The 115343-nt window shown below is 59.1% G+C and carries 105 protein-coding genes, 1 other RNA gene, 1 pseudogene and 1 riboswitch (1 of these 108 cut by a window edge); of the genes and pseudogenes, 59 read left to right on the forward strand and 48 right to left on the reverse strand.

Translation table 11 applies throughout. The features are described from left to right. Nucleotides 1-989: the 5' portion of a C4-dicarboxylic acid transporter DauA gene (dauA, locus tag IB252_RS00290; RefSeq protein ID WP_192406201.1), read on the reverse strand. Its footprint begins 733 nt before the window's first position; only the first 989 of its 1722 coding nucleotides appear in the window; the start codon lies at nt 987-989; the stop codon falls past the left edge of the window. A 151-nt stretch (nt 990-1140) separates the two neighbouring features. Here dauA and IB252_RS00295 point away from each other — a divergent pair, with 151 nt between their 5' ends. Together IB252_RS00295 and IB252_RS00300 are read left to right on the forward strand one after the other, a co-directional pair. Beyond that, nucleotides 1141-1626 carry a hypothetical protein gene (locus tag IB252_RS00295; protein WP_192406202.1) on the forward strand — a complete coding sequence of 162 codons (486 nt, stop codon included), beginning with the start codon at nt 1141-1143 and terminating at the stop codon, nt 1624-1626. A gap of 63 nt (nt 1627-1689) precedes the next feature. Further along, on the forward strand, nt 1690-1977 hold the full coding sequence (locus IB252_RS00300) for a PA4642 family protein (RefSeq protein WP_111451285.1): 288 nt from the start codon (nt 1690-1692) through the stop codon (nt 1975-1977). Nucleotides 1978-2124: 147 nt separating this feature from the next. On the opposite strand, the gene mqo is transcribed toward IB252_RS00300, so the two are convergent. Together mqo and IB252_RS00310 are read right to left on the reverse strand one after the other, a co-directional pair. Next, on the reverse strand, nt 2125-3633 hold the full coding sequence (gene mqo, locus IB252_RS00305) for a malate dehydrogenase (quinone) (RefSeq protein ID WP_192406204.1): 1509 nt from the start codon (nt 3631-3633) through the stop codon (nt 2125-2127). A 740-nt stretch (nt 3634-4373) separates the two neighbouring features. Next, entirely contained in the window at nt 4374-4607 is a 234-nt protein-coding gene (locus IB252_RS00310) for a hypothetical protein (protein WP_111451287.1), read from the reverse strand. A 202-nt stretch (nt 4608-4809) separates the two neighbouring features. Between IB252_RS00310 and IB252_RS00315 the strand changes: the two genes are divergently transcribed. Together IB252_RS00315 and IB252_RS00320 are read left to right on the forward strand one after the other, a co-directional pair. Beyond that, nucleotides 4810-5394 (forward strand): YajG family lipoprotein, encoded by a 585-nt coding sequence (locus IB252_RS00315; protein WP_033061281.1) that lies wholly within the window; start codon nt 4810-4812, stop codon nt 5392-5394. A gap of 335 nt (nt 5395-5729) precedes the next feature. Further along, nucleotides 5730-6014: a hypothetical protein gene (locus tag IB252_RS00320; protein ID WP_111451288.1), complete on the forward strand. Its 285-nt coding sequence runs from the start codon at nt 5730-5732 to the stop codon at nt 6012-6014. Nucleotides 6015-6228: 214 nt separating this feature from the next. On the opposite strand, the gene IB252_RS00325 is transcribed toward IB252_RS00320, so the two are convergent. After that, nucleotides 6229-7392, reverse strand: a complete 1164-nt coding sequence (locus IB252_RS00325) for a 1-acyl-sn-glycerol-3-phosphate acyltransferase (protein WP_192406205.1) — start codon at nt 7390-7392, stop codon at nt 6229-6231. A gap of 142 nt (nt 7393-7534) precedes the next feature. Between IB252_RS00325 and IB252_RS00330 the strand changes: the two genes are divergently transcribed. From IB252_RS00330 to IB252_RS00340, 3 genes are read left to right on the forward strand one after another with little or no spacing between them, the layout of a single operon-like run. Beyond that, nucleotides 7535-7717, forward strand: a complete 183-nt coding sequence (locus tag IB252_RS00330) for a CPXCG motif-containing cysteine-rich protein (RefSeq protein WP_008153387.1) — start codon at nt 7535-7537, stop codon at nt 7715-7717. Between the two features lie 12 nt (nt 7718-7729). Continuing rightward, nucleotides 7730-7990 (forward strand): putative signal transducing protein, encoded by a 261-nt coding sequence (locus tag IB252_RS00335; RefSeq protein ID WP_111451290.1) that lies wholly within the window; start codon nt 7730-7732, stop codon nt 7988-7990. Nucleotides 7991-8025: 35 nt separating this feature from the next. Then, complete coding sequence (locus tag IB252_RS00340) at nt 8026-8649, forward strand: SOS response-associated peptidase (RefSeq protein WP_192406206.1); 624 nt, start codon at nt 8026-8028, stop codon at nt 8647-8649. 200 nt (nt 8650-8849) lie between these two features. Here IB252_RS00340 and IB252_RS30515 read toward each other — a convergent pair whose 3' ends face one another. Both IB252_RS30515 and IB252_RS30520 read right to left on the reverse strand, forming a co-directional pair. Continuing rightward, nucleotides 8850-9692, reverse strand: coding sequence for a methyl-accepting chemotaxis protein (locus IB252_RS30515; RefSeq protein WP_370695251.1), 843 nt, complete (start codon nt 9690-9692; stop codon nt 8850-8852). Between the two features lie 15 nt (nt 9693-9707). Next, nucleotides 9708-11165, reverse strand: a pseudogene (locus IB252_RS30520) (HAMP domain-containing protein); the annotation flags it as partial. Nucleotides 11166-11264: 99 nt separating this feature from the next. Between IB252_RS30520 and IB252_RS00350 the strand changes: the two are divergent. Then, nucleotides 11265-12083 (forward strand): M48 family metallopeptidase, encoded by an 819-nt coding sequence (locus tag IB252_RS00350; RefSeq protein ID WP_111451412.1) that lies wholly within the window; start codon nt 11265-11267, stop codon nt 12081-12083. A gap of 129 nt (nt 12084-12212) precedes the next feature. Here the strand turns inward: IB252_RS00350 and IB252_RS00355 are convergent, their stop codons facing one another. The 3 genes from IB252_RS00355 to IB252_RS00365 all read right to left on the reverse strand — a co-directional run bounded on the left by IB252_RS00355 (nt 12213) and on the right by IB252_RS00365 (nt 15048). After that, nucleotides 12213-12797 carry a TMEM165/GDT1 family protein gene (locus IB252_RS00355; RefSeq protein ID WP_008155932.1) on the reverse strand — a complete coding sequence of 195 codons (585 nt, stop codon included), beginning with the start codon at nt 12795-12797 and terminating at the stop codon, nt 12213-12215. A gap of 89 nt (nt 12798-12886) precedes the next feature. Then, nucleotides 12887-13009, reverse strand: a riboswitch (yybP-ykoY riboswitch). Between the two features lie 41 nt (nt 13010-13050). Further along, nucleotides 13051-14049, reverse strand: coding sequence for a class I SAM-dependent methyltransferase (locus IB252_RS00360; RefSeq protein ID WP_008155935.1), 999 nt, complete (start codon nt 14047-14049; stop codon nt 13051-13053). Nucleotides 14050-14082: 33 nt separating this feature from the next. Further along, nucleotides 14083-15048 carry a 2-hydroxyacid dehydrogenase gene (locus IB252_RS00365; protein WP_008155937.1) on the reverse strand — a complete coding sequence of 322 codons (966 nt, stop codon included), beginning with the start codon at nt 15046-15048 and terminating at the stop codon, nt 14083-14085. Nucleotides 15049-15139: 91 nt separating this feature from the next. Between IB252_RS00365 and IB252_RS00370 the strand changes: the two genes are divergently transcribed. Continuing rightward, the gene (locus IB252_RS00370; protein ID WP_192406209.1) at nt 15140-15769 is read left to right on the forward strand and encodes a LysE family translocator; all 630 of its coding nucleotides are present in this window, start codon (nt 15140-15142) and stop codon (nt 15767-15769) included. Between the two features lie 15 nt (nt 15770-15784). On the opposite strand, the gene IB252_RS00375 is transcribed toward IB252_RS00370, so the two are convergent. After that, nucleotides 15785-16678, reverse strand: coding sequence for a glycosyltransferase family 2 protein (locus IB252_RS00375; protein ID WP_111451295.1), 894 nt, complete (start codon nt 16676-16678; stop codon nt 15785-15787). A gap of 332 nt (nt 16679-17010) precedes the next feature. On the opposite strand from IB252_RS00375, the gene IB252_RS00380 reads away from it, so the two are divergent. The 4 genes from IB252_RS00380 (at nt 17011) to IB252_RS00395 (ending at nt 25463) form a co-directional block, all read left to right on the forward strand. After that, a complete protein-coding gene (locus IB252_RS00380; protein WP_192406211.1) occupies nt 17011-18693 on the forward strand; it encodes a fatty acid--CoA ligase in 1683 nt (560 codons plus the stop codon). A gap of 336 nt (nt 18694-19029) precedes the next feature. After that, nucleotides 19030-20967, forward strand: coding sequence for a DUF1302 domain-containing protein (locus IB252_RS00385; protein WP_192406212.1), 1938 nt, complete (start codon nt 19030-19032; stop codon nt 20965-20967). Between the two features lie 28 nt (nt 20968-20995). Further along, complete coding sequence (locus IB252_RS00390; protein WP_192406213.1) at nt 20996-22360, forward strand: DUF1329 domain-containing protein; 1365 nt, start codon at nt 20996-20998, stop codon at nt 22358-22360. A gap of 367 nt (nt 22361-22727) precedes the next feature. Further along, on the forward strand, nt 22728-25463 hold the full coding sequence (locus tag IB252_RS00395; RefSeq protein WP_192406215.1) for a LuxR C-terminal-related transcriptional regulator: 2736 nt from the start codon (nt 22728-22730) through the stop codon (nt 25461-25463). 101 nt (nt 25464-25564) lie between these two features. Here IB252_RS00395 and IB252_RS00400 read toward each other — a convergent pair whose 3' ends face one another. Next, nucleotides 25565-26335: a PP2C family serine/threonine-protein phosphatase gene (locus tag IB252_RS00400; protein ID WP_192406217.1), complete on the reverse strand. Its 771-nt coding sequence runs from the start codon at nt 26333-26335 to the stop codon at nt 25565-25567. Between the two features lie 233 nt (nt 26336-26568). On the opposite strand from IB252_RS00400, the gene IB252_RS00405 reads away from it, so the two are divergent. Together IB252_RS00405 and IB252_RS00410 are read left to right on the forward strand one after the other, a co-directional pair. Next, entirely contained in the window at nt 26569-27213 is a 645-nt protein-coding gene (locus tag IB252_RS00405) for an MBL fold metallo-hydrolase (RefSeq protein ID WP_046048274.1), read from the forward strand. A gap of 100 nt (nt 27214-27313) precedes the next feature. Further along, nucleotides 27314-28033 (forward strand): OmpA family protein, encoded by a 720-nt coding sequence (locus tag IB252_RS00410; RefSeq protein ID WP_192406218.1) that lies wholly within the window; start codon nt 27314-27316, stop codon nt 28031-28033. A 252-nt stretch (nt 28034-28285) separates the two neighbouring features. Here the strand turns inward: IB252_RS00410 and IB252_RS00415 are convergent, their stop codons facing one another. Continuing rightward, nucleotides 28286-28720, reverse strand: coding sequence for a YhcB family protein (locus tag IB252_RS00415; RefSeq protein WP_008155956.1), 435 nt, complete (start codon nt 28718-28720; stop codon nt 28286-28288). 144 nt (nt 28721-28864) lie between these two features. Between IB252_RS00415 and IB252_RS00420 the strand changes: the two genes are divergently transcribed. From IB252_RS00420 to zapE, 3 genes are all read left to right on the forward strand, one after another. Next, on the forward strand, nt 28865-29494 hold the full coding sequence (locus tag IB252_RS00420; protein ID WP_111451302.1) for an alpha/beta hydrolase: 630 nt from the start codon (nt 28865-28867) through the stop codon (nt 29492-29494). Nucleotides 29495-29518: 24 nt separating this feature from the next. Continuing rightward, complete coding sequence (locus IB252_RS00425; RefSeq protein ID WP_192406220.1) at nt 29519-30874, forward strand: tryptophan--tRNA ligase; 1356 nt, start codon at nt 29519-29521, stop codon at nt 30872-30874. A gap of 91 nt (nt 30875-30965) precedes the next feature. Next, a complete protein-coding gene (gene zapE, locus IB252_RS00430; protein WP_123365674.1) occupies nt 30966-32060 on the forward strand; it encodes a cell division protein ZapE in 1095 nt (364 codons plus the stop codon). A 308-nt stretch (nt 32061-32368) separates the two neighbouring features. On the opposite strand, the gene IB252_RS00435 is transcribed toward zapE, so the two are convergent. The 5 genes from IB252_RS00435 to IB252_RS00455 form a co-directional block, all read right to left on the reverse strand. Then, nucleotides 32369-33349 carry an asparaginase gene (locus IB252_RS00435; protein ID WP_192406221.1) on the reverse strand — a complete coding sequence of 327 codons (981 nt, stop codon included), beginning with the start codon at nt 33347-33349 and terminating at the stop codon, nt 32369-32371. 77 nt (nt 33350-33426) lie between these two features. After that, on the reverse strand, nt 33427-34629 hold the full coding sequence (locus IB252_RS00440) for a hypothetical protein (protein WP_192406223.1): 1203 nt from the start codon (nt 34627-34629) through the stop codon (nt 33427-33429). A gap of 14 nt (nt 34630-34643) precedes the next feature. Continuing rightward, on the reverse strand, nt 34644-35531 hold the full coding sequence (locus IB252_RS00445) for a nitrilase family protein (RefSeq protein ID WP_111451306.1): 888 nt from the start codon (nt 35529-35531) through the stop codon (nt 34644-34646). 237 nt (nt 35532-35768) lie between these two features. Further along, entirely contained in the window at nt 35769-37706 is a 1938-nt protein-coding gene (locus IB252_RS00450; protein ID WP_192406224.1) for a flavin monoamine oxidase family protein, read from the reverse strand. Between the two features lie 224 nt (nt 37707-37930). Then, the gene (locus tag IB252_RS00455; RefSeq protein WP_192407545.1) at nt 37931-38827 is read right to left on the reverse strand and encodes a GlxA family transcriptional regulator; all 897 of its coding nucleotides are present in this window, start codon (nt 38825-38827) and stop codon (nt 37931-37933) included. A 244-nt stretch (nt 38828-39071) separates the two neighbouring features. On the opposite strand from IB252_RS00455, the gene IB252_RS00460 reads away from it, so the two are divergent. Then, a complete protein-coding gene (locus IB252_RS00460) occupies nt 39072-40208 on the forward strand; it encodes an acyl-CoA dehydrogenase family protein (protein WP_192406226.1) in 1137 nt (378 codons plus the stop codon). A gap of 104 nt (nt 40209-40312) precedes the next feature. Here the strand turns inward: IB252_RS00460 and IB252_RS00465 are convergent, their stop codons facing one another. Then, a complete protein-coding gene (locus IB252_RS00465; RefSeq protein WP_192406227.1) occupies nt 40313-41353 on the reverse strand; it encodes an NADP(H)-dependent aldo-keto reductase in 1041 nt (346 codons plus the stop codon). A gap of 245 nt (nt 41354-41598) precedes the next feature. Here IB252_RS00465 and rplM point away from each other — a divergent pair, with 245 nt between their 5' ends. The 7 genes from rplM (at nt 41599) to IB252_RS00500 (ending at nt 46481) form a co-directional block, all read left to right on the forward strand. Beyond that, nucleotides 41599-42027 (forward strand): 50S ribosomal protein L13, encoded by a 429-nt coding sequence (gene rplM / locus IB252_RS00470; protein WP_007905295.1) that lies wholly within the window; start codon nt 41599-41601, stop codon nt 42025-42027. Between the two features lie 14 nt (nt 42028-42041). Next, complete coding sequence (gene rpsI / locus IB252_RS00475; RefSeq protein ID WP_003216038.1) at nt 42042-42434, forward strand: 30S ribosomal protein S9; 393 nt, start codon at nt 42042-42044, stop codon at nt 42432-42434. 267 nt (nt 42435-42701) lie between these two features. Continuing rightward, on the forward strand, nt 42702-43295 hold the full coding sequence (gene petA / locus IB252_RS00480) for a ubiquinol-cytochrome c reductase iron-sulfur subunit (protein ID WP_192406229.1): 594 nt from the start codon (nt 42702-42704) through the stop codon (nt 43293-43295). Beyond that, nucleotides 43295-44506 (forward strand): cytochrome b, encoded by a 1212-nt coding sequence (locus IB252_RS00485; RefSeq protein WP_192406231.1) that lies wholly within the window; start codon nt 43295-43297, stop codon nt 44504-44506. The genes petA and IB252_RS00485 overlap by 1 nt, the downstream gene beginning before the upstream one ends. Further along, the gene (locus IB252_RS00490; protein ID WP_192406232.1) at nt 44506-45285 is read left to right on the forward strand and encodes a cytochrome c1; all 780 of its coding nucleotides are present in this window, start codon (nt 44506-44508) and stop codon (nt 45283-45285) included. The genes IB252_RS00485 and IB252_RS00490 overlap by 1 nt, the downstream gene beginning before the upstream one ends. Before the next feature lie 148 nt (nt 45286-45433). Then, complete coding sequence (locus IB252_RS00495) at nt 45434-46051, forward strand: glutathione S-transferase N-terminal domain-containing protein (RefSeq protein ID WP_008155978.1); 618 nt, start codon at nt 45434-45436, stop codon at nt 46049-46051. Between the two features lie 16 nt (nt 46052-46067). Next, nucleotides 46068-46481, forward strand: a complete 414-nt coding sequence (locus IB252_RS00500) for a ClpXP protease specificity-enhancing factor (protein WP_008155980.1) — start codon at nt 46068-46070, stop codon at nt 46479-46481. A gap of 150 nt (nt 46482-46631) precedes the next feature. Here the strand turns inward: IB252_RS00500 and IB252_RS00505 are convergent, their stop codons facing one another. The 4 genes from IB252_RS00505 to IB252_RS00520 form a co-directional block, all read right to left on the reverse strand. Continuing rightward, the gene (locus IB252_RS00505; protein ID WP_008147477.1) at nt 46632-47210 is read right to left on the reverse strand and encodes a BON domain-containing protein; all 579 of its coding nucleotides are present in this window, start codon (nt 47208-47210) and stop codon (nt 46632-46634) included. Beyond that, entirely contained in the window at nt 47207-47800 is a 594-nt protein-coding gene (locus IB252_RS00510; protein WP_192406234.1) for a phosphoheptose isomerase, read from the reverse strand. Before IB252_RS00510 ends, IB252_RS00505 begins: the two co-directional genes overlap by 4 nt. 104 nt (nt 47801-47904) lie before the next feature. Continuing rightward, the gene (locus IB252_RS00515) at nt 47905-48267 is read right to left on the reverse strand and encodes a YraN family protein (RefSeq protein ID WP_008147480.1); all 363 of its coding nucleotides are present in this window, start codon (nt 48265-48267) and stop codon (nt 47905-47907) included. After that, complete coding sequence (locus IB252_RS00520) at nt 48267-50078, reverse strand: penicillin-binding protein activator (protein WP_192406235.1); 1812 nt, start codon at nt 50076-50078, stop codon at nt 48267-48269. The genes IB252_RS00515 and IB252_RS00520 overlap by 1 nt, the downstream gene beginning before the upstream one ends. Nucleotides 50079-50254: 176 nt before the next feature. Here IB252_RS00520 and rsmI point away from each other — a divergent pair, with 176 nt between their 5' ends. From rsmI to lpxC, 18 genes are all read left to right on the forward strand, one after another. Then, entirely contained in the window at nt 50255-51160 is a 906-nt protein-coding gene (rsmI, locus tag IB252_RS00525) for a 16S rRNA (cytidine(1402)-2'-O)-methyltransferase (protein WP_161990822.1), read from the forward strand. A 75-nt stretch (nt 51161-51235) separates the two neighbouring features. After that, an RNA gene (gene rnpB, locus IB252_RS00530) (RNase P RNA component class A) lies at nt 51236-51590 on the forward strand. Nucleotides 51591-51946: 356 nt separating this feature from the next. Then, the gene (gene mraZ, locus IB252_RS00535) at nt 51947-52402 is read left to right on the forward strand and encodes a division/cell wall cluster transcriptional repressor MraZ (RefSeq protein ID WP_008147486.1); all 456 of its coding nucleotides are present in this window, start codon (nt 51947-51949) and stop codon (nt 52400-52402) included. Next, nucleotides 52399-53346 (forward strand): 16S rRNA (cytosine(1402)-N(4))-methyltransferase RsmH, encoded by a 948-nt coding sequence (rsmH, locus tag IB252_RS00540; protein WP_074880092.1) that lies wholly within the window; start codon nt 52399-52401, stop codon nt 53344-53346. The genes mraZ and rsmH overlap by 4 nt, the downstream gene beginning before the upstream one ends. Next, complete coding sequence (gene ftsL, locus IB252_RS00545) at nt 53343-53636, forward strand: cell division protein FtsL (protein WP_033053422.1); 294 nt, start codon at nt 53343-53345, stop codon at nt 53634-53636. The genes rsmH and ftsL overlap by 4 nt, the downstream gene beginning before the upstream one ends. Continuing rightward, on the forward strand, nt 53636-55375 hold the full coding sequence (locus IB252_RS00550; protein ID WP_192407547.1) for a peptidoglycan D,D-transpeptidase FtsI family protein: 1740 nt from the start codon (nt 53636-53638) through the stop codon (nt 55373-55375). The genes ftsL and IB252_RS00550 overlap by 1 nt, the downstream gene beginning before the upstream one ends. Beyond that, nucleotides 55375-56838 (forward strand): UDP-N-acetylmuramoyl-L-alanyl-D-glutamate--2,6-diaminopimelate ligase, encoded by a 1464-nt coding sequence (locus tag IB252_RS00555; RefSeq protein WP_192406237.1) that lies wholly within the window; start codon nt 55375-55377, stop codon nt 56836-56838. Before IB252_RS00550 ends, IB252_RS00555 begins: the two co-directional genes overlap by 1 nt. After that, complete coding sequence (locus IB252_RS00560; RefSeq protein WP_192406238.1) at nt 56831-58198, forward strand: UDP-N-acetylmuramoyl-tripeptide--D-alanyl-D-alanine ligase; 1368 nt, start codon at nt 56831-56833, stop codon at nt 58196-58198. Before IB252_RS00555 ends, IB252_RS00560 begins: the two co-directional genes overlap by 8 nt. Continuing rightward, the gene (gene mraY, locus IB252_RS00565) at nt 58198-59280 is read left to right on the forward strand and encodes a phospho-N-acetylmuramoyl-pentapeptide-transferase (protein WP_046026697.1); all 1083 of its coding nucleotides are present in this window, start codon (nt 58198-58200) and stop codon (nt 59278-59280) included. The genes IB252_RS00560 and mraY overlap by 1 nt, the downstream gene beginning before the upstream one ends. A gap of 5 nt (nt 59281-59285) precedes the next feature. Then, nucleotides 59286-60632 carry a UDP-N-acetylmuramoyl-L-alanine--D-glutamate ligase gene (gene murD / locus IB252_RS00570; protein WP_111451316.1) on the forward strand — a complete coding sequence of 449 codons (1347 nt, stop codon included), beginning with the start codon at nt 59286-59288 and terminating at the stop codon, nt 60630-60632. Continuing rightward, complete coding sequence (ftsW, locus tag IB252_RS00575; RefSeq protein ID WP_111451317.1) at nt 60629-61846, forward strand: putative lipid II flippase FtsW; 1218 nt, start codon at nt 60629-60631, stop codon at nt 61844-61846. Before murD ends, ftsW begins: the two co-directional genes overlap by 4 nt. Next, nucleotides 61836-62906 carry an undecaprenyldiphospho-muramoylpentapeptide beta-N-acetylglucosaminyltransferase gene (murG, locus tag IB252_RS00580; protein ID WP_111451318.1) on the forward strand — a complete coding sequence of 357 codons (1071 nt, stop codon included), beginning with the start codon at nt 61836-61838 and terminating at the stop codon, nt 62904-62906. The genes ftsW and murG overlap by 11 nt, the downstream gene beginning before the upstream one ends. Next, the gene (murC, locus tag IB252_RS00585) at nt 62899-64359 is read left to right on the forward strand and encodes a UDP-N-acetylmuramate--L-alanine ligase (protein ID WP_192406240.1); all 1461 of its coding nucleotides are present in this window, start codon (nt 62899-62901) and stop codon (nt 64357-64359) included. The genes murG and murC overlap by 8 nt, the downstream gene beginning before the upstream one ends. Continuing rightward, complete coding sequence (locus IB252_RS00590; protein ID WP_111451320.1) at nt 64356-65324, forward strand: D-alanine--D-alanine ligase; 969 nt, start codon at nt 64356-64358, stop codon at nt 65322-65324. Before murC ends, IB252_RS00590 begins: the two co-directional genes overlap by 4 nt. A gap of 4 nt (nt 65325-65328) precedes the next feature. Beyond that, a complete protein-coding gene (locus IB252_RS00595; RefSeq protein WP_056740930.1) occupies nt 65329-66198 on the forward strand; it encodes a cell division protein FtsQ/DivIB in 870 nt (289 codons plus the stop codon). 14 nt (nt 66199-66212) lie between these two features. Continuing rightward, nucleotides 66213-67472: a cell division protein FtsA gene (gene ftsA, locus IB252_RS00600; protein ID WP_046048247.1), complete on the forward strand. Its 1260-nt coding sequence runs from the start codon at nt 66213-66215 to the stop codon at nt 67470-67472. Between the two features lie 95 nt (nt 67473-67567). Next, on the forward strand, nt 67568-68761 hold the full coding sequence (gene ftsZ / locus IB252_RS00605) for a cell division protein FtsZ (RefSeq protein ID WP_192406241.1): 1194 nt from the start codon (nt 67568-67570) through the stop codon (nt 68759-68761). A gap of 112 nt (nt 68762-68873) precedes the next feature. After that, complete coding sequence (gene lpxC, locus IB252_RS00610) at nt 68874-69785, forward strand: UDP-3-O-acyl-N-acetylglucosamine deacetylase (RefSeq protein ID WP_111451323.1); 912 nt, start codon at nt 68874-68876, stop codon at nt 69783-69785. Between the two features lie 182 nt (nt 69786-69967). On the opposite strand, the gene IB252_RS00615 is transcribed toward lpxC, so the two are convergent. From IB252_RS00615 to IB252_RS00645, 7 genes are all read right to left on the reverse strand, one after another. Next, a complete protein-coding gene (locus IB252_RS00615) occupies nt 69968-71461 on the reverse strand; it encodes a sensor domain-containing diguanylate cyclase (RefSeq protein WP_111451324.1) in 1494 nt (497 codons plus the stop codon). 147 nt (nt 71462-71608) lie between these two features. After that, the gene (locus tag IB252_RS00620) at nt 71609-72928 is read right to left on the reverse strand and encodes an OprD family porin (protein WP_192406243.1); all 1320 of its coding nucleotides are present in this window, start codon (nt 72926-72928) and stop codon (nt 71609-71611) included. Nucleotides 72929-73123: 195 nt separating this feature from the next. Continuing rightward, nucleotides 73124-73348, reverse strand: coding sequence for a hypothetical protein (locus IB252_RS00625; protein ID WP_056743541.1), 225 nt, complete (start codon nt 73346-73348; stop codon nt 73124-73126). Between the two features lie 465 nt (nt 73349-73813). Beyond that, nucleotides 73814-75178: a heavy metal sensor histidine kinase gene (locus IB252_RS00630; RefSeq protein ID WP_111451326.1), complete on the reverse strand. Its 1365-nt coding sequence runs from the start codon at nt 75176-75178 to the stop codon at nt 73814-73816. Next, nucleotides 75168-75845 carry a heavy metal response regulator transcription factor gene (locus IB252_RS00635; protein WP_111451327.1) on the reverse strand — a complete coding sequence of 226 codons (678 nt, stop codon included), beginning with the start codon at nt 75843-75845 and terminating at the stop codon, nt 75168-75170. Before IB252_RS00635 ends, IB252_RS00630 begins: the two co-directional genes overlap by 11 nt. 9 nt (nt 75846-75854) lie before the next feature. Further along, nucleotides 75855-78956, reverse strand: a complete 3102-nt coding sequence (locus tag IB252_RS00640; RefSeq protein WP_192406244.1) for a multidrug efflux RND transporter permease subunit — start codon at nt 78954-78956, stop codon at nt 75855-75857. Beyond that, entirely contained in the window at nt 78953-80113 is a 1161-nt protein-coding gene (locus tag IB252_RS00645) for an efflux RND transporter periplasmic adaptor subunit (RefSeq protein WP_192406246.1), read from the reverse strand. Before IB252_RS00645 ends, IB252_RS00640 begins: the two co-directional genes overlap by 4 nt. A gap of 285 nt (nt 80114-80398) precedes the next feature. Here IB252_RS00645 and IB252_RS00650 point away from each other — a divergent pair, with 285 nt between their 5' ends. Then, nucleotides 80399-80656, forward strand: a complete 258-nt coding sequence (locus tag IB252_RS00650) for a hypothetical protein (protein ID WP_008147542.1) — start codon at nt 80399-80401, stop codon at nt 80654-80656. A 157-nt stretch (nt 80657-80813) separates the two neighbouring features. Here IB252_RS00650 and IB252_RS00655 read toward each other — a convergent pair whose 3' ends face one another. From IB252_RS00655 to norR, 5 genes are all read right to left on the reverse strand, one after another. Further along, nucleotides 80814-81563 carry a YkgJ family cysteine cluster protein gene (locus IB252_RS00655; protein ID WP_192406247.1) on the reverse strand — a complete coding sequence of 250 codons (750 nt, stop codon included), beginning with the start codon at nt 81561-81563 and terminating at the stop codon, nt 80814-80816. Nucleotides 81564-81646: 83 nt separating this feature from the next. After that, nucleotides 81647-81973 (reverse strand): hypothetical protein, encoded by a 327-nt coding sequence (locus IB252_RS00660; protein ID WP_192406248.1) that lies wholly within the window; start codon nt 81971-81973, stop codon nt 81647-81649. Nucleotides 81974-82152: 179 nt separating this feature from the next. Next, nucleotides 82153-82611, reverse strand: a complete 459-nt coding sequence (locus IB252_RS00665; RefSeq protein WP_192406249.1) for a GNAT family N-acetyltransferase — start codon at nt 82609-82611, stop codon at nt 82153-82155. Between the two features lie 27 nt (nt 82612-82638). Beyond that, entirely contained in the window at nt 82639-83541 is a 903-nt protein-coding gene (locus tag IB252_RS00670) for a chemotaxis protein CheV (protein WP_008147551.1), read from the reverse strand. A gap of 317 nt (nt 83542-83858) precedes the next feature. Beyond that, nucleotides 83859-85412: a nitric oxide reductase transcriptional regulator NorR gene (gene norR / locus IB252_RS00675; RefSeq protein ID WP_192406250.1), complete on the reverse strand. Its 1554-nt coding sequence runs from the start codon at nt 85410-85412 to the stop codon at nt 83859-83861. Nucleotides 85413-85568: 156 nt separating this feature from the next. Between norR and hmpA the strand changes: the two genes are divergently transcribed. Beyond that, the gene (hmpA, locus tag IB252_RS00680; protein WP_111451334.1) at nt 85569-86750 is read left to right on the forward strand and encodes an NO-inducible flavohemoprotein; all 1182 of its coding nucleotides are present in this window, start codon (nt 85569-85571) and stop codon (nt 86748-86750) included. Nucleotides 86751-86888: 138 nt separating this feature from the next. Here the strand turns inward: hmpA and IB252_RS00685 are convergent, their stop codons facing one another. The 5 genes from IB252_RS00685 to IB252_RS00705 form a co-directional block, all read right to left on the reverse strand. After that, nucleotides 86889-87545, reverse strand: a complete 657-nt coding sequence (locus IB252_RS00685) for a transcriptional regulator (RefSeq protein ID WP_192406251.1) — start codon at nt 87543-87545, stop codon at nt 86889-86891. A gap of 92 nt (nt 87546-87637) precedes the next feature. Then, nucleotides 87638-88765 (reverse strand): NAD(P)/FAD-dependent oxidoreductase, encoded by a 1128-nt coding sequence (locus IB252_RS00690; RefSeq protein ID WP_192406252.1) that lies wholly within the window; start codon nt 88763-88765, stop codon nt 87638-87640. Nucleotides 88766-88929: 164 nt separating this feature from the next. Next, nucleotides 88930-89877 (reverse strand): ornithine cyclodeaminase family protein, encoded by a 948-nt coding sequence (locus IB252_RS00695; RefSeq protein ID WP_192406254.1) that lies wholly within the window; start codon nt 89875-89877, stop codon nt 88930-88932. A gap of 139 nt (nt 89878-90016) precedes the next feature. Beyond that, complete coding sequence (rhlB, locus tag IB252_RS00700; RefSeq protein ID WP_192406256.1) at nt 90017-91504, reverse strand: ATP-dependent RNA helicase RhlB; 1488 nt, start codon at nt 91502-91504, stop codon at nt 90017-90019. 98 nt (nt 91505-91602) lie between these two features. Next, nucleotides 91603-92259 (reverse strand): alpha/beta hydrolase, encoded by a 657-nt coding sequence (locus IB252_RS00705; protein ID WP_192406257.1) that lies wholly within the window; start codon nt 92257-92259, stop codon nt 91603-91605. A gap of 466 nt (nt 92260-92725) precedes the next feature. On the opposite strand from IB252_RS00705, the gene IB252_RS00710 reads away from it, so the two are divergent. The 4 genes from IB252_RS00710 to IB252_RS00725 all read left to right on the forward strand — a co-directional run bounded on the left by IB252_RS00710 (nt 92726) and on the right by IB252_RS00725 (nt 96887). Then, the gene (locus IB252_RS00710; RefSeq protein ID WP_111451341.1) at nt 92726-93757 is read left to right on the forward strand and encodes an amino acid ABC transporter substrate-binding protein; all 1032 of its coding nucleotides are present in this window, start codon (nt 92726-92728) and stop codon (nt 93755-93757) included. 65 nt (nt 93758-93822) lie between these two features. Continuing rightward, complete coding sequence (locus IB252_RS00715) at nt 93823-95004, forward strand: amino acid ABC transporter permease (protein WP_008147571.1); 1182 nt, start codon at nt 93823-93825, stop codon at nt 95002-95004. Between the two features lie 10 nt (nt 95005-95014). Beyond that, entirely contained in the window at nt 95015-96112 is a 1098-nt protein-coding gene (locus tag IB252_RS00720) for an amino acid ABC transporter permease (RefSeq protein ID WP_192406259.1), read from the forward strand. A 10-nt stretch (nt 96113-96122) separates the two neighbouring features. Then, on the forward strand, nt 96123-96887 hold the full coding sequence (locus IB252_RS00725) for an amino acid ABC transporter ATP-binding protein (RefSeq protein WP_008147575.1): 765 nt from the start codon (nt 96123-96125) through the stop codon (nt 96885-96887). Between the two features lie 63 nt (nt 96888-96950). Here the strand turns inward: IB252_RS00725 and IB252_RS00730 are convergent, their stop codons facing one another. Both IB252_RS00730 and IB252_RS00735 read right to left on the reverse strand, forming a co-directional pair. After that, complete coding sequence (locus IB252_RS00730; RefSeq protein ID WP_111451343.1) at nt 96951-97439, reverse strand: type II toxin-antitoxin system MqsA family antitoxin; 489 nt, start codon at nt 97437-97439, stop codon at nt 96951-96953. Then, a complete protein-coding gene (locus tag IB252_RS00735; protein ID WP_111451344.1) occupies nt 97436-97747 on the reverse strand; it encodes a type II toxin-antitoxin system MqsR family toxin in 312 nt (103 codons plus the stop codon). Before IB252_RS00735 ends, IB252_RS00730 begins: the two co-directional genes overlap by 4 nt. A gap of 166 nt (nt 97748-97913) precedes the next feature. Between IB252_RS00735 and IB252_RS00740 the strand changes: the two genes are divergently transcribed. The 5 genes from IB252_RS00740 to IB252_RS00760 all read left to right on the forward strand — a co-directional run bounded on the left by IB252_RS00740 (nt 97914) and on the right by IB252_RS00760 (nt 101847). Further along, a complete protein-coding gene (locus tag IB252_RS00740) occupies nt 97914-98573 on the forward strand; it encodes a FadR/GntR family transcriptional regulator (protein WP_008147581.1) in 660 nt (219 codons plus the stop codon). Further along, complete coding sequence (locus tag IB252_RS00745) at nt 98563-99879, forward strand: CynX/NimT family MFS transporter (RefSeq protein ID WP_192406261.1); 1317 nt, start codon at nt 98563-98565, stop codon at nt 99877-99879. Before IB252_RS00740 ends, IB252_RS00745 begins: the two co-directional genes overlap by 11 nt. A 112-nt stretch (nt 99880-99991) precedes the next feature. Then, nucleotides 99992-100462 (forward strand): nuclear transport factor 2 family protein, encoded by a 471-nt coding sequence (locus tag IB252_RS00750; protein ID WP_192406262.1) that lies wholly within the window; start codon nt 99992-99994, stop codon nt 100460-100462. Nucleotides 100463-100502: 40 nt separating this feature from the next. Further along, on the forward strand, nt 100503-100823 hold the full coding sequence (locus tag IB252_RS00755; RefSeq protein ID WP_008147586.1) for a GIY-YIG nuclease family protein: 321 nt from the start codon (nt 100503-100505) through the stop codon (nt 100821-100823). A gap of 88 nt (nt 100824-100911) precedes the next feature. Next, complete coding sequence (locus IB252_RS00760; RefSeq protein ID WP_192406264.1) at nt 100912-101847, forward strand: glutathione S-transferase family protein; 936 nt, start codon at nt 100912-100914, stop codon at nt 101845-101847. 66 nt (nt 101848-101913) lie between these two features. Here the strand turns inward: IB252_RS00760 and IB252_RS00765 are convergent, their stop codons facing one another. Continuing rightward, the gene (locus IB252_RS00765; RefSeq protein WP_111451349.1) at nt 101914-102264 is read right to left on the reverse strand and encodes a glutaredoxin family protein; all 351 of its coding nucleotides are present in this window, start codon (nt 102262-102264) and stop codon (nt 101914-101916) included. Next, nucleotides 102264-103268, reverse strand: coding sequence for a nucleoid-associated protein YejK (gene yejK, locus IB252_RS00770; protein WP_008147593.1), 1005 nt, complete (start codon nt 103266-103268; stop codon nt 102264-102266). The genes IB252_RS00765 and yejK overlap by 1 nt, the downstream gene beginning before the upstream one ends. Before the next feature lie 395 nt (nt 103269-103663). Here yejK and IB252_RS00775 point away from each other — a divergent pair, with 395 nt between their 5' ends. Continuing rightward, the gene (locus IB252_RS00775) at nt 103664-103945 is read left to right on the forward strand and encodes an HU family DNA-binding protein (RefSeq protein WP_007905514.1); all 282 of its coding nucleotides are present in this window, start codon (nt 103664-103666) and stop codon (nt 103943-103945) included. Nucleotides 103946-104152: 207 nt separating this feature from the next. Here the strand turns inward: IB252_RS00775 and rlmF are convergent, their stop codons facing one another. The 5 genes from rlmF to IB252_RS00800 all read right to left on the reverse strand — a co-directional run bounded on the left by rlmF (nt 104153) and on the right by IB252_RS00800 (nt 110890). After that, complete coding sequence (rlmF, locus tag IB252_RS00780; RefSeq protein WP_192406265.1) at nt 104153-105175, reverse strand: 23S rRNA (adenine(1618)-N(6))-methyltransferase RlmF; 1023 nt, start codon at nt 105173-105175, stop codon at nt 104153-104155. A 266-nt stretch (nt 105176-105441) separates the two neighbouring features. Further along, nucleotides 105442-108288 carry a valine--tRNA ligase gene (locus IB252_RS00785; RefSeq protein WP_192406270.1) on the reverse strand — a complete coding sequence of 949 codons (2847 nt, stop codon included), beginning with the start codon at nt 108286-108288 and terminating at the stop codon, nt 105442-105444. 218 nt (nt 108289-108506) lie between these two features. Then, complete coding sequence (locus tag IB252_RS00790) at nt 108507-108902, reverse strand: DNA polymerase III subunit chi (protein ID WP_192406271.1); 396 nt, start codon at nt 108900-108902, stop codon at nt 108507-108509. Nucleotides 108903-108910: 8 nt separating this feature from the next. Continuing rightward, nucleotides 108911-109339, reverse strand: a complete 429-nt coding sequence (locus tag IB252_RS00795; protein ID WP_192406273.1) for a DNA polymerase III subunit chi — start codon at nt 109337-109339, stop codon at nt 108911-108913. Nucleotides 109340-109399: 60 nt separating this feature from the next. Next, the gene (locus IB252_RS00800; RefSeq protein WP_111451355.1) at nt 109400-110890 is read right to left on the reverse strand and encodes a leucyl aminopeptidase; all 1491 of its coding nucleotides are present in this window, start codon (nt 110888-110890) and stop codon (nt 109400-109402) included. A gap of 306 nt (nt 110891-111196) precedes the next feature. Here IB252_RS00800 and lptF point away from each other — a divergent pair, with 306 nt between their 5' ends. The 3 genes from lptF to lepA all read left to right on the forward strand — a co-directional run bounded on the left by lptF (nt 111197) and on the right by lepA (nt 115340). Continuing rightward, nucleotides 111197-112315 (forward strand): LPS export ABC transporter permease LptF, encoded by a 1119-nt coding sequence (gene lptF, locus IB252_RS00805; protein WP_192406274.1) that lies wholly within the window; start codon nt 111197-111199, stop codon nt 112313-112315. Then, the gene (gene lptG / locus IB252_RS00810; protein WP_111451357.1) at nt 112308-113369 is read left to right on the forward strand and encodes an LPS export ABC transporter permease LptG; all 1062 of its coding nucleotides are present in this window, start codon (nt 112308-112310) and stop codon (nt 113367-113369) included. Before lptF ends, lptG begins: the two co-directional genes overlap by 8 nt. 171 nt (nt 113370-113540) lie before the next feature. Next, entirely contained in the window at nt 113541-115340 is a 1800-nt protein-coding gene (lepA, locus tag IB252_RS00815) for a translation elongation factor 4 (RefSeq protein ID WP_008151572.1), read from the forward strand. Nucleotides 115341-115343: the final 3 nt, after the last annotated feature.

A 115343-nucleotide genomic window follows, 5' to 3' on the forward strand; every position in this document is an offset into this window, starting at 1 on the left:
GCGGTAATGCCGCCGAACAGCGGTGCGATCAGGTTGCCCAGGCCCTGGCCCAGCAGTTCTGCATTCGAGTCGTGTTTGCTGCCGGTCATGCCATCCGCCACCACCGCACACAACAAGGATTCGATGGCCCCGAGCATGGCAATGGCGAACGCCGGCGCCAGTAGCTGACGGATCAAGTCGTAAGACAGGTGCAGAGGCTGGCCGTCGGGGCCGGAAAGGTTCCACGGCCAATCGAAGCTCGGCAGAAATGGCGGAATCCCGGGATGGCTGACGCCTTCGACCATATAGCTGAAACGCTCGCCCAATGTCGCCACCGACAGCCCGCCATGCTCCAGCGCCAACCCCAGCAGCGCGCCGATGGTCAGCGCCACCAGATGCCCCGGAATCCTCGGTACCCACCGTGGCCAGACAATCAGAACGGCCAGGCAGGTGATGCCGATGATCCCGTCCCCCAACCGGGCGCTGGGCAACGCCAGAATCAGTACACCCAGCTGTTCGATGTAGTGTTCTGCCTGGCCGGCGGTGTTCAGGCCCAGCAAGTCCTTCAATTGCAGGGTTGCGATGACAATGCCGATCCCGGCGGTAAAGCCCAGAGTGACCGGATACGGAATGTACTGGATCAACCGCCCGGCTCTGATCAGCCCCAAGGCAATGAGGATGACGCCGGCCAGCATGGTGCACAACAGCAGGCCGCCCAGGCCATATTGTTGGGTGATGGGCAACAGAATGACCACGAACGCAGCGGTCGGCCCACTGACATTGAAACGCGAACCTCCTGTCAGGGCGATCAGGGGCGCGGCGATCAGCACCGTATACAACCCATGCTGAGGCGGCACCCCCACGGCAATCGCCAGGGCCATGGCCAGCGGGATGGCGATAATCCCTACCGTTACGCCGGCACTGATGTCGCCGCGTAAGCGTCTGAGGGTGTAGCCGGCGCGCCAAGTCTGACGCCAGGCGGCAAACAACGGGGGAACGGAGAACGACATGAGCACTCCACGGTAGACGGCGCACTGTTGAACGAAGGCTGAAAGCTCTTCCAGTTTGGTCAGCTTCGTACTGCGAAGTATTGACCCATATCGCTAATTCGCGCGGTTGATCCTCATGCTAGAGTGCTCGGCTTCGCCTTGGGAGCCCGTCATGAGCCTTTTGATCCGTAGCTGCGCCGCCCTGTTGCTGACCGTCAGCTTGCCTCTGGCGGCCGCCCCGGCGCCGATGCACGCGGAGTTCCTGCCCCCCGATGACCTGACCCTGCGTGACGCCGAACCCGAGCAGCAACAGCTGTTGCAGGTCACCGATTACTCGGTGGTGATCGGCAGCCAGCGCCAGTCCAACCAGCAGCCGATTCCGGTGACCTCACCGTTGCTGATCCGCCTCAAGGGCAAATCCTTGAACAAGGGCGCGACCATCAATCAGGTGCTGGTCAATTTCGATGGCGAAAGCAAAAGCCTGAAAAAGCCGATCTACGACGACAAAAGCAAAACCCTGACGCTGTTTTACCCGATGGCTCAGTACCGGGTGGTGATCGACTTGTTGCGCAATGAAACGGTGTATTGCCAGTTCCTCAGCTACGCCAACGGTCATGTCTGGGCCGATCTGCACACGGGTGCTGTTCGTCCGCGTTGAGCCCGGTGGCAAGGGAGGGGTAAACTGCCCGCCCCGTGAAATGTCTGCGAGCTGGAGTCGGCAATGCGTAAAGATAAGAAGCAAGTGATTGGTGACGAGATCGGCGATGAGCAGATCAAGCTGTTCCTCGATTTCGAACCGGTCGACGCCACGTCGCCGTCGCTGCACAAACTGATCAAGGCCTACCGCGGCCTGCGCATCGATGACTTCGGGCGTTTTCTGACGTTCTTCGTCGAAGCCGGCCTGGATCTGGACGGCAAGGATGAGCACGGCAATGACTTCGTCACCCTGATCAAGGATCAGCGTAATGCGGCCGAGTACATCGAACTGATCGCCAAGGCTCGCGGCTGAATCGCGGACATCCTGTATCTGTAGGAGCAAAGCTTGCTCGCGATAGCGATCTCAAGGACGCCATCGCCGGCAAGCCGTACTCCTACAGAAAGGCATAAAAAAACGCCCCGCTCTCAATGAGAACGGGGCGTTTTTTATGCGGCCGAATCAAGCGTAGCTTTCGGTCTCATTGCTGGCTTCAACCAGTTCCAGCGCGACGTTGTTCTGCACATTGATCTTGCGATACAGCGCAGCGTCGTTTTCCAGGACTTTTTCCCGAGCCGGGAAGATTTCCGCCAGTTTGGCAGCCCACTCACCGGAAGCCTTGTTCGGGAAGCATTTCTCGATCAGTTCCAGCATGATCGAAACGGTCACCGACGCACCTGGCGAAGCGCCGAGCAGGGCAGCAAGGCTACCGTCCTTGGCCGCGACCAGTTCGGTACCGAACTGCAGAACGCCGCCCTTTTTCGGGTCTTTCTTGATGATCTGCACCCGTTGGCCGGCCACTTCCAGGCGCCAGTCTTCGGCTTTCGCCAGTGGATAGAAGCGACGCAAGGATTCCAGGCGCTGTTCCATCGACTGCATCACTTCGCTGACCAGGTACTTGGTCAGGTCCATGTTGTTTTTCGCCACGGCCAGCATCGGGCCGATGTTGCCGGCGCGAACCGACATCGGCAGGTCCATGAAGGAACCGTGCTTGAGGAACTTGGTGGTGAAACCGGCGTAAGGTCCGAACAGCAGGGACTTCTTGCCATCGACTACGCGGGTGTCCAGGTGCGGCACCGACATCGGAGGCGAACCCACCGCCGCCTGGCTGTAAACCTTGGCCTGGTGGTGTTTGACCACTTCCGGGTTGTCGCAACGCAGCCACTGGCCGCTGATCGGGAAGCCGCCGAAGCCTTTGCTTTCTTCGATGCCCGAAGCTTGCAGCAGCGGCAGTGCCGCGCCGCCAGCGCCGAGGAACACGAATTTCGCGTCGACGTCACGGGAGTTACCGCTGTTGACGTCCTTGATGCTGACAGTCCAGCCGCCGTTGTTGCGCTTCAGGCCGGTCACGCGCTTGCAGTACTTGACCTGGGCATCGGGTGCGCTGGTCAGGTGCTTGAGCAGTTGATTGGTCAGGGCGCCGAAGTTGACGTCGGTGCCGTTCATGACACGGGTGGCGGCGACGACTTCGTCGGCCGGCCGGCCAGGCATCATCAGCGGCATCCACTCGGCCATGGTGGCCTTGTCTTCGGTGTATTCCATGTCCGAGAAGGCGTGGTGCTTGCTCAGCGTCTTGAAGCGTTCCTTGAGGAAGGAAACGCCATCTTCGTTCTGGACAAAGCTCAGGTGCGGCACCGGGCTGATGAACGTCTTGCACGAGCCGAAGGTGCTTTTCCTGGTCAGGTAGGACCAGAACTGCTTCGACACCTCGAACTGGGTGTTGATGTGCACGGCTTTCTTGATGTCGACGGTGCCGTCGGCGGCCTGCGGCGTGTAGTTGAGCTCACACAGCCCGGCGTGACCGGTACCGGCGTTGTTCCACGGGTTCGAACTCTCCGCGGCACCGGAATCCATCAGCTCGACGACTTCCAGCTTGATCGCGGGGTCGAGCTCTTTGAGCAGTACAGCGAGGGTGGCACTCATGATGCCGGCCCCAACCAGTACTACGTCGACTGCTTCGTTATGCGCCATTTAACGCGTCTCCAAAATCTGCAGCACCAAATTGTCGGCATGGCTGCCAGGTGTTCAGGGGCGTGTCAGTGATGCCCCAAGTACTCATGGCAGTATCGCCATGTCCGAATCTTCGCAATTTTTTGCAACTTCGACGGACGCTACCGGCCGGGTCTAAAAGAGTTACATGAACTCACTTCAACGCGCGGCTGGCAATTCGACTTATGGTCGATACATCCGTTTGTGCAACCAAATCCGTAGAGGACAGGCTTCAGGATCCGGTGTTCGAGGCGTACTCGGTCCTGTGTCGTTGGGCTGTTTCAGACGCTAATGGTGCATGTTCAGACGCAAAACTATTCATTTGCTCGCCACACTCTTGTGAAGTTGTGAAAACCCGTTTTTTTCACGCTCTTTTGAAGACGTGAACCTCAAAAAATGGCTGCCCCAGCCTGGCACCGTGCCCGGATGGATTGCCGCCATGGGATACATGACAGGCAAAACGGGCAAACAGCTCAGTGTCCGAGCGTAATGACAGCTCTGCAGATTCGCGAAAAGTGGGGTTTTTGCTCAAGGAACAGCAAGCGCGCCAGCTTCACTCGATCTGTGTGGGCGGCTCTCTGTAGGGCGGTGCGGGGTGTCAATACAAGCGCATTGACGATGCTGCGAGGCCCGATCAGGAGACGTCCTTATAATCGGGGGGAGATTGTAGCGAAGAAACGCAGGGAAATGGTCGTGTTTAATGACTTTTATTAGGTGTTCGGTCAGGTGGTCAACCCTTGCTGAGCCCGCGCACGCGGCTGGCGCTGGCTTACACAGGCGCTAGGGGGCAGGGGGTGGTGTAACCAATTGAGACGGATTTCTTCGATTTCGACCCAGTCATCGCCCATTGGCTGAAGGCTGCACTGTTTGAACGCCTGACAGTGGCCGTTGTGGTCGAGCAGGGCGAAGCAGCGATGCAGAGGACGTGGATTGAACAGCGAGATGAGATAGCGCATGGCGAAGTACCCTGTAGGTGGCTCCTATGAAGATAGCCAGCAAACCGTGACGTGCAAGTGTATGGGCGGTGACATATCTGTGACAGGAACCCGCTTCCCAAGGGTTTGTCAGACATTTCAGTAATCACTGAAGGGCTCTAGTTAGCCGCAGTGGCGCACCGCTATACTGCGGGCCTTAGTGCCTGATTCTGGAGAGAAGCGCATGTTGCAACGCCTGTTGTTCGGTTTGATCACTGTGACCAGTTTGACCCTGGTCGGCTGCGCCCACAGCCCGCAACAACTGAATCCGGAGCCCAAGCTGACGACTCAGCTGGCACCGGTCGGCCATGGTCAGCCGGTGGTGGTGCGTGTGGTGGATGGTCGTCCGTCGCCGACTCTGGGCACCCGTGGTGGCCTGTACCCTGAGACCAGCGCGATCACCGTGCAGGGCGCGCAAATTCTGCCGAAGTTGCAGGCTCAGGCCGAAGCGGCCGTGCGGTTGTTGGGCTTCACCCCAACCTCCAATGCGCTGAATGCTCCGCAGTTGACCGTGACCTTGGCCGAGCTGAAGTATCAGTCGCCTAAAGAAGGCATGTATGTGACTGAAGCCACCATTGGCGCGACGTTCCGCTCCGATGTGCAGAATGCCAACCGTCGCTACAGTGGTCGTTATGGTGCGTCCCTGGATCAGCGTTTTGGTATGGCGCCAAATCAGGAAACCAACACCAAGCTGGTCAGCGATGTGTTGAGCGATGCATTGACGCGTCTGTTCAAGGATCCGACGATTGGTCAGATTCTCGGCGAATAAACGTTCGCCGGACTCAAAAAAGCCCGGAGCCAGCAATGGCCCCGGGCTTTTTCATGCGAGCTGATTTTTGGCGGGACTGCACCCATCCCCTGTGGGAGCGGGCTCGCTCGCGAAGGCGGTGTGTCAGTCAACATCAATGCAGTTGATACACCGCCATCGCGAGCAAGGGATTGCTTGCGAACAAAAAACCAGAGGGCGGCACCGTCAAATAGGACAGGAGTCGGTCAATTCGTTCGTTATTTGTCGGAAAGCAAGGGCACAAGGTGAGGCTTTCGGTAGAATTCGCGCCGCGGTCGTCGGTTCGACGTCTGCCACCTGTTTTGCTGAGGTCCGTGATGTCGTTGCATTTGATTTCGCTGTTTACCAACCATCCCGCCAAGTTGATCAACCTGTTGGCCTTGTTGTTGGCCTTTCCGGGCGGCTGGTTGCTGCATGCCACTCGTCGCCGCGAACAGCGCGCGCTGGCCATTCTCGAAACGCAAAGCCAGAACCGTCGTATCGATGAACCGACGTTGATGCTGGATGGGGCGACCTTGCGCATGAACCGGTTTTTCTATCGATTCGGTTTTGCCTGCCTGGGGTTGGCGCTGCTGGTGTCGTGGATCAGTACGCGCTTCTGAAGCGCTGACACCAAGTGGCGAGGGCGCTTCTGTGGTGAGGGGATTTATCCCCGTTCGGCTGCGCAGCAGTCGTAAATCGGTACCCCTGGCCTGTCTGAAAAATATGATCGCAGGTTTTGGGGCCGCTTCGCAGCCCAACGGGGACAAGTCCCCTCGCCACAGGTGATGTGGTGACAGTCAAATAGAGCGCCGTTGTCGTATCCAGCCAAAACCCTTACAGCGGAAAACCTGCTTTGACACGGTACTGATTGCGCACCGGCGTCGCGTATTGCAGGACCATGAACGGACGATGCTCCTCAGGGCACGCGTCCAGACGCTGTTGCCATTGCTCCTGAGCCTTGGCCAGTTCGTCGGCCGCAAACACTTCAGAGGCTTTCGGCACCTGCAATTGCGGGTCGGCGTCTTTCCACTGGGCGTAGGCCAGGTAATGCACCGGGAACAGGCGGTAGCCGCCGAGGATCTGCCGGTCTATCTCGATCGCCAATTGCTTGGTGTCGTCGAACAGCTCGGTGATCGGCGAGGCGAAGTTCACATGCACCCGGCCCTTGTAGCCGGTGATGCCCTTGGCGATGCTCACATCGTCCTCGCCCGGTACTTTGGTGTAGCTGCCGGTGGTGGCGCGGATGAACAGCTCGCGAGCCTTGGCTTGATCGCACGGGTCATATTCATAGCTGATCGACACCGGGGTGAGGTTCAACGACTGAATGACTTCGCCGAACGGCTCGTCCTTGCGGCTCATGTGGAACATCTTGAGGATGGCCGACTCGGTGCGGTCGTCGCCGTCCTTGGCCCGGCCTTCGGCCTGGGCGATCCAGATCGAAGCGCAATCGTTGCGGATCGAGTGGTTGATGTAGGCCGACAGCAGCTGATACGCCGCCATCTTCTCGCGTCGACCGGTGATCGAACGGTGCACGATAAAGCTCTTGTTCAGGCGCATCAGATCGCTGACGAAGGGCTTTTGCAGCAGGTTGTCGCCGATCGCGATGCGCGGTGTCGGCAGGCCGGCGTGGTACACGGCGTAGTTGACGAAGGCCGGGTCCATCACGATGTCGCGGTGGTTGGCGATGAACAGGTAGGCGCAGCCTGACTTGAACTGCTCGACGCCGGTGTACGTCACACCGTCCGTGGCTCGCTCGATGGTGTGGTCGACGTACATCTCGACTTTATCCTGCAACGTGGCCACCGACGTAACGTCGGCGAACTCACGGCGCAGCCGATGAGCTATAAGAGGTTTGAGCATCCAGCCGAAAGCACCGGCAAAACGCGGGAAGCGGAAGTGGATGAGGATATCTAGAAACGCCTTGTCGCCGAGCAGCCGGTCCAGCACCGCAGGGACTTCGCTGTCATTGTAAGGTCGGATGGCATCGAATTCGCCCATCATGCTCTCTTGTTAGAAACGGCTAGGGTAAGTAAAGGTTTTGATCGAAAACCAACGGGGCACGGTCTGAAAAGTTAGCCAGATAAAAATAGCCCTGCAAATAGACCGGCGATTATACGCACAAGTCACCTGGGAGACCGCGATGCTGGAAACCGAGCGCTACGAATGTCCGTATTGTGGTGAAGAGGCTGAGGCCGTTCTGGACTTGTCCGGTGGCGATCAGACCTATATCGAGGACTGTCCGGTGTGTTGTCGCCCCATCACGTTTGTCTTGCAGACTGACGGTCAGGAATGGTTGCTCGAAGTTCACAGCGAAAACGAATGAAAGGGGCACCCCATGCAGCGAATCTACGAGCCGGAAAACCTCATGGAAGGTGAGTTGCTGCAAAGCATGTTGGCCAGCGAGGGCATTGAAGCGCATCTGGTGGGGCGCGATTTGCTCGGTGGCAGCGGCGAATTGCCGATCTTCGGCCTGCTGGGCCTGTCGGTCGATAACGACGAGGCTGAATACGCCCGGGAGCTGATCACCGCGTACAATGCCGCGCTGCCACTGCCCGACGATGAACCGGAAAGTTTTCCCGGCACGCTGGTCTGTTAGGCTGACGTTCGTTTTATCAAGAGTCGTGTTGCCCCATGTGTGGACGTTATGCCCTGTTTCGCTGGAACCCCGCCTTCGCGGCCCTGCCTGGCTTCCCCGCCGATCAGCAGGCCCAGTGGAATATTTCTCCCAACGATTCGGTGTTGATGCTGCGCGCCGGCGTTGAGGGTCGGCGAGAGTTGGCCCGCGCGCGCTGGGGGTTGACGCCGTCGTGGCTGACCGATTTGTCCCGTACGCCAGCCCATGCCCGGGCTGAAACCGTCGCTGAACAACCGATGTTTCGCCAGGCCCTGCGCGAACGCCGTTGCCTGTTGCCGGCCAATGGTTTTTACGAATGGCGCGGCACCACACGCAAGCGTCCGTATTGGCTGACACCGGGGGAGGGCTCGGCGCTGTTCTTTGCGGCGATTTGGGAAGCGTATCCGGTGCAGGAGCAGGTGTGGCTGAGTACAGCGGTGATCACTCAGCCGGCGGCGAGTCAGCGCCGGCCGTTGATTCTCGATGCGGCGGGGCAGGAGGCGTGGCTCAATCCAGAGACTCCATTGCATGCCTTGCAAGCGTTACTCGCCAGTGAACCCGCGGCGTTGCGCGAGCGGGTGTTGGCGAATCTGGTGAATGATCCGAAGCTCAATGGGCCGGAGTGTCTGACGCCGGGTTGATGAACCGTGAGTGTCTTCAAATATTTGTCAGGTTCAAAATCGACCCCTCACCCCAGCCCTCTCCCCATGGGGGAAAGGGAGACGATCTCGGTTGCTTTCAGGACCTGAGATCGGCTCGGTAATTCAGGTCGATGTAGCTCTAAGAACACCTCGATCAGTTCCCTCGCCTCTTGGGGAGAGGGTTAGGGTGAGGGGGCTCTTCAGACCTTGAACTGATTGATCAACCGCCGCTGTTGCTCAGCCAGCTTGGTCAGGTCCGCACTCGCCGCACTCGACTCATCCGCTCCGCCTGCCACTTCATTGGCCACTTGCCCGATGTTGATCACGTTACGGTTGATGTCGTCAGCCACCGCACTCTGTTCCTCGGCCGCACTGGCAATCTGGGTGTTCATGTCGTTGATCACCGACACCGCCTGAGTAATCGTCTCCAGCGCCTCAGCCGCTTTCGCCGCGTGCTGCACGCTTTCGTCGGTACGGTTCTGACTGTCCTCCATCACCCGCACCACATCGCGCGTGCCTTGTTGCAGCTGCTGAATCATGGTCTGAATTTCTTCAGTGGCTTTCTGGGTCTTCTGCGCCAGGTTGCGCACTTCATCGGCCACCACCGCAAAACCGCGTCCCTGTTCGCCAGCTCGTGCCGCTTCGATGGCCGCGTTCAAGGCCAGCAGGTTGGTCTGTTCGGCGATCCCGCGAATCGCCGTCAAGATCGCATTGATGTTCTCGCTGTCCTTGGCCAAGGTTTGCACCACGCCGACGGCCTTGCCGATTTCTATCGCCAGTACGCCAATCGAGTTCGACGTATCGCGCACGATTTGCATGCCCTGCGCCGCGGCCTGATCGGCATGGCTGGCGGCTTGCGCAGCCTGGGTCGCGTTGCGCGCCACGTCCTGAGCGGTCGCTGTCATTTCATGCACCGCCGTGGCGACTTGATCAATCTCGGCCATTTGCTTGTGCACGCCGATATTGGTGCGAATGGCGATGTCGGCGGTGTGTTCCGACGAATCACTGACGCTCTGCACCGAAGTCACCACCTGGGTGATCATCACCTGCAACTTGGCCAGGAAGGTGTTGAAGCCTTTGGCGATCGAGCCCAGTTCGTCGGCACGGTCGCTGGTCAGGCGTCGAGTCAGGTCACCTTCGCCCTGAGCGATGTCGTCGAGCATGGCAACCATCTGTTTCAGCGGTCGGGCAATGCCGTGGCCCACCAGCCAGATCACCAGCAAGCCGATACCGGCAATCAACAAGCCGACCATGGCCATGCCGAAGGTGTCGGACTTGCGCTGGGCGTCCAGATCGCCCTGAAGTTTTTGCAGGTCGGCCATCACCGCGTTCAGCGGCAGTTGCAGCATGAGGGTCCAGCGAGCGTCGGTCTGGCCGATGCCGAACGGCAGGTACAACTCGATCCGGCCCTGGGCCTTGTCGACGCTGTAGGTGACTTCGCCGCGCTTGAGATTGGCCATGTTGGCGATCTGCTGGCTGTCGAGGATGTCGCTGACCTTCTCGCCGAATTTGCTTGGGTCCTTGGTGTAGGCAACGATCCGGCTGTTGCCGCCAATCAGGGCCATTTCACCCGCGCCGCTGTACAACTTCTGATTCGCGCCGAGGAGCATTTCCTGGATGAAGTTCACCGACAGGTCGGCGCCGACGATCCCCTGGAAGGCTCCGTTGAGCATGATCGGTTCTATAAAGGAGGCGAGCATGACGATCTTGTCGCCGACCTTGTAGGGCGCCGGATCGATCACGCAGGACTTTTTGGTTTCTTTGGAACACAGGTAGTACTCGCTGGCACGCACGCCGGTGGACAGGGTTTTCTGGTCGTCGACGTCCACCAGTTTGTCCAGGCCCAGGCTGCCGTCTTCGTTGCGGAACCACCACGGCAGGAAGCGGCCGTTGCTGGCGTCGATGCCGACCACCTGGGTGCCGACGTAGGCTGCATCGTTGTGATCGAGGGCGTTTTTTTCCCAGCCGATGTAGGTGCCGAGAATTTTCGGGTTCTTGGCGACGTTTTCCTTGATCAGGCTGATCAATTGCTCACGGCTCAGGTTCAACTGTGGCTGGCCATCGGCGCCCGGGGTGCCGATCAATGCGTTGACTCGCACCAGTCCGCCGGCAATCAGCAGTGGCGCTTCGAGCTCGCGCTGGATCTGGCTGACCTGGGTTTGCGCCAGGGATGTCAGGCGTTGTTCGATGACTTGCTCGAATTGTGCCTGGGTCCGCTGCTGGACCATGTCTTGTGTCCGTGCGCCGGAAAACAGCGCGTACAGCACCAGGGCTGCCACGACACTAAGAACGATGGCGCCGGCGAGGGCCGCCACGGAAAACTGGATCGACTTGAATTTCATGGGGGCTCCGCACGCAAGAGGACGTCTGCGGTGGTGTATCGGCAGGGGGGATGATGGCCATGAGCGGAGGTTGGCGAATTGGCTGTTTTTGAGGGTTTGATGTCGCAAACGAATCATTGCGGGCCGTAATCGATCGCGGTGGACACCGTTATGTGAATTTTTTCCTGCGGCCATGAGAGCTTTGTCTTAAATGTGCGTCTACACCTCTGTGGTATCTGGCGTCGATACAATTCCACGCCTAGGATACGCGGCATGTTTTCAGGGGTTTTTTTGATGAACAAGACATTGGTTGTGTGTGCACTGAGCGCAGGTCTGCTGCTCGCCGGTTGTCAGTCGGTCAATACCACCAGCGGTGGCGCGGTGGGCGTTGAGCGCAAGCAGTACATGTTCAGTATGTTGTCGACCGACGAGGTCAACCAGATGTACGCCCAGTCTTATCAAAAGACTGTCGGAGAGGCGAACACCAAAGGCGTGCTGGACAAGACCAGTAACGAGGCCAAGCGTGTCCAGGCGATTGCCGACCGGCTGATTGCCCAGGCGCCGGTTTTCCGTCCGGATTCGGCCCAATGGAAATGGGAAGTCAACCTGATCAAGAGCGACGAACTCAACGCCAATTGCGGGCCTGGCGGCAAGATCATTTTCTACACAGGGCTGATCGACAGCCTGCAACTGACCGACGATGAGATCGCCGCGATCATGGGCCACGAAATCGCCCACGCCCTGCGCGAGCATGGTCGTGAAGCGATGTCCAAGGCTTACGGCATCGAAATGGCCAAGCAGGGCGCCGGTGCCTTGTTCGGTCTGGGTCAGGACAGCCTGGCGCTGGCGGATACCGTGGCCAACTACGGCATGACCTTGCCCAACAGTCGCGCCAATGAAAACGAGGCGGACCTGATCGGCCTGGAACTGGCCGCTCGCGCCGGTTATAACCCGAACGCCGCGATCACCCTGTGGAACAAGATGACCAAGGCCTCGGAAGGTTCGCCGCCGGAGTTCATGAGTACTCACCCGGCGTCGTCGAGTCGTATTGCTTCCTTGCAGGCGGCGATTCCGAAAGTCATGCCGCTGTACGAGAAAGCCAGGAAATCCTGAGCCGATGATCGTTCCCACGCTCTGCGTGGGAATGCATCCTGTGACGCTCTGCGTCACGACGTTAAAGCGGACGCGGAGCGTCCAAGGCGGCATTCCCACGCGGAGCGTGGGAACGATCAGTGTCCCGAGTTACACCCAACCGCTGCTCTGCATCGCCTTGTACACCGCGACAATGGCGAGGATGAAGAATGCCGACGCCGCCAGGCGACGAATTAACGTCAACGGCAATTTATCCGCGGCAAAGTTACCCGCCAAAACCACTGGCACGTTGGCAATCAACATGCCGGCGGTAGTGCCGATGATCACCAGCCACAGTTCCGGGTATTGCGCCGCGAGCATCACCGTGGCGACTTGCGTCTTGTCGCCCATCTCCGCAAGGAAAAACGCGATCAGCGTGGTCAGGAACGGTCCGAACTTGCGGGCGGTGCTGGCTTCGTCGTCATCCATCTTGTCCGGCACCAGGGTCCACAATGCGGTCGCGGTGAAGCTCGCGGCGAGGATCCAGTGCAGCGTCGCATTCGAGAAGAAACTACCGACCCAGGCGCCTACCGCGCCGGCTGCTGCGTGGTTGGCCAGGGTTGCCGCGACGATACCGGCGATGATCGGCCAGGGTTTGCGAAAGCGAGCGGCGAGAATGAGCGCGAGCAGTTGCGTCTTGTCGCCGATTTCGGCCAAGGCAACGATTGCGGTGGGAACGAGAAGTGAATCCAGCATCAGGGTTTTCCTAAGGGGCGGGTCGACACGGCTATGACACGTACAGCCTTCCCGCCCCGGGTAAGGTGTTCGTGTCATAGGTCTTGTCAAACCCTGCGATCCGTCTGATGCGGACGCTTGGGTCGCATACGCCATGGTCTGTTGACCAAGTATGTTGACGTATGCCGGACGAGCATGGCGCTCGTGGGAGACTACTCCCCTAGGACGGAGCGGATTCTGCCTAGGCAAAATCCGTTAGGCAAGCACTTATTTATCAGCCGCGTTTGGCCCGATAGATTCTGAAACCCTGTCCCTCGGCCTTGATTGCGCACACCCCGAGATGCTCTTCGATCAGCGGCTGGTACTTCAGGAAGCTGTTGGCTACCAGGCGCAGTTCGCCGCCGTTTTTCAGATGTTTGGCCGCTTTTCGCAGCAAGTTCTCGGTGGCGAAGTAATCGGTGTGGACGCCGACATGGAACGGCGGGTTGCTCAAAATCGCACTCAAGCCCATCGGTGCTGCGTCGATCCCGTCACCGGTAATCACGTCAGCTTCCAGACCGTTGGCAGCCAATGTCAGGCGACTGCTGGCAGCCGCAAACGCATCCACATCAAGCAAGGTGACCTGGTTGTGTGGATAGCGACGTTTCACGGCCGCTCCCAACACACCGGCACCGCAACCGAAGTCCAGCAAATGGCCGCTCGGCAATTTGTCCAGATGTTCCAGCAACAGTGCACTGCCGCGATCCAGTCGACCATGGCTGAACACGCCCGGCAGGCTGATGACTTTCAATGGGCCTTCAGCCAGCGGCAATTCGTAGGTCTGCGCCAGGCTTTCCAGCGACTTGGCTTGCGGCGCCGTGGCCACGGTAACCAGCCACAGCTGGCAATGCCGCGCGCTGTCGAGCTTGCGCGGTTTGCCGAAGGGGTTCAGTTGTTTGGCGGCGCCTTCGATCCCGCTGCGTTTTTCCCCCACAAGGTACAACTCGCGACCGGCCAGGCGCGAGGCGAGGGCGTTGAGGATGTAATCGGTCAGGTCCTTGGACTTGGGCAAAAAAACCACGGCGGTTTCAAACTCACGCTCGGGGGCGTTCACACCAAAATGGCTGCGCTCGGCGAAACGGGCGTCCAGTGCGGCCTGGTCGCCGGCATGCCAGCACCAACCGTGGGCATCGGGCAGTCGGCCCAGCAGATCGTCGGCGGGCAAACCGGCCAACAACACCGAACCCTGGAATAACTCGGCCTGACGAAGCAGTACTTCACTGCGCGGATCCATACTCTGCTCCTGTGAAAAAAGTGCCGCAGTCTATCAACTGACGACCCGCAGTGCTTTACCGCTGAAGTATCCCTGCGCGTTTTCGGTCAACTGACCCACGATCCGCTGGCGTGCCTCGCGGCTGCCCCAGGCGTTGTGCGGGGTGACAATCAGCCGTGGAATGTCGTGGGCCAGCAGCGGATTGCCGGCGGTCGGTGGCTCGACGCTCAACACGTCGGTCGCCGCGCCACCCAGGTGACCGTTGCGCAAGGCATCGGCCAGGGCCTGTTCGTCGATCAGGCCGCCGCGTGCGGTGTTGACCACGAACGCACCGGGTTTCATCGAGGCCAGCTCACGGGCTCCGATGAAGTGGCGAGTGTGTTCGTTGAGCGGGCAGTGCAGGGTCAGCGCGTCGATCTGCGGCAGCAGCTCTTCCAGTGGCAAACGATCCGGCCGGGCAGGGCGCCCGGGAATCTGGCCGAGCAGTACACGCATGCCAAAGGCTTCGGCCAGTCGTGCGACCGCGCCGCCCAGTTCGCCGTGACCGAGCAGGCCGAGGGTTTTGCCTTCCAGTTCGACAATCGGGTAATCCAGCAGGCAGAACTGTTTCGCCTGCTGCCAGCGACCTTCGCCGACAGCCTTTTGATAATCAGCCAGGCGCGTGGCCAGATTGAGCAGCAACATGATCGTGTGCTGCGCCACCGACGGCGTGCCGTAACCCTGGCAGTTGCAGACAGTAATGCCATGGGCGCGGGCGGCGGCGAGGTCAACGTTGTTGGTGCCGGTGGCGGTGATCAGGATCAGTTTCAGCTCGGGGCTGGCAGCGATGGCGGCGGCGTCGATCAGGATTTTGTTGCTGATGGCAACGGTGGCGCCCTTGAGGCGTTCGATCACCTGGTCCGGCGTGGTCTGGGCGAAAAGCTGTAAGTCGCTGAAACACTCTTGCAGCGGGCTGAGGTCGAGGTCGCCCAAGTCCAGGGACGGGTGGTCGAGGAAAACGGCGCGGTGAGTGTTCGTCATCAACTGTACCTTTTGTGCAATGAACTGAAGGCGTAATCTGCCGAGCCTACCAGATGAAACAAATCGTTACGCTTGGCCAAAAGGAACCCCCATGTATTGGACAGAGTTTTTGACCGTTGCCTTGATTCACTTGCTGGCCGTGGCCAGCCCCGGCCCGGACTTTGCTGTGGTGGTGCGTGAGAGCGTGACCCATGGTCGTCGTGCTGGCACCTGGACGGCGCTGGGTGTCGGCACGGCCATTTTTCTGCACGTCGGCTATTCGTTGCTCGGCATTGGCCTGATCGTGTCCCAGTCGATCGTATTGTTTAATGCCCTGAAATGGGCGGCCGCCGCGTACCTGCTGTACATCGGCTTCAAGGCCCTGCGAGCTCGGCCGGCCCAACCTGCGGCTGACGATCTGCACAAGGAAGCGGGCGAGCGCACGGCTCGCGGCGCTTTCACTTCGGGTTTCGTGACCAACGGTCTGAACCCGAAAGCGACGCTGTTCTTCCTCTCGCTGTTCACCGTGGTGATCAATCCGCACACGCCGCTGACGGTACAGGCGGGCTACGGCCTCTACCTCGCGGTGGCCACCGCGGTGTGGTTCTGCCTGGTGGCGATGCTGTTCAGCCAGCAGCGCGTGCGCGCAGGTTTTGCCCGGATGGGCCACTGGTTCGATCGGACCATGGGCGCGGTACTGATCGCCATCGGTGTGAAGCTCGCGTTTACCGAGATGCACTGAGGCCCGGTGAGACGGCTAGCGATGTAATACCAGCCGCGTGAAGCGTTTGAAGCTGGTTCTATTGAGGTGCCGCCAGGGAATCGAGCGTAACAGCTGCCAGGCTTCTGTCTTGTCTTCGACCACGGCATATTTGAGGGCCTTGTTCACCAGTCTGGTGCGGGCGCTCTGATAGCCGGGATGGTTCACATACGGCGCGATTGCCTCAAGGTCTGCCTGGAGCAGCATCCGGTATTTTCTCGACAGGTTGTTGGTATGGCGGCGATACCGGGTCATGCAGATTGGCAATTCATGGATCTCATATCCCAGCCGGGCAATCCGCAACGTCATCTGAAAGTCCTGAACCCGCAGCTTTGGCGCGTAGAAGTCGGCACTTCGCATCGCTTTCATGCGATAGAGCGCAACAGGCGCGCCGACCACGACAGCACCTCTGAGGACCTGATCGAAGTTGTAGGTGTGTATCCGGTCGCGTTGTTGCTGCTTGAGGGTGTTGCCGTCGCTGTCCATGTAGCTGATCAGCGCACCGACGCAGCCGACATTCGGGTGCTTGCAAAGGTATTCGGCGCGAATGCGCACGGACTCCGGCAGCATGATGTCGTCCAGGTCCGGCGTCGACACATAGACGCCTTTGGCGTATCGCAAGCCGTGGTTGAGCGCCGCGCTCACGCCCTGATTCGGTTGCGAATACAGTTGGAAGTCATAGGTTTGTTGTAATCGCTTGAGCATGGCGAGGCTGTCGTCGCTGGACCCGTCATCCACGATGATGACTTCGAAGTTCGGGTAGTCCTGGGCGAAGATGCTCTTGATGGCGTCTTCCAGAAATCTTTGCATGTTGAAGCAGGGTGCCACGATGGAAACCAGGGGCGCTTGTGTCGATCGGGAGTTCTCGGGGGCGGTCAGTTCAATACTCATTGTTGTATGCGATACCGATGGCGTGTGACCAGACAGGTCTAGTGACAAGATCCTTCTCTTGAAGATGAGGTGGAGGGTTGGGCGGTTTGGCTGCCAACCGATCGGCTCATCGTGTCCGTATCGTACGTAGGGTCACAGACAAGTGTTGCGCGCATGCGTTTCAACGTTTTACAGCGCAGATCCCGAATTCCCCACGAAACACGTCAGATAGTGGCGCAAAGCTAGCATTTATCCGGCTCTACAAATCATTCCTTTGGCTGATTTGGCTGGCGTCCAAGGGCACTAAAGTGCTTACTTTCAGCCACGACCGTGCAGTCAGAAAAGGGACTCTTATGTTGCAGACTCGCGTTATCCCCCCAGCCGAAGGCGCTTACCAGTATCCGCTGCTGATCAAACGGCTGCTGATGTCCGGCGCTCGTTATGAGAAAACCCGCGAGATCATTTACCGCGACCAGCTGCGCTACAGCTATCCGACCCTGATCGAACGGGTCGCCAGGCTGGCCAACGTGCTGACGGCGGCCGGCGTCAAGGCCGGGGATACCGTGGCGGTGATGGACTGGGACAGCCATCGTTATCTGGAATGCATGTTCGCCATCCCGATGATTGGCGCGGTGATCCACACCATTAACGTGCGCCTGTCACCGGAACAGATCCTCTACACCATGAACCACGCCGAGGACCGCTTTGTGCTGGTCAACAGCGAGTTCGTCGGGTTGTACCAGGCCATTGCCGGGCACCTGACCACGGTGGAGAAAACCCTGTTGCTGACTGACCTGCCGGAGAAAACCGCCGACCTGCCGAACCTCATCGGCGAGTATGAGCAGTTGCTGGCGGCGGCGAGCACGCAGTGCGACTTTCAGGACTTCGACGAAAACTCGGTCGCGACCACGTTCTACACCACCGGCACCACCGGTAATCCCAAAGGTGTGTACTTCACCCATCGGCAACTGGTGCTGCACACCATGGGTGTGTCGACCATCATGGGCGCCATCGATAGCGTGCGGTTGCTGGGCACCAACGACGTGTACATGCCGATTACCCCGATGTTCCATGTACACGCCTGGGGGCTGCCGTATGTGGCGACCATGCTCGGGCTCAAGCAGGTCTATCCCGGTCGCTATGACCCTGAGTACCTGGTGGAGCTGTGGCGCAAGGAGAAGGTCACCTTTTCCCATTGCGTGCCGACCATCCTGCAAATGGTCCTCAATTCCAAAGCGGCGCAAGGCACGGATTTCGGTGGCTGGAAAATCGTCATCGGTGGCAGTGCGCTGAACCGTGCGCTGTACGACGCGGCCAAGGCCAAGGGCATTCAACTGACCGCCGCTTACGGCATGTCGGAAACCGGGCCGTTGGTGTCGTGTGCCCACCTCAACGATGAGCTGATGGCCGGCACCGAAGACGAACGCACCACGTACCGGATCAAGGCCGGTGTACCGGGGCCATTGGTGGAGGCGGCGATCGTCGACACCGACGGCAACTTCCTGCCCGCCGATGGCGAGACCCAGGGCGAACTGGTGCTGCGTGCGCCATGGCTTACCGAAGGCTATTTCAACGAACCGCAAAAGGGCGCCGAGCTCTGGGCCGGGGGCTGGCTGCACACCGGTGACGTCGCGACCCTGGACAGCATGGGTGTGATCGACATTCGCGACCGGATCAAAGACGTGATCAAGACCGGCGGCGAGTGGATCTCCTCCCTGGACCTTGAAGACTTGATCAGCCGCCACCCTGCGGTACGCGAAGTAGCAGTGGTGGGCATCGCCGATCCGCAGTGGGGCGAACGTCCGTTCGCACTGCTGGTGGTCCGCGAAGGCCATGAGATCGGGGCCAAAGAACTGAAGGAACACCTCAAGCCGTTCGTGGAACTGGGGCACCTGAGCAAGTGGGCCATCCCGAGTCAGATCGCCCTTGTTACTGAAATTCCCAAGACCAGCGTCGGTAAACTCGACAAGAAGCGTATTCGCGTCGACATCACCGAATGGCAAGCCAACAACAGCACCTTCCTCTCGACGCTTTAAGCGTCACTTGGCGCGCCCAAAAGGGCACGCCAGCCCCACCAAGCAAGCGCTTGGCTTGTCAAATCTGAAATTTCAGCCATTCTTGCCGTGCCGACAGGTGTCGGCTTGGCAAAGGACTGTTCCAGAGTGGCTGGCAGCTGCAAATCACACTTTAGAGGGATCAAGCAGTACTACCTGCTGGCTATAGTCCGCTCAAGGATTTTTAAGAACGGAGCAAACGCACAAACCGGGGCGATGCAACTTTGGAATGACTTAGGGACACCTTGGCTCCCAGTCATCCACAGCGTTTTTAGAAGTGCTCACTGCCATAACAATAATGCACATGGAGTAGCGTCGATGACATCAGTAAACCAGTTCTGGCGCAGGGCAAAACTGCCCCTGGCGGTCAGTCTTGCCTCTACGCTCGCCGGGCCAGCATTCGGCGTCAGTTTCAACGTTGGGGAAATCGAAGGTCAGTTCGACTCGTCCCTGTCGATCGGTGCCAGTTGGTCTACTGAAAATGCCAACAAGAACCTCATCGGCGTCAACAACGGCGGCCGCGGCCTGTCCCAGACTTCCGACGACGGTCACCTGAACTTCAAGAGCGGCGAAACGTTCTCCAAGATCTTCAAGGGCATCCATGACCTTGAATTGAAATATGGCGATACCGGCGTTTTCGTCCGTGGCAAATACTGGTACGACTTTGAACTCAAGGACGAAAGCCGTCCGTTCAAGGACATCAGCGACAGCAACCGCAAGGAAGGCGCCAAGTCCTCCGGCGGCCAGATCCTCGACGCCTTCGTCTACCACAACTACTCCGTTGCCGATCAGCCGGGCTCCGTGCGTCTGGGCAAGCAAGTAGTGAGTTGGGGTGAAAGTACCTTCATCGGCGGCGGCATCAACTCGATCAACCCGATCGACGTGTCCGCGTTCCGTCGTCCTGGTGCCGAGATCAAGGAAGGCCTGATCCCGGTCAACATGTTCTACGTGTCCCAGAGCCTCACCGAGAACCTCTCGACCGAAGCCTTCTACCAGCTCGAATGGGACCAGACCGTTGTCGACAACTGCGGCACCTTCTTCTCGCAACCGGATGTGATTGCGGATGGCTGCGATAACAACCTGGCCGTACTGCGCACCCGTAACGGGCTCAACAGCGCACTGACGTCTGCAGGGCTGCCGGCTTCGCTGCGTAATGCCACCATCAACACCCTGGCTGCCAGGGGCGTGACCTGGGGTGATCCGGATGAAGGCGTCATCGTTCGTCGCGGTCCGGATCGCGATGCCCGTGACAGCGGTCAATTTGGCGTGTCCTTCAAATACATGTTCGATCCGCTGGACACCGAGTTCGGCGCCTACTTCATGAACTACCACAGCCGTGCGCCGATTTTCAGCGGCAAAGGTGCTCCGGCGAGCGCATACAGCGCGACGGGCCTGGTGGGTTCGCTGGTGGCCAGGGGTGTTCCTCTCGCTGTCGCGCGTAACCTGGCACCGACCTTGTTGCCATTGAATGTGGCCGGTAACTCCAGCTACTACGTCGAGTACCCTGAAGATATTCGCCTGTATGGCTTGAGCTTCTCCACCACGTTACCGACAGGTACGGCGTGGAGTGGTGAAGTCAGCTACCGGCCGAATGCTCCGGTTCAGCTCAACACCACCGACATTCTCTTTTCCGGTCTGACACCTCTGAACCCTAACGTTTCCGTACTCCAGGGGACGCCAGGGCAGGATCAAAAAGGCTATCGCCGCAAGGAAGTGACCCAGCTCCAGACGACCCTGACTCACTTCTTCGACCAGGTGATGGGCGCTGAGCGACTGACCCTGGTGGGCGAGGTCGGCTTTACTCACGTTGGTGGTCTGGAAAGCACTAACAAAGCGCGTTACGGCCGTGACCCGAGCTACGGCCCTGGTCCATTGCCAAGTGGTCAGTGCGTGGCATTGAACACTTCTACCCTGGCAGGCGGACCGCAAAACAACGTCAGTCGCTATTGCGAAAACGACGGGTTCACCACCGCAAACTCCTGGGGCTACCGTGGTCGTGCCATCTGGGAATACAACGACGTATTCGCCGGTGTGAACCTCAAGCCGAACGTGGCCTGGTCCCATGACGTGGAAGGCTACTCGCCTGGCCCTGGCGGCAACTTCGAGGAAGGTCGCAAAGCGGTGAGCCTGGGCGTCGATGCCGAGTACCAGAACACCTACACCGCGAGCCTGGCTTACACCAACTTCTTTGATGGCAAGTACACCACCGTCGATGACCGCGATTTCGTTGCGCTCAGCTTCGGCGTGAACTTCTAAGCACTGCATTATCAGGACGAACACACCTATGAAAATAACAAAGAGTCTGTTCCACGTCGGTGTTCTGGGGCTTTCGCTGCTGGCGACCGGCGTCATGGCGGCGGTCCCCGCGGCCGAAGCGGACAAACTGGGCAAGAGCCTGACCCCGATGGGCGCCGAGATGGCGGGTAACGCCGACGGATCGATCCCGGCCTGGAAGCCGATGGCGAAAAACGCCGGCACCGCCGACAGCAAAGGTTTCCTGTCCGACCCGTTCGCCAGTGAAAAACCACTGTTCACCATCACCGAGCAGAACGTCGACCAGTACAAGGACAAACTCGCACCGGGCCAATACGCGATGTTCAAGCGCTACCCGGAAACCTTCAAGATGCCGGTCTACCCGTCCCATCGCGGCGCGACCGTGCCGGATGCCGTGTTTGCCTCCATCAAGAAAAACGCCACCGCCACTAACCTGGTGTCCGGCGGCAACGGTCTGGAGAATTTCGAAACTGCCGTTCCATTCCCGATTCCGAAGACCGGCGTCGAAGTCATCTGGAACCACATCACCCGCTATCGCGGTGGCAGCGTGACCCGTCTGGTGACCCAGGCCACGCCGCAGCCTAACGGCTCGTACAGCCTGGTGTACTTCCAGGACCAGTTCGTGTTCCGCGACAAGATGAAGGATTACGATCCGGCGAATCCGGGCAACATCCTGTTCTACTTCAAACAGAAAGTGACCGCGCCGGCACGTCTGGCCGGTGGTGTGCTGCTGGTGCACGAAACCCTCGACCAAGTGAAGGAACCGCGTTCGGCGTGGGTCTACAACGCCGGTCAGCGTCGTGTGCGTCGCGCACCACAAGTGTCCTATGACGGACCGGGTACCGCAGCCGACGGCCTGCGTACCTCCGACAACCTGGACATGTACAACGGTGCGCCGGATCGTTACGACTGGAAGCTCGAAGGCAAGAAAGAGATGTACATCGCCTCCGACAGCTACAAGCTCGACTCGCCGCAACTCAAGTACGACGACATCATCAAGGCCGGTCACATCAACCAGGACCTGGCGCGTTACGAGCTGCGCCGTGTCTGGCATGTGGTGGCTACCTTGAAGGAAGGTCAGCGTCACATCTATGCCAAGCGTGACTTCTACATCGATGAAGACACCTGGCAAGCGGCCGTGATCGATCACTACGACGGTCGTAATCAACTGTGGCGTGTGGCGGAAGCTCATTCCCAGAACTACTACAACGTTCAAGTGCCGTGGTACACCCTGGAAACCTTGTACGACCTGCAATCGGGCCGCTACCTGGCGCTGGGCATGAAGAACGAAGAGAAATCGGCTTATGACTTCGGCTTTACCGCCACCACCAGCGACTTCACTCCGGCCGCTCTGCGCCAGGATGGTGTTCGCTAAGTTGTCCTGAACAGAGGCCGCATCCTCGAGAAACGCCCCGACTGGTTCGGGGCGTTTTTTTTTGCCTGAAAATCTTCGGCGCCTGCGATGGCCTTTTCGCGAGCAAGTCGAATCGTCGCACCGCCGCTCCCACATTTGATCTTCGGTGGACATAAAATTTGTAAACAATGTAGATCCAGTGTGGGAGCGGGCTTGCTCGCGAAGGGTGCGACACGGTCTGTCAGGAAAACTTCATCTGTGGCTCGGTAACTTTGGGTTGTATTCTTTTTGTAGCCATTTGTAGCAACAACCTTCAATCCCTCTTCGTTTACCGCTAGGCTGCGGACATCTGCAACGCCGCCAACCGCCATTCAAACAAGAGCCGGCCATGACTGATTTGTCCCCACACCTGGGCCCTGCAAGCGTTGCCGTCGTCACACTGGACGGGCGTTTTTTTCGGCCTCCGTTGCCTGACGGCCATGTGCTGCGGCCTCGTCTGTGCGAGCGCCTGAGTGCGGGCCTCGGTGGCAGGTTGTTGCTGGTCAGCGCACCGGCGGGGTTTGGCAAGAGTTCGTTGGCCGTGGAATTCTGTCAGGGCTTGCCGGCTCACTGGCAAAGTCTGTGGCTGGGGTTGAGCCCGCGAGACAGCGATCCCGGACGTTTTCTTGAGCGGTTGCTCGAAGGCCTCCAGGACTTTTTTCCGCAACTGGGCAGCCGGTCCCTGGGTCTGTTGAAAATGCGCCAGCGGCACCAGCCGTTTGCCTTTGAAGAATGGCTGGACGGTTTGCTCGATGAGTTGGCCGTGCACCTGTCTGCGAGTACGCCCCTGCTGTTGGTGCTGGATGACTACCATCTGGCGCAGGGCCCGGTTCTCGATCGCTGCCTGCAATTTTTCCTCAATCACCTGCCTGACGGGTTGCTGGTCATGGTCACCAGCCGGCAGCGGCCGGACTGGCATCTGGCGCGCCTGCGGCTGTCGCGGCAACTGCTCGAGTTGAATGAACAGGACTTGCGCCTGACTCACGGAGAAGCCCTGACCCTGCTTGATCGGCACAGCAGCTCTTTGCGCGGCGAAGCACTGGAGAGCCTCATCCAGCGCAGCGAAGGTTGGGTCGCCGGGCTGCGTTTCTGGCTGCTGGCGGCGTCTGAAGCGGGCTCCCAGGGTGCTTTTCCGCAGGCCTTGCATGGCGGGGAAGGGCTGATCCGCGATTACCTGCTGGAAGAAGTCATCGATTGTCTGCCCGCCGAGGTGCAGTCATTCCTTTACGACACGGCACCTCAGGAGCGCTTTTGCAGCGAACTGTGCGATGCCGTTCGCGAAGCCCATGACAGCGCCGAGATCCTGCGTTTTCTGCTGGCCCATCAGGTGTTCCTGGTGCCACTGGATGAAAACGGTCACTGGTATCGCTACCACCATTTGTTTTCCGACCTGTTGCGCACCCGGCCTACCGCGCAAGCGATGGTGCCGGCGGCCAGCCTGCACCTGCGCGCCTGTCGCTGGTTCAATGCCCAGGGGCTGCTCGATGAAGCGGTGGAGCAGGCATTGCGCGCCGGGCACCTGGACGTCGCGGCGAACCTGGTGCAGAACCTGTCCGAAGAACAACTGCTGGCTGAACAGAACGTCGGCATGTTGCTGCGCTGGAAAATGGACTTGCCCGACAGCCTGCTGATCAGCACACCGCGGCTGATCGTGCTGTACAGCTGGGCGTTGGGGCTGGCCTGTCAGCTGGACGCCGCCGAGGAGCTGGCCAGTCATTTGAGCCGCTTCCTGCCGGCCCCGTCCGCCACTGCGCAGAAATCCATGCTGGCGCAATGGCTGGCCCTGAGCGGTGTCATCGCTCGCGGGCGCGGCAATCGTGAGCTGACGCTGCTCTATTGCACCGAAGCGCAGGAGAGTCTGCCGGCCAAACGCTACGGGCAGCGCCTGATGTGCCTCTCGACCCTGTCCAACCTGGCCATTGCCGACGGCGACTTGTGGCGTGCCCGCGGGTTGAACCGTGAATCTCTGGAGTTGGCGCAACGGGTCGGCAATCCGCTGTTCGAAGCGCTGGCCCATTACGACCGCGCTCGCGTGCTGCAAGCGCGAGGGGAAATCCTGCGTGCGCTGGATGAAGTGCGCCAGGGGCTGCAACGCCTGCAACCGTTATCCCCGCAACGGCTCTATGCCGTACGCGCGCGACTGACGTTGTACGAAGGCTTTTTGTTAGCCCTGCGCTTGCAGCCCCAAGCCGCGCGGGCCCGGTTGCAAGCCGGTTTGAATGAAGCACGCGCCTGTCGTGATATCAGCGTATTGATCGGTCACTGCGTGATTGCCAGGCTTGAGGGCAGCAGCGGCGAATTCGCTAAAGCCTTCGCCGAACTCGCCGAAGCCGAACGCCTGATGCACATCTGGGACGTGCCACCGATCTACTATCTGGCGATGATTACCCTGGTCAAATGCGAACTATGGCTGGCTCAGGGACGTACCGATCTGGCCGAAGCCTGGCTCGCTCGCTTGGGCCAGACCTACAACGGCGAACACGCGGCAGCCCCTCCGGAGTTCCATCCGCAACTGCCGCTGCATATCGAGTTGCAGCAGGCCTTGCTGGAGGTCATTCAGGGGCAGCCGATGCTGGCCGAAGGGCGATTGGATGCGTTGCTTGAGCATGGGCAGCAAACCGGCAGGCAGCTGCTCAGCGTGATGGCACTGACTCAAAAAGTGACGTTGTTGCTGGGGAGCGGACGCGAACCCGAGGCCCGCAAGGCCCTCAGTCAGGCACTGGAAGCGGCGGCCGGTGGAGTGCTGCAACCGTTTGACAGGTTGTTGGCGGAACATCCGGACTGGCTGCGTAACCAACTTCAACTCGGTGTGCCGACGCCCGTTTCACAGAGCCTTTCAGAACAACTTCCAACAGTGGCAGCCCGTCCCGCGGAGTCGTCCGCCGCAGCGGAACAACTCAGTACGCGGGAAATGGCCGTCCTGCGACTGATCGCCCAGGGTTGCTCGAATCAGGAGATCAGCGATCAGTTGTTTATTTCGCTGCACACGGTGAAAACCCATGCCAGCCATATCAACAGCAAGCTCGGGGTTGAACGGCGCACGCAAGCGGTCGCCAGGGCGAAAGAGTTGGGTGTATTGCAGTAATCACCGATTAAGACCTCTGGCACAAGGTGGGCCTTGCGATCAGAGGTTTCGGTCATTTCTCCTCGGAGGCAGTCACTGCGGGGAGTTTGCCTCACGTCGATTCAGGGCTTCAGGATCGACAGGAAGCCTAGGGAGCAGTCATCTTCGGTTTTACTGGCAATGGACTGTTGCAGGTTGTCAGCCAGCACTTCCTTCATTTTTTTTCTGGGCAGCGTTGCATTTAACTCCAGCAACTTTTGAATCGCTGGGGCGGGGGCGCCGCTGGCTTTGTCATAGAGGCTTTCTGCAGTGCCTTCGCTCATGATCGCGAAGCCAGTCGTGGCTTCGATTTGCCCACGGTACAACCTGAGCCGCGACGCCGCTTTATGGTCAGTCAGAAACAGGGTGCTATTGGCTGGCTCGCCATTTTCCGGATGAGAAAGTGCCTGAAGGTGTCCGTCCGCATCAGCGCTTGCGATGACACCATCGCCCAAGTGGCCTGCCAGGTAACGGCCTCGTGAGTAAGCGACGAATGACAAGCTACAGGCCAGGTCGTTGATCTCGCCGCCGAGCTTTGCAGATTTGCGCCTGAACGCGTCCAGGCAGCGATTAACCAGTCGCTGGGCTGCCTTCGCGTTGTGTTTGTCCATGTTTTGCCAGAGGCTTTCAAAGTTTTTGCAGACAAAGGCCAGGGTAGCCGTGACCGCTACCCGGGCGCCGATTTCGGAGCTGGCTCGGGAGTCGGCCCCATTGGCCAATGAAATGCAGGTCACCTCGTTGGACTCTCTGGCCGCGACATAGTCCTGGCAAGGCGTTTGAGTTTTGAGGTGCTCGCGTCCTGCCACAAACGCGCAGGCCGTTTTACAGCGCAAATCTACCGGGATCTCAGGCATGGTTCAGACCTGTGCCCAGGCTTGGATACCTTTAATGTCCTGACGAAGGAGATAGTCTTCTTGCATGGGATTATCCTTTTTGAGCTGAGCGTTACAAAAAACGCTTCAAGAGTCGTTTGAACCAGGCATTGGCGTCCTGCCGGCTTGTTTCAAAATGGGCGCGGCGCGAGGATAACCTATCAATTTTGCGGATCATAACCGCAGTACCCAGCCTTGGCACCAGGATTTAACCCATGCAAACCCCGAATACAGCCCTCATCCGCGAAACCTTCCCCGTCGGCCCGTTGCAGTGCAACTGCACGATCATCGGCGATCCGATCACCAAAAAAGCCATCGTGGTCGATCCGGGCGGTAATCACGAACTGATCCTTGCGCGGCTCGACGCACTGGGCCTGAAGGTGGTCAGCATCATTCACACCCACGCGCACCTCGATCACTTCCTGGCGTCCGGTCAGTTGAAGGAAAAAACCGGCGCAACCCTGCACCTGCATAAAGAAGATCAATTTCTGTGGGACAACCTGGAGATGCAGTGCCAGATGTTCGGTGTGCCCTACACGCCGGTGCCGCCGCCGGATCGCTGGTTGGCCGATGATGAAGAACTGGCCTGCGGCTGCGGTGTGGCGTTGCACACACCGGGTCATACGCCGGGCTCCATGAGCTTTTGGTTTTCAGAGGCTAAGCTGCTGATTGCCGGTGACACGTTGTTTCGTCGCGGGGTAGGGCGCACGGATTTGTGGGGTGGCGATCAGGCGACCATCGTGCGGTCGATCAAGCAGCGGCTGTACACCCTCGATGAAGAGGCGACGGTGGTGACCGGGCATGGTCCGGACACACGTCTGGGCGATGAAATGCGCGAGAACCCTTTTGTACGGGCTTAATTGTTACAGACGGAATTTTTGTCCGCCGAAACAATCCAACGCCCGCAAAGGCTAATGCCTTGTCCGTTGCACCACAGAATGCAAAAAGAAGGAGCTCTTCATGTTCACCAAGCAGCGTTTGATTATTGTCGCTACGGCTGTGGCCTTGCTGTCTGGCTGCGCCTCGCCTAACCCTTACGACAACCAGGGCCAGGCCGACGGTGGTTCCACGGGCATGAGCAAAACCGCTAAATACGGTGGCCTCGGCGCTCTGGCCGGTGCTTTGGCCGGTGCCGCCATCAATCACGATAACCGTGGCAAGGGCGCGCTGATTGGCGCCGCCGTGGTGGGTGCTTCCGCTGCCGGTTACGGTTATTACGCCGACCAGCAAGAGAAAAAGCTGCGCGCCAGCATGGCCAACACCGGGGTGGAAGTGCAGCGCCAGGGTGATCAGATCAAACTGATCATGCCGGGTAACATCACCTTCGCCACCGATTCGGCGAACATTGCGTCGAGCTTCTATCAGCCGCTGAACAATCTGGCGGGCTCACTCAAGGAGTTCAACCAGAACCAGATCGAAATCGTCGGCTACACCGACAGTACCGGCAGCCGCCAGCACAACATGGACCTGTCCCAGCGCCGGGCCCAGAGCGTGGCGACTTACCTGACGTCTCAGGGCGTGAGCGGCGCCAACCTGTCGGCTCGCGGTGCCGGGCCGGATAACCCGATTGCCAGCAACGGTGACGCCAATGGCCGGGCGCAGAACCGCCGGGTCGAGGTCAACCTGAAGGCGATTCCGGGTCAGCAGTATGGTGCCGAGCAACCAGGCACCGTTCAGTAGTATCCATAATCGTCTGACTGAACCCCAGGCCTAAAAAAGCCCGGCCGATCCTCAACAGATCGGCCGGGCTTTTTTGTATCGACTGCTCTGGCCCCATCGCGAGCAGGCTCGCTCCCACAGTTGAAATGCGTCCCCCTGTGGGAGTGAGCCTGCTCGCGATGAGGCCAGAGCAGGCAACAAAAACCATCAGCAATTAAAAAGCCCCCGGACAATCACTTGTCCGAGGGCTTTTTCATGTCGCGCGAAACCTGATTACTTCTTCAGGCCGTAATGCTCATCGAGCATGCCCGGCGCGTTAGGGGCTTTGGGGGCGTAGTCGCGAGGCGGCTCCTGATTGCGCGGCGGCGTCAGGCGTTCCCGTGGGGCGGCGGCTGCATCGGCGTGCAGCGAGGCCAGCAGGCGTTGGCGGGTTTGCTCGTCCAGGGCCAGGCGGTTGGCACCCTCGGCGAGGTGATCCTGCACTTCCTGATAGCTCTGAGTCAGCTTTTTGACCAGTGTTGCAGTGCTGTTGAAGTGGGTAACCACCTCGTTCTGATAACTGTCGAAACGTTCCTGAATGTCATCCAGCTGACGTTGCGTGCTGCTAGGCGCGGCATTCGGCACCAGGCGAGCGATCAGGAAACCAATGGCGACACCCACAACCAGGGCAAGAGTCGGTAACAACCAAACTAAGAGCGAGTGTTCCACGAGTCCTTCCTCTATAAACGGCTTTGCTTTACGTTAACGGCTCGAACCTGCGCTGTATACCGCGATTCACTCGCAATAGATTGGCACAGACAATTTGCTAGACGAGTCGACCCGATTCGAGGTCACGGAGTTCCTTCCTTGCTTATGCGCGAAACCCCTGTAGTGATTGATGGCCCGGTCGGCCAACTGGAAGCCCTTTACCTGGATAACGAGCAGCCACGCGGCATTGCGCTGATCTGCCATCCGAACCCGGTGCAGGGCGGCACCATGCTCAACAAAGTCGTCTCGACCTTGCAGCGCACTGCGCGTGACGCCGGTTTGATTACTTTACGTTTCAACTACCGTGGCGTCGGTGCCAGCGAAGGCACCCACGATATGGGCACCGGCGAAGTCGACGACGCCCAGGCCGTGGCCGAATGGCTGCGAGTCAAACACCCCGAGTTGCCGCTGACGCTGTTCGGATTCTCCTTCGGCGGTTTTGTTGCAGCAAGTCTCGGCGGACGTCTGGAAGCCAAGGGTGAGCAGCTCAAGCACCTGTTCATGGTCGCGCCGGCGGTGATGCGTCTGGGCGATCAGGATCAACTGCCGCAGCAAGGCGAGCTGACCCTGATCCAGCCGGAAACCGACGAAGTCATCGATCCGCAGCTCGTTTACGACTGGTCCGACGCACTCGATCGCCCCCATGAGCTGCTGAAAGTGGCAGAATGCGGACACTTTTTTCATGGCAAGCTCACCGATCTCAAGGATCTGATCCTGCCGCGTCTTTCGAATTGATTGCAGTCTGACAAGCGATTACCCATGACGACTCGTACCCGTATCCTCACCGGCATCACCACCACCGGCACGCCGCACCTGGGCAATTACGCCGGCGCGATCCGCCCGGCGATCATCGCCAGCCGTGACAGCAATGCCGATTCGTTCTATTTCCTGGCCGACTACCACGCCCTGATCAAATGCGATGACCCGCTGCGCATCCAGCGCTCGCGTCTGGAAATCGCCGCGACCTGGCTGGCCGGTGGCCTGGATGTGGACCGCGTAACCTTCTATCGCCAGTCCGACATCCCGGAAATCCCGGAGCTGACCTGGCTGCTGACCTGCGTTGCTGCCAAGGGCCTGCTCAACCGCGCCCACGCCTACAAAGCCTCGGTGGACAAGAACGTCGAAACCGGCGAAGACCCGGACGCCGGCATCACCATGGGTTTGTACAGCTACCCGGTGCTGATGGCTGCGGACATTCTGATGTTCAACGCCCACAAGGTGCCGGTCGGTCGTGACCAGATCCAGCACGTGGAAATGGCCCGTGACATCGGCCAGCGCTTCAACCACCTGTTCGGTCAGGGCAAAGAATTCTTCACCATGCCCGAGGCGCTGATCGAAGAAAGCGTCGCCACGCTGCCAGGCCTCGACGGTCGCAAGATGTCCAAGAGCTACGACAACACCATTCCGTTGTTCAGCAGCGCCAAGGAAATGAAGGACGCGATTTCACGGATCGTCACCGACTCCCGTGCGCCGGGCGAGGCGAAGGATCCGGATAACTCGCACCTGTTCACCTTGTTCCAGGCCTTCGCTACCCCGGCGCAGTCCGACGAATTCCGCAGCGAATTGTTGCAGGGCCTGGGTTGGGGCGAGGCGAAGAATCGTCTGTTCCAGTTGCTCGACAGCGAGCTGGGTGAGTCCCGCGAGCGTTATCACCAGTTGATCGAACGCCCGGCAGACCTGGAAGACATCCTGCAGATCGGTGCCAAAAAGGCCCGTTCGGTAGCGACACCGTTCCTCCACGAACTGCGTGAAGCGGTGGGTCTGCGTTCTTTCGTCGCTCAGACCCAGGTCGCGGCGACGACCAAGAAGAAAGCTGCGAAAGCCGCGCGTTTCGTCAGTTTCCGTGAAGACGACGGCAGTTTCCGCTTCCGTCTGCTGGCGGCCGACGGCGAGCAGCTGCTGCTGTCGCGCCACTTCGCCGACGGCAAAACCGCCGGCCAGGTGACCAAGCAACTGCAATCGGGTCAGCCATTGGACGTGCGCAACGAAGACCTGAGCTTCAGCGTCTGGGTGGAAGGCGAGTGCATTGCCGACAGCCCGGCCTTTGCTGACAGCGCCGCTCGTGATGCTGCCATCGAGACCTTGCGAGTTGCTCTGACGCCGGTTCAGGAATAAATCAGCGGCTCGGCCCGACCAAGGGCTGATTGCCATTCCCACGGGCCGTCGCTACAGTGACGGCCCGTTTTTGTTGCCTTGCTAACGAATTATGACGCCCCTAGAACGATATCAAGCTGATCTGAAACGCCCGGAATTCTTCCATGACGCCGCGCAGGAAACTGCGGTGCGCCACTTGCAGCGCCTGTACGACGATCTGGTCGCGGCCTCGCACAGCAAACCGGGCCTGTTCGGCAAACTGTTTGGCAAGAAAGACGCGGCACCGGTCAAGGGTCTGTACTTCTGGGGCGGCGTCGGCCGTGGCAAGACCTATCTGGTCGACACCTTCTTCGAAGCGCTGCCGTTCAAGGAAAAGGTCCGCACTCACTTCCACCGCTTCATGAAGCGCGTGCACGAAGAGATGAAGACCCTCGGCGGCGAGAAAAACCCGCTGACCATCATCGCCAAGCGCTTCTCTGACGAAGCCCGGGTGATTTGTTTCGATGAGTTCTTCGTGTCCGATATCACCGACGCGATGATCCTCGGCACGCTGATGGAAGAGCTGTTCAAGAACGGCGTGACCCTGGTCGCGACTTCGAACATCGTGCCGGACGGTCTGTACAAGGACGGCCTGCAACGTGCGCGCTTCCTGCCAGCGATTGCGCTGATCAAGCAGAACACCGAAATCGTCAACGTCGACAGCGGCGTCGATTACCGTCTGCGTCACCTTGAGCAAGCGGAGCTGTTCCACTTTCCGCTCGACGCGGAGTCCCACGAAAGCCTGCGCAAGAGCTTTCGCGCCCTGACGCCGGAATGCACGGCAGCCATCGAGAACGATGTGCTGATGATCGAGAACCGCGAAATCCGTGCCTTGCGCACGTGCGATGACGTGGCCTGGTTCGACTTCCGCGAACTCTGCGACGGCCCGCGCAGCCAGAACGATTACATCGAACTGGGCAAGATCTTCCACGCCGTGTTGCTCAGCGGTGTCGAGCAAATGAGCGTCACCACCGACGACATCGCCCGACGCTTTATCAACATGGTCGACGAGTTCTACGACCGTAACGTGAAGCTGATCATTTCCGCTGAAGTCGAACTCAAAGACCTCTACACCGGCGGTCGCCTGAACTTCGAGTTCCAGCGCACCCTGAGTCGCCTGCTGGAAATGCAGTCCCACGAATTCCTGTCCCGGGCTCACAAGCCGTAGGATTTCGGAAAATGAAAAAGGTCTGCATTAGCATAATGCTGTTCACATAGGCGCGGGCCCAACATTTGTGGTGAGGGGATTTATCGGAATGCCGCACCACCCCGTTCGGCTGCGAAGCAGTCGTAAAACCGGGAGACTCAGTCTGCTTGAATGGACGCTGGGGGCCGCTTCGCGACCCAACGGGGATAAATCCCCTCGCCACAGGTTTCTTGCTCGCTTGAAGATGGTCTTAAGTGAACAGCATTACTGCATTAGCAGGCCTTTTTTGTAGATGTGCTGATCCCTACTCGCTGCTACCGGTAGTTGTGTCAGTCTTCCAGGAGGAAGCTGGCCAGTTCATCTTGCCGCTGGCAGCCGATCAGCAACCACAGCAAGATCCGGGCTTTACGCGGGCAAAGAAATCCAGCCATCGATACACCTTTGCGGATCAAGTCCATCTCGCCGCCAATAAAGCCGTAGGAAGATTGCGCCGTGGACCCGGAACCGGTCCGGGTTGCAACGATCACCGGGATTTTCTTGGCGATTTTTTCGATAACATCCGCCCAACTCTGCGAAACATGTCCGGCACCGAAACCGCCGATCACCAGCCCGTCATAGCCTAGTTCGAGGATGTTCTCCAGTAACAGCGTGTCGGCAGAGAGCGACGCCTCCAGCATCGCAACCTTCTGCGTGGTCTGTTGCGGCAAAGGTAAAACCGTTCGCGGGGCGGGTGGGCGCAAATAGCGGGTGGTGTTTTCCACAAGCATTCCGCAGGGGCCAAAGGCTGGAGAGGAAAACGCCTGCAATGCCAGCGAATCGGTTTTACGCACGCGGCATGCTGCGTGAATCTGCCCGTTCATGACCACCTGAACGCCTCGCAGTCGACTGTTTTCAGCCAGTGCAACCCGGCAAGCATCCAGCAGATTCGCCGGGCCATCGGCCCCTGCCTGCGCTGCCGAACGCATGGCGCCGGTCACGACCAGCGGTTCGTCGTGCTCCCACAAGTAATCAAAAAGCGCGGCTGTTTCTTCAAGGGTGTCCGTACCTTGGGAAATGACAACCCCGACAGCACCTTGCTTGATCTGAAAGTTGGCCCAGGAAAGGACACTCAGCAAAAACTCGAAATCCAGTGAAGCACTGGGCAGTAACCCGAGCGTTTCAACGTTGACCCGGGCCAGGGCCGTCAGTTCCGGTACCGAGGCCAGCAGGGTTTCGCCGCTGACGGTCGGGACAACACCTTCGCCAGCGTTCCGGGCTTGCATGCTCACGGTGCCGCCGAGCGCGGCGATAGCCAGTTGGGGCAGGTCCATGTGATACCTCGCTTGTTTGTAATGAGAAGTGGCTGTACCCGGTTTCGAGCCCGGATACAGCCGGCTGGCAGCGGGCGTCAGTTGGCGATCAGCAGTCCGATAATCGGAATGATCAGCAAAGTGCTGATGGCCATGGACAGGACATTCCCGATGTAGGCATGCATGTACGCAGGCACTCGCTGGGCAATGGCGCAAGCCAGGGGCGGTGCAATCAGCGCGCCCAGCACTGCGCTCGAGAGGATCACCTGCCAACTGCCGCCGTACGTCAGAACGGCCGCCGGCACCACGGACACCAATGGAACGTAGGTGGGATACCAGCCGCGTGACATCCATTGCCGACGCCAGATCACCACCCCCAGCGCTGAGGTCAACGCCTGGGCACCGATCAATTGGGGCAGCAGGCCCGACCCATATACCGGGCTCATCGGATTCCAGGTGTAAGCCAGCAATACCCCCAGCAACAGGCCGAGGCTGGCCAGCTCATTGCCAAAGAACGGCGCTTCCGAAAAATCGGCCAGCACCCGGCGCAAGCTCCAGATAACCCCGTAGTCGGGCGTTTTGGTGGTGACGGTTGCGGGCGAAGGGGTGGATGGCTTCTCGCCGGGCTCGGACTTCACCAGGCTTGGCAGGTAACGGCAAAGCACAAAAGCGAAGACGCTGGCGACTGCCATGCCCGAGACATTGCCGATGACCACAGGCAAGCCCAGAGGATTGCACACGTAGTTGACGAACAGCAGGCACGTCGGCGTGACCAGCACGGCGCCCATGATTGCGCCATTGATCGTGACCTTCCAGCTACCACCAAACATGAGCACTATCGCCGCCGGCAGCGAAACAAACGCCGCAAACGTCGGCTGCCAACTGGTGGCGGTGACCGTCCAGCCCCACAGCAGGTTGCTCAGCAACAGTCCAAGCAACGAGCTGGTGACCAGCCACGGCCACAATCCAGTCCCATAGGAAATGGCAAAACCTTGCCAGGTTTTTCCTGTGCGATTCGCCCAATAGGCCAGATAGGCTCCGGCCAACAACCCGATAGAGGCGAACTCGTGTTTGTAGAACGCCACCTCGCTGATGTCGCCCAGCACCCAGCGCAACCAGGCAGCCGGTTCGGGAAGGTTCGAGACCATGTCGCTGTAGCTTGGCCAATGCGCTTCCCAGGCAGAACGGTGGGTGAATGAAAGCCAGATAATCAGCAGCGCCGTGCCGATCATCAGCAGGATGATTGCAAGATCCAGTGGCGATCTGGCGCCAGGCCGGTTTTTTTCGGTTGTGATGTTCATCGGTTACCCCCTTGTCAGCGCGGCAGGCAAGGGTGCTGGGTGTAACCGAGCATTTGATCGTAGAGATCGGCTCGACGATCGCGGTGCAGGTCGTTCAAATTGTTCCAGATCGGCGCGCTTCGAGAGCTGGTCAGGTCGATATCGGCATACAGGATTTGTTCCTGATCCGCTGACGCCACGGGGCCAATCGGCCAGCCATTCGTACCGGCAATCAGTGAGCAGCCCAGATAACGGGCACCTCGTTCTTCCCCGATCCGGCTGGCGGCGGCGATAAACACATTGTTGACGTGTGCAGCGGTCATGGTCAGGTACGACGCCATGCACTTGCCGGCCTCGTCGAACAGCGGTGGCGGTGTCCATACCCAGTTGTTCAGGCTGCAAATGATGTCCGCGCCTTGCTGGGTCAGGATTCGCGGCACCTCCGGGAACCAGATATCCCAACAGATCAACAGGCCGATACGACCAATAGGCGTATCAAACACCGGAAAGCCCAGGTCGCCCGGCGTGAACCACAGCTTCTCCAGGTTCCACAAATGGGCTTTGCGATACTTGCCGATAAAACCGTCAGGCCCGACCAGAACGCCGGTGTTGAACAGCCGCATGCCGTCACGCTCAGTCAATCCGGTAACCAGGTAGACCTTGTGGTTGCGGGCGAAGTCCATCCAGATTTTCACACTCGGTCCGTCGGGAATGACCTCCGAATGGTCGAACGCATCCTGCCGGTTGCTGAAGAAATAACCTGTGCTGGAAAGCTCGGGCAACACGATGAGATTGGCACCGCCATTTACCGCCTCCAGTGCCAATTCCAGACCATGACGCAAATTACCTGCACGTTTTTCTATGCCGACTTGTGGGTCGAATTGCACAACTGCTACACGAACAGGACTTGTTGGCTCGCTCATTCGGGATGACCTCTTTTTATTGTTATTCACGCTGTTTAATTGCGTGTTTATAAGAGTTGAAATGGCTTTTTTGCGTAAGTCAGCGGCTTCCGTTTGAGCTGTAGTCCGTGTCCGAAGATCGCGCAGGGCAGAGCGCCCGGATTTCCCTGCCGGGGCGCAAGACGGCGTAATAGAGCGGTTTGACACAGGCAGAACCAACGCGCAGGGCGCATTGGTTCTGGGCGATGGAGCGGGGCGTCAGTTGCGGATGCGGTATTGCGGGTAGTCGCTCATGCAGAATCCGCCGTTGAATACCGCTGCGGTTTTATTGCAGATATGAATCACCGCATCCACGGCGCCGCGAAAGCAAGGCTCTGTCCAGCCGGCATCGACCGAAAACGATTCTCCGCAAAAATAAAGGCCGGACAGATGTGAGAAATCCCGGTTGTACTTCATCAGGCTCACCGCGTCGTAATAAGTGCCGGGCCTGTATAACTTTGCGCAGCCCAAGGCGTTTCTGTCCGTCATCCAGCGTTGGACCAAGGCCAGTTCAGTTTGAATATAAGGAGAAATCCTCTCCTGGATATTGGCGCAATTCATCAATATCCGGTCGAGTTCCTCTACGCACTTCGCCACCAGTTCCTGATCGTTGAACAGCGCCAGTTTGGTCGCGTCATCCTCCCATGTGTAACTTAATAATATGCAGTCGTATGGATAATTCTCGTTATAACGATAGCTGTACACGTCATGAATGAAACTGTCGGTCACAATGGCCTGGGGGATTGTGGTGTTGCTTGAAAGGAAAGACTTACTTAACGGCGCATACACTTTGCAACTGGTTTCCCAGTGTGCTGTTTTGTAAGCGTTGATCATGTCGAACGGCAACATATGCTGATTGAAGTTTTCGAGCCGGACCCCCGTTTCGATCAGCCATGAAGGCAGGGTCATGATGACAGCGTCAAAGTCATTGAACAGTTCCTGCGATTGACTGGGCTGGCTGAATTTCCACGTGTAATAGACACGTATTTTTTGATCATCCAGTTTCTTCAGTTTGTTGACTGAAGAATCGGTGAAAAAACCGTCACCCCTTTCAAGACAATGTTCGTAGAACGACGTGTGCGCACTGTCGGTGTTCATGAACAGCAAGCATTCGTCCAGCGCCGCAAGACCGATATAGCGCGGACTGTCGAAAGGCAGGCCCTTCGCATCGAGAACCGCATCGCTGTGCAAGTACGGCGCGGGAAGCGGTTCGCCGCACGAATCGACCCTGCCGTGAACGAGTTGCAGGCGGCTGCTGAATCCGAAAATGGCGGTGCGCAGCGGGTAGAGCGCGCAGACGTCATAAAAAGCGCCCCAACTACCGTCGCCGATGCCTATCGAATAGAACAGGGTTGATTCGTGCGAGGTCATTCCGACTCCGCCAAAATCTCCAGGTTTGTCTTTATCCCAGTTGTCCAGCACCGGCATACAGACCAGGTCGCGAAACGAAACGCGCTCGTACCTTTCGACGATCGCGGCCCAGACAGCTTCCCATTCCTGCGTGGCGTAGATCGGCGCAACCTGGCGAGTCATCCTGGCGGCAAAGGCTTTCCACTTGGCATAAACCGTTTGCAGCGCCTCGTCGGGTGGAGGCGTCAAGCCGTCTTCATTCGTCCAGATCAACATGTGCGGATCCGCACGACCGCCCAGGCTGCCTTCCTGGAGATAAATACCGGTCGAACTCACCCACGGGCTTCCCGGGTTGGGGAAATCCGATAGCGCCAGGTCAAATGCCTTGGCGTAGTAAGCCATCAGCGATCGACCTTCTTTGGGTGGTTCGTTTTCCTTATTGAAGAATGGCATGCGCATGGCACCCATTTCGAAAGGAGTATGACTTTCTTTAATTGAATGGCGGCCATGGACGGTCAGGTGTCTACCGCCGATGCGTGTCGATTGTTCTATCAGTGTCACGTCGGTAAAACCGCAACGATAGAGTTCTCGGGCGGCAGTCAGTCCGGTAACACCTGCGCCGATGATGCATATTTTATGCGTGGGATTGGTTGCCTTTGCGACGCCATGTTCCTGTTCGATTAACGCTCGGTAGTCAAAGCACAAGTCTGGCGGATTGGGGAATCGGCCAGCCCAGTTCTTTTTAGTCTGGAGATTTTCGGTCTTATCGTTAAATGAGGGAGGCTGGGAACTTGTTTCTATTGTCATGGTTGATCTTCCCTGAAGTGCAGTTCAGCTGGCGGGAAGAATATATTGGGGTTTTCAGTAAGCCGCTCGCAAGAGTACAAAGTACTTGTCCGGTGCTCTGCATTCCGTTTTTCATGTAAGGGAAATAATCACTTTATCGTTATCTTTAAACACTGTTGGTATAGGCCGTTTAATTCGCAAGCAGGCGCCGCTTGGCAATTGCGTGGCGGCGCCTGTATCAACCGTTAGGCTGCTTGTTGAAATTGCTGCCGATACTGGTTCGGCGACAACTCCGTGTGCTGACGGAACAGCCGAGCGAAGAAACTCGCATCGTCGTAACCGACTTCGTAGCTGATGGTCTTGATGCTCTTGCGGCTGCCGGACAGCAGGCCCTTGGCGGTTTCGATGCGCAGTCGTTGCAGGTAATGCAGCGGCTTGTCCCCGGTGGCGGTCTGGAAGCGCCGCATGAAATTGCGGATGCTCATGCCGTGTTCGCGAGCCACGTCTTCGAAACGGAATTTGTCGGCGAAGTGTTCTTCGAGCCAGTGCTGGATCTGCAGGATGATCACATCCTGGTGCAGCTTCTGACCGCCGAAACCGATCCGTCCTGGCGAGTAGCTGCGCTGCACTTCATAAAGGATGTCGCGGGCCACGGCTTGGGACACGTTGGCGCCGCAGAAGCGTTCGATCAGGTAAATGTAAAGGTCGCAGGCCGAAGTGGTGCCGCCCGCGCAATACAGGTTGTCGGCGTCGGTCAGGTGTTTGTCCTGATTGAGCTGAACCCGTGGGAAGCGTTCGGCAAACGCATTGAAGAAGCGCCAGTAAGTGGTCGCCTCCTTGCCGTCGAGCAATCCGGCCTCGGCCAGCCAGAACACCCCGGTGGCTTCACCGCACAGCACTGCGCCGCGAGCATGTTGCTGACGCAGCCAGGGCAGGACTTGTGGGTAACGTTGGCAAAGCGTGTCGAAATCGTCCCAGAAGGCTGGAAGGATAATGATGTCGGCGTTTTCCAGGCCGCCGTCCACCGGCATGATCACATCGCTGAAGCTGTTCACCGGTTTGCCGTCGGGGCTGACCAGGCGGGTTTCGAACGCCGGAGTCAGGCCTTGGCCCAGTTGTTTGCCATAACGCAGGCTGGCCAGGTGGAAGAAATCCTTGGCTTGCATAAGGGTGGAAGCGAAAACCCGGTCGATAGCCAGGATGCTGACGCGCCGTAAGGGCGTGGAGACTTGGTTAGACATAATTCAACTTTATTCTTATAGGGGAAAGTGGTCACCAGACGGCTGGATCGTCTTATTTTTTGTCGGATGTGTCCAGTGTCCTGTGCCGGATGCGAGGCATAGTCTCTGAAGGTCAATTCCGGCTAACAATAACGACAGGTGCCGCATGATCCCCAGAACCTTGTTCAGCTCCGAGCACGAACTTTTTCGCGACAGCGTGCGAACGTTCCTCGAAAAAGAGGCCGTGCCGTTCCATGGGCAATGGGAAAAACAAGGCTATATCGACCGCAAACTCTGGAACAAGGCAGGGGAGGCGGGGATGCTGTGTTCGCATCTGCCCGAAGAGTACGGCGGCCTGGGGGCGGACTTTCTCTACAGCGCGGTGGTGATCGAAGAGATCGGTCGTCTCGGCCTGACCGGTATCGGTTTTTCCCTGCATTCGGACATCGTCGCGCCGTACATCCTGCATTACGGCAGTGAAGCGCTGAAACACAAATACCTGCCGAAACTGGTGTCTGGCGAAATGGTCACGGCGATTGCCATGACCGAGCCGGGTGCCGGTTCTGACCTGCAAGGGGTAAAAACCACCGCGGTACTCGATGGCGACGAATATGTGATCAACGGTTCGAAGACGTTCATCACCAACGGCTTTCTCGCTGACCTGGTGATTGTCGTGGCCAAGACCGATCCGAAGGCTGGCGCGAAAGGCACCAGCCTGTTTCTGGTGGAAGCCAACACCCCGGGCTTCGCCAAGGGCAAGCGTCTGGAAAAAGTCGGCATGAAGGCTCAGGACACCTCGGAACTGTTCTTCCAGGACGTTCGGGTGCCCAAGGAAAACCTGTTGGGGCAGGCCGGGATGGGCTTCGCGTACCTGATGCAGGAATTGCCGCAGGAGCGTCTTACCGTTGCTATCGGCGGGCTTGCTTCGGCTGAAGCTGCGTTGCAATGGACGCTGGATTACACCCGCGAGCGCAAGGCATTCGGCAAGGCAATCGCCGACTTCCAGAACACCCGCTTCAAACTGGCGGAGATGGCGACCGAGATTCAGATCGGTCGGGTCTTTGTTGATCGCTGTCTGGAGTTGCACCTGCAAGGCAAGCTCGACGTGCCGACCGCGGCGATGGCCAAGTACTGGGGCACTGACCTGCAATGCAAAGTGCTCGACGAGTGCGTGCAGTTGCATGGCGGTTACGGTTTCATGTGGGAATACCTGATCGCCCGGGCGTGGGCGGATGCGCGGGTGCAGCGGATTTATGCGGGGACCAACGAGATCATGAAGGAGATTATTGCGCGGTCGCTTTGACCTTGCAGTGACTGTTTTACCGCCATCGCGAGCAGGCTCGCTCCCATAGGGATTGCGCAAAACCTGTGGGAGCGAGCCTGCTCGCGATTGGGTCTATGCATCAATCAAGGTGCAGGATTGGGCTGATCCTGGTGAATCGCCTCGATCCCTGCCAACACTTCATCGGAAAGTTTCAGATCGAAGCTGGCGATGTTGCTGTCCAACTGCTCCAGCGTCGTCGCACCAATGATGTTGCTGGTCACAAATGGCTGCTGAGTGACAAACGCCAACGCCATTTGCGCCGGGTCCAGGCCGTGTTCACGTGCCAGTGTCACATAACGACTGCACGCCGCTTCCGACTGCGGGTTGAAATAGCGGCTGAAGCGGCTGTAGAGGCTCAGGCGACCTTTAGGCGGACGCGCGCCACCTTCGTATTTGCCCGATAGGAAACCGAACGCCAGCGGCGAATAGGCGAGCAGGCCGCACTGTTCGCGGATGGCGATTTCCGCCAGGCCGACTTCGAAGCTGCGGTTGAGCAGGTTGTACGGGTTCTGGATCGACACGGCGCGCGGCCAGCCACGGGCTTCGGCCAGGGCGAGGAAGCGCATCGGGCCCCATGGCGTTTCATTGGACAGGCCGATGTGGCGGATCTTGCCGGCCTTGACCTGCTCGTCCAGTGCTTCGAGGGTGTCCTCCAGCGGCGTCAGGTTGGCTTCGGTCTGGTGTTTGTAACCGAGCTGGCCGAAGAAATTGGTGCTGCGCTCCGGCCAATGCAGCTGGTAGAGGTCGATATAGTCGGTCTGCAAGCGCTTGAGGCTGGCGTCCACGGCTTCGGTGATGTGCTGGCGGTTGTGTCGCAGGTTTTTGTCGCGGATGTAGTCGATGGTGTTACCGGGGCCGGCGATCTTGCTGGCGAGGATCCAGTCGGCGCGATCACCACGGCTTTTGAAGTAATTGCCGATGTAGCGCTCGGTGGTGGCGTATGTTTCGGCCTTGGGCGGCACCGGGTACATCTCGGCAGTATCGATGAAATTGATCCCGGCGCTCTTGGCCCGTTCAATCTGGGCGAAGGCTTCAGCCTCGCTGTTTTGCTCGCCCCAGGTCATGGTGCCGAGGCAGATGGCGCTCACGTTCAGATTGGTTCGGCCTAGCTGTCGATAGTCCACTGGGTGCTCCTTGGGCAAAACAATCATAAAAGCAGGTTGAATTATTTTTCGCAATCTGCATAATTGCGCACCTCTTTCTGCAGTGGAAGTGATGCGCCGCCGCCGAAGAATCTTGCCGTTGAACGGACGCGCCGACCCGAGCCCCCGAAAGCGTCTGTATCCGGCTGCCTTTGACTTGTCAAAGTACGCACTATTCAGTAAGATCCGCCGTCTAATTTACAGGGCGGCCCCTGAGGCTATAAAGAATGAAAACTTTTACTGCTAAACCGGAAACAGTACAGCGCGACTGGTTTGTCGTCGACGCTGCAGGTCAGACCCTGGGTCGTCTGGCCACCGAAATCGCGAGCCGTCTGCGTGGCAAGCATAAAGCTGAGTACACTCCTCACGTTGACACCGGCGATTACATCGTCGTTATCAATGCCGAGCAGATTCGTGTAACCGGTGCTAAAACCACCGACAAAATCTACTACTCCCACTCCGGTTTCCCGGGCGGCATCAAGTCGATCAACTTCGAAAAGCTGATTGCTAAAGCCCCTGAGCGCGTGATCGAGACCGCGGTCAAAGGCATGCTGCCTAAGAACCCGCTGGGTCGCGACATGTATCGTAAGCTGAAAGTCTATGCGGGCGCTGTACACCCTCATACTGCTCAGCAGCCCCAAGAACTGAAGTTTTAACGGAATAGTTCATTATGTCGGCGACTCAAAATTACGGCACTGGCCGTCGCAAGACCGCAACCGCACGCGTTTTCCTGCGTCCGGGTACTGGTAACATCTCCATCAACAACCGCACCCTGGAAAATTTCTTCGGCCGCGAAACTGCCCGCATGGTAGTTCGTCAGCCGCTGGAACTGACTGAGACTGTCGAGAAATTCGACATCTACGTCACCGTGATCGGTGGTGGTGTAAGTGGTCAAGCTGGCGCAATCCGCCACGGTATCACTCGCGCACTGATGCAGTACGACGAAACCCTGCGTGGCGCTCTGCGCAAAGCTGGCTTCGTTACACGCGATGCACGTGAAGTTGAACGTAAGAAAGTTGGTCTGCGTAAAGCGCGTAAGCGTCCGCAGTACTCGAAGCGTTAATTCGCTTTTACGTTCAAAAAGAACGCCCAGTTTCCTCGCGAAGCTGGGCGTTTTTTTATGGGCGCGATTTATCAAAGAATTGCTCTGTGACAACTTGCCACAGCCGTAGAAGCCCTATACTGCAAGGCTTGGCAGTGGAGCCCCTCGGTAATTACCTTGTCAGAATTGGGGCTTTTCATTACCATTCGGCAAAATTTTTATAAGTTCAGATTTTTACTTAGTAGACGCCTGATTTAACAGGCCACAAAGCTGATGGGAGAGGACTGAATGAGCAATGACGGCGTGAATGCAGGCCGGCGTCGCTTCTTGGTAGCAGCCACATCCGTGGTGGGTGCTGCAGGAGCGGTGGGGGCTGCGGTCCCGTTCGTGGGGTCATGGTTTCCCAGTGCCAAGGCGAAAGCCGCAGGTGCACCGGTGAAGGTGAATGTCAGCAAAATCGAGCCAGGCCAGCAGATGATTGCTGAGTGGCGCGGTCAGCCGGTGTTCATTGTCCGCCGTACCGGGGAAATCCTGGGGAATCTGAAAAAGATCGAGGGCCAGCTCGCTGACCCGACCTCCAAGAACTCGACACAACCGACTTACGTCGACCCGGAAACGCGTTCGATCAAGCCAGAGGTTCTGCTGCTGATCGGTATTTGTACGCACCTGGGTTGCTCGCCGACCTTCCGTCCAGAAGTGGCACCTGCGGATCTGGGCAAGGATTGGGTAGGTGGTTATTTCTGCCCTTGCCACGGTTCCCACTACGATCTGGCTGGCCGCGTCTACAAGTCGCAACCTGCGCCTTTGAACCTGCCAGTTCCCCCGCATTCCTATGAGACCGATGACATCATTGTCATTGGCGTCGATACGGAGAAAGCGTGATGAGCAAGTTCATGGATTGGGTTGATGCGCGCTTTCCCGCGACCAAAATGTGGGAAGACCATCTCAGCAAGTACTACGCCCCGAAGAACTTCAACTTCTTCTATTTCTTTGGTTCCCTCGCACTGCTCGTTCTGGTCAACCAGATCGTTACCGGTGTCTGGCTGACCATGAGCTACACCCCGTCGGCGGAAGAGGCGTTTGCATCCGTCGAATACATCATGCGCGATGTCGAGTACGGCTCGATCCTGCGTCTGCTGCACTCCACCGGCGCCTCGGCGTTCTTCATCGTGGTCTATCTGCACATGTTCCGTGGCTTGCTCTACGGTTCGTACCAGAAGCCGCGTGAGCTGGTGTGGGTCTTCGGCATGCTGATTTATCTCGCGCTGATGGCTGAAGCGTTCATGGGTTACCTGCTGCCGTGGGGCCAGATGTCTTACTGGGGCGCCCAGGTGATCATCTCGCTGTTCGGTGCGATCCCGGTCATCGGTAACGACCTGACCCAGTGGATTCGTGGTGACTACCTGATTTCCGGTATTACCCTGAACCGCTTCTTCGCCTTGCATGTGGTTGCCTTGCCGATCGTGATTCTCGGTCTGGTGGTGCTGCACGTTCTGGCGCTGCACGAAGTTGGTTCGAACAACCCGGACGGCGTGGACATCAAGAAATACAAAGACGAAAACGGTGTACCGCTGGACGGCATTGCTTTCCACCCGTACTACACCGTGAAAGATATCGTCGGCGTGGTGGTGTTCCTGTTCATCTTCTGCTCGATCGTGTTCTTCTTCCCGGAGATGGGCGGTTACTTCCTCGAGAAGCCGAACTTTGAGACGGCGAACGCTTTCAAGACACCTGCGCATATTGCTCCGGTCTGGTACTTCACGCCGTTCTACGCGATTCTGCGGGCGATTCCAGACAAGCTCCTGGGCGTTATCGCCATGGGCGCGGCCATCGCTGTGCTGTTCGTTCTGCCATGGCTCGATCGTAGTCCGGTCAAGTCGATGCGCTACAAGGGTTGGTTGAGCAAGATCTGGCTCTGGGTGTTCTGCATCTCGTTCGTGATCCTGGGCGTACTGGGCGTACTGGCCCCAACCCCTGAGCGGACTTTGCTGTCGCAGGTCTGTACCTTCCTATACTTCGCCTACTTCATTCTTATGCCGTTCTACACCAGGCTCGAGAAGACGAAACCGGTTCCGGAAAGGGTGACTGGCTGATGAAAAAGCTATTTGCAGTTTTGATTCTTGCTGTGCTTCCTGCAGTCTCTTTTGCCAACGTTCTTGAGCCTGAGCTTGAAAAGGTTGAGATTGACGTTGCTGACAAGGTCGCCTTGCAAGATGGCGCGCGTACATTTGCAAACTATTGCATGGGTTGTCACAGTGCGAAGTACCAGCGCTATGAGCGGGTGGCCAATGATCTGGATATCCCTGTGGATCTGATGCAAAGCCATTTGATATTCACAGGTGCAAAAATCGGCGACCACATGAGCATCGGCATGCAGCCGGCTGACGCCAAGACCTGGTTCGGTGCGGCGCCGCCCGACCTGACCCTGGTCGCCCGCGTTCGTGGCACTGACTGGCTCTACGGTTACCTGAAATCTTTCTACGAAGACCCATCGCGTCCTTGGGGCGTGAACAACAAGGTATTCCCGAACGTCGGGATGCCTAACGTTCTGGTCGGCCTGCAGGGTCGTCAGGTGGTAGGCTGTAAACAAGTTCAAATCGTCGATGACGGCAAGAAGCAATACGATCCGCTGACCGGCACGGCTTTGACGCATGAAGCCTGCGACCAGCTGACCATACTGCCGAAAACCGGCACGCTGAACGAAGAGCAGTTCGACGAGAAGGTCAAGAATCTGGTGACCTTCCTGGCCTACTCGGCCAACCCGGTGAAGCTGCAGCATCAGCGCATCGGTACCTATGTGTTGCTGTACCTGGCGTTCTTCTTCGTATTCGCATACTTGCTCAAGCGTGAATACTGGAAAGACGTCCATTGATATTGCTGTAAAATTGCTGTCAATCGCGCGCGCCCAAGGGCGTCTCTGAAGGTGTAACGAGCCTGGTGATCCAGGCGTTACGAGAGGCGCTCTCTGGGCGCGCGCGTTTTTCCGTTTCCGATAATTTCAACAAGCGAGGAGGACCGCCATGGGCGTGACCAATCGGTTGGCCTGTTACTCCGACCCCGCCGACCACTATTCCCACCGAGTGCGTATCGTACTTGCAGAGAAGGGTGTCAGCGCCGAGATCATTTACGTGGAAGCTGGTCGCCAGCCGCCTAAACTGATTGAAGTGAACCCTTACGGCAGCTTGCCCACCCTGGTCGATCGTGACCTGGCGTTGTGGGAGTCGACCGTGGTGATGGAATATCTGGATGAGCGTTACCCGCACCCGCCTTTACTGCCGGTTTATCCAGTGGCGCGTGCCAACAGCCGTCTGCTGATTCATCGTATTCAGCGTGACTGGTGTGGTCTGGTGGATCTGATCCTGGATTCCCGGTCCAAGGAAGCAGCCCGTGTCGTGGCTCGTAAAGAGCTGCGCGAAAGCCTGACTGGCGTGTCGCCGTTGTTCGCCGACAAGCCGTTTTTCCTCAGTGAGGAACAAAGTCTGGTGGATTGCTGCCTATTGCCAATACTCTGGCGATTGCCGATTCTGGGTATTGAACTGCCGCGGCCTGCCAAGCCGCTGCTTGATTATATGGAGCGCTCGTTTGCGCGTGAGGCTTTCCAGGCGAGTCTGTCTGGTGTCGAACGCGATATGCGCTAAGGCTTAAGGAGCCGCTATGAACTCCAGTCGACCTTATCTGGTCCGCGCGCTCTACGAGTGGATTGTGGACAACGATTGCACCCCGCACATGCTGGTCAATTCCGAGTATCCGTCGGTGCAGGTGCCTCAGGGTTTTGCCAGTGACGGACAGATTGTCCTGAACGTATCGCCGGCAGCCGTGCGTCATTTGCACATGGACAACGAAGCGGTCAGCTTCGAAGGGCGTTTCGGTGGCGTGCCACACACCCTGTACGTGCCTATCGCATCGATCCTGGGTATTTACGCCCGGGAGAACGGTCAGGGCATGGTGTTCGATCTGGAATCGCCTATGGAAGACGAGGAAGAGATCGAGCCGGATGACGATATTCCGCCACCCGACAGTGAGCCGCCGCGTCCCAGCGGTCGACCCAGTTTGAAAGTGGTGAAGTAATAAAAAAGGCGATCCGAAAGGATCGCCTTTTTTATTACGTGTAGGAGCACGGCTTGCCGGCGATGGCGATCTTGAAGGCGCTATCGCCAGCAAGCTGTGCTCCTACAGGGCGATGGTGATCCTGGGATCGCCATCGTTGGCAGGGTTGGTTCAGTCGATGTACTCAAACAACTTCACGATTTTCTGCACGCCGGAAACGCCCTGCACCAAATTGGTGGCTTGGGCAGCTTCCTGTTTGGTCAGCAGACCCAGCAGGTAGACGATGCCGTTCTCGGTGACAACCTTGATGCGCGAGCCCGGAATGTTCGGATCGGTGAGCATCTGGGTCTTGATCTTGGAGGTCAGCCAGGTGTCGTTCTGGCGGGCAAGGAAGCCGGAAGGTGGCAGGACTTGCAGTTCGTTATGGACTGTCTTCACGCGCTGAACAGCCGCAGCGGCCTGTTCGGCCTTGGCCTTGAGGTCGGCACGCGGAGTTTGCCCGGCAAGCAGCACGACGCCATTGAAGCTGGTGACGACGATGTGCGAGTCGTTATCCAGGGCTGGATCGGCCTTGGCAATGTTCACGCCGACCTTGGTGTCGATCAGAGAGTCGTCGATCTTGCTGCCGAAGGTGCGGGTGCCGCGGTCATCTTCAATCGGTGCTTCACGGCTGGCGTTAACCACCGAGGTGCAGCCGCTGATGCCGAGGCACAGTGTCAAGGCCAGAAGGCCTAGGCGATTAGGGGTCATTCTTCACTCCCGAACAGTTGGCTGTCGATCAAATCGCAAAGGCAATGGATCGTCAGCAGGTGGACTTCCTGAATACGTGCGGTGACGTTGGCCGGTACGCGAATCTCGACGTCCTCGGGCAATAGCAGCGACGCCATGCCGCCGCCATCGCGACCGGTCAATGCTACGACAACCATTTCGCGATCATGTGCGGCCTGGATCGCTTGAATAATGTTTGCCGAGTTGCCGCTGGTGGAAATCGCCAGCAATACGTCACCCGGCTGGCCAAGGGCGCGGATCTGTTTGGAGAAGATTTCGTTGTAGCTGTAGTCGTTGGCGATCGAAGTGATCGTCGAGCTGTCGGTGGTCAGCGCAATCGCTGGCAGGCTCGGACGTTCACGCTCGAAACGGTTGAGCAGCTCGGACGAGAAGTGCTGGGCATCACCGGCAGAGCCGCCGTTGCCGCAGGACAGCATTTTGCCTTCGTTGAGCAGGGCGTTGACCATCACCTGGCTGGCTTGCTCGATGTGCGGTGCAAGTACGTCCATCGCCATTTGCTTGGTATCGATACTGGCCTGAAAAAGCTGGCGAATTCGGGATTGCATGTCCATCTGTGTGACCTTAATTAGCGCGGCTACTCGGCACATGAATGTGCAGCCCGCAAAGCAAAGAGCAAAAGTGTTGGGTGAAAGTGTCCGGTTCGGGGCGCACGCGATCAGCTGTCGAAGGCATTCTGCAACCAGTTCAACTGATCGAGGTTGCTGTCGATGGCAACCACGTCGAAACGGCAAGGGGAATTGGCCCAACGCGACTCGCGCTGAAGAAAATATTGCGCGGCAATTATCAGTTTCTGCCGTTTGCGCTCATCGATGCTGCCGAGCGCGCCACCCCATTGAGTGTTTTTTCTGTAGCGGACTTCAACGAATACTACTGTATCGCCATCAAGCATGACCAGATCAAGCTCGCCGCGTTTACACAACCAGTTCTGCGCCAGCAGGCGCAGACCTTGTTGTTGAAGATGCTCGAGCGCATGGCGCTCGGCATCTTTGCCGCTTTGCTGGCGTGATCGGTCGGGCATCAGCGCGGGGTGTCCGGCAGGCGTTGAACCTGGCCGCTGACGAACTGTGCCCACGGCAACTGGCGGACTACACGTTGGTTCTGAGTCATGCCCAGGCTGCCCGATTGACCTTCGATGCGGCTGTCCGGCAGAGCCTTGAGTTGCCCCAGGCGTGGTGCCAGGCGATAGGCGTCAACACCCATCGCGTACAGACGGCCCAGGCTGCCGGCAGCTTGCGGCCACTGAGCGGTTACTTGCTTGCGCAGTGGATCGTTAGCCTCCAGCAACCATGGGGTTTCGCAGAAGCGAATGCCGTTCATGTCGTTGTACTGGTTCACATCGCCGCTGGCGCTGAACACGTGGGAAGTGGCATAAACCGGCACGTCGCCGGCGTACTGGAAGTTCAGGGTCGGCTTGATCTGCTGGGCTTGCTGAGGCGTTGCAGCCAGGAAGATGAACTCGATGTCCTGGCGACGCGAAGGCTGGGCGGCGATCTGTCCGCCAACGGTGCTTTGCAGGCTCTTGGCACGACCTTCGCTCTGACGCAGCTGGAACATATCGGCGATCTGCTGGGCCAGTTGAACCGGTTGGTCGACGCGTTCGGTAGCGACGATGCTGCCACCGTTAGCCTGCCAATCCTGGCTGAACGCTTTCAAGACGCGATCGCCCCATTCGCCTTTCGGCACCATGATGGCTGCGCGATGCAGGCCATCGGCGCGAGCGCGGCGGGACACTTCGCGGGCTTCGTCTTCAGCCGCAAGACCGAACTGGAACAGTTGCGCCGGACCTTGTGTGCCTTCGCTGTAATTCAGTGCCAGGGTGGTGATCGGCAGTTGCGGGCGAGCGCTGATCTGTTTGACCAGCGGTTTCTCCAGCGGGCCGATGACCAGTTGCACGCCGTCGGCCTGAGCCTTGCGATAGAACTCGTCGAGGGACGTCAGGCGCGAGCTGTCATAGAACTCGATCGCTGGCGGCTTCTGCCCGGCTTGTTGGGCCTGGTAGTGAGCAGCCATGAAGCCTTCACGCAGTGCTTTGCCAACCGACGCCAGCGGGCCGTCTTGTGGCAGCAGCAGGGCGATTTTGCTCAGGGGCTGGCTGGCCAGTTCCTTGAGCTTGGTCAGTGGCAGCGGCAATTGAATGGCGGCCGGGTGCTTTGGATTCTGTGCGCGCCAGTTGTCGATCGCGGCTTGCTGCTGTTCCAGGGTGCCGGCAGTTTTCACCGCCAGTGCCAGGCCCATCCAGCCGCCGAGGTCGTCGGTGGTGCTCGGCTGCAATTGATCAGTCGGCAGCGAGGCGATCAGGGTCCAGATCGCTTCGTGGTTTTTGCTGGCGGCTTCACCTTCAAGCATTGGCGCGATGAAGATGCGCTCCCTTGCGGCGGCCAGCGTCTGGCCATCGGCTTCAAGGGCGCGGGCATGAACAGTGCCGGTGCGAACCTGTTGCTCAACCGGCAGTTCACTCAGGCGTTGCAGGCTCGGATGACTCAAGGCGGTCAGCGCCGCTTTGGGCTGATTGCGCACCATGGCCAGTTCAGCCGCCAGGGTGCTGGCGAACACCTGTTGGCCAGGCTTGAGGGTTTCGACTGGGACTTGTTGCAGGATTTGCGCGGACTGGCCGGCATTCCCCTGACGATAGGCCAGGTCTGCCGCGCTCAGGCGCAACAGGGAGGCTTTTTCCGGGTCTTTGCTTTGAGCGGCCTGTGCGAGCAGTTGCTCGATACTGGCATCCGGGGTCCGTGGAAGTTCGCCAAGGCTGGAGGAGGGCGAGCTGGCGCAAGCCGCCAGCAAGGCAGCAAGGCAGAGGGCAGTGAACAGCCGCAGGCAAGCGATCATGTAGTGTTCCTGATACTCGATCAAATTAGCGTGGAATTGTACCCAAGCACTGGCCGGGGCGCGATGTTACTGGTGTGAATCGATCAATTTAGCTCGTGCAAATGTTGCGGCACTGCACAAAAGGCCGCAAAACCGAGGGTTGCTTGCGCGTATCGCGAACGTCACGACGCGCTACAATGGCGGCTTTTACCGATCATGAGGTGTGCGCTTTGACTGCTCCAGGTGCTTTGAATTCCGCTGCTGGCTCGCTTTATGTGGTGGCGACGCCCATCGGCAACCTGGACGACATCAGTGCGCGTGCGCTGAAAATCCTGCGCGAGGTCGCCCTGATCGCTGCCGAAGATACCCGTCACTCCCAGCGATTGATGCAGCATTTCGGTATTCCTACGCCGCTGGCGGCCTGCCATGAACACAATGAACGGGATGAAGGTAGCCGCTTTATCACGCGTTTGCTTGCCGGCGACGATGTGGCGCTGATTTCAGATGCCGGCACGCCGTTGATTTCCGATCCGGGTTATCACCTGGTGCGCCAGGCCCGTGCGGCGGGGATCAATGTGGTGCCGGTTCCGGGCGCCTGCGCGTTGATCGCCGCGTTGTCGGCGGCGGGTCTGCCGTCGGACCGTTTCATCTTCGAAGGCTTTCTGCCGGCCAAGGCAGTCGGTCGGCGCGCCCGTCTTGAGTTGGTAAAGGAAGAACCGCGCACGCTGATTTTTTATGAAGCCCCGCACCGGATTCTTGAGTGCCTTCAAGACATGGAGTTGGTGTTTGGTGGTGAGCGTCCGGCGTTGCTGGCGCGCGAGCTGACCAAGACTTTCGAAACCCTTAAAGGCTTGCCTCTGGCTGAGTTGCGCGAGTTCGTCGAGTCAGACAGTAATCAGCAGCGCGGTGAGTGCGTGGTGTTGGTGGCGGGTTGGTCTGCCCCCGAGACTGAGGACGCCGTCAGCAGTGAAGCGATGCGCATTCTGAATCTGTTGCTTGAAGAAATGCCGCTCAAGCGAGCCGCAGCGTTGGCGGCGCAAATTACTGGCGAGCGCAAGAATGTGCTCTATCAGGTCGCGCTGGATAAACAGAAGGGCGAGTAGAAACCGACGTGCAGGCGCAGCCCAAGGCGTTTAGCGCTTGTCCTTCGGCTGCTCTGCCGTTAATCTTCGCGGCGGAGAGTCGATCGGACAGTCGCTGCCCTCTATGAAAATTAGGGGGGGGAGGAAAGTCCGGGCTCCATAGGGCGAAGTGCCAGGTAATGCCTGGGAGGCGTGAGCCTACGGAAAGTGCCACAGAAAATAACCGCCTAAGCGCTTCGGCGCTGGTAAGGGTGAAAAGGTGCGGTAAGAGCGCACCGCACGTCTGGCAACAGTTCGTGGCTTAGGTAAACCCCACTTGGAGCAAGACCAAATAGGGTCCCAAGGCGTGGCCCGCGCTGGGACCGGGTAGGTTGCTAAAGATGTCCAGTGATGGCCATCGTAGACGAATGACTGTTCAAGACAGAACCCGGCTTACAGATCGACTCTCCACCTTTTTTCCCCTCCCTGCTTTAATGATTGAGCAGGGCGCCTGTAGTAGTAATTTCCCTCCTTACAGAATCAACAGCAGAAGCACTTTCCTAATACCGAAAAAATCTTACTCTTAACAAATTACTTTAACTTTCGAACGCAGCCTTCAGTGCTGATTCAAGTTATTGAGCAGAACGACACGTCAGATTCTCGCTGCCCCTCCTTTTGCGCTCCTAAATCTCAGTTCTGTAAGGCTTTTCCTTTAATCCGCGCCTTGACGGTGCGGTGGCCGCATTCCTATAGTGTGCGCAAGTGGCGGAAAGTGGCATGAAGTGGGTTTTTTGAGCTCAAAACGCTAATATTTGGAGAAACGCTGACGTGTTTCGCGGAGCTAACGCTATCAGTCTCGACGCAAAGGGCCGTCTCGCTATGCCGAGCCGGTACCGTGACGAGCTCGTTTCGCGTAGTTCCGGTCAGTTAATCGTCACAATTGATGCCGTTGATCCGTGTTTGTGTGTTTACCCCCTCGATGAGTGGGAAATTATTGAAACCAAACTGCGCGCACTGCCTTCGCTTCGCGAAGAGAACCGCCGCCTGCAACGTTTACTGATTGGTAATGCCGTCGACCTCGAGCTCGATGGCAGTGGTCGTTTTCTGGTTCCACCGCGTCTTCGTGAATATGCCAAGTTGGATAAGCGCGCGATGTTGGTAGGCCAACTGAACAAGTTCCAATTGTGGGACGAGGATGCCTGGGATGCGGTTTCTGCCGCTGACCTGGCTGCCATTCAACAACCGGGCGCCATGCCTGATGAACTGCGTGATTTGATCCTGTGACTATTGATAGCGGCTTTAACCACATCACCGTACTGCTTGACGAAGCCGTGGAGGCTCTCGCGGTACGTCCTGATGGCTGCTATCTGGACGGTACGTTCGGGCGCGGCGGACACAGCCGGTTGATCCTCAGCCAGCTCGGCCCCGAGGGTCGGGTACTCGGGTTCGACAAAGATCCTCAAGCGATTGCCACCGGGCAAACGCTAGCGGCCGAAGACGGCCGCTTTGTCGTTGTACAGCGCAGCTTTGCCGAGCTCGGTTCGGAAGTCGCCGAGCGTGGTCTGGCCGGCAAGGTCAGCGGCGTTTTGCTCGACCTCGGCGTGTCTTCGCCGCAGCTTGACGACCCTGAACGCGGCTTCAGTTTCCTCAACGATGGCCCGCTGGATATGCGCATGGACCCGTCCCGCGGGATCAGCGCTGCCGAATTCGTCAACACCGCCCCGGTGGAAGAAATCGCTCGGGTGTTCAAGCAATACGGCGAAGAACGTTTCTCCGGCCGGATGGCCCGTGCCGTGGCCGAGCGTCGCGACATCAAGCCGTTCGAGCGCACTGCCGATCTGGCTGAAGTCCTGAAAGTCGCCAACCCTGCATGGGAAAAGGGCAAAAACCCGGCGACCCGTGCGTTCCAGGGCTTGCGTATTCACGTCAACAACGAGCTGGGTGATCTGGAAGCCGGCCTCGAAGCCGCACTGGAATGCCTGGAAGTCGGTGGCCGCCTGGTGGTCATCAGCTTCCATTCGCTGGAAGACCGCATCGTCAAACTGTTCATGCGCAAACTGGTGAAAGGCGAAGCCGACAACTTGCCGCGCAACCTGCCGGTACGTCACGTCGCCTTCGAACCAATAATCAAAATCCATGGCAAAGCGCAGTCCGCCTCCGAGGCCGAACTCAAAGCCAACCCACGTTCCCGTAGCGCCGTCATGCGCGTCGCGGAGAAGCTGCGGTGAGCAAGCTTTTCGCCAAGCCACTTCCCGGCGGAAGCTTTTTCATGTTTCTGCTGTTTATTGGCGTGCTCGTGTCGGCCATCGGCGTTTCCTATAGCGCCCACTGGAACCGTCAACTGTTGAACTCCCTGTACAACGAGTTGAGCGTGCGCGACAAGGCGCAAGCGGAGTGGGGCCGTTTGATTCTCGAACAGAGCACCTGGACCGCCCACAGCCGTATCGAAGTCCTGGCGACCGAGCAACTGAAGATGCGCATTCCTGGCGCAGCTGAAGTGCAGATGGTGGCGCCATGATGAAACTCGAGGGCGCACTCTTTCCATGGCGGTTCCGCCTGGTGCTGGGTTTGCTCGGCGTCATGGTCGCGGCGATTTCCTGGCGCATTATCGATCTGCAGGTGGTCGACCGTGCCTTTCTTAAAGGTCAGGGTGATGCGCGCAGCGTTCGTCATATTCCGATTCCGGCTCACCGTGGTCTGATCACCGACCGTAACGGCGAGCCTTTGGCTGTGAGTACCCCGGTCACCACCCTTTGGGCCAATGCCAAGGAAATGCAAACGGCCAAAGAGAAGTGGCCTGCACTGGCGGCAGCCTTGGGGCAGGACCCGAAAGCCCTGGCCGAACGTCTCGAGGCTCAAGCCAATAAAGAATTCATCTATCTGGTGCGCGGGCTGACCCCCGAGCAGGGCCAGTCCGTGCTCGACCTGAAAGTGCCGGGCGTTTATGGCATCGAAGAATTCCGTCGTTTCTACCCGGCCGGTGAAGTCACTGCCCATATGGTCGGTTTTACCGACATCGATGATCACGGTCGTGAAGGCGTCGAGCTGGCCTACGACGAATGGCTGGCTGGGGTCCCTGGCAAGCGGCAGGTGATCAAGGATCGGCGTGGCCGACTTATCAAGGATGTTCAGGTCACCAAAAACGCCAAGGCCGGAAAGCCCTTGGCGTTGTCCATTGACCTGCGTCTGCAATACCTGGCCAACCGTGAACTGCGTAACGCGATCATCGAGAACGGCGCCAAGGCCGGCAGCCTGGTGATCATGGACGTGAAGAGCGGCGAGATCCTCGCCATGGTCAACCAGCCGACCTACAACCCGAACAACCGTCGCAACCTGCAACCGGCGATGATGCGTAACCGCGCCATGATCGACGTGTTCGAACCGGGTTCGACCATGAAAGCGATTTCCATGAGCGCCGCCATTGAAACCGGGCGCTGGAAGCCGACCGATACCGTTGAGGTGTATCCGGGCACCTTGCAGATTGGTAAATACACCATCAAGGACGTCTCCAAATCCGAAGGCCCGGTGCTCGACCTGACTGGCATCCTGATCAACTCCAGTAACGTCGGCATGAGTAAGGTCGCCTTCGATATCGGCGGCGAAACGATTTTCCGTCTGGCGCAAAAAGTCGGCCTCGGCCAGGACACCGGCCTGGGCTTCCCGGGCGAGCGCGTCGGCAACCTGCCGAACTACCGCGAATGGCGCAAGGCTGAAACTGCCACGCTGTCCTACGGCTACGGTATTTCCGTGACCGCGATCCAGTTGGTCCACGCCTTCTCGGCCCTGGCCAACAACGGTCGCCTCGCACCGCTGACCCTGATCAAAACGGACAAGGCGCCGCAAACCACGCAGGTATTGCCGGAAGCTGTCGCGAAGACCATGCAAACCATGCTGCAACAAGTGATCGAAGCTCCGCGCGGTGTATTCCGTGCGCAAGTGCCGGCGTATCACGTGGGCGGCAAGTCAGGTACCGCACGTAAAACGTCGGTCGGCACCAAAGGCTACGCCGAGAATTCCTACCGTTCGCTGTTCGCCGGCTTCGGCCCGATGAACGATCCGCGCTACGCCATCGTGGTGGTGATCGATGAGCCGACCAAGGCCGGTTACTTCGGTGGTCTGGTATCGGCCCCGGTGTTCAGCAAAGTGATGTCCGGGACCTTGCGCCTGATGAACATCACCCCGGATAACCTGCCACCTACTCAACAAGCGAACGCAGCACCGGTCGTTCCGCTGAAAGCCAATGGAGGGCGAGGCTGATGTCTCTGAGTCTGAACAAGATTTTCGCCCACGCCGGCCGCGATCTGTTGATCCGCGAACTGACCCTGGACAGCCGCAACGTGCGGGCTGGCGATCTGTTTCTCGCCGTCCCTGGCGGCAAGTTCGACGGACGCGCGCACATCGCCGACGCCCTGCAACGCGGCGCTGCCGCTGTGGCGTATGAAGTCGAAGGCGCGACCGTATTGCCGATTACCGATGTTCCGCTGATTCCGGTCAAAGGCCTGGCGGCGCAGCTGTCGGACATCGCCGGGCGTTTTTACGGTGACCCTAGTCGCCACCTGAACCTGATCGGCGTGACCGGCACCAACGGCAAAACCAGCGTGACGCAGTTGGTTGCGCAAGCCTTGGATTTGCTCGGCCAGCACTGCGGCATCGTCGGCACGCTGGGCACCGGTTTTTACGGTGCGCTCGAAAGCGGCTTGCACACCACGCCGAACCCGATTGCCGTGCAGGCAACCCTCGCCGACCTGAAAAAGGCCGGTGCCAAAGCCGTCGCCATGGAAGTTTCTTCCCATGGTCTGGATCAGGGGCGCGTGACCGCACTGGCGTTCGATGTGGCGGTGATGACCAACCTGTCCCGCGATCACCTCGATTACCACGGCACCATGCAAGCCTACGGCGAAGCCAAGGCCAAACTGTTTGCCTGGAATGATTTGAAGTGCCGGGTGGTTAACCTCGACGACGAATTCGGCCGCCAACTGGCTGCGGACAAACTCGAGTCGCGCCTGATCACCTACAGCCTGGAAGACTCCAGTGCCTACCTTTATTGCCGTGAAGCGCAGTTCGATGACGAAGGCGTGCGCGCCACGCTGGTCACGCCGCAGGGCGAGCATCACTTGCGCAGCACCTTGCTCGGTCGTTTCAACCTGAGCAACGTGCTGGCCGCGGTCGGCGCCTTGCTGGGCCTGGACTACGCGCTGGACGAAATCCTCAACGTGCTGCCGAAACTCGAAGGCCCGGCCGGACGCATGCAGCGCCTCGGCGGCGGTACTCAGCCGCTGGTCGTGGTCGATTACGCCCACACTCCGGATGCGCTGGAAAAAGTCTTGATGGCCCTGCGTCCTCACGCCAAAGGCCGTTTGCTGTGCCTGTTCGGTTGCGGTGGTGATCGCGATCGCGGCAAGCGTCCGCTCATGGCTGAAGTGGTCGAGCGTCTGGCTGACGGCGTGCTGGTGACCGATGACAACCCGCGCACCGAAGACCCGGCCGTGATCTTCGACGACATCCGCGCCGGTTTTACCGTTGTGGATAAAGTCACCTTCGTCGCTGGCCGTGGCCAGGCGATTGCCCAATTGATCGCCAGCGCTTCGGCGGATGACGTGATTGTCCTGGCCGGTAAAGGTCACGAGGACTATCAGGAAATCAACGGCCAGCGCCACGCTTTCTCCGATCTGGTCGAGGCCGATCACGCCTTGACCACGTGGGAGGTGGCCCATGCTTAAAGCCTTGAAACTGAGCGAACTGACCGGCGCGCTGAATGCCCGCCTGGTCACTGCCGATGCCAGCTTCGACGGCGTCAGCATCGACAGCCGCGCGATCAAGCCAGGCCAACTCTTTATTGCCCTGACCGGCCCGCGTTTCGATGGTCACGACTATCTCAATGACGTAGCGGCAAAAGGCGCCGTAGCAGCGTTGGTCGAGCGCGAAGTCGCCGACAGCGCACTGCCGCAATTGCTGGTCAAAGATACGCGTCAGGCACTGGGGCAACTCGGCGCGTTGAATCGTGCGGCTTACACCCATCCTGTCGCCGCGATCACCGGTTCCAGCGGCAAGACCACGGTCAAGGAAATGCTCGCCAGCATCCTGCGCACGCGCGGTCCGGTGTTGGCGACCCGCGGCAATCTGAACAATGACCTCGGCGTTCCGCTGACCCTGCTCGAACTCGCACCGGAACATACCGCTGCGGTGATCGAACTGGGTGCTTCGCGTCTCGGTGAAATTGCCTACACCGTCGGCATGACCAAGCCTCATGTGGCCGTGCTCAACAACGCCGGGACCGCCCACGTCGGCGAGTTCGGCGGGCCGGAAAAAATTGTTGAAGCCAAGGGCGAGATTATTGAAGGGCTGGATGCCGATGGCGTCGCCGTTCTCAATCTTGACGACAAGGCATTCGGCATCTGGAAGACCCGCGCTGCCGGTCGCAAAGTGCTGACCTTCGCCCTGAGCAATGTCAGTGCCGATTTCTACGCCAGCGATCTGGACCGCGACGCGCGCGGTTGCCCGGCGTTCAACCTGCACAGTCCTGAAGGTATGGAGCGCGTTCAACTGAACCTGCTCGGCACCCATAACGTTGCCAATGCCCTGGCCGCCGCCGCCGCTGCCCATGCGCTGGGCGTGTCGCTGTTCGGCATCGCCACCGGTCTGGGCGCGGTGCAACCGGTCAAGGGCCGCACCGTCGCGCAACTGGCCAGCAATGGCATGCGCGTGATCGATGACACGTATAACGCGAACCCCACCTCCATGTGCGCCGCCGTTGATATACTCGCCGGCTTTTCCGGCCGCACCGTTCTGGTGCTCGGGGATATCGGCGAGTTGGGCGATTGGGCGGAGCAGGGGCACCGCGATGTGGGCGAGTACGCCCGTGGCAAGGTTTCCGCGCTCTACGCTGTCGGGCCAATGATGGCTCACGCCGTGAACGCTTTCGGTCCACAGGCCTTTCACTTCAGCACTCAGGCTGAACTGATCAAGGCCCTGGGCGCCGAGCAAGACACAAACACCACCATTTTGATCAAGGGCTCGCGCAGCGCCGCGATGGAAAACATCGTCGCCGCTTTGTGCGGGACCAGCCTGGAGAAACATTAATGCTGCTGCTGCTAGCGGAGTATCTGCAACAGTTCTACAAAGGCTTCGCGGTCTTTCAGTACCTGACCCTGCGCGGGATTCTCGGTGTGCTGACCGCGTTGGTTTTGTCGCTGTGCTACGGCCCGTGGATGATCCGCACGTTACAGAACCGTCAGATCGGTCAATCCGTTCGCAACGACGGTCCACAATCGCACCTGTCCAAGTCCGGCACCCCGACCATGGGCGGCGCGCTGATCCTGTCGTCCATCGGCGTCAGTACTTTGCTGTGGGCTGACCTGAGCAACCGTTATGTCTGGACCGTGCTGCTGGTGACTTTGCTGTTCGGCGCGATCGGCTGGGTCGACGATTACCGCAAAGTGATCGAGAAGAACTCCCGTGGCCTTCCGAGCCGCTGGAAGTACTTCTGGCAGTCGGTGTTCGGCCTGGGCGCGGCGATCTTCCTTTATATGACCGCGGCAACACCGGTAGAAACCACCCTCATCCTGCCGATGCTCAAGGACTACAGCATTCCTCTGGGCGCGGGCTTCATCGTCCTGACTTACTTCGTGATCGTTGGCTCGAGCAACGCGGTCAACCTGACCGACGGCCTCGACGGTCTGGCGATCATGCCCACCGTAATGGTTGGCGGCGGGTTGGGGATCTTCTGCTACCTGTCGGGTAACGTGAAATTCGCTGAATACCTGCTGATCCCGTATGTACCGGGCGCAGGCGAGTTGATTGTGTTCTGCGGCGCCTTGATCGGTGCGGGCCTCGGGTTCCTCTGGTTCAACACGTATCCGGCTCAGGTGTTCATGGGCGACGTCGGCGCACTGGCGCTGGGCGCTGCACTGGGCACCATCGCGGTGATCGTCCGTCAGGAAATCGTCCTGTTCATCATGGGCGGCGTGTTCGTGATGGAGACCCTGTCAGTCGTCATTCAGGTGGCGTCCTTTAAGCTCACCGGTCGCCGTGTGTTCCGCATGGCACCGATTCACCACCACTTTGAACTCAAGGGCTGGCCCGAGCCACGCGTGATCGTCCGTTTCTGGATCATCACCGTGATTCTCGTGCTGGTTGGCCTTGCCACCCTGAAGCTGAGGTAGAACGAGTGTCTCTGATCGCTTCTGACCACTTCCGCATCGTTGTCGGCCTCGGCAAGAGCGGCATGTCTCTGGTTCGCTTCCTGGCGAACCGGGGCACGTCGTTTGCTGTCGCCGACACGCGGGAAAATCCACCGGAACTGGCCACGCTCAAGCGTGACTATCCGCACGTGGAAGTGCGTTGTGGCGAGCTGGACGTCGAATTCCTGTGCCGCGCCGACGAGCTCTACGTGAGCCCCGGCCTGGCGCTGGCGACCCCGGCCCTGCAGGCTGCCGCCGCCCGTGGCGTGAAATTGTCCGGTGACATCGAGCTGTTCGCACGTAACGCGAAGGCGCCGATCGTCGCCATCAGTGGTTCCAACGCAAAAAGCACCGTCACTACACTGGTCGGCGAGATGGCTGCGGCGGCCGGCAAGCGAGTCGCCGTTGGCGGCAACCTCGGTACGCCGGCACTGGACCTGCTCAGCGACGACGTCGAGCTGTACGTGATGGAACTGTCGAGCTTCCAGCTCGAAACCACCGATCAACTCAACGCCGAAGTGGCGACCGTGCTCAACGTCAGCGAAGACCACATGGACCGCTACAGCGGTCTGCCGGCTTATCACCTGGCCAAGCACCGGATCTTCCGGGGTGCCAAGCAGTTTGTGGTCAACCGCCAGGATGCCCTGAGCCGTCCGCTGATTGGCGAAGGTCAGCCATGTTGGACCTTCGGTTTGAGCAAACCTGATTTCAAGGCATTCGGTATCCGCGAAGAAGACGGCGAGAAGTACCTGGCCTTCGAATTCCAGAACCTGATGCCGGTGCGCGAGTTGAAAATTCGCGGTGCCCACAACCAGTCCAATGCCCTGGCGGCATTGGCCCTGGGCCACGCCGTCGGTCTGCCGTTCGACGCCATGCTGTCGAGCCTGCGCACCTTCGCCGGGCTTGAGCATCGCTGCCAGTGGGTCCGTGACTTGAATGGCGTGAGCTACTACAACGATTCCAAAGCCACCAACGTCGGCGCCGCACTGGCTGCCATCGAAGGCCTGGGCGCGGACATTGACGGCAAACTCGTGCTGATCGCCGGTGGCGACGGCAAGGGGGCCGAGTTCAAGGACTTGCGTGATCCGGTGGCGGCCAACTGCCGCGCCGTGGTGCTGATGGGCCGTGACGCCGAGCTGATCGCTCAGGCCATCGGCGATGCCGTGCCACTGATTCGCGTCAACTCGCTGATCGAAGCGGTCGAGCAATGCCGCGCCATCGCAGAGACGGGCGACGCTGTGCTGCTGTCGCCGGCCTGCGCCAGTTTCGACATGTTCAAGAATTACGAAGACCGTGGTCACCAGTTCGTCCGCGCTGTGGAGGATCTGGTATGAGCCTGAGAAACATCATCAAGCCGTACCCGTCGCCGATCATCACCGGGCGCGGCATCGACCTCGACTTCCCGATGCTCGCCGGCTGCCTGGCATTGATCGGCCTCGGGCTGGTCATGATTGCATCGGCCTCGACCGAAGTGGCGGCTGTGCAGTCGGGCAGCGCCCTGTACTACATGATCCGCCACCTTATCTACATCGTGCTGGGCCTGGGTGCCTGCGTCGTCACCATGATGATTCCGATCGCCACCTGGCAACGCCTGGGCTGGCTGATGCTGATTGGTGCGTTCGGTTTGCTGGTGATGGTGATCATCCCGGGGATCGGCCGTGAAGTGAACGGTTCGATGCGCTGGATCGGCTTCAGTTTCTTCAACGTTCAGCCGTCGGAAATCGCCAAGGTATTTGTCGTTATTTACCTTGCCGGTTACCTGGTGCGTCGCCAGAAAGAAGTGCGTGAAAGCTGGATGGGCTTCTTCAAGCCGTTCATCGTTCTGCTGCCAATGGCGGGTCTGTTGCTGATGGAGCCGGACTTCGGTGCCACCGTCGTGATGATGGGGGCTGCTGCTGCGATGCTGTTCCTTGGCGGGGTCGGCCTGTTCCGTTTTTCCTTGATGGTTGTCCTGGCGGTCGCAGCGGTGGTGTTGCTGATTCAAGTGCAGCCGTATCGAATGGCGCGCCTGACCAACTTTGCGGATCCGTGGGCCGACCAGTTCGGTGCCGGCTATCAGTTGTCTCAAGCGTTGATCGCTTTTGGTCGCGGCGAATGGCTGGGCGTTGGCCTGGGCAACAGCGTGCAGAAACAGTTCTACCTGCCGGAAGCCCACACCGACTTCGTGTTCTCGGTCCTGGCCGAAGAACTGGGCGCCGTCGGTTCTTTGTGCACGGTAGCGCTGTTCGTCTTTGTCTGTATTCGTGGCATGTACATCGGTTATTGGGCCGAGAAGGCCAAGCAGTTTTTCGCCGCCTACATCGCGTACGGCTTGTCGTTCCTGTGGATTGGTCAGTTCCTGATCAACATCGGGGTGAACGTCGGTCTGCTGCCAACCAAAGGTCTGACCCTGCCGTTCCTCAGTTACGGCGGTAGCTCGTTGGTGATCTGCTGTGCCTGTCTTGGCTTGTTGCTGCGCATTGAATGGGAAAGTCGAACCCACTTGGGCAGCGAAGAGATGGAATTCCATGAGAGCGACTTCGCCGAGGAGCCGACCCATGGGCGCTAACGTATTGATCATGGCGGGCGGCACCGGTGGCCACGTGTTCCCGGCGCTGGCGTGTGCTCGCGAATTCCAGGCCCGTGGTTACACCGTGCATTGGCTCGGGACACCGCGCGGCATCGAGAACGATCTGGTTCCGGTGGCCGGCATCGAACTGCATCGGATCAATGCCAGCGGATTGCGTGGCAAGGGCAAATTGTCCCTGCTCAAGGCGCCGTTCATGTTGCTCAAGTCGATCTGGCAGGCGCGGGCGATCATTCGTCAGCTGCGGCCGGTGTGTGTCGTCGGCTTTGGTGGTTTTGTGACCGGTCCTGGTGGGGTTGCCGCCAAACTGGCTGGCGTGCCGGTGATCGTTCACGAGCAGAACGCCGTGGCCGGTACCGCCAATCGGTTGCTGGTGCCGTTGGCCGCCCGAGTCTGTGAAGCGTTCCCCGACACCTTTACCCTGTCGGGCAGCCGTCGGACCACCGGTAACCCGGTGCGCACCGAGCTGTTCCTCGAAACACCGCGACAGGCTCTGGCCGGTCGCAAGGCGCGTTTGCTGATCCTGGGTGGAAGCCTGGGCGCAGAACCGTTGAACAAGTTGCTGCCTGAAGCCCTGTCGCAAGTCGCCCCCGACCTGCGCCCGGAAGTGTTTCATCAGGCCGGCAAAAACCACGATGAAGTGACTGCAGAGCGCTATCGCGCGGCTGGCGTCGAGGCGCAAGTGCAGCCTTTCATCAAAGACATGGCCCAAGCCTATGGCTGGGCCGACCTGGTGGTGTGCCGCGCAGGCGCGTTGACCATCAGTGAACTGGCCGCCGCCGGTCTGCCCTCGATGCTGGTGCCTTTGCCCCACGCGATCGACGATCACCAGACCCGCAACGCCGATTATTTGGCCCGTGAAGGCGCTGCCTTCCTGATGCCGCAAAGAACGACTGGCGCAGCGGATCTTGCCGCACGCCTGACAGAGGTCCTGATGCAACCACAACGACTCACCGCCATGGCCACCGCGGCACGCCGCCTGGCCAAACCCGATGCAACCCGTAACGTGGTCGATACCTGCCTGGAGGTGGCCCATGGTTGAGAATCAGAAAGCCATGCCGCAACCGGAAATGCGCCGCATCCGTCGCATCCACTTCGTCGGGATCGGCGGCGTGGGCATGTGCGGCATTGCCGAAGTGTTGTTGAACCTGGGCTATGAAGTGTCCGGTTCCGACCTGAAAGCGTCGCCGGTGACCGAGCGTCTCGAGTCCTTCGGTGCCCAGATCTTTATCGGCCACCGCGCCGAGAACGCTGCGAACGCCGATGTGCTGGTCACCTCCAGTGCCGTGAACACGTCCAACCCGGAAGTCGCCACGGCCATGGAGCGCCGCATACCGGTGGTGCCTCGCGCTGAAATGCTGGCTGAGCTGATGCGCTACCGTCACGGCATCGCCGTCGCCGGCACGCACGGCAAAACCACCACCACCAGCCTGATCGCTTCGGTGTTTGCCGCCGGTGGCCTGGACCCGACATTCGTGATCGGTGGCCGTCTGAATGCCGCGGGCACCAATGCCCAGCTTGGCACCAGCCGTTACCTGATCGCTGAAGCTGACGAAAGCGACGCCAGCTTCCTGCACTTGCAGCCGCTGGTGGCCGTGGTCACCAACATCGACGCCGACCACATGGCGACCTACGACGGTGACTTCAACAAACTGAAGAAAACCTTCGTCGAGTTCCTCCACAACCTGCCGTTCTACGGTCTGGCGGTGGTGTGCCTGGACGATCCGGTGGTGCGTGAAATCCTGCCGTTGGTGAAACGTCCGACCGTCACTTATGGCTTCGGTGACGACTGCGACGTGCGCGCGATCAATGTGCGTCAGCAGGGCATGCAGACCTTCTTTACCGTGCTGCGTCCTGATCGCGATCCGCTGGATGTCTCGGTGAACATGCCGGGCAACCACAACGTGTTGAACGCACTGGCAACCATCTGCATCGCCACCGATGAAGGCGTCAGCGATGAAGCCATCGTCCAGGGCCTGTCCGGGTTCCAGGGTGTCGGTCGACGCTTCCAGGTCTACGGCGAACTGCCGGTAGACGGTGGCAGCGTGATGCTGGTCGACGACTACGGTCACCACCCGACCGAAGTCGCCGCAGTTATCAAAGCCGTGCGCGGTGGCTGGCCGGAGCGCCGTCTGGTGATGGTCTACCAGCCGCACCGTTACAGCCGCACCCGTGACCTATACGACGATTTCGTCAATGTATTGGCCGACGCCAACGTCCTGCTGCTGATGGAAGTCTACCCGGCCGGTGAAGAACCGATCCCGGGTGCAGACAGCCGCAAGCTGTGCAACAGCATCCGTCAGCGCGGTCAGCTCGACCCGATCTACATCGAGCGCGGTGTTGACCTCGCGCCGGTGGTCAAGCCGCTGCTGCGTGCTGGCGACATCCTGCTGTGTCAGGGCGCCGGTGACATCGGTGGTCTTGCACCGAAACTGTTGAAAAGTCCGTTGTTCGCAGGCGCCGTTGCTGCGCCGACTGTGGGGAAGTTGAAATGACTGCTGCTTACGCCAACCTCGTCTCCACTGTTGCGCCGAAAGATTTCGGCCGCGTCGCCGTGCTCTTCGGCGGCAAGAGTGCCGAGCGTGAGGTTTCCCTGAAGTCGGGTAACGCGGTTCTCGACGCGCTGCTAAGCGCCGGTGTGGACGCGTTTGGTCTCGACGTGGGCGATGATCTCTTGCAGCGTCTGCTGAACGAAAAAATCGATCGCGCCTTCATCATTCTCCACGGTCGTGGCGGTGAAGACGGCAGCATGCAGGGCCTGTTGGAATGCCTGGGTATTCCGTACACCGGCAGCGGCATTCTTGCTTCCGCGCTGGCCATGGACAAGCTGCGGACCAAACAGGTCTGGCACAGCCTGGGTATTCCGACGCCACGCCATGCCGTACTGAGTTCTGAGGCCGATTGTATTTCGGCGGCGACGGAACTGGGCTTCCCTTTGATCGTCAAACCGGCCCATGAAGGTTCAAGTATCGGGATGGCCAAAGTGAGTTCCGCGTCGGAGTTGATCGACGCGTGGAAAGCGGCCAGTACCTACGATTCGCAAGTGTTGGTCGAGCAATGGATTCAAGGTCCGGAGTTCACCATCGCCACCCTGCGTGACCAGGTGTTGCCACCGATTGCCCTGGGCACGACGCACAGCTTCTACGACTACGACGCCAAGTACGTGGCTTCCGATACCCAGTACCGGATTCCGTGTGGCCTGGACAGCAACAAAGAAAAAGAACTGATGGACCTCACGGCGAAAGCCTGTGAGGCGCTGGGTATCGCCGGTTGGGGCAGGGCTGACGTGATGCAGGACGCCGACGGGCAGTTCTGGTTCCTGGAAGTCAATACCGCACCGGGCATGACCGATCACAGTCTGGTGCCGATGGCGGCTCGTGCTGCCGGTCTGGATTTCCAGCAACTGGTTCTGGCGATTTTGGCCGCCAGCATTGCCGGCAACAACGAGCCGCGAGGTTAAGACCATGCAAGGCGCACAGCTGAGACATCAGCCCTCCGCACCACCCGGCCGCAAGCCGGTACCGCGGGGTGCCAGCCGAATGGTGGCCAAAGAGCCGATGTCTGCGCGCCTGCCGAAAGCCAATTTTGGTTTTCTGAAAAGCCTGTTCTGGCCCGTGCTGTTGGTCGCACTGGGTTTCGGTACTTACGAAGGCGCACAGCGATTGCTGCCGTACGCCGACCGGCCGATCACCAAGATCAACGTGCAGGGCGACTTGAGTTACATCAGCCAGCAAGCGGTGCAGCAGCGGATCGCCCCGTACGTGGCGTCGAGCTTCTTCACCATCGACCTGGAGAGCATGCGCACCGAGCTTGAAACGATGCCATGGATTGCCCACGCCGAAGTGCGTCGGGTGTGGCCGGATCAAGTGGTGATCCGCCTGGAAGAACAACTGCCGGTGGCCCGTTGGGGCGATGAATCGCTGTTGAACAACCAGGGCCAGGCGTTCACCCCGCGTGAGCTGGCGAACTACGAACACTTGCCACAGCTGTTTGGCCCACAACGGGCCCAACAGCAAGTGATGCAGCAATACCAGGTGCTGAGCCAGATGCTCAGGCCGTTGGGCTTCTCGATTGCACGCCTGGAATTGCGTGATCGAGGTAGCTGGTTCCTGACCACCGGCGCCGGCAGCGCGGGTCCGGGAATCGAACTGTTGCTGGGACGCGGCAACCTGCTGGAAAAGATGCGCCGCTTCATTGCCATCTATGACAAGACGCTTAAAGAACAGATTACGAACATTGCGCGCATCGATCTGCGCTACGCCAACGGCCTCGCTGTTGGCTGGCGGGAACCTGTAGCGCCCACGACAGCCCAACCCGCTGTCGCGAAGAATTAAGAAGAGGCAGGACCATGGCAAACGTGCAAAGCGGCAAAATGATCGTCGGTCTCGATATCGGCACCTCCAAAGTGGTGGCGCTGGTCGGCGAGGTCTCGGACGACGGCACGCTGGAAATCGTCGGGATCGGTACCCATCCGTCCCGTGGCCTGAAGAAAGGCGTGGTGGTGAACATCGAGTCCACCGTGCAATCGATCCAGCGCGCGATCGAAGAGGCGCAGCTGATGGCTGGTTGCCGCATTCACTCGGCGTTCGTCGGCGTGGCGGGCAATCATATCCGCAGCCTGAACTCCCACGGCATCGTGGCGATTCGTGATCGCGAAGTCAGCGCCGCCGACCTTGAGCGCGTGCTCGACGCCGCCCAGGCTGTAGCGATCCCGGCTGACCAGCGCGTGCTGCACACCCTGCCGCAGGATTACGTGATCGATAACCAGGAAGGTGTTCGTGAGCCTCTGGGCATGTCGGGCGTACGTCTGGAAGCCAAGGTTCACGTGGTCACCTGCGCCGTCAATGCCGCACAGAACATTGAAAAATGCGTGCGTCGCTGCGGCCTGGAAATCGACGACATCATTCTCGAGCAACTGGCTTCGGCTTACTCGGTCCTGACCGACGACGAGAAAGAACTGGGCGTGTGCCTGGTGGACATCGGTGGCGGCACCACTGACATCGCGATCTTCACCGAAGGTGCGATCCGTCACACCGCGGTCATCCCGATTGCGGGCGACCAGGTAACCAACGATATCGCCATGGCGTTGCGCACCCCGACCCAGTACGCCGAAGAAATCAAGATTCGCTACGCCTGCGCCCTGGCCAAACTGGCCGGTGCCGGTGAAACCATCAAGGTTCCAAGCGTTGGCGACCGTCCACCGCGCGAGCTGTCCCGTCAGGCCCTGGCCGAAGTGGTCGAGCCGCGTTACGACGAGCTGTTCACGCTGATCCAGGCCGAACTGCGTCGCAGTGGCTACGAAGACCTGATCCCGGCCGGCATCGTGCTGACCGGTGGTACGTCGAAGATGGAAGGCGCAGTCGAACTGGCCGAGGAAATCTTCCACATGCCGGTGCGCCTGGGCGTGCCGCATGGCGTCAAGGGCCTGGACGACGTGGTCCGCAACCCGATTTATTCCACTGGCGTTGGCCTGTTGATGTACGGCCTGCAGAAGCAGTCCGACGGGATTTCCTTCTCGGGCATCAGCAGCCGCGACAGCTACAGCAATGAAGAACCGAAAGCCGCCTTGCTCGATCGCATCAAGAGCTGGGTACAAGGCAACTTCTAACGAAGCAGATTCAAGCGACAAGTTTCAAGCGGCAAGCGGTAAAAGCAGCAAAACGCAGTAGGCGAAAAAACTAGAGAAATGAAAGGAGAGGGAAAATGTTCGAACTCGTAGACAACATCCCCGCAAGCCCGGTTATTAAAGTTATCGGTGTTGGCGGAGGCGGCGGCAACGCCGTCAACCACATGGTCAAGAGCAACATTGAAGGCGTTGAATTCATCTGCGCCAACACTGATGCCCAAGCGCTGAAAAGCATCGGCGCGCGGACCATCCTGCAACTGGGCACCGGCGTGACCAAAGGTCTCGGCGCTGGCGCCAACCCTGAAGTAGGTCGTCAGGCCGCTCTCGAAGATCGCGAGCGCATTGCCGAAGTCCTGCAGGGCACCAACATGGTGTTCATCACCACTGGCATGGGCGGTGGTACCGGTACCGGTGCTGCGCCGATCATTGCTGAAGTGGCCAAGGAAATGGGGATTCTCACCGTTGCGGTGGTGACTCGTCCGTTCCCGTTTGAAGGTCGCAAGCGCATGCAGATCGCCGATGAAGGCATCCGTCTGCTGTCTGAAAGCGTCGACTCGTTGATCACCATTCCCAACGAGAAGCTGCTGACCATCCTTGGCAAGGACGCAAGCCTGCTGTCTGCATTCGCCAAGGCCGACGATGTATTGGCCGGTGCCGTTCGCGGTATCTCCGACATCATCAAGCGTCCGGGTATGATCAACGTCGACTTTGCCGACGTGCGTACCGTGATGAGCGAAATGGGCATGGCGATGATGGGCACTGGCTGCGCCAGCGGTCCAAACCGTGCACGCGAGGCCACCGAAGCGGCCATTCGCAACCCGTTGCTGGAAGACGTGAACCTGCAAGGTGCACGCGGCATCCTGGTGAACATCACCGCCGGTCCTGACCTGTCCCTGGGTGAGTACTCCGACGTGGGTAGCATCATCGAAGCTTTCGCTTCCGAGCACGCGATGGTCAAGGTCGGTACCGTTATCGATCCGGACATGCGCGACGAGCTGCACGTAACAGTAGTAGCCACTGGTTTGGGCGCGAAAATCGAGAAGCCTGTGAAGGTTATCGACAACACCATGCACACCTCCGTGGCTTCGCAACCGCAGCAACAAGCGACTTCCCGCCAGGAAGCGCCTGCTGTGAACTACCGTGACCTGGACCGTCCGACCGTCATGCGCAACCAGGCTCAGGCCGGTGCTGCGACTGCCGCGAAGATGAACCCGCAAGATGATCTGGACTACCTGGACATCCCGGCTTTCCTGCGTCGTCAGGCCGATTAATGGAATGTATCAGGGCTATGAAGGTGATTGGTGTTCAGCAAAGGTCTGGTCTGCTATCATCGCCAGCCTTTGTTGATACCAGTTCGCAATTTGCGCTGAAGCGGCCCAAGCCATGATTAAACAACGCACACTGAAAAATATTATCCGTGCTACAGGTGTAGGCCTGCACTCCGGGGAAAAGGTATACCTGACCCTCAAGCCCGCACCTATCGACACCGGCATTGTGTTTGTTCGTGCCGATCTCGACCCTGTGGTGCAGATTCCTGCCCGCGCGGAAAACGTTGGTGAAACCACGATGTCGACCACATTGGTCAGTGGTGACACCAAAGTGGATACGGTGGAGCACTTGCTCTCGGCCATGGCTGGCCTGGGCATCGATAACGCCTACGTCGAGCTCTCCGCGTCTGAAGTTCCGATCATGGATGGTAGCGCTGGACCTTTCGTATTCCTGATTCAATCGGCCGGCCTGGAAGAACAGGACGCACCGAAGAAGTTCATCCGGATCCTGCGGGAAGTGACAGTGGAAGACGGCGACAAGCGCGCCACTTTCGTCCCTTTCGAAGGCTTCAAGGTGAGTTTCGAGATCGATTTCGATCACCCGGTTTTCCGTAACCGCACACAAAGTGCAAGCGTGGATTTTTCCAGCACTTCGTTCGTAAAAGAAGTCAGCCGCGCCCGTACCTTTGGTTTCATGAGTGACATCGAGTACCTGCGCAAGCACAACCTCGCACTCGGCGGCAGCGTTGAAAACGCTATTGTGGTCGACGCGGATGGTGTACTGAACGAAGACGGCCTTCGCTATGAAGACGAATTCGTGAAGCACAAGATCCTCGATGCAATTGGTGACCTCTACCTGCTGGGCAATAGCCTGATTGGTGAGTTCAAGGGCTTCAAGTCCGGACATGCATTGAACAACCAGCTGCTGCGCAAGTTGATTGAGCAGACAGATGCTTGGGAAGTCGTGACTTTCGAAGACGCCAGCTCTGCACCGATCTCTTACATGCGTCCAGTTGCGGCCGTGTAAGTAAAAAACCTCTCTAGTTTTTTAAAGGCTACCTTCGGGTGGCCTTTTTTTATGCCTGCGGGAATGGTTCCCACGCTCTGCGTGGGAATGCAGCCCGGGACGCTCCGCGTCCCTTTCCAGAGTTGGAACGCGGAGCGTCCCTTGAGGCATTCCCACACAGAGCGTGGGAACGATCTCCTCGATCAGGCAGCGACCACCCGATTACGCCCACTTTCCTTGGCCTGATACAGCGCCTTGTCCGCTGCAAACAATAGCTGTTCCAGACTGATCTCGGCGGAGGTGGTCCAGGTGCTGATACCGATACTGACAGTAATTGGCGACTCGGCACCTGCCACCAGCGGCAATTGTTCCACTGTCGCGCGGATGTGTTCGGCAATCTGTTGCGCACCCTGGCTGTCGGTTTCCGCGAGAATCACCGAAAACTCCTCACCGCCATAACGGGCGACCAGATCGGCTGGTCGCCTCACATTGTCGGAGATCACCTTGGCCACCGAGCGCAACGCATCGTCGCCAGCCTGATGCCCATGACGATCGTTGAACGCCTTGAAATGGTCGGCATCAATCATCAGCAGCGACAATGGCTGGCCGGAACGTTGAGCGCGGAACCACTCATGACGCAGGACCTGATCCAGCGTTCGGCGGTTGGCCAGGCCGGTCAAGGCATCGGTGGCCGCCAGTTGCGCCAGTTCCTGTTCGGCGTTGTGGCGCAGGCGCAGTTCCCGGCTGAGCAGCCAAGTCAGCCAGAGCAAGCCGATGCACAGCGCAATAGTCGCAACGCTGACCACCACCGCCGTGCGCTTCCACGACGCAAACACTTCATCACTGGACAGTGCAACGATGACGATCAACGGCAAGTTGCCCACCTTGGAGAACGTGTACAGGCGTTTGTCCTTATAGTGGCTTGAAACACTGGTGAAGCTGCCGTTGCCTTCCTTGACGATGCGCTGAAAGTTGGGACGGTTGCTGAAGTCCTTGCCAATCAGCTCTTCGGCCAAGCGGGGTTCCTGGGCCAGAAGAATCCCGTCCGAGCTGATCAGGTTGACCGAGCTGTCGCGACCGATGCTCAAGCTGTTGAACAGTTGATCGAAATAACTCAAGCGCATGGCGGCTTCGGCCACGCCAAGAAATTCACCCTGTGAGCCGCTGACCCGGCGACTGAAGCTGATTCGCCATTCATGTTCAGGCAGTCTGGAACGGAAGGGACGGCTGATGAACATGCTCGGGTCGCGATTGTTCACGTGCGACTGAAAGTATTCGCGGTCAGCAAAATTGCCCTTTCTGGGCTCTACCGAGGCCGAGTCGGCGATCACGTCGCCCTTGTTGTCCAGCAACAAAATGTCGCCCTTGTACGGCGCGGCAGTGGCGCGGTCAAACAAGGCCAGATGGCGGATGGCAGGGGAAACGTTCTTGAGGTCTTCACGCTGGGAGGCGGCGATCAAGCCGAGCAAGGACAGGTCATAGAGTTCGACATTGCGCAGCACGTCGGCGTCGATCAGTTGCACGATGTTGGTGGCTGCGCGAGTGGCGGAGTGTTCAGCATTGGCGCGTTCGCGAATGAGCAGGAACGTCACGATGCTTGATATCGCAATCACCAGCAGCAAACTGCCGAGAAGCAGAAGCTGCTCCGATCGCGTCGACCGGATCGGATGGTGAGAAATTGCAGTGCTCACACTCATGGTTCTGACTTCTGCTAATGAGGCGTTATGAAAGTGTTTTGCAAGACTCAGGCAGAATCCCAGATACCCTTTGCGTTCGGAGCGCCTGTATAAATCCCGGATAAAAAAAAGGCCAGCAAAACATGCTGGCCTTTTACTTATAGAAGCTTAGAAGACATTGAGCGGGTAGTCGACGATCACCCGGTATTCATCGGTGTCCTGATCCAGCGCGCCGTAGCCGTTGCCTCCACGGTTGGTCGCCCATTGCAGACGCAGCGCCAGGTTTTTGGCCTTGCCGCCCTGAACCACATAGTTGAGATCTATGTCGCGTTCCCAGTGCCTGGCGTTTTTGCCATCAGCGCTGTACCACGAGGCATAACCGGGGCTGGCCGGATCGACCTTGGTCAGGTCGAGTTCCCCTTGGGAGTAAGAGACCGCCGAGGTCAAGCCGGCAAGGCCGAGCCCGACAAAGTCGTAGGCGTACTTGAGTTTCCATGAGCGTTCGTTCGGGCCGTTGAAGTCCGAATACTGCTGGGAATTGTCGAGGTAGACGCTGTCGCCCTGGCTGATGTAGTCGAATGGTGTGTTGCCGTTGACCCGTTGATAGGCCGCGGTAACGCTGTGATTGCCCGCCCCCACGGTGAAATGCAGGCTGTAGGTGTTGTTGTCGATGTGGCCCAGCAGCGCATCGCCGGTGTCTTGCGTGTGATAGGCATGCAGACCCGGGTTGAGGCTGACCAGATCGTTCAAGGCGTAGGTGTAATCCAGATCGTAGTAATACTGGTTCCAGATGTCCTTGAGTTCGGAAGCATAGAGGCTGCTGGTTAACCCCGGCAGGCCGCTCCAGGCCACGCCGGCCCAATTCAGGTGCTTACTTTCGTCACCGTCGGCCAGGCTGCCGTAGGACGTGCCGATTCGGGTGTGTCCACTCTGGTTGTAAGGCTTGGTGAAACTCGCCTGGCCACCTTCGATCATCCAGCCGTCAAAACTGTGGTTGGTCAGGCTGACGCCGCGAAAGGTCTGGGGCAGCATGCGGGTTTCGCCGCCGGCGATCACCGGGTTGGCGAGAAACAAGTCACCGGCCTTCAGTTCGGTGTCGAAGGCACGCATTTTCAGCGTGCCGCCCGCCGTCGAGAACGAACCTGGCGCTTTGCCGTTGCCATCGCTGACCGGCAGGATGCTCGAATTATCAGTGCCGCCACCGCCGTCGAGCTTGAGCCCGAGCATGGCGTGGGCGTCAATACCGAAACCGACGCTGCCTTGGGTGTAGCCCGATTCGAAGGTGCCGAGGAAACCCTGGCCCCATTCAATGTTGTCGTCCGTCTGCTGCAGGCGGTTGCGGTTCATGTAGTAGTTACGGGCGTTGAGGTTGAGGCTCGATCCTTCAACGAAACCTTCGGCGTTTGAGTCGTCTGCGGCGTGAGCGGCAGGCGTCACCGTTGCAGCAATTGCAATGAATAACGGGCTGTATCTGAGAGGGAAACGCACTAGCGGTAAAGCTCCTTGGGTCAACTAAGAGCCTCATTGTTTTGAGACTCAGGATGTTTCTTGTTAGGGAAGACGAACTAAAGCTGTTTAAAACCACAACGAAAAAAAGCCGCTGATAGCAGCGGCTTTGAAGACAACTTTTCAAAGGGAAGAGCCGATGAAAAGTGTCGAGGGAAACAGAGTGATACGGGGCAATCAGCTGTCTTTCTCAACCACTGGCTGGGCCTGAGTACTCGACGCTTGAGGGGTTTGCGCAGCTTCCTGGGCCTTGGCTGTCATTTCGCTCTGATACTGTTCGAATGCAGCAGCGCGGGCGGAGTTTTGCGCGACGAACGTCTGCGACTCTTCAGCGATGGCGAACGGAGACAGAAACAAAGAGGACAAAACGAAAGCGCTGGCAATACCCATAGTGTTGGACATCTTTAAAACCTTCTTGCTTGGCAAGTGCTGTTTGGTGAGGCCAAGATAAGGGGGATTCGCGCGGGGAAAAAGAGCGGATTCATGAAAGGACTGTTGCGTTTAAAGCAACAGTAGGTGGCCGAATTGAACATGTCCTCTGGTGAGGTGGCTTCTGAGGTGATGGGCTCTGGGCTGAGGGGACTTCTGTGGTGAAGGGGCTTTTGTTGCAAAGGGGCTTTTGTGGTGAAAGGGCTTTTGTGGCAAAGGGGCTTTTGTGGCGAGGGGACTTGTCCCCGTTCCAGTGCGTAGCGCTGGCAAGATTTCGGTAACGCTATAGATTTTTGGGGCCGCTCCGCAGCCCAACGGGGACAAGTCCCCTCGCCACAAAAGCCCCTTCACCACAGAAGGCCCCTCAGCCCAGAGCCCATCACCACAAAAGCCCCTTCACCAAAGAAGCCCACTTGCCACAAAGGGGTGGGTTCTGAGTCAGACGGGGAGGTGGATGCCGAAGGTATTCATGCCGTGATCACTGCGCACAAACACGTCCCCGCCGTGCATCAGTGCAATCGCCTTGACGATCGCCAACCCCAAGCCATGGTTGTTGCCACTGTTGCTGCGCGATGCATCGACCCGATAAAAACGCTCAAACAGCCGCGACAAATGCTCGCTGGCAATCGGCGACCCTGGGTTCGCAACCCCGATGCTGACCTGATGCTCCTCAACCTCGATCCGCACCTCAATCACTTGCCCAGGCTCTGTGTGCTGCACCGCGTTGCTCAGCAGGTTGATCAACGCCCGGCGCAGATGAGCGATCTCGATCCGCACTTGGGCATCGCCACTGACCTGCACCTGAACCTGCGCGTCTTCAAGGATGAAATCCAGATACTCCAGGGTCGTGGCCACTTCATCGGCCAGCGAGGTGGAGGTCAGTTTGGTGGCTTTGCTGCCTTGGTCTGCGCTGGCGAGGAACAACATGTCGTTGATGATCGAGCGCAGTCGCTCAAGCTCTTCAAGGTTCGATTGCAGCACTTCAAAGTAGTGTTCGGCGGATCGCCCGCGAGTCAGCGCAACCTGGGTCTGGCCGATCAGGTTGGTCAGGGGCGAGCGCAGTTCGTGGGCCACGTCCGCGTTGAACGACTCAAGGCGCGAGTAAGCCTGTTCGACCCGCTCCAGTGTCGAGTTGAACGAATTGACGAACTGATTCAGTTCCGGCGGTAGCGGCGACAATTGCAGGCGACCGGACAACAACGGCGGTGCCAGCCGCTGGGCTTCCTGGGACAACTTGATCAGCGGCTTGAGGCCGATCCGCGCCACCCAATAACCGAGGGCCGACGCCAGCAACACGCCGATGATCGCCAGGCTGATCAGGGCAACCAGCAAATGGTGCTGAGTCTGCAAAAACGTCTCGGTGTCGATGCCAATCATGAAGCGCAACGGCGGGCGTTGATCCTTGGCCGGGAACTGACTGACCAGCACTTTCAGCGGATAAGGCTGATCCGCAAGATTCAAGTCGCGCATGCCCAGCGGGCCTTCGGCAAAGGCGCGGATCTGCGGCGTCAGGTTGCCGTATTCGTAGTGCGGATCACCGCTGATGATCCAGAAGCTGATGCGTTTGTCTTCTTCGCCGAGCAGCTTGAGCTTGTTGTTGATCTTCACCCAATGCTCGGGCGTGCCATAACGCCCGACCGTGGATTCAAGCACGCTGTAGCGCGCGTCCAGTTCAGCCTCGGGCAACAAACCCAGGCCTTTATCGACCTGTTGATACAGCGCCCAGCCGATCAACAGAAACACCAAAAGCGCCACCAGCGTGAACATCCCGCTCAGGCGTAGCGCGATTGAGTTACTGGACACCACGGCTCTCCAGCACATAACCCATGCCACGAATTGTGTGCAGCAGTTTCTCTTCGAACGGCCCGTCGAGTTTGGCGCGCAGGCGTTTGATCGCGACTTCGACAACGTTGGCGTCGCTGTCGAAATTGATGTCCCAGACCATTTCGGCGATGGCGGTTTTTGACAGGATTTCACCCTGACGGCGGGCCAGCACGCTCAATAGCGAGAACTCCTTGGCGGTCAGGTCCAGACGCGTGCCGGCACGAGTGGCTTTGCGGCTGATCAAATCTATCCACAGGTCGGCGATGCTCACCTGCACTGGTTCATGACCACCGCTGCGGCGGGTTAGCGCCTGAAGGCGCGCCACCAGTTCCAGAAAGGAAAACGGTTTGCCAAGGTAATCGTCGGCACCGTCGCGCAGGCCTTTGATCCGGTCTTCCACACGCTCGCGGGCGGTGAGCATGATTACCGGGGTTTGCTTGCGCGCACGCAACGCGCGCAGTACGCCGAAGCCGTCGAGGCCCGGGAGCATGACGTCGAGGACAATCACCGCATAGTCGCTTTCCAGCGCCAGGTGCAGGCCGTCAACTCCGTCGCGCGCCAGGTCCACGGTGTAACCCTGTTCCGTCAGGCCGCGGTGCAGATAATCCGCGGTTTTTTCTTCGTCTTCGATAATCAGAACGCGCATGACCCCGCCTCAGTCTGTGGTCGCCAGAGCCGGATGTGGCGTTGGCTTAGGCCGATGGAATAGCCGCTCAAGCCACAAGTATATGACCGGCGTGGTGAACAACGTCAGCGCCTGGCTCACCAGCAAGCCGCCGACGACCGCGATCCCCAAGGGCTGGCGCAGTTCGGCGCCGGTGCCATAACCGAGCATCAATGGCAGCGCGCCGAGCAGGGCGGCGAGGGTGGTCATGATGATCGGCCGGAATCGTGTGATACAGGCCTGGTAGATCGCTTCTTCCGGCGACAGCCCGCCCTTGCGTTGCGCTTCGAGGGCGAAGTCGATCATCAGGATGCCGTTCTTCTTCACGATCCCGATCAGCAACACTAGCCCGATCAGCGCCATGATCGAAAAGTCCTGCCCGCAAATCCACAACATGATTACCGCGCCGAGCCCCGCCGACGGCAGCGTCGAGATGATGGTCAGCGGATGGACGAAGCTCTCGTAAAGCACGCCGAGAATGATGTACACCGCCACCAGCGCCGCCAGGATCAGCCATGGCTGGCTGGCCAGCGAACTCTGGAACGCCTGGGCCGCGCCCTGGAAATTACCGCTGATGGCCACCGGCATGCCGATGTCGGTCTTGGCCTGATTGAGCATGATCACCGCATCGCCCAGCGCCACACCGGGCGCCAGATTGAACGACAGGTTGGCCGCCGGGAACATGCCGTCATGGGCGATGGACAGGGGGCCGACCGTTGGCGCGTCGAATTTGGCCAGGGCCGACAGCGGCACCATTTCCCCGCTGAGCGGCGAGCGCAGGTAGAAATAGTTGAGGCTTTCGGCCTTGCCGCGCTGCTTGGTGTCCAGTTCCAGAATCACGTTGTACTGGTTGGTCTGGGTCTGGAACTCATTGATCTGCCGCTGGCCGAAGGCGTCGTACAACGCTTCGTCGACATCGCTGGCGGTCAGGCCGAAACGCGCTGCGGCGCTGCGGTCAATGCTGATGTGGGTGATGCTGCCACCCAGTTGCAGGTCGTTGGAAATGTCACGGAACGCCGGGTTGGCGCGCAGTTTTTCCGTCAGGCGCTGGGTCCAGGTGCTCAGGAGTGGCCCGTCGTTACTCTTGAGCACGTATTGGTACTGCGCGCGACTCGGACCGGAGCTGAGGTTGATGTCTTGCCCGGCGCGCAGGTACAGCACGATGCCCGGGACTTTCATCAGTTGCGGACGTATCCGGTCAATGAACTGACTGGCGGAGACGTCGCGGTCGCCGCGTTTTTTCAGAGAGATCCAGAAGCGACCGTTGGCGATGGTCTGGTTACTGCCAGAGACGCCAACCGAGTGGGAAAACGCCGCGACTGCCGGATCCGCCGCGACGATTTCGGCCATCGCCAGGTGTTTTTTCACCATGTCACCGTAGGAAATATCGGCGGCCGCTTCGGTGGTGCCAAGGACGAAACCGGTGTCCTGCACCGGGAAGAAGCCCTTGGGGATAAAAATGTAACCGGCAATCGCCAGGCCCAGAGACAGGCCGAACACGCCGATCATCAGCTTCTGGTGGGCGAGGGCGCGGCGTAGAAGTTTTTCATAGCCTGCCAGCAAGCGTTCGCCAAACGTGGGTTTGCTGTGGGCGTTATGCACCGGCGCGCGCATGAACAGCGCCGCGAGCGTGGGTGCCAAGGTCAGTGAGACCACCACCGAAATCATGATCGTCGAAGTGGCGGTCAGGGCGAATTCCTTGAACAGCCGCCCGACCACGCCGCCCATGAACAGCAACGGAATAAACGCCGCCACCAGCGAAAAGCTGATGGAGACCACGGTGAAACCAATCTCGCCGGCACCTTTGATCGCCGCCTCGCGCATGCCGTCGCCGGCTTCCAAGTGACGGTGAATGTTTTCCACCACCACAATCGCATCGTCCACCACAAACCCGACGGACACCACGATCGCCACCAGTGTCAGGTTATTCAGGCTGAAGCCCATGATGTACATCAGGGCGAAACTGGCGATCAGCGACACACCGAGCACCGACGCCACGATCAGGGTCGCCGATAACTGCCGCAGGAACAGCGCCATCACCGCCACCACCAGCAGGATTGCGATCAGCAGGGTGACCTCCACTTCATGCAACGAAGCACGGATGGTCTGGGTGCGGTCGATCAACACTTTGACCTGCACCGATGCCGGCAGCATGGCCTCCAGCGTCGGCAGGGCCGCTTGAATACGGTCCACGGTCTCGACGATGTTGGCTCCCGGTTGCCGGAAAATCACCAGGTTCACCCCCGGCTGACCGTCAGCCCAGGCCTGGATGTAGGCGTCTTCCGAACCGTTGACGACTTTGGCTACATCCTTGAGATGAACCGGTGCGCCGTCCTTGTAGGAAACAATCAGCTGACCGTATTCCTGGGGGTGAAACAATTGGTCGTTGGTGGACAAGGTCGAAATGCTCGACTCGCCGTACAACGCACCCTTGGCCAGGTTGAGGCTGGTCTGCTGGATCGCGAGGCGAATGTCTGCCAGGGTCAGGCCAATGGCGGCGAGTTTGTCCGCCGACGCCTGCACGCGAATCGCCGGACGTTGCTGACCGGTGATGTTGATATTGCCTACGCCGTCGATCTGGCTGATCTGACGGGCGAGCAGGGTTTCCACCAGGTCACTGACTTCGGTGCCGGGCAGCTGCGGCGAGTTGATGCTGAGGATCAGCACCGGGCTGTCGGCCGGGTTGACCTTTCTCCAGTTCGGCAGGTTCGGCATGTCTTTGGGCAGTTTGCCGGCGGCGGTGTTGATCGCGGCCTGGACTTCCTGGGCTGCGGTGTCGATGCTTTTGTCGAGGGTGAATTGCAGGGTCAGTATGGTCGAGCCCAGGGCGCTGCTCGAGGTCATCTGGGTCACGCCGGGGATGGCGCTGAATTGCACTTCAAGCGGCGTGGCCACCGACGAGGCCATGGTTTCGGGGTTGGCGCCGGGCAATTGCGCGGCCACCTGAATGGTCGGAAATTCTGCTTCCGGCAATGGCGCGATAGGCAGGCGCGGAAAGGCGATGACACCGAGCAGCACCAAGGCAAAGGTCAGCAGGACCGTCGCCACCGGATGATCGATGCACCACGCGGAAACCGAGCCATGGCCCTTCATGGTTTCGGCTCCGATTGCACCACTTGCGGTGGGTCGGTCACTACCTGCACGGTCGAACCGGGCTTGAGCCGCGACTGGCCGTCGCTGACCAGCACATCGCCCGGTTTCACGCCTTTGATGAGGTCCTGGCCGCTGCCTTGATAAACCATCTGCACCTGAACGGCTTCGACCTTGTCGCCATTGACCCGGTAGACGAAATGTTGATCAAGGCCACGTTGTACGACGGTGGGCGGCACCACCAGCGCATTTTTATCCAGAGCTGTCTGAATCTTTACCGTTACCAGCAGGCCCGGCCAGAGTTTCTGTGCAGGGTTGGCGAATTCGGCCTTGGCGCGGATGGTCCCGGTGTTGGCGTTGATCTGGTTGTCGATCAGGGTCAAATGACCTTCGCCGAGCAGGTTGCCGGTTTCCCCGTCGGTGTCGGCGCCGATATAAGCCTTGACCGGCGTGTGCTGTGGATCGTTGATCAGTCCCTGCAGGGTCGGCAGCATTTGCTGTGGCAGGGAGAACTCCACGGCGATCGGGTCGATCTGGGTCACCGTGAACAGGCCTTGAGCGTCGGTCATGCGCAGGAAGTTGCCTTCATCCACTGTGCGAATACCGACGCGACCGGTCACCGGGGAGCGAATCTGTGTGTAGGAAAGCTGCACTTGCGCGGCGTCGATCGAGGCCTGGTTACCTTGGGCGGTGGCTTTGAGTTGGTTGACTAACGCCTGTTGCTGGTCATAGGTCTGTTTGGATACGCCGTCGTCCACGCTCAGTAGTTTGTAGCGTTTGAGGTTGACCAGTGCGACTTGCAGCTGCGCCTGGCTTTCGCCGAGTTGCGCCCGGGCTTGATCGAGGCTGGCGCGGATCGCGCGGTCGTCGATGGTGGCGAGCAGGTCGCCTTTGTTCACCAGTTGGCCTTCCTTGACCAATAATTTGGTGAGGATGCCGTCAATTTGCGGGCGCACCATAACGCTATGCAGGGACAGCACCGAGCCGATGCCGCTGACGTAGCGGGGGACGTCTTTTTCGGTGACGCTCACTACCCGAACGGGGATCGCCGTGGGCGCGGTCAGTTTGGTGGTAGCGGGCTTGATGGCGTACCACAGGCCCAGCGCTGCCAGAACGATCAGAAGGGCTGCGAGCAAGGCGGTTTTTTTCTGAATTCGCATTCGAGTGGGGCGCCGGGGCTGTGGGTCGGTTTTTTTCAGGTTTGTATCTTCCTTTATAAACCTGTTCGCCGGTCAGGGAGGTGACTGCTAACTGACGGCGCTGTCAGTTTGGGCTTGGTATGCCTGACAGCTGACTCCCCCAGATGTGCGCCGGCCGGTGTGTCAGTCAGCACAAACCCGACGGACTCGCTTGCTGCTTGAAGCTTGCGACTCCCGAGACAGGTATACTGCCGCCTTTCGCGGCTCGCTGACCGGGCCCGACTCTATGCATCACCCGGAGCTTTCATGACTTCCCCGACACAACCGCCGGTTGCCGACGCTTTGAGCGACGACCAGGCAGACCTGCCAGACAGCGTCGACTCCAGCGCAGACAGCGAAACCAAAGCCGAGATCCCGGCGTTCAAGTTCCCGTTCAAACCGGGCGACCTGGCTGCTGCAAAGAACGCCAGCCAGCCCTGGTACAAGAATGGCGCCAAGAACGGCCATACCAAGACCCCGGGCGCAGCGCCTCCAGGGACTCGTCGTTCGATGGGTAAGCGCTGAGTCTTAAACGCTGCGGTGGCTGATCTACCGTCATCGCGAGCAAGCTCGGCTCCTACAGTTGATCTCTGTGAGATACAGATTTTGTGTACGACGCCAATCCACTGTAGGAGCTGAGCTTGCTCGCGAAGGGGCCATCAAAGGCAATACACCTTCTGGATCAAGCCGCCCGCAACGAAATAAACGCATAGTTTACGGGCGTATCCGTCGCCACTTGCGCACCCGCCGCCTGCACTTGCCCGGCAATGTCCTCACCCGACACATGAAACAACCAGTCAGCGCCTGACCCGGGCACTGGCTGCACCGCAACCTGATCGATGACCCTCGCAAACGCCGTCATATCCGGCAGATAAGCGGTAAACCCATCACCCTTCAACGCTGTAGTCCGAATCCCCAACAGCGCGCAAATCGCCTCCTTGGTCTGAATGTCATCGCGATCCGCCTGACGGGAGCGCTGGATCAATCCGGCCAGTTCCTGATCGACCAATTCACCCCCCACAATCAGGTCCGGTCCCTTTTCCCACGACTCGGGCGGACATTCTTTCACCGCAGGGTTCAGGGGAATATGCGGATTGATTTCCATCGGGTAGATGCGGCACACCAGCGGCCGGCGTTCATAAATGCGGCAGAGGTTATCTTCGTCAAGATTCCGGCAAGGACCAACGTTGTAGGCGGCAAAGGTGATGGCTATGTACGCCTCGGATACGCCGCTTCGAACCTTCACCGAACGGCGTTCGGCGTGTTCGCGTTGCTGCACTGGCAAGCCCAGGCCATTGCCCAGGAAACCTTCCACCAGCACGATCACCTGACCGCCATCGGCCGCCCACATCCGGGCTTCGGGCAGGGTCAGGGGCACGTGGTGGTCGTTGCAGCATTTGCCACAGCCTACGCAGGAAAACGTCGTATTCATTGAACGGCCAGTCGCATTAAAGGACATGAAACGGCGACAGAATGCCGCCGCAAAGGCCGCTATCGAAGCAAGTTATGCGCCAGTCACTGTGCCTTGGCGGTTGGGCGGATGGAGTCCCATTCGGTGACGTAAGCGGTTTTGCTTTTTTTGTTGTAGAGACACAGTTCGGTGCCTTGCTGGCCTTTCATGTGTTTTTGTGGGTATTGGCCTTGCAACAGCAGTGCGGTGTAGCCAACCCGGTCATCGAACTGCGCGGCGTTGCCCACAGGTTTGGCATTTTTCAAGCCGCTGGCCTTGGTGCAACTGGCGAGCACGGCTTTGTCGTAGGCGGCCCAGGCGTCCGGGCTGGAAGCGTGAGCCTGGGAGGCAAGAGCGGTGAGGCAGAGGAGGGTCAGGCTTGCTGTTTTCATGGGGGCGGGCATCCTTGGGGGTGTTTTGACCAAGGTTGGAGTATGCCTGATGGGTTCAGGTTGAATGTGTCGGCCCCTTCGCGAGCAGGCTCGCTCCCACATTGGCTCTGCATAGGACACAGATTTTGTGTACGACAAAGATCCATTGTGGGAGCGAGCCTGCTCGCGAAGGCGGTGTGTCAGGCCGGAACCGGTTCCCGGCGGATTACACGCATTCCGGCGTTTTCATACAAACACTGCGCTCTAAGGTTGTCTTCCAATACCTTCAAATCCACAAAACCTTCGCGCCGTTGCTGAAACACTTTGAAAGCATGCAGTAACAATGCACGACCCAAACCCCGGCCCTGAGCCCGCGGATGCACCACCAGGTTCTTGATATAGGCGCTGGTCCAGCACTGACACACGCCGACGATACCTTCGGCATCCAGAGCGATGAAGCACAGGCTCGGATCATATTCAGGATCAGTTTCAAAACGCTGTTGCCAAACGTCCAGGTCCGGCACGCGACCGCCACCTTCCTGATAGCCCGATTCCATCAAACGATGAACGGCTTCAGCCAGATCGGGGCGGTATTCGCTGAGGGTGATTCCCTGAGGCCAAGCGATCGCAGGCACACCTTCAGCAAGGTTGCGCCGCATCAGAAAGCAGAAGTCCTTGCTCAAGTTTCAATGACCTTGTTCAGCGACAGCCTTGGCCGCTTCGATCAGGCACTTGGTCAGTTCTGGCGAGGAGAACTTGGTCAGCACTGCGTTCGCGCCGGCAAGACGGGCCTTTTCGCTGTTCATCGCACTGTCCAAAGAAGTGTGGAGCAGCACATAGAGGTGCGAGAAGTCGGGGGTTTCGCGCAGGGTTCGGGTAAAGGCGTAGCCGTCCATCTCCGACATTTCGATGTCCGAGACGATCAGGTTGATCTGCTGGGCCGTACCTTGCAGGTCCAGCAGGCAGTCGATGGCTTCCTTGGCACTGCGGGCGGTGTGGCATTGCAGGCCGAGGTTGCGCAGGGTGTGGACCGATTGCTGCAGCGCCACCTGGCTGTCATCGACCACCAGAATCCGCGCGTTGCCGAGTACTTCGGCGTCTTCCATGCTCAGTTCGGTCGGGGCCGTTTCAATCTGCGCCGGGGCGATGCCATGGATCACTTTTTCGATGTCCAGCACCTGTACCAACGTGCCGTCGACCGAGGTCACGCCAGTGATATACGAACGGACGCCGCCAGAGCCAAACGGCGGCGGACGGATGTCGGTGGTCAGGCAGTGGACGATCTTGCTCACGGCCTGAACGTGCAAACCCTGCTTGGAGCGGCTGACATCGGTGACGATCAGGCAACCACCGTTCGGGTCTTCCAGCGGCCGTTCACCGATGGCACGGCTGAGGTCGATCACCGACAACGAGGCACCGCGCAGGGTGGCGATGCCTTTGACGTGGGGGTGCGACTCCGGCAGCTTGGTCAGCGGCGGGCAGGGAATGATTTCACTGACTTTCAGCAGGTTGATCGCCATCAGCTTGCCGCTGCGCAAGGTAAACAGCAGAAGCGAAAGTGAATCTGCGCGGGCTTTGTTTGAAGACATAAAAACCTTCTGTGGAAAAAGGTGATGGGCAATCGCGAGGATCGCCAGCAGCTATCGATGCCGGGTTATCGACCTGAACGGGGTGGGCTTTAGGGTAGTTATGGGTTGGTGGTCGGATCCACCCCTCACCCCAGCCCTCTCCCCAGAGGGTAGAGGGAGCCGACCGAGCTGAATGGGAAATTACGTCGACCTGAGAAACCGAATTGGATTCACCGTGGTTTCTCAGGTCGAAGCAAATCCCGCATCATCCCCGATCGGCCCCCTCTACCCTCTGGGGAGAGGGCTGGGGTGAGGGTTGGATTCAGAAACCGCCACACTTAATCCTTTATCCCCAACCGCTTCGCCATTCTCCCAAGATTCGCCCGATCCAAGCCTAGCTCACGCGCTGCACTCGCCCAATTGTTATGGTGCCGTTCCAGACAGGCGTTAATCAGTCGACGCTGATAATCCTCGGTCGCCGCCCGCAAGTCTCCCGAGACCAAAGCCGCAGGGCTGGCAGGGACTGGCTCGGTTGCAAGCTCAACGCTGCCATTGGGCAAATCCAGATCCGCCGCGCTCAAACTCAGAATCTTCGGCCGCTCCTTGCAGTTACCCAACGCCTTCAAGGCACTGCGGCCAATCAAGTGCTCCAGCTCCCGCACATTGCCCGGCCATGTATATGCCAGCAATGCCGCCTGCGCATCGCTGGTCAGACGCAGGCTGTTGAGGCCCATACGAGAGCGGTTTTGCTCCAGAAAATAGCCGCTGAGCAACAGCACATCCCGCCCACGATCACGCAGTGCCGGCACCAGCAACGGATAAACGCTCAGGCGGTGATAGAAGTCGGCACGGTAGCGGCCGCTGCGCACTTCCTCGGCCAGGTCGCGGTTGGTTGCGGCGATCAGTCGTACGTCGACCAGATGCTCTTTATCCGAGCCCAATCGCTGCAGCTGACCGCTTTGCAGGACGCGCAGCAATTTGGCCTGGACGGTCAGGGACAGCTCACCGACTTCATCGAGAAACAGCGTGCCGCCATTGGCCAGTTCAAACTTGCCGCGCCGATCGTTCATCGCGCCGGTGAAGGCGCCGCGGACGTGGCCGAACAATTCGCTTTCCACCAGCGTGTCCGGTAGCGCGGCGCAGTTGAGGCTGATGATCGGCTTGTCGGCCCGGGGCGATGCGGCGTGGATGGCTTGGGCGACCAGTTCCTTGCCGACCCCGGTTTCGCCAGTGATCAGCACGGTAAGATCGCTGCCGCCCACCAGATTGATTTCTTCTACCAGCCGTTTGTGCGCCTTGCTCTGGCCAATCATCTCGCGGTTCTGCTGGCCGCTGGCTTGTCGGTAAACCTCGGCCCGTTGATGTTCGTCTTCGACACGATTGGCCAGGCGTTCGATGCGCTCGGCGGCGTTGACGGTGGCGGCGGCGAGGCTGGCGAAGGCTTCCAGGGCGTCCAGTTCGATCGGTTCGAAGCGCTCCGGATCGAGTGCGTCGAGGGTCAGCAAACCCCACGGGCGCTCGTCGATAAACAGCGGGCAACCCATGCAGTCGTGGACTTCCAAATGTTCATCGAGGCCCTCGACCAGGCCGTCATAAGGGTCGGGCAGGTCGCTGTCGGCGGCAAAACGGGTCGGGCCGTGGCTGCTGAGCAGCGCTTCGAAACGCGGGTGTTCGCTGATTTTGAAGCGTCGACCGAGGGTGTCGGTGCTCAACCCGTCGACGGCCAGCGGCACCAACCATTCGCCATCAAGGCGCAGCAGGGCGGCGGCGTCGCACGGGAGCAAGGCGCGCATGGCTTCGAGCAAGCGCCGATAACGCTCGCCTTCGGGGAGTTCGCGGGACAGGTCGGCGACCAGTGGCAGCAGGGTGGTGAGCAAGGCTTTTGCAGTCATAGTGACTCCATGTAGTCGGTATGACTATAAGTCAGTGTGTGTCGAAATGACTATAAAGAATTTAACTAATTGATTTATAAGGTTTTATTTTCTGGCATGGAAACTGATAGGTATAAGGCAATCAGTTAGCAATCCAAGTAGATCAGGAGTCGCCTTATGCTTAGCGTTCAAGACCGTGCAATCGTCAAATCCACCGTGCCCTTGCTGGAAAGCGGTGGCGAAGCATTGATCACTCACTTCTACCGCATGATGCTGTCCGAATACCCGGAAGTACGTCCGCTGTTCAACCAGGCCCACCAGGCCAGCGGTGATCAGCCGCGTGCCTTGGCCAACGGTGTCTTGATGTATGCGCGGCACATCGACCAGCTCGATCAGTTGGGCGACCTGGTGGCCAAGATCATCAATAAGCACGTGGCGCTGCAAATCCTTCCGGAACATTACCCGATTGTCGGCTCCTGCCTGCTGCGAGCTATCTCTGAAGTGCTGGGTGAAGAGATCGCCACACCTGAAGTGATGGCTGCCTGGGGGGCTGCTTACGGTCAATTGGCCGACATCCTGATCGGCGCCGAAACCAGCATCTACGACCAGAAAGAACAGGCACCGGGCGGCTGGCGCGGGGCGCGGGAATTCATCGTGGTGGCCAAGGTCGACGAAAGCGAGGAAATCACCTCGTTCTACTTTGAACCAGCCGACAAAGGCCCGATTCTGGCGGCAGAGCCAGGCCAGTACATCGGCATGAAACTGATCCTCGATGGCGAAGAGATTCGTCGTAACTACTCGCTGTCGGCCTTGACCAACAAGGGTCAGTACCGGATCAGCGTCAAACGTGAAACCGGTGGCCGCGCCTCCAACCACCTGCACGATCATTTGCAGGTAGGCTCCAGCATCCAGCTGTTCCCGCCAGCGGGCGAATTCACTCTAACCGACAGCGACAAACCGCTGGTGCTGATCAGCGGCGGCGTCGGCATCACTCCGACCCTGGCAATGCTGGAAGCAGCGCTGGCGACCGAGCGGCCGGTGCACTTTATCCACTGCGCACGCAACGGTAGCGTTCACGCGTTCCGTGACTGGATTGATGGCTTGGCCGAGCGTCACCCGCAACTCAAACGCTTTTATTGCTACGACGAAGATGATGGCGTGAGCCCGGCGGCGGACAAGGTTGGGTTGTTGAGCCAGGAGCAATTGGGTGAGTGGTTGCCGCAGCAGCGCGATCTGGACGCGTACTTCTTGGGTCCTAAAGGCTTCATGGCGGCGGTCAAGCGCCACCTGAAAGCGCTGGGTGTGCCAGAGAAGCAAAGCCGTTACGAGTTCTTCGGGCCGGCGTCGGTTCTGGAATAACCGATTATCCCGTAGGAGCACGGCTTGCCGGCGATGGCGATCTCAAGGACGCCATCGCGGGCAAGCCATGCTCCTACAGATGGGTGTCGATCGTGAAAGCGCCATCGCCGGCAAGCCGTACGGAGGGATGTCGGTCTTTCAGCCCTTCAGTTCTTTCAAATGTTTGTACACCGTTGCCCGCCCCATGTTCAGCACGTTCGCCACATAGTTGGAGGCGCTTTTACCTTTGAAGGCGCCTTCGGCGTGCAGTGCCAGCACCAGTTCGCGCTTATGGTCACGGGTCAGCACGTTCAGGCTCAGCTGGCGTTCGCGCAGCCAGGCGTGCAGGAACGTGTTGATCCGCTCCTGCCAGTCATCGCGAAACAGCGAGTCCGGTTGCGGAATCAACTTGCTCGGTGACAGGAACAGATCCAGCGCGGCTTTGGCATTTTCGAACAACGAAATATTCAGATTAATGCACAGCACCGCCAGCGGACGACCTTCGCTGTCGCGCAGCACGGTGCTCAGGCTGCGAATCTTCTGGCCATCCCAATTGAGTTTTTCGTACGGCCCGATGTTTCGTTCGCTGATCTCTTCGCTGAGCATGTCCTCCAGCGACGAGTCATCACCGATTTCCCGTTTGGACAGGTTGTTGGCGATGTAATCGACCTTCTGGGTGCGCAGGTCGTGCAGCACCACCTCGGCGTGGGGAAAGAACAATGTGGCGATGGCATCGGCGATCGCACGGAAATTGTCCAGCGGCGAGCTCTTCAATGCAGAGTCATCACCGGCGGGTTCTTGTTCTTTGGCGTTCATAAAGTGGAGCTCCAGACAGCATCAGCGCCCCGTCAAAAAAGGGCGCTGGAAGTTTGCCGCAATCGTGTCAGCACGTCACCTGCGTCCGAACGTCAGCCCAGTCGAGCAGGGGAGAGCATCTGGGTGTTCAGACCGAAGCGAGTCAGTTGCTCGGGCAAGGCTTCCCCGCGTACCAGTGCAGCACTGGCCTGGCCCATGGCCGGCGAGGTCTGGATGCCATAACCACCTTGTGCCGCTACCCAGAATAACCCCGGCACCTGTGGATCGAAACCGGACAGCAAATCACCGTCGCTCACGAAACTGCGCAAGCCGGCCCAGGTGCGGGTCGGACGGCGGATGGTCAGGGTGGTGGCTTCTTCGATCTGGTAAATGCCCATCGCAATGTCCAACTCTTCGGGCTGCACGTCGTGCGGTTCCACCGGGTCGGCGTTGGCGGGCGAGCCGAGGAACATTCCGGCGTCGGGCTTCATGTAGAAGGATTCGTCGAGGCTGACCAGCATTGGCCAATGGTGGATGTCCACGCCCTCGGGGCCGGCGAAGATGAACGCCGCACGGCGCTTGGGTTGCAGGCCCAGTGGTTTGGCACCGGCCAGCTCGCCGATTTTGTCGGCCCAGGCGCCTGCCGCGTTGATGATGATCGGGGCGTTGAAGGTCTGACCGTTGGTTTGCACGTGCCACACACCTTCAGCGTCGCGGGTCAGGCTCAGGACTTCGCTGTCGGTATGAACTTCACCTTTGTTGCGTCGGATGCCGCGCAGGTAGCCCTGGTGCAAGGCGTCGGTGTCGATGTCGCTGGCGGTCGGGTCGTAAATGGCACCATGGACTTTCTCCCGACGCAGAATCGGCAGGCGCACGCAGGCCTCTTCGGCGCTGAGCAGCTGCATCTCCGGCACCGTGGCTTTGGCGCTCAGGTATTGATTGTTCAGTTCGGCCGGGTCACCGGTGAAGTCCACGGTCATCTCGCCACGCGGGGTCAGCAGCGGGTGTTCGCAGAAACCGGCCGGAGGGGCGTCGAAGAAATCACGGCTGGCCTGGGTCAGCGCCCGAACCTGCGGTGTGCCATAGGCGGCGGTGAACAGTGCGGCTGACCGTCCGGTGGAGTGGTAAGCCGGATGGGATTCGCGTTCGAGCACAATCACTCGGGCGTGCTGCGACAACCAGAAACCGGTGGAAGCACCGGCAATTCCGCCGCCGATGATGATGAAATCTGCCTGGCTCATGAACGTCTCCTGTCGAGCGCAAATGCCGAATGTGTCGATGATCATTGTGGGAGCGGCGGTGCGACGATTCGACTTGCTCGCGAAAGCGGTGTGCCAGTCAACATCATTGGTGAATGTCAGACCGCTTTCGCGAGCAAGCCCGCTCCCACAAGGGGTTTGTGGTGTTAGTGCTGTAGGCGATAGATGGCGTTGGCCAGTGCAATGTCTTCCAGGCCCAGGCCAATGGAGCGGAAGAACACATGACGGTCGTAGTCAGGGCGCTGCACTTTTTCGCTGAGCAGATCGGGCAAGTCGCCGATGATCGCGTTTTTGTCCCAGCCATGTTGTTCACCGGCAATCAGCATCTCGCCGGCCGAGCCCGGGGTGGTCAGACGATAGTCGCAGAACACTTGCATGTCATTGAGGCTCTGCGGCGGCACTTCGTGGGCACGTGGTGCATTGGTGCTGATGGAGGTGATCAGCGCCGGTTTGCTCAAGCTTGACGGGTCGATCACCGGGCCTGCGGACGAGGTGCAGAGCATGATGACATCGGCGTCTTGAACCGCTGCTTCACGACTGTCGACGATGGTCAGGCGTGGATCGAGGCTTTTGAGCTGCGCCAATACCTCGGGATTCTTGTCGCTCAGGCTCGGCGAGTAGAGGCTGATGCTCTGCCAGTCGCGCAGGCCTTTGACGTAGTGCAAGTGCGCCTGGGCGACCTTGCCGCTGCCGATGATCGCCAGGCGCTGCGCCTTCAGCGGGGCGAGGGCGTCGACCGCCACGGCGGTGGTTGCGGCGGTGCGTGCCGTGGTCAGTTCACCGGCATCGCAAAGCAACAGCGGCTGGCCGGTCTGCATCGACATCAGCAGCGTCCAGGCGGTCACCAGCGGGCCTTGTTCACGCACGATGTACGGCGAGGTCTTGACCCCGTAGACGCCGTCTTCGGCTAGCACACCCAGGTAGTTGATGAAGTCGCCAGCGCCCTGCGGAAACTCCACCAGTTGCTGCGCCGGTTGCACAGCTTGCCCGGCGGCCAGATCGCGGAACAGTTTGCGCAGGATCTGCGGCACGTCGACCTGCGCCAGCAGCTCGCGGGCCTGAGGTTGGGTGATCACGTAAGGCGTACTGGACATGGTCGGCTCCGGGAGCTGGAAGTAAACTAATTTGTCCATTATGGACTTTTAGTTATCTCGAGCAAGCTCCTGTTGAAAAAACCGGACGAAAAAAAAGCGCAGTCCGTTTCCGGCTGCGCCTCTTTTAATGCGACCCGCGTTACGGGCGCTTGCGCTCAACCGCCCGCAGCAGATGCGTCGGTGGTGTTTCGCAGCTGATCTTGCGACCCAGCAGCGCCTCGATGGACGGTAGCTGGTAGGAGTCGTCTTCACCGGCAAAACTGATGGACACACCATCGGCGCCGGCACGACCGGTACGACCGATGCGATGCACGTAGTCGTCCGGGACTTCCGGCAGGGTGAAGTTGATCACGTGGCTGATACCGTCGATGTGAATGCCGCGACCGGCCACATCGGTGGCGACCAGGACGCGGATCTTGCCTTCGCGGAAACCTTCCAGAGTCTTGATGCGCTTGTGCTGCGGCACGTCGCCGGACAGTTGCGCGGCGTTGACGCCGTCACGCACCAGGCGTTCTTCGATGCGCCGCACTTCATCCTTGCGGTTGGCAAACACCATCACCCGCTCCCAACCGTTGTCGTTGACCAGGTTGTAGAGCAGTTTGTATTTGTCGGCACCGGCGACGGCGTAGATGTGCTGCTCGACATTTTCGCTGGCCACGTTCTGCGACTCGATCTCGACGATCGACGGGTCGGTGGTCCATTGCTTGGCCAGGTTCATGACGTCTTCGGTGAAGGTCGCGGAGAACAACAGCGTCTGACGCTCGTTCTTCGGCGGAGTCTGGCGAATGATCTGACGCACTTGGGGGATGAAACCCATGTCGAGCATCCGGTCGGCTTCGTCCAGCACCATGACTTCGACCATGTCCAGGTGCACGTCGCCGCGCTGGTTGAAGTCCAGCAAGCGGCCCGGTGTGGCCACGAGGATGTCGCAGTGACGGGCCTCGAGGTGCTTGAGCTGCTTGTCGAAGTCCATGCCGCCAACGAACGTCATGACGTTGAGGCCGGTGTATTTGGTCAGGTCGGCCGCGTCCTTGGCGATCTGCACCACCAGTTCACGGGTCGGTGCAATGATCAGCGCCCGCGGTTCACCCATGTAACGCTCTTTCGGCGGCGGGGTTTCCAGCAACTGGGTGATGATCGAAATCAGGAACGCTGCGGTTTTGCCGGTGCCGGTCTGGGCGCGACCGATGGCATCTTTGCCGGCCAGGGTGAAGCCGAGGACTTGTGCCTGGATCGGCGTGCAATACGGGAAGCCCAGGTCCTGGATGGCGTGCATCAGTTCGGGGGCGAGTTTGAAATCGTGGAAACGGGTTTTGCCTTCCTGGGGTTCGACGGCGAAGTCTTCGAGTTTCCAGGGAATAACCGGTGCTTTTGGCTTCGGTTCGCGACGCGGTCGGGCAGGTTTCGCAGCTTCGCTGTCCGGTTCTTCAGAGGCCTGAGCCTCAACGGGTTGGACGGCCGGCGTGGTGATCGGCTCGTGCTTCGGTACCGCTACGGTTGCGGTCCGGCCAGACTGATTACCGTCGGTGCGGTGGCTGGGATGGTGAGACGGAGCGCTGGAGACTGGCGCGAGCTGCTCAGTCTCGCTTTTACCGAACATTTTCTTGAGTGCTTTGAGCACGGTCATCTCATCAATTGGTTAAGGAATATACGCCGGCCAGTGTAATGCAAGAATCAGGCGCGGCGTAGTGGGATGGATCAATGGGCTGCTTTTCACATAAACAGTTAACGCAGGCGCTCGGCGAGCCAGACACCAATGTCGTGTATCTCCTCGGGTAACACTTCGTGGCCCATTGGGTATTCCTGCCATGTCACGGTGACACCATGCTGCTTTAAATACTCGTAGGCGGTGCGGCCCATGGAGTTTTGAACGACGTCATCGTACTGGCCGTGTAAAGACAGCACGGGAATACGCTGCTGGCTGGCGGAAAGCACCAGTTCATCGCTGAAGGTCGGTGCGTAGGTCGAGAGGGCAAGTACGCCACCCAATGGCCCCTGCCATTTCAGAAATGCGGCGTGTAATGCCACCGCGCCGCCTTGGGAAAAACCGGCTAGAAATATCCGCGAGGCGTCTATTCCGATGGCTCGCTCCACTTCGATCAGATTAATGATCCTTTGTGCCGACTCTTCCAGCTGGTCGCGGTTGATCGCGCGCGCGGGGCTCATGGCCAATATGTCGTACCAGCTCGGCATCTCGTAGCCACCGTTGATGGTCACGGCGCAGGTCGGTGCCTGAGGGAGAACGAAGCGGGTGGTCAGCAGGGTTTCCTGCAGCGCTTCGGCCACCGGCAGGAAGTCGTAGCGGTCGGCGCCCAGGCCGTGCAGCCAGATAACGCAGGCGTCTGCGGGCTTGACGGGTTGAAGAATCAAGGGCTCGGTCATGGTTGCTCCAATATTGTGCAGGCGCTCTCATTGGGTGCGAGATCTGAGTGCGCGCCTGGTTGATCAGTTAAGAAGATGTCGCAAGGCTACAAGTTTTGCTATTGACCTGTCGCGCAATCGCTTCAGCGAGCGGTCTGGTACGGGCTTTGCTATGGGGAAACGGTGCAACCCATCTCGCGCCTTGCGGTAACACTATCAGTGTACTGCTGGCGGTGGGATAGCAAAGAATCCGGTGATGGATGTTCGCCAGTGGCCGCTACGGGCTTCGCGAACGTGAAAGGGCTACAGCCCGTTCGGCCGATTGGTGAGAAGTGAGTTGTCCATGATGTGGATTTTCTCCTACTAGACTCATAGCGCAGGTCTTACGTCGGTTGACCCCAAAAAAAGCCAACACGGGTCAACAACGCCTCATAAGGGTGCGACTGGACTCAGCTCCGACACAACAAGAGCAAAACTGGAGGTTTGAATGAAGATGTTGAAATCCACCCTGGCTATCGTGACTGCAGCCGCAGTACTCGGTGTCAGTGGGTTCGCTCAGGCGGGTGCAACCCTGGATGCAGTGCAGAAGAAAGGTTTCGTACAGTGCGGCGTAAGTGACGGTCTGCCGGGCTTCTCGGTACCGGATTCGACTGGCAAGATCGTTGGTATCGATGCTGACTACTGCCGCGCCGTGGCTGCTGCAGTGTTCGGCGATGCAAACAAAGTCAAATTCAGCCAGTTGAATGCCAAGGAGCGTTTCACCGCTCTGCAATCCGGCGAAATCGACATGCTGTCGCGCAACTCCACCATGACCAGTTCCCGTGACGCGGGCATGGGCCTGAAGTTTCCTGGCTTCATCACTTACTACGACGGCGTGGGCTTCCTGGCCAACAGCAAGCTGGGCGTGAAAAGTGCCAAGGAACTGGACGGTGCAACCATCTGCATTCAAGCCGGTACCACCACCGAGCTGAACGTGTCCGACTACTTCCGTGCCAACAATCTGAAGTACACCCCGATCACTTTCGACACCTCAGATGAAAGCGCCAAGTCGCTGGAATCCGGTCGTTGCGACGTGTTGACCTCCGATAAATCCCAGCTGTACGCACAGCGCAGCAAGCTGGCTTCGCCGAAAGACTACGTGGTTCTGCCGGAAACCATTTCCAAAGAACCTCTGGGTCCAGTCGTGCGTAACGGCGACGACGAGTGGCTGGCCATCGTTCGTTGGGTTGGCTACGCCATGCTCAACGCCGAAGAGGCGGGCGTGACTTCCAAAAACGTGGCTGAACAAGCCAAGTCGACCAAAAACCCGGACGTTGCCCGTTTGCTGGGTGCTGATGGCGAATACGGCAAAGACCTGAAGCTGCCGAAGGACTGGGTCGTCAAGATCGTCGGTCAGGTTGGCAACTACGGTGAAGTCTTCGAGAAAAACCTCGGCAAGAGCACTCCGCTGGAAATCGACCGTGGCTTGAACGCCCTGTGGACCAATGGCGGCATTCAATACGCACCACCAGTGCGCTGATGGTTCTATCACCCGGTGGGCCAACCACCGGGTGATGTTCTGTTCCATTATTTGCGGGGCACTTCATGCAAAATTCAATCGGCGCACCAAAGCAGAGGCTCAGCCTCAGCGATCCAAAAGTGCGTGCGTGGCTGTTTCAGATCATCACCATTGTGGCGGTGGTCTCGATGGGCTGGTATCTGTTCGACAACACGCAGACCAACCTTCAACACCGGGGCATTACCTCCGGCTTCAGCTTTCTGGAGCGCAGTGCCGGTTTCGGCATCGCTCAACACCTGATCGACTACACCGAATCGGACAGCTATGCCCGGGTGTTTGTCATCGGCCTGCTCAACACGCTGCTGGTGACCTTCATCGGCGTGATCCTGGCGACGATCCTCGGGTTCATCGTTGGTGTGTCACGGCTGTCGAAGAACTGGATCATTGCCAAGCTGGCGACGGTGTATGTTGAGGTTTTCCGTAACATTCCACCGCTGCTGCAAATCCTGTTCTGGTACTTCGCGGTGTTCCTGACCATGCCGGGGCCACGCAACAGCCATAACTTCGGCGACACCTTCTTTGTCAGCAGCCGTGGCCTGAACATGCCGGCCGCGTTGACGGCGGATGGTTTCTGGCCGTTTGTGGTCAGCATCGTCGTGGCCATTGTCGCCATCGTGCTGATGAGCCGCTGGGCGACCAAACGCTTCGAAGAGACCGGCGTACCGTTCCACAAATTCTGGGTGGGCCTGGCGCTGTTCCTGGTGATCCCCGCACTGTGCGCATTGATCTTCGGCGCGCCGCTGCACTGGGAAATGCCGAAGCTGCAAGGCTTCAACTTCGTCGGTGGCTGGGTGCTGATCCCGGAACTGCTGGCGCTGACCCTGGCCCTGACGGTGTACACCGCGGCGTTTATCGCCGAGATCGTGCGTTCGGGCATCAAGTCGGTCAGCCACGGCCAGACGGAAGCGGCGCACTCGCTGGGGTTACGCAACGGTCCGACCCTGCGCAAGGTGATCATCCCGCAAGCCCTGCGCGTGATCATTCCACCGCTGACCAGCCAATACCTGAACCTGGCGAAGAACTCCTCGCTGGCGGCCGGTATCGGTTATCCGGAAATGGTTTCGTTGTTTGCCGGTACGGTGCTGAACCAGACCGGGCAGGCGATCGAGGTGATTGCTATCACCATGAGCGTGTACCTGGCGATCAGTATCAGCATTTCCCTGCTGATGAACTGGTACAACAAGCGCATTGCGCTGATCGAGCGGTAAGGAAAAGCGCATGACGACTCATACTTTCAAACCTGACATGCCGCCCCCGAACCGCAGCATCGGTGTCGTGGCGTGGATGCGCGCCAACATGTTCTCCAGCTGGCTCAATACCCTGCTGACCCTGTTTGCGTTCTACCTCATCTACCTGATTGTTCCGCCAATCCTGAGCTGGGCGATCCTCGATGCCAACTGGGTCGGCACCACGCGCGCCGATTGTACGAAGGACGGCGCCTGCTGGGTGTTCATCCAACAGCGCTTCGGCCAGTTCATGTACGGCTACTATCCGACAGACCTGCGCTGGCGTGTGGACCTGACCGTGTGGTTGGCGGTCATCGGCGTGGCACCGTTGTTTATCTCGCGCTTTCACCATAAAGCGGTGTATGGGCTGAGCTTCCTGGTGCTGTACCCGATCATTGCCTACTTCCTGTTGCATGGCGGGCTCTTCGGCCTGACCAGCGTGGCGACCAGCCAATGGGGCGGCTTGATGCTGACCCTGGTGATCGCCACTGTCGGTATTGCCGGTGCATTGCCGCTGGGTATTGTCCTGGCGCTGGGGCGTCGTTCGAACATGCCGGCGATTCGCGTGGTCTGCGTGACTTTCATCGAATTCTGGCGTGGCGTGCCGTTGATTACGGTGCTGTTCATGTCGTCGGTGATGCTGCCGTTGTTCCTGCCCGAAGGCATGAGCTTCGACAAGCTGCTGCGGGCACTGATCGGCGTGATCCTGTTCCAGTCGGCGTACGTCGCCGAAGTGGTGCGCGGTGGTCTGCAAGCGATTCCCAAAGGTCAGTACGAAGCGGCTGCAGCGATGGGCCTCGGTTACTGGCGCAGTATGGGCCTGGTGATTCTGCCGCAAGCCCTGAAGCTGGTGATCCCCGGCATCGTCAACACCTTCATTGCGCTGTTCAAGGACACGAGCCTGGTGATCATCATCGGCCTGTTCGACTTGCTCAACAGCGTCAAACAAGCCGCCGCCGACCCTAAATGGTTGGGCATGGCCACCGAAGGCTATGTGTTCGCGGCCCTGGTGTTCTGGATTTTCTGTTTTGGTATGTCGCGCTATTCCATGCATCTGGAACGCAAGCTCGACACTGGCCACAAGCGTTAGGAGTTCTGTAATGAGCGAAGCAATCAAAAAGCCTGTGAGCCCTGAAGGCATTATTCAGATGCAGGGCGTGAACAAGTGGTACGGCCAGTTCCACGTGTTGAAAGACATCAACCTGAACGTTAAACAGGGCGAGCGAATCGTCCTGTGCGGCCCGTCGGGTTCCGGCAAATCCACCACCATTCGTTGCCTCAACCGACTGGAAGAACACCAGCAGGGCCGCATCGTGGTCGATGGTGTGGAGCTGACCAACGACCTCAAGCAGATCGAATCGGTACGCCGTGAAGTCGGCATGGTGTTCCAGCACTTCAACCTGTTCCCGCACCTGACCATCCTGCAGAACTGCACCCTGGCGCCGATGTGGGTGCGCAAGATGCCCAAGCGCAAGGCCGAAGAAATCGCCATGCATTACCTGGAGCGCGTCCGCATTCCGGAGCAGGCACATAAATTCCCGGGGCAACTGTCCGGCGGTCAGCAACAGCGTGTGGCGATTGCCCGCGCCCTGTGCATGAAGCCGAAAATCATGCTGTTCGACGAACCGACCTCGGCACTCGACCCGGAAATGGTGAAAGAGGTTCTGGACACCATGATCGGCCTGGCCGAAGACGGCATGACCATGCTCTGCGTGACCCACGAGATGGGCTTCGCCCGCACCGTGGCCAACCGCGTGATCTTTATGGACAAGGGCGAAATCGTCGAGCAAGCCGCTCCGAACGACTTCTTCGATAATCCGCAGAATGAACGGACCAAGCTGTTCTTGAGCCAGATCCTGCATTGATCCTGCGCAGGTGTTGAAATGAACCCGGACTTGATCCGGGTTTATTTTGTCTGGGGTTTGAGGTCAGGAGGTTAGTGTCGCTTCCTGTTCCGGATGACGGGCGGCCAATAGTTGTTTGAGGGCGGCGCCTTCGTTCAATACTTCAATTTCGGCCAGTAAATAGGGGTGACGGTCCAACAGCTGCATCAGTGTGAGTAACGGTTTGGGCGCAGGCAGCTCTCCACGCTCATACCGCGAAAAGGCATTGTTCCCACCGCCGGACAGCAACTTCACTGCGTTTTTTTGCGTCAGGTGGAGTTTGCGGCGGATACGCTTGATCTCCGAGCCGATCAGTTGCAGGCAGTCCTGAAGCAATTGATCGCTGGCATCTGCATAACGCTCGGCGCTGTCGGTGTCATGATCGAATTCGATTTCACCGCAAACTCTGCATTCCCAACCCGCAAGCTCGTCAACAAGTCGCGACATCTGTTTGTAATTGACTGAGAGAGTGCGGCCTTCGAAGTGCCCCATCCCATCGTGTGTGCCACAGTTGACGCATTGCTGCGTTCTCATAGGTCTTTCTCCTTGAAGGAGACTACTGGATGTCCACCGCCGGGGCGGTAAGACACTTTTATGTAAATCTCCAATCCGTGAAATGTAGTGTGATAAACGTCCTGCCAAACCCGGTGGTCGACATAGGTGGTCATGGATTTGAAAAGCATTCGGCGTTCCAGTGCACCGATCACCTCGATCATTTGCCGGACGTTGAAACCCATGTAGCTGCCCGATTCCACAGCCCGTCGGGTGAATGCCTTTCTGCCCAGCCTGACCACCTCAGCCTTGATCACCGCCAAGTCGTAATGGGGTGTGCTCTTTTCCATAAGAAACCAAAACCCTGCCCCTAAAATTACCCTTAAAGGGTAATTTTGACTAATCGAAAATCCCGCTCCATTTCCTTCTCTCTGACCGTAGGCGGTTGCCGTCCTACGCGAAGCTGACTAACATGTCAGAAAATTCATCCTATGATTGGATGAAAGGGCGAATCCAATGTCAGAAATTTCTCCACTCATAAAGCGGTCCCTGGTCGATCAGGCCCTGGATCAGTTACGCCTGCGCATCACAGAAGGCGTCTGGACGGTCGGCCAACGTTTACCCACCGAACCCGAGCTGTCCGCCGAGTTGGGCATCAGCCGCAATACCGTGCGTGAAGCCATGCGCGTACTGGCGTTTTCCGGGTTGATCGAAATCCGTCAGGGCGACGGCAGCTATCTGCGGGCGGTGGTCGATCCGCTTGACACCATGAAGGCGTTGTCCCGCTGCTCCCATGAACAGGCCCGGGAAACCCGGCACATTCTGGAAGTCGAGGCCATCGGCCTGGCCGCGTTGCGTCGTACCGACGAAGACCTGGTGGCATTGCGCGAGGCGTTGGGCGTCAGCGGCAGCCACTATCACGGCGATCTCGACACGTATATCGCCTGCGATCTGGTGTTCCACCGGCGTTTGGTGGACGCCGCGCACAACCCGACCCTCAGCGAGTTGTATCGCTATTTTTCCAGCGTCATCGGTGCGCAGTTGCGCGAGACCCTGAACATTTCCCCCCGACGCCAAGAGGTGTTCGACCTCCATATCGAACTGCTTGATGCCGTCGAGCAACGCGACCCGGAACGGGCCAAAGCCCTGTCGAGGCAGTTGATCAATGAACCTTGAAACCGAGAACCCCATGTCCAGCCAGCAGGTCGACAACAGCCGCATCCCCCAAGCCAAGCGCACGGCGGAGCTCGAAGAGCTGCTGATCGACGCCGAGGTGGATGACGAACAGGTCCAGCAAAGTCACCCGATCCTGCGGCGGCCGTGGCTGCTGTTGCTGGGCCTGATACTGGTGGCGCTGAACCTGCGTCCGGCACTGTCGAGCATGGCGCCGATGCTCAGCGAGGTGTCGAAAACCCTCGGGTTGTCGGCAGCCCAGGCCGGTTTGCTGACGACGTTGCCGGTGCTGTGCCTCGGCTTGTTTGCACCGCTGGCGCCCGTGCTGGCCCGACGTTTCGGCGCTGAGCGAGTGGTGCTGGGCATTCTCTTGATGTTGGCCGGCGGGATCATCCTGCGCAGCTCGCTCGGCGAGATCGGCCTGTTTGCCGGCAGCGTGCTGGCCGGCGCGAGCATTGGTGTAATCGGTGTGTTGCTGCCCGGCATCGTTAAACGCGACTTCGCGAAACACGCGGGCACCATGACCGGCGTCTACACCATGGCCCTGTGCCTGGGGGCGGCGATGGCCGCGGGCGCGACCGTGCCGTTGAGCGAGCATTTCGACAAGAGCTGGGCCTTGGGCCTGGGCTTCTGGGTGGTTCCGGCATTGGTCGCGGCGATTTTCTGGTTGCCACAAGTCGGGCAGAAACACGGCGCGCACAACGTTGCGTATCGGGTTCGCGGCCTGTTGCGTGATCCTCTGGCCTGGCAAGTGACGTTCTACATGGGCCTGCAATCCTCTCTGGCCTACATCGTGTTCGGCTGGTTGCCGTCGATCCTGATCGGTCGCGGCCTGACGCCGACCCAGGCGGGTCTGGTGCTGTCAGGCTCGGTCATCGTTCAGTTGGCGAGTTCACTGGCGGCGCCTTGGCTGGCGACGCGTGGCAAGGATCAGCGTCTGGCGATCGTCATCGTCATGCTGCTGACCCTTGGCGGCTTGTTCGGTTGTCTTTACGCACCGATCGACGGCTTGTGGGGCTGGGCGATCCTGCTGGGTCTGGGGCAGGGCGGTACGTTCAGTCTGGCGTTGACCCTGATCGTGCTGCGTTCGCGGGACGCCCATGTCGCGGCGAACCTGTCGAGCATGGCCCAGGGCTTCGGCTACACCCTGGCGTCCATGGGACCGTTCGCGGTCGGCATCGTGCATGACTGGACCGGTGGCTGGAACGCCTTGGGCTGGATATTCGGCATCATCGGCCTTGGGGCGATCATCGCCGGCCTGGGCGCTGGACGTTCGCTGTACGTCCAGGTCGAAAGCGAAAAGGTCTGACAGCCGCACACTGTCGGTATTCGGCTCACGAATGCCGATAGTGTTTCGCGCCTTTGTTGACTATCGTGCAGGCAATCTTTTGAAGCCACTTTGCACATCAGGGAGCCTGTCCATGAGTGATGCCCACAACGCATTGATCACCCAGTTCTACCAAGCCTTCCAGCGGCTGGATGCCGAGGCCATGAGCGCCTGCTATACCGACGACGTGGTGTTCAGTGATCCGGCGTTCGGCGAACTTCGCGGCCGCGATGCAGGCGACATGTGGCGGATGCTCACCACTCGGGCCAAGGATTTTTCCCTGACGTTCGATAACGTGCGCAGCGATGAGCGCACGGGCGGCGCCCATTGGGTGGCGACGTACCTGTTTAGCCAGACTGGCAATACTGTGGTCAACGACATCCAGGCGCGCTTCGTTTTTCGCGACGGCAAGATTTGCGAGCATCACGACAGCTTCGATATGTGGACCTGGTCCCGACAAGCGCTGGGTTTCAAAGGGCTATTGTTGGGATGGACGCCGGCGGTGAGAAACGCCGTACGCGCTCAAGCCTTGAAGGGGCTGAAGGCATTCCAGGCCAGTCGCTGATAAGATCGCGGCTTGTTTCCTTTCAAGCCTTGATCGTCACGTGAACAGCGCCAGCGAATCTTCCGTCATTGCCGCCGAACCATCGCTGCCTGTCAGCAAACCCTGGTTCGTCTACCTCGTTCGCGCGGCCAATGGTTCGCTCTACTGCGGGATCAGCGACGATCCCGTGCGCCGCTTCGCCACCCACCAGCGTGGCAAGGGCGCGCGCTTTTTTCTCTCCAGTCCTGCCGTGGCATTGGTTTACACCGAAGCCTGCCGCGATAAAAGCGAAGCGCTGCGTCAGGAACGGCTGATCAAAAAACTCAAGAAAAGCGCCAAGGAATGCTTGGTGGCGAGTGCTGCTGCGGGCTTATCAATCTGACTGATAAGTGCCCATCAGGCAGATCGGTGGGCTGCACAGGAAATGCGCGCTAAGCTGCGGATTCCCAAACCGTGCGGCGGAGCCGAGCATGTCCGAGTTAATTCTCCATCATTACCCGACGTCCCCTTTTTCTGAAAAGGCCCGCTTGTTGCTGGGCTTCAAGGGGCTGTCCTGGCGCTCGGTGAAGATTTCGCCGGTGATGCCAAAACCCGACTTGACCGCGCTGACCGGTGGCTACCGCAAGACGCCGGTGTTGCAGATTGGCGCGGATATCTATTGCGACACGTCGCTGATCGCCCGTCGTCTGGAACAGGAAAAAGCCTTGCCGGCGTTCTTCCCGGAAGGTCAGGAAATGATCGCCGCGACCTTCGCCGCATGGGCGGATTCGGTGGTGTTCCAGCATGCGGTCAGCCTGGTGTTTCAACCAGAATCGATTGCCGTGCGCTTCGCCAATATGCCGCCGGAAGCGATCAAGGCATTCATTGCCGATCGCACGGAGTTGTTCAGCGGTGGCAGTGCCACACGGTTGTCGGCTGAACAGGCCCGGCATCAGTGGCCGACCATCATGGCGCGTCTGGAGCAACAGCTTCAGCGCGAACAGGGCGACTTCCTGTTTGGCGAGCCGTCGATTGCCGACTTTGCCCTGGCCCATCCGTTGTGGTTCCTCAAGGCCACGCCCGTCACGTCGCCGTTGGTCGATGCTTATCCAGCGGTTTTGGCATGGCTGGGGCGCGTGTTGGGTTTCGGTCATGGCGCGTTCAGCGAGATGACCGCCGAAGAGGCCTTGGAGGTTGCGCGCAACGCCACACCGGCCGCATTGCCGGAGGAGCAATTCGACGAGCCGAATGGTTTTGAGGCTGGCCAGCAGGTGGTCATCGCCGCCATCGATTACGGCGTTGACCCGGTGGCGGGTGAGTTGCTGTTTGCGGGCCGTGAAGAATTGATTCTGCGTCGTGAAGACGAGCGGGGCGGCGTGGTGCATGTGCACTTTCCGCGATTCGGGTTTCGCATCGAAAAACGCTGATGGCCTCACTCATGCACACACACAAACCCACACACCTGTGGGGAGGGGATTGAGTGAGCCAATAGGTTATTTCAGGGCGGCGAGAATGGTGTCCGGGTCATACCCGCGAATCAACGTCCCGTTCACATCGATGATCGGAATTCCGCCGCCTCCCAGCGCCTCGTAGGCCTTGCGCGCCTGGGCATCCTTCTCGATATCGAAATCCTTATAGGGAATTCCCTTCTGATCGAGAAAACGCCGGGTCAGTTTGCAGTAACCGCACCATTCGGTGGCATAGAGCACGACGTTGGCCTTGGCCTGAGTCTGCTCGGACACCACCTGCGCCGGATGGAATACCCGCTCGATCTTGCCCCAGTTCTGGTAGACCACGACCACCAGCAGGATCAGCAGGCATTTCTTCAGTACGCCGCCGAGCATCAGTTACGTCGCTTGAGCTGATCGGTGAGCTGGGTCGGCAGACCTTTGATGATCAGTGTGCCGGCTTCTTCGTCGTATTCGATCTTCGAGCCCAGCAGGTGCGCTTCGAAGCTGATGGACAGGCCTTCGGCGCGACCGGTGAAGCGGCGGAACTGGTTGAGGGTGCGTTTATCGGCCGGGATCTCCGGCGACAGGCCGTAGTCCTTGTTGCGGATGTGATCGTAAAAGGCTTTCGGGCGCTCTTCGTCGATCAGCTCCGAGAGTTCTTCCAGGCCCATGGGTTCACCCAACTTTGCCTGGCTGCTGGCGTAATCCACCAGGGTCTTGGTCTTCTCGCGGGCGGATTCTTCCGGCAGGTCTTCGCTTTCGACGAAGTCACTGAAGGCCTTGAGCAGGGTGCGGGTTTCGCCGGGGCCGTCGACGCCTTCCTGGCAGCCGATGAAGTCGCGGAAATATTCCGAAACCTTTTTGCCGTTCTTGCCTTTGATGAACGAAATGTACTGCTTGGACTGCTTGTTGTTCTGCCACTCGGACACGTTGATCCGTGCCGCCAGGTGCAGTTGGCCCAGATCCAGGTGCCGGGACGGGGTCACGTCCAGCTGATCGGTCACTGCAACGCCTTCACTGTGGTGTAGCAGGGCGATCGCCAGGTAGTCGGTCATGCCTTGCTGATAATGCGCAAACAGCACGTGGCCGCCCACAGAGAGGTTCGATTCCTCCATCAGCTTTTGCAGATGTTCCACCGCCACCCGGCTGAACGCTGTGAAATCCTTGCCGCCATCGAGGTATTCCTTCAGCCAGCCGCTGAACGGATGCGCCCCGGACTCGGCATGGAAGAAACCCCAGGCCTTGCCTTGTTTGGCGTTGTAGCTCTCATTGAGGTCGGCAAGCATGTACTCGATGGCGCTCGACTCGGCCAGTTCGGAATCGCGAGCGTGGAGAACTGCAGGTGTGCCGTCGGGTTTTTTGTCGATCAGGTGGACGATGCAATGACGGATCGGCATGGGCTTCTCGGCTGATTGAAGGGAGGAGGGCGTGCTCCCCCAAAAAGTGCCAAGTGTACCGCAACCACTGGTTTTGGCGCGGCACGAAGGGCAATTCGCAGGTGTCCGATGGCGCTTATGCTGTTTTTTACCGTTTTAGAGCAATAAAGCTGACCAAATGGGTAGCTAGAGGCGGATATTTCCCCGTCTCTGTGCTAGTTTTGCCCGGTCTTACGCGAAGTCACTGCGTTAAGCGTGCATTCAGCATTTGTCAGGTCGAACCAAACCCTGATTTCGGTATCTATAACCCCGACTCGTCGCGGTTATGGCCGAGGGTGCCAGATCCAGAAGATCGGGCTCGATGGCTGACACTGCACTCTGCAATCCATATGAATTTGATAGGGAAGGAACACTACATGGCTCTTACTAAAGACCAACTGATCGCCGACATCGCTGAAGCTATCGACGCGCCAAAAACCACCGCGCGTAACGCTCTGGACCAACTGGGCCAAATCGTTGCCGATCAGCTGGAAAACGGCGGCGAAATCACTCTGCCAGGTATCGGCAAACTGAAAGTGACTGAGCGTCCTGCCCGTACCGGCCGCAACCCTTCGACTGGCGCTGCCATCGAAATCGCTGCCAAGAAAGTTATCAAGCTGGTTGTGGCCAAAGGCCTGACCGACGCTGTTAACAAGTAAGACGCAGTAAAAAAAGCCGTACTCCGGAGTGATCCGGGCACGGCTTTTTTGTGTCTGAAATTCAGTGATTGACCGACAAACACCTCTGAGCCAATTGTGGGAGCGAGCCTGCTCGCGATAGCGGTGCTTCAGTCACATTGATGTTGAATGTGCTGCCGCCTTCGCGAGCAGGCTCACTCCCACAGTTGATTTGTGTCGGTTAGTTACTCAGCTTTTACGCGTCCAACGCTCGCGCCAGACCTGCTGCTCGGATTTGGTCTGGAAGGTCCAGGCGACGAAGCGGCTTTGCTTCTGGCCCTGAGACATTTCCACGACCTGGCTTTCCAATACACCGGCCTTTTTCAGGGCCGTCTGGATCGCCGGCAGGTTGGAGGCTTTCGAGACCAGGGTGCTGAACCAAAGCACTTTGTGCTGGAAATGCGCGCTCTCGGCGATCAGTTGCGTCACAAACCGTGCTTCGCCCCCTTCACACCACAATTCCGCCGACTGACCGCCAAAGTTCAGCACAGGCAGTTTGCGTTTTGGATCGGCGCGGCCCAGTGCGCGCCATTTACGCTCGCTACCCTTGGTCGCTTCGTCCATCGAGGCGTGGAACGGCGGATTGCACATGGTCAGGTCAAAACGTTCGCCGGGTTCGAGCAGGCCCAGCAGAATGTGCTTGGGATTGCTTTGCTGACGCAACTGGATGGCCTTGTTCAGCCCGTTGGACTGGACGATGGCTTTGGCGGCGGCCACGGCCGTCGGGTCGATTTCCGAGCCGAGGAAGTGCCAGCGATAGTCGCTGTAACCGATCAGCGGATAGACGCAGTTGGCGCCCATGCCGATATCGAGCACCTTGACCGGCGCGCCGCGCGGGATCTCACCGTCGTTGACGCTGGCCAGCAGGTCGGCCAGGAAGTGCACGTAATCGGCACGGCCCGGAACCGGTGGGCAGAGGTAGTCCGCCGGGATGTCCCAATGGGCGACGCCGTAGAACGACTTGAGCAACGCACGGTTGAACACCCGCACTGCGTCCGGGCTGGCGAAGTCGATGCTTTCTTTGCCGTACGGGTTGATGATCACGAACTTCGCCAGTTCCGGCGTGGTTTTGATCAGCGCCGGGAAGTCGTAACGACCCTGATGGCGGTTGCGCGGATGCAGGCTGGCCTTTTCACGCGGTTCCACGGCTTTGGCCGGGGTGGCGGAATCAGGCTTTTTGCGCGCAGGGCGGGGTGTGCGGGGGGCGTTCATGGGTGTGGTCGATTCGGGTATGGCTAAAAGTGGCGGGTATTGTCCCACATCCAGCCGTTGTGAACCCAATTGTGACAAACAGCACAATCCCCCTGTGGGAGCGAGCCTGCTCGCGATGGCGGCGAAACAGGCGACATCGATGTTGAATGTTATGGCCTCATCGCGAGCAGGCTCGCTCCCACAAGGGATTTGTGGTGTAGGGGAAAGTGACCGGGCACAAAAAAGGGAGGCCGTTTCGGGCCTCCCTCTTTCATTGCGATTTGCCGTTACAGACTGGCAATCCGCGCATGCTGCTCGGCCAGCTTGCCCAAAGCCTGTTCAGCTTCAGCCAGTTTGGCGCGTTCCTTCTCGATGACTTCGGCTGGGGCCTTGTCGACGAAACCGGCGTTAGACAGCTTGCCGCCCACCCGCTGAACTTCGCCCTGCAGACGCAGGATTTCCTTGTCCAGACGCGCCAGTTCGGCATCTTTGTCGATCAGGCCGGCCATCGGCACCAGCACTTCCATCTCGCCGACCAGTGCGGTGGCGGACAGTGGCGCTTCTTCGCCAGCAGCCAATACGGTGATCGATTCGAGGCGAGCCAGCTTCTTCAGCAGGGCTTCGTTCTCGGTGAGACGACGCTGATCTTCGGCGCTGACGTTTTTCAGGAACAGGTTCAACGGCTTGCCTGGACCGATGTTCATCTCGGCGCGAATGTTACGCGTGCCGAGCATCAACGTCTTCAGCCACTCGATGTCATCTTCGGCGCCCTGATCAATGCGCGCTTCATTGGCCACTGGCCACGGTTGCAGCATGATCGTCTTGCCTTCGATACCGGCCAGCGGCGCGATGCGCTGCCAGATTTCTTCGGTGATGAACGGCATGAACGGATGCGCCAGGCGCAGCGCGACTTCCAATACCCGAACCAGCGTGCGGCGGGTGCCGCGCTGACGTTCGACCGGCGCGTTTTCGTCCCACAGCACAGGCTTGGAGAGTTCCAGGTACCAGTCGCAATACTGGTTCCAGATGAACTCGTACAAGGCTTGTGCGGCCAGGTCGAAGCGGAACTGATCGAGTTGACGGGTCACTTCGGCTTCGGTGCGTTGCAGCTGCGAAATGATCCAGCGATCCGCCAGCGACAGCTCGTAAGCTTCGCCGTTCTGGCCGCAGTCTTCGCCCTTGTCCAGCACGTAGCGCGCGGCGTTCCAGATCTTGTTGCAGAAGTTGCGATAGCCCTCGACGCGGCCCATGTCGAACTTGATGTCGCGGCCGGTCGATGCCAGCGAGCAGAAGGTGAAGCGCAGGGCGTCGGTGCCGTAGCTGGCGATACCGTCGGCGAACTCGTCGCGGGTCTGCTTCTCGATCTTCTTCGCCAGTTTCGGCTGCATCATGCCGGAGGTGCGTTTCTGCACCAGGTCTTCGAGCTCGATGCCGTCGATGATGTCCAGCGGGTCCAGGACGTTGCCCTTGGACTTGGACATCTTCTGGCCCTGGCCATCACGCACAAGGCCATGAACATAAACGGTCTTGAACGGAACCTGCGGCGTGCCGTCTTCGTTCTTCACCAAGTGCATGGTGAGCATGATCATCCGGGCAACCCAGAAGAAAATGATGTCGAAACCGGTGACCAGCACGTCGGTGGAGTGGAATTTCTTCAGGAATTCGGTCTGCTCAGGCCAGCCGAGCGTGGAGAAGGTCCACAGACCCGAACTGAACCAGGTGTCGAGTACGTCATTGTCCTGCTGCAGTGCAACGTCCGGGCCGAGGTTGTGCTTGGCACGTACTTCGGCTTCGTCGCGACCGACGTAGACCTTGCCCGACTCGTCGTACCAGGCCGGAATCCGGTGGCCCCACCACAGCTGACGGCTGATGCACCAGTCCTGGATATCGCGCATCCACGAGAAGTACATGTTTTCGTACTGTTTCGGCACGAACGCGATACGGCCATCTTCAACAGCAGCGATGGCTGGCTCAGCCAATGGCTTGGTCGACACGTACCACTGGTCGGTCAGCCACGGCTCGATAATGGTGCCGGAGCGGTCGCCTTTCGGCACTTTCAGGGCGTGATCATTGACGCTGACCAACAGGCCGGCGGCATCAAACGCTGCAACGATCTGCTTGCGCGCTTCGAAGCGATCCAGGCCGGCGTATTCGGCCGGGATCTTGCCGTCGATGCTTTCGTTCAGGGTGCCGTCGAGGTTGAACACCTGACAGGCCGGCAATACAGCGGCGTTCTTGTCGAAAATGTTCAGCAGCGGCAGGTTGTGGCGCTTGCCGACTTCGTAGTCGTTGAAGTCGTGGGCCGGGGTGATTTTCACGCAGCCGGTGCCGAATTCAGGATCGCAGTAATCATCAGCGATGATCGGAATGCGGCGGCCGACCAGCGGCAGCTCGACAAACTTGCCGATCAGGGCTTGGTAGCGTTCATCGTTCGGGTTAACGGCTACGGCGGCGTCGCCAAGCATGGTTTCCGGGCGAGTGGTCGCGACGATCAGGTAATCGTTGCCTTCAGCGGTCCTGGCGCCATCGGCCAGTGGGTATTTCAGGTTCCACAGGAAACCTTTCTCGTCGTGGTTTTCCACTTCGAGGTCGGAAATCGCCGTGTGCAACTTGGTGTCCCAGTTGACCAGGCGCTTGCCGCGGTAGATCAGGCCGTCTTCGTGCAGGCGCACGAAGGCTTCTTTCACGGCTTCCGAGAGGCCGTCGTCCATGGTGAAACGCTCGCGGCCCCAGTCCACGGACGAGCCGAGACGGCGGATCTGACGGCTGATGTTGCCGCCGGACTGATCCTTCCATTCCCAGACTTTCTCGAGGAATTTCTCACGGCCCAGATCGTGACGATTCTGGCCCTGGGCTTCGAGTTGACGCTCCACCAGCATTTGCGTGGCGATACCGGCATGGTCGGTACCCGGCTGCCACAGGGTGTTACGACCCTGCATGCGACGGAAACGGATCAGGGCGTCCATGATCGCGTTGTTGAAGCCGTGACCCATGTGCAGGCTACCGGTGACGTTCGGCGGCGGGATCATGATGGTGTAGGACTCGCCCGCGCCTTGCGGGGCGAAGTAATTCTCAGACTCCCAGGTGTTGTACCAGGAAGTTTCAATGGCGTGCGGCTGGTAGGTCTTATCCATGCGCGGCGGGACCCTATTGGCATTTATTCAGGAAAAGCCGGCAAGTATAGCGGGGCATGGGGCGTAGGGCGAGCGGGTGCAGGTTGTGGCGAGGGGATTTATCCCCGTTGGGTCGCGAAGCGACCCCAGCGTTTCAATGGGCAAAACGCGTTCACAGGATTTACGACTGCTTCGCAGCCGAACGGGGATAAATCCCCTCGCCACAGAGGGGATGGGGGTTATTCGTATTGGCTAAGGAGGCGTTCCATCCGCGCGCTGAGGCGGCGTTTGATTTCGGTTTCGATGTGCGGGGCGAAGTCGTCGATCACATCTTGCATGATCAATTGCGCGGCGGCGCGCAGTTCGTCTTCCAGGTGCAGCAGCTCGTCGGGGCTCTTGCTGGCGGCGGGTGCCGGTTGGGCGGCAGGGGCTGCTGGGGCGGGTGGCGTCGGTTCGAGAATCGGCGGGCTGGCGCTGACGGTATCGAACAGCATCGGAATCTGTTCCTGATCACCTTCCTCGACCGTGTCGGTGAGCAAGGGCGGTTGCAGGTTGTCGTCGCCGAGCAATTGACGGATCGACTCGAGGTCGTCCAGCAGGTGCGCGGACTTTTGCAGCGGTTTTGGAGTGTCCATCGGAATGCTCAGAGTCGCTGTAAACGGTGATCTTGCAAAGGATAGCCCTGTTCGCGGTAGAAACGGAAACTCTCCCGCGCAGCCGTACGAATCGTCGGATCTTCCACCACCACTTCCGCCACGCGGGCGAACTTGTTGGCGAATGCCGGGACTTTCAGGGCGAGATTGACCAACAGGTCCTGATGCGGACCGCAGTCATCGCCAAAGCCCAGCACAATCAAACCGTCCGGCTCATTTTCAGCGGGGCCGTGGGGTACAAAGCTTTCGCCCTTGAAGGCCCATAGACGCGCATCGAGATCGTCGCGCTGGGCTGCATCGCTGCAATGCAGGTAGATGTGGTGACCCATGCGCCAGGCTTTTTCGGTGAGCTTGCAGGCAAAGTCCAGCCGCGCCGAAGGATCGGCGCTGGGCAGGATATAGAAGTCGACTTTGGTCATTGCGGTTCCTGAGCCAAGGGCGGCGTCACCCGAAAGCAACGCGGCCCAAGGTCATCGGTTTCAGGCTTTGGCGCGGTCCAGCAGGTATTGGGTCAGCAATGGAACCGGACGGCCAGTGGCGCCCTTGTCCTTGCCGCCGCTGGTCCAGGCCGTGCCGGCGATGTCCAGGTGCGCCCAATTGAGGTTCTTGGTGAAGCGCGACAGGAAGCAGGCCGCGGTGATGGTGCCGGCTTTCGGGCCGCCGATGTTGGCGATGTCGGCGAACGGGCTGTCCAGCTGTTCCTGGTACTCATCGAACAGCGGCAGTTGCCAGGCGCGATCGTCAGCCGATTGGCCAGCGCTCAGCAGTTGGCCGATCAGTTCGTCGTTGTTGCCCAACAGGCCCGACGTGTGGGAACCCAACGCAACGACGCAAGCGCCGGTCAGGGTCGCGATGTCGATCACTGCTTGCGGCTTGAAACGCTCGGAGTAGGTCAGGGCGTCGCACAGCACCAGACGGCCTTCGGCGTCGGTGTTGAGGATTTCCACGGTCTGGCCGCTCATGGTGGTGACGATGTCGCCAGGACGCGAAGCATTGCCGCTCGGCATGTTCTCGGCGCAGGCCAGGATACACACCAGGTTGATCGGCAGTTTCAGCTCAAGTACGGCACGCAGCGTACCGAATACGCTGGCAGCGCCGCCCATGTCGTACTTCATTTCATCCATGCCGGCGCCCGGTTTCAGGCTGATGCCGCCAGTGTCAAAGGTGATGCCTTTGCCGACCAGCGCATATGGCTTCTCGGATTTCTTGCCGCCGTTGTATTGCATGACGATCAGGCGCGGTGGCTGGGCGCTGCCCTGGCCCACGGCGTAGAACGAGCCCATGCCCAGGTCCTTGATCTTCTTCTCATCAAGGACTTCGACTTTCAGGCTCTTGAATTCTTTGCCCAGGTTCTTTGCTTGCTCACCGAGGAAGGTCGGGTGGCAGATGTTCGGCGGCAGGTTACCCAGGTCGCGGGTGAATGCCATGCCGTTGGCGATGGCAGTGGCGTGGGCCACGGCGCGCTCGACTTCAGCCTGTGCAGCCTTGATGGTCACCAGGGTGACTTTCTTCAGGATGCGAGGTTCGGCTTTCTGGCTCTTGAACTGATCGAACGTGTATTCGCCGTCCACCAGGGTTTCGGCCAGCAGGCGAGTTTTGCCGTAGCTGTCACGGCCTTTGACCACGACTTCGTCCAAGGCCAGCACCGCATCGCTGCCGCCCAGGCCTTTAAGGGTGTTGAGGATGCCGGCAATGATCTTGCGGAACGGGCGGTCGCCCAGCTCTTCGTCTTTGCCCACGCCCACCAGCAGCACGCGTTCGGCCTTGAGGTTCGGCAGGCTGTGCAGCAACAGACTCTGACCGACTTTGCCAGCCAGGTCGCCGCGCTTGAGCACAGCGCTGATGGCGCCACCGCTCAGTTCGTCGAGTTGTTTGGCAACGGCGCCGAGCTTGCGGCCTTCGCCGACGGCGACCACCAGAGTGGCGGTTTTCAACGTTTCTGGGCTAACGCTTTTTACAACCAGTTCCATGTCCGGGTCCCTGAATTAATGGTCAACACGCAAGAGCTCGACGGCATGCATTCGAGCTTGCTTATAAATAGAAAGACGCAGGTCACGGCCCGCGACAAAGGCCGCAGTTTGAACCTCGTGCCCCGAGCCTGACAACCCTCGGTTGTACGATCTTCAGCGCTTTACCCGCCTGCTTGAGCATGCGCAGTGACAGGCGCACCCAATCACAGGATAATGCGCCAACTTTTTCGGCGGCTCTGCCCTGCGGGCCGTCTGATACGTTTGCTTGTTTGGCCGCCTTAGCCTGACAACCCTGGAGTGTCTGGTTTGATCGTCTTCCGTTACCTATCCCGCGAAGTCCTGTTGACCTTGAGCGCCGTCAGCGCTGTGCTGCTGGTCATCATCATGAGCGGTCGCTTCATCAAGTACCTCGCCCAGGCGGCCTCTGGCCTCCTGGATCCGGGCTCGCTATTCCTGATCATGGGCTTTCGTCTGCCGGGTTTCCTGCAGCTGATTTTGCCTTTGGGCCTGTTTCTCGGAATCCTGCTGGCCTACGGTCGCCTGTACCTTGAAAGCGAAATGACGGTGCTGTCGGCCACCGGCATGAGCCAGCAGCGTCTGTTTGCCATGACCCTTTTCCCAGCCACCCTGGTCGCACTGGTAGTGGCATGGCTGAGCCTGAGCCTGGCACCGCAAGGCGCCAATCAGTTCCAGTTGCTGTTGAACAAGCAGGATGCCCTGACCGAGTTCGACACCCTCGAGCCGGGTCGCTTTCAGGCACTGCGTGACGGGACGCGGGTGACCTACACCGAAACGCTGTCGGATGATCGCATCAACCTCGGCGGCGTATTCATTTCGCAGAAAAACGTCAATTCCGATAACAAGGATCGCGGGATTTCCGTGCTGGTGGCCGAGAAGGGCCGTCAGGAAATCCGCCCCGACGGTAACCGTTACCTGATTCTCGACAACGGCTATCGCTATGACGGCAATCCGGGTCAGGCCGACTATCGGGCGATCAAGTACGAGGAGTACGGCGTCTTGCTGCCCAAGCCGGATGTCAGCGACGAAGTGACTGACCGTGACGCGATGCCCACCAGTTCCCTGATCAACAGCGATGACATCCGTTTGCATACCGAGCTGCAATGGCGTTTGTCCTTGCCGTTGCTGGTCTTCATCGTGACCTTGATGGCGGTGCCGTTGTCGCGGGTCAATCCGCGTCAGGGCCGTTTCCTCAAGCTGTTGCCGGCGATTCTTCTATATATGGCTTACCTGTCCATCCTGATTGCCGCTCGCGGCGCCCTTGAAAAGGGCAAAATCCCGCCAGCTCTGGGGTTGTGGTGGGTGCATGCAATCTTCCTGGCCATCGGCCTGGGCTTGCTCTATTGGGAAACCTTGCAGTTGAAGCTGGCGAGTCGTCGCAGTGCGCTGGAGGTGGCTCGTGGATAAGCTCGATCGCTACATTGGTAGCAGCGTGTTCGTGGCAATTCTGGCGGTACTGGGGATCATTCTCGGTCTGGCGACGCTGTTCGCATTCATCGATGAAATGAGTGAGGTCAGCGATACCTACACCTTGGTCGACGTGTTGAGTTATGTCCTGCTGACCGCGCCGCGTCGTCTTTACGACATGTTGCCGATGGCTGCACTGATCGGTTGCCTGATCGGCCTCGGCAGTCTCGCCAGTCACAGCGAGCTGACCATCATGCGTGCTGCGGGCGTGTCGATCGGGCGCATCGTCTGGGCGGTCATGAAGCCAATGCTGATCCTGATGGTGGTGGGTGTGCTGATCGGCGAATACGTTGCGCCGGCCACCGAAGTCACCGCTCAGGCTAATCGCTCCCTGGCCCAGGGCAGCGGCGACGCGCAAAGCGCCAAGCATGGCCTGTGGCACCGTCAGGGGGACGAGTTCATTCACGTCAACTCCGTGCAGCCAAACGGTTTGCTGTATGGCGTGACCCGTTATCGCTTCGACGATCAGCGCCACATGCTGTCCTCGAGCTTTGCCAAGCGCGCCGAATTCGACAAGGATCACTGGCAGCTCAGCGATGTCACGACCACGTTATTCCATGACAAGAGCACCGAAGTGGTGACCGCTCCGGTCGAGCGCTGGAACGTGGCGCTGAGCCCGCAACTGCTGGATACCGTGGTGATGTCGCCCGATTCGCTGTCGATCAGTGGTCTGTGGGGGTACATCCACTACCTGGCTGAGCAGGGCTTGAGCAATGGTCGTTACTGGCTGGCATTTTGGGTCAAGGTATTGCAACCGCTGGTCACTGCCGCGCTGGTGCTGATGGCGATTTCCTTCATCTTCGGTCCGTTGCGCTCGGTGACCCTCGGTCAGCGGGTGTTCACCGGCGTGCTGGTGGGCTTCACCTTCCGTATCGTTCAGGATTTGCTCGGCCCTTCGAGCCTGGTCTTCGGCTTCTCGCCACTGTTTGCGGTGCTTATTCCGGCGGGTGTTTGTGCCTTGGCCGGGGTCTGGTTGTTGCGCCGGGCCGGTTGATTCAGGGTTTCTTCTGACGTTGCAGGTCACTCAAAACGCCCCTGTCGCAAGACCGGGGCGTTTTTGTAGGCGCCGTCTGACCTGCGAACGTGACGCTTGCGCCGTGGATCAGGTACAATTCCCGGCTATTTTTCGGCGGGCTATGCCTGCAGCCTTTTTGAGTGTTGATCCGTGAGTGATTTGAGTCATATCCGCAATTTCTCCATCATCGCCCACATTGACCATGGCAAGTCGACGCTGGCCGATCGCTTCATCCAGATGTGTGGCGGCCTTGCCGAGCGCGAAATGGAAGCCCAGGTTCTGGACTCCATGGACCTGGAGCGTGAACGCGGGATCACCATCAAGGCCCACAGCGTCACCCTGTATTACACCGCTCGCGATGGCATCAAGTACCAGCTGAACTTCATTGACACCCCGGGCCACGTCGACTTCACCTATGAAGTCAGCCGGTCGCTGGCGGCCTGTGAAGGCGCGTTGCTGGTGGTCGATGCCGGTCAGGGCGTTGAAGCGCAGTCGGTAGCCAACTGCTACACCGCGATTGAGCAGGGCCTGGAAGTGATGCCGGTCCTGAACAAGATCGACCTGCCTCAGGCCGATCCGGACCGCGTGAAAGAAGAAATCGAAAAAATCATCGGCATTGATGCCACCGACGCGGTCGAGTGCAGTGCCAAGACCGGTCTGGGCGTCGACGAAGTACTGGAGCGTCTGGTCAAGACCATTCCTGCGCCGACCGGCAACTATGAAGATCCGCTGCAAGCGTTGATCATCGACTCCTGGTTCGACAACTACCTGGGCGTTGTTTCCCTGGTTCGCGTGCGCCACGGTCGTGTGAAGAAGGGCGACAAGATCCTGGTCAAGTCCACCGGCAAGATCCACCTCGTGGACAGCGTCGGTGTCTTCAACCCGAAACACACCGCCACCGTTGACCTGAAGGCCGGCGAAGTGGGCTTCATCATCGCCGGCATCAAGGACATTCACGGTGCACCGGTGGGTGACACCCTGACCTTGAGCTCCACGCCGGACGTCGACGTGCTGCCAGGCTTCAAACGCATTCAGCCGCAGGTATACGCCGGCCTGTTCCCGGTCAGCTCCGACGACTTCGAAGATTTCCGTGAAGCCCTGCAAAAGCTCACGCTCAATGACTCGTCCCTGCAATACACCCCGGAAAGCTCCGACGCCCTGGGCTTCGGCTTCCGTTGCGGGTTCCTCGGCATGCTGCACATGGAAATCATCCAGGAGCGCCTGGAGCGCGAGTACGACCTGGACCTGATCACCACGGCGCCGACGGTAATTTTCGAGCTGCTGCTGAAAACCGGCGAAACGATTTACGTCGACAACCCGTCGAAGCTGCCAGACCTGTCCTCGATCGAAGACATGCGCGAGCCGATCGTGCGGGCCAATATTCTTGTGCCGCAAGAGCACCTCGGTAACGTCATTACCCTGTGTATCGAGAAGCGTGGCGTGCAACACGACATGCTGTTCCTCGGTACCCAGGTTCAAGTGACCTATGATTTGCCGATGAACGAAGTGGTCCTGGACTTCTTCGACCGTCTGAAATCCACCAGCCGTGGCTATGCTTCGCTGGATTACCATTTCGATCGTTATCAATCGGCTAATCTGGTGAAACTGGATGTGCTGATCAACGGTGACAAGGTCGACGCCCTGGCGTTGATCGTGCACAAGGATAACGCGCACTACAAAGGTCGCCAGCTGACCGAGAAGATGAAAGAACTGATTCCACGTCAGATGTTCGACGTCGCGATCCAGGCCGCCATTGGCGGGCAGATCATTGCGCGGACCTCTGTCAAGGCGCTCAGAAAGAACGTATTGGCCAAATGCTACGGCGGTGACGTTAGCCGTAAGAAAAAGCTGCTGGAAAAGCAAAAGGCCGGTAAAAAACGCATGAAGCAAGTCGGTAACGTGGAAATTCCACAAGAAGCCTTCCTTGCAGTGCTCAGGTTGGATAGTTAGGTC

The sequence above is a fragment of the Pseudomonas sp. PDM10 genome (assembly GCF_014852295.1).
Classification (GTDB): Bacteria; Pseudomonadota; Gammaproteobacteria; order Pseudomonadales; family Pseudomonadaceae; genus Aquipseudomonas.

Bases quoted from the DNA above. Each gene is read 5' to 3' on its own strand.
- IB252_RS00295 (WP_192406202.1), top strand. From the start codon at position 1,141: ATGAGCCTTTTGATCCGTAGCTGCGCCGCCCTGTTGCTGACCGTCAGC.
- IB252_RS00300 (WP_111451285.1), top strand. From the start codon at position 1,690: ATGCGTAAAGATAAGAAGCAAGTGATTGGTGACGAGATCGGCGATGAG.
- mqo (WP_192406204.1), bottom strand. From the start codon at position 3,633: ATGGCGCATAACGAAGCAGTCGACGTAGTACTGGTTGGGGCCGGCATC.
- IB252_RS00310 (WP_111451287.1), bottom strand. From the start codon at position 4,607: ATGCGCTATCTCATCTCGCTGTTCAATCCACGTCCTCTGCATCGCTGC.
- IB252_RS00315 (WP_033061281.1), top strand. From the start codon at position 4,810: ATGTTGCAACGCCTGTTGTTCGGTTTGATCACTGTGACCAGTTTGACC.
- IB252_RS00320 (WP_111451288.1), top strand. From the start codon at position 5,730: ATGTCGTTGCATTTGATTTCGCTGTTTACCAACCATCCCGCCAAGTTG.
- IB252_RS00325 (WP_192406205.1), bottom strand. From the start codon at position 7,392: ATGGGCGAATTCGATGCCATCCGACCTTACAATGACAGCGAAGTCCCT.
- IB252_RS00330 (WP_008153387.1), top strand. From the start codon at position 7,535: ATGCTGGAAACCGAGCGCTACGAATGTCCGTATTGTGGTGAAGAGGCT.
- IB252_RS00335 (WP_111451290.1), top strand. From the start codon at position 7,730: ATGCAGCGAATCTACGAGCCGGAAAACCTCATGGAAGGTGAGTTGCTG.
- IB252_RS00340 (WP_192406206.1), top strand. From the start codon at position 8,026: ATGTGTGGACGTTATGCCCTGTTTCGCTGGAACCCCGCCTTCGCGGCC.
- IB252_RS30515 (WP_370695251.1), bottom strand. From the start codon at position 9,692: ATGATCACCCAGGTGGTGACTTCGGTGCAGAGCGTCAGTGATTCGTCG.
- IB252_RS00350 (WP_111451412.1), top strand. From the start codon at position 11,265: ATGAACAAGACATTGGTTGTGTGTGCACTGAGCGCAGGTCTGCTGCTC.
- IB252_RS00355 (WP_008155932.1), bottom strand. From the start codon at position 12,797: ATGCTGGATTCACTTCTCGTTCCCACCGCAATCGTTGCCTTGGCCGAA.
- IB252_RS00360 (WP_008155935.1), bottom strand. From the start codon at position 14,049: ATGGATCCGCGCAGTGAAGTACTGCTTCGTCAGGCCGAGTTATTCCAG.
- IB252_RS00365 (WP_008155937.1), bottom strand. From the start codon at position 15,048: ATGACGAACACTCACCGCGCCGTTTTCCTCGACCACCCGTCCCTGGAC.
- IB252_RS00370 (WP_192406209.1), top strand. From the start codon at position 15,140: ATGTATTGGACAGAGTTTTTGACCGTTGCCTTGATTCACTTGCTGGCC.
- IB252_RS00375 (WP_111451295.1), bottom strand. From the start codon at position 16,678: ATGAGTATTGAACTGACCGCCCCCGAGAACTCCCGATCGACACAAGCG.
- IB252_RS00380 (WP_192406211.1), top strand. From the start codon at position 17,011: ATGTTGCAGACTCGCGTTATCCCCCCAGCCGAAGGCGCTTACCAGTAT.
- IB252_RS00385 (WP_192406212.1), top strand. From the start codon at position 19,030: ATGACATCAGTAAACCAGTTCTGGCGCAGGGCAAAACTGCCCCTGGCG.
- IB252_RS00390 (WP_192406213.1), top strand. From the start codon at position 20,996: ATGAAAATAACAAAGAGTCTGTTCCACGTCGGTGTTCTGGGGCTTTCG.
- IB252_RS00395 (WP_192406215.1), top strand. From the start codon at position 22,728: ATGACTGATTTGTCCCCACACCTGGGCCCTGCAAGCGTTGCCGTCGTC.
- IB252_RS00400 (WP_192406217.1), bottom strand. From the start codon at position 26,335: ATGCCTGAGATCCCGGTAGATTTGCGCTGTAAAACGGCCTGCGCGTTT.
- IB252_RS00405 (WP_046048274.1), top strand. From the start codon at position 26,569: ATGCAAACCCCGAATACAGCCCTCATCCGCGAAACCTTCCCCGTCGGC.
- IB252_RS00410 (WP_192406218.1), top strand. From the start codon at position 27,314: ATGTTCACCAAGCAGCGTTTGATTATTGTCGCTACGGCTGTGGCCTTG.
- IB252_RS00420 (WP_111451302.1), top strand. From the start codon at position 28,865: ATGCGCGAAACCCCTGTAGTGATTGATGGCCCGGTCGGCCAACTGGAA.
- IB252_RS00425 (WP_192406220.1), top strand. From the start codon at position 29,519: ATGACGACTCGTACCCGTATCCTCACCGGCATCACCACCACCGGCACG.
- zapE (WP_123365674.1), top strand. From the start codon at position 30,966: ATGACGCCCCTAGAACGATATCAAGCTGATCTGAAACGCCCGGAATTC.
- IB252_RS00435 (WP_192406221.1), bottom strand. From the start codon at position 33,349: ATGGACCTGCCCCAACTGGCTATCGCCGCGCTCGGCGGCACCGTGAGC.
- IB252_RS00440 (WP_192406223.1), bottom strand. From the start codon at position 34,629: ATGAACATCACAACCGAAAAAAACCGGCCTGGCGCCAGATCGCCACTG.
- IB252_RS00445 (WP_111451306.1), bottom strand. From the start codon at position 35,531: ATGAGCGAGCCAACAAGTCCTGTTCGTGTAGCAGTTGTGCAATTCGAC.
- IB252_RS00450 (WP_192406224.1), bottom strand. From the start codon at position 37,706: ATGACAATAGAAACAAGTTCCCAGCCTCCCTCATTTAACGATAAGACC.
- IB252_RS00460 (WP_192406226.1), top strand. From the start codon at position 39,072: ATGATCCCCAGAACCTTGTTCAGCTCCGAGCACGAACTTTTTCGCGAC.
- rplM (WP_007905295.1), top strand. From the start codon at position 41,599: ATGAAAACTTTTACTGCTAAACCGGAAACAGTACAGCGCGACTGGTTT.
- rpsI (WP_003216038.1), top strand. From the start codon at position 42,042: ATGTCGGCGACTCAAAATTACGGCACTGGCCGTCGCAAGACCGCAACC.
- petA (WP_192406229.1), top strand. From the start codon at position 42,702: ATGAGCAATGACGGCGTGAATGCAGGCCGGCGTCGCTTCTTGGTAGCA.
- IB252_RS00485 (WP_192406231.1), top strand. From the start codon at position 43,295: ATGAGCAAGTTCATGGATTGGGTTGATGCGCGCTTTCCCGCGACCAAA.
- IB252_RS00490 (WP_192406232.1), top strand. From the start codon at position 44,506: ATGAAAAAGCTATTTGCAGTTTTGATTCTTGCTGTGCTTCCTGCAGTC.
- IB252_RS00495 (WP_008155978.1), top strand. From the start codon at position 45,434: ATGGGCGTGACCAATCGGTTGGCCTGTTACTCCGACCCCGCCGACCAC.
- IB252_RS00500 (WP_008155980.1), top strand. From the start codon at position 46,068: ATGAACTCCAGTCGACCTTATCTGGTCCGCGCGCTCTACGAGTGGATT.
- IB252_RS00505 (WP_008147477.1), bottom strand. From the start codon at position 47,210: ATGACCCCTAATCGCCTAGGCCTTCTGGCCTTGACACTGTGCCTCGGC.
- IB252_RS00510 (WP_192406234.1), bottom strand. From the start codon at position 47,800: ATGGACATGCAATCCCGAATTCGCCAGCTTTTTCAGGCCAGTATCGAT.
- IB252_RS00515 (WP_008147480.1), bottom strand. From the start codon at position 48,267: ATGCCCGACCGATCACGCCAGCAAAGCGGCAAAGATGCCGAGCGCCAT.
- IB252_RS00520 (WP_192406235.1), bottom strand. From the start codon at position 50,078: ATGATCGCTTGCCTGCGGCTGTTCACTGCCCTCTGCCTTGCTGCCTTG.
- rsmI (WP_161990822.1), top strand. From the start codon at position 50,255: ATGGCGGCTTTTACCGATCATGAGGTGTGCGCTTTGACTGCTCCAGGT.
- IB252_RS00550 (WP_192407547.1), top strand. From the start codon at position 53,636: ATGAAACTCGAGGGCGCACTCTTTCCATGGCGGTTCCGCCTGGTGCTG.
- IB252_RS00555 (WP_192406237.1), top strand. From the start codon at position 55,375: ATGTCTCTGAGTCTGAACAAGATTTTCGCCCACGCCGGCCGCGATCTG.
- IB252_RS00560 (WP_192406238.1), top strand. From the start codon at position 56,831: ATGCTTAAAGCCTTGAAACTGAGCGAACTGACCGGCGCGCTGAATGCC.
- mraY (WP_046026697.1), top strand. From the start codon at position 58,198: ATGCTGCTGCTGCTAGCGGAGTATCTGCAACAGTTCTACAAAGGCTTC.
- ftsW (WP_111451317.1), top strand. From the start codon at position 60,629: ATGAGCCTGAGAAACATCATCAAGCCGTACCCGTCGCCGATCATCACC.
- murG (WP_111451318.1), top strand. From the start codon at position 61,836: ATGGGCGCTAACGTATTGATCATGGCGGGCGGCACCGGTGGCCACGTG.
- murC (WP_192406240.1), top strand. From the start codon at position 62,899: ATGGTTGAGAATCAGAAAGCCATGCCGCAACCGGAAATGCGCCGCATC.
- IB252_RS00590 (WP_111451320.1), top strand. From the start codon at position 64,356: ATGACTGCTGCTTACGCCAACCTCGTCTCCACTGTTGCGCCGAAAGAT.
- IB252_RS00595 (WP_056740930.1), top strand. From the start codon at position 65,329: ATGCAAGGCGCACAGCTGAGACATCAGCCCTCCGCACCACCCGGCCGC.
- ftsA (WP_046048247.1), top strand. From the start codon at position 66,213: ATGGCAAACGTGCAAAGCGGCAAAATGATCGTCGGTCTCGATATCGGC.
- ftsZ (WP_192406241.1), top strand. From the start codon at position 67,568: ATGTTCGAACTCGTAGACAACATCCCCGCAAGCCCGGTTATTAAAGTT.
- lpxC (WP_111451323.1), top strand. From the start codon at position 68,874: ATGATTAAACAACGCACACTGAAAAATATTATCCGTGCTACAGGTGTA.
- IB252_RS00615 (WP_111451324.1), bottom strand. From the start codon at position 71,461: ATGAGTGTGAGCACTGCAATTTCTCACCATCCGATCCGGTCGACGCGA.
- IB252_RS00625 (WP_056743541.1), bottom strand. From the start codon at position 73,348: ATGTCCAACACTATGGGTATTGCCAGCGCTTTCGTTTTGTCCTCTTTG.
- IB252_RS00635 (WP_111451327.1), bottom strand. From the start codon at position 75,845: ATGCGCGTTCTGATTATCGAAGACGAAGAAAAAACCGCGGATTATCTG.
- IB252_RS00640 (WP_192406244.1), bottom strand. From the start codon at position 78,956: ATGAAGGGCCATGGCTCGGTTTCCGCGTGGTGCATCGATCATCCGGTG.
- IB252_RS00645 (WP_192406246.1), bottom strand. From the start codon at position 80,113: ATGCGAATTCAGAAAAAAACCGCCTTGCTCGCAGCCCTTCTGATCGTT.
- IB252_RS00650 (WP_008147542.1), top strand. From the start codon at position 80,399: ATGACTTCCCCGACACAACCGCCGGTTGCCGACGCTTTGAGCGACGAC.
- IB252_RS00655 (WP_192406247.1), bottom strand. From the start codon at position 81,563: ATGAATACGACGTTTTCCTGCGTAGGCTGTGGCAAATGCTGCAACGAC.
- IB252_RS00660 (WP_192406248.1), bottom strand. From the start codon at position 81,973: ATGAAAACAGCAAGCCTGACCCTCCTCTGCCTCACCGCTCTTGCCTCC.
- IB252_RS00665 (WP_192406249.1), bottom strand. From the start codon at position 82,611: ATGCGGCGCAACCTTGCTGAAGGTGTGCCTGCGATCGCTTGGCCTCAG.
- IB252_RS00670 (WP_008147551.1), bottom strand. From the start codon at position 83,541: ATGTCTTCAAACAAAGCCCGCGCAGATTCACTTTCGCTTCTGCTGTTT.
- norR (WP_192406250.1), bottom strand. From the start codon at position 85,412: ATGACTGCAAAAGCCTTGCTCACCACCCTGCTGCCACTGGTCGCCGAC.
- hmpA (WP_111451334.1), top strand. From the start codon at position 85,569: ATGCTTAGCGTTCAAGACCGTGCAATCGTCAAATCCACCGTGCCCTTG.
- IB252_RS00685 (WP_192406251.1), bottom strand. From the start codon at position 87,545: ATGAACGCCAAAGAACAAGAACCCGCCGGTGATGACTCTGCATTGAAG.
- IB252_RS00690 (WP_192406252.1), bottom strand. From the start codon at position 88,765: ATGAGCCAGGCAGATTTCATCATCATCGGCGGCGGAATTGCCGGTGCT.
- IB252_RS00695 (WP_192406254.1), bottom strand. From the start codon at position 89,877: ATGTCCAGTACGCCTTACGTGATCACCCAACCTCAGGCCCGCGAGCTG.
- rhlB (WP_192406256.1), bottom strand. From the start codon at position 91,504: ATGACCGTGCTCAAAGCACTCAAGAAAATGTTCGGTAAAAGCGAGACT.
- IB252_RS00705 (WP_192406257.1), bottom strand. From the start codon at position 92,259: ATGACCGAGCCCTTGATTCTTCAACCCGTCAAGCCCGCAGACGCCTGC.
- IB252_RS00710 (WP_111451341.1), top strand. From the start codon at position 92,726: ATGAAGATGTTGAAATCCACCCTGGCTATCGTGACTGCAGCCGCAGTA.
- IB252_RS00715 (WP_008147571.1), top strand. From the start codon at position 93,823: ATGCAAAATTCAATCGGCGCACCAAAGCAGAGGCTCAGCCTCAGCGAT.
- IB252_RS00720 (WP_192406259.1), top strand. From the start codon at position 95,015: ATGACGACTCATACTTTCAAACCTGACATGCCGCCCCCGAACCGCAGC.
- IB252_RS00725 (WP_008147575.1), top strand. From the start codon at position 96,123: ATGAGCGAAGCAATCAAAAAGCCTGTGAGCCCTGAAGGCATTATTCAG.
- IB252_RS00730 (WP_111451343.1), bottom strand. From the start codon at position 97,439: ATGAGAACGCAGCAATGCGTCAACTGTGGCACACACGATGGGATGGGG.
- IB252_RS00735 (WP_111451344.1), bottom strand. From the start codon at position 97,747: ATGGAAAAGAGCACACCCCATTACGACTTGGCGGTGATCAAGGCTGAG.
- IB252_RS00740 (WP_008147581.1), top strand. From the start codon at position 97,914: ATGTCAGAAATTTCTCCACTCATAAAGCGGTCCCTGGTCGATCAGGCC.
- IB252_RS00745 (WP_192406261.1), top strand. From the start codon at position 98,563: ATGAACCTTGAAACCGAGAACCCCATGTCCAGCCAGCAGGTCGACAAC.
- IB252_RS00750 (WP_192406262.1), top strand. From the start codon at position 99,992: ATGAGTGATGCCCACAACGCATTGATCACCCAGTTCTACCAAGCCTTC.
- IB252_RS00760 (WP_192406264.1), top strand. From the start codon at position 100,912: ATGTCCGAGTTAATTCTCCATCATTACCCGACGTCCCCTTTTTCTGAA.
- IB252_RS00765 (WP_111451349.1), bottom strand. From the start codon at position 102,264: ATGCTCGGCGGCGTACTGAAGAAATGCCTGCTGATCCTGCTGGTGGTC.
- yejK (WP_008147593.1), bottom strand. From the start codon at position 103,268: ATGCCGATCCGTCATTGCATCGTCCACCTGATCGACAAAAAACCCGAC.
- IB252_RS00775 (WP_007905514.1), top strand. From the start codon at position 103,664: ATGGCTCTTACTAAAGACCAACTGATCGCCGACATCGCTGAAGCTATC.
- rlmF (WP_192406265.1), bottom strand. From the start codon at position 105,175: ATGAACGCCCCCCGCACACCCCGCCCTGCGCGCAAAAAGCCTGATTCC.
- IB252_RS00785 (WP_192406270.1), bottom strand. From the start codon at position 108,288: ATGGATAAGACCTACCAGCCGCACGCCATTGAAACTTCCTGGTACAAC.
- IB252_RS00790 (WP_192406271.1), bottom strand. From the start codon at position 108,902: ATGGACACTCCAAAACCGCTGCAAAAGTCCGCGCACCTGCTGGACGAC.
- IB252_RS00795 (WP_192406273.1), bottom strand. From the start codon at position 109,339: ATGACCAAAGTCGACTTCTATATCCTGCCCAGCGCCGATCCTTCGGCG.
- IB252_RS00800 (WP_111451355.1), bottom strand. From the start codon at position 110,890: ATGGAACTGGTTGTAAAAAGCGTTAGCCCAGAAACGTTGAAAACCGCC.